Here is a 112,036-nt window from a genome sequence, read left to right on the forward strand (position 1 = left end):
ATGCTGCTGATGCAGTATTTCTCGGTCAAGCTCGGTTGGCTGCCCACCGTGGGTGCGGACAGCTGGAAGCACTATGTGCTGCCGTCGCTGACCCTGGGCGCAGCCGTGGCGGCCGTGATGGCGCGCTTTACCCGCAGCTCCTTCATCGACATCCTCAAAGAGGACTATGTGCGCACCGCACGTGCCAAGGGCTTGAAGGAGACCGTGGTCGTCATCAAGCATGGCCTGCGCAATGCGATGATTCCGGTGGTGACCATGATGGGCCTGCAGTTCGGCTTTTTGCTGGGCGGCTCCATCGTTGTCGAGGTGGTGTTCAACTGGCCTGGCATGGGCCGCTTGCTGGTCGACGCCGTCGAGATGCGCGACTACCCCATCATCCAGGCCCTGGTGCTGCTGTTCTCGCTGGAATTCATCCTGATCAATCTGGTGGTCGACCTGCTTTATGCCTGGATCAACCCCACCATCCGTTACCGCTAAGCAGGTGCTTTGGCCATGACTACTCCGAACGCTCCTGAATCTGCCGACCGCGCTGTGGCGGCGGCCCACACGGTCTCTACCGCCGGCGCTGCTGCGCCGTCCCTGCCTGCCAACCTGGCCGCATCGACGCGCATGCGCACGCCGATGGCCGAGTTCTGGCGCAAGTTCAAACGCCAGAAGCTGGCCTTGTTTGCTGGCGTCTTCATCATCGCACTGGTGCTGGTAGCCATCCTGGCGCCCTGGATCGTGCCCTACGATGCCGAGAACTTCTTCGACTACGACGCGCTGAATTCGCCCCCCACGGCCAAGCATTGGTTTGGTGTCGATTCGCTGGGCCGCGACATCTTCAGCCGCATCCTGGTGGGCGCGCGCATCTCACTGGCGGCGGGCTTTGTGTCGGTCGCCATCGGCGCGGTGATCGGCGCCATCCTGGGGTTGCTGGCCGGCTACTACGAAGGCTGGTGGGACCGCTGCGTGATGCGCATGTCCGACGTGCTGTTCGCCTTCCCCGGCATCTTGCTGGCCATCGGTATCGTTGCCATCCTGGGCAACGGCATGATCAATGTGATCATGGCCGTCGCCGTGTTCAGCGTGCCCGCTTTTGCCCGCCTGGTGCGCGGCAATGTGCTGGCGCTCAAACAGCAGACCTATATCGAGGCGGTGCGCTCCATCGGCGCGCCCGACCGGGTCATCATGCTGCGCCATCTGCTGCCGGGCACCGTCTCGTCGGTGGTCGTCTACCTGACGATGCGTATCGGCACCTCGATCATCACGGCCGCCAGCCTGTCCTTTCTGGGCATGGGCGCGCAGCCGCCGACGCCGGAGTGGGGCGCGATGCTGAACGAGGCGCGCAGCGACATGCTCAATGCCCCGCATGTGGCGCTGTTCCCGAGCCTGGCGATCTTTGTGACCGTGCTGGCCTTCAACCTGCTGGGCGATGGCCTGCGCGATGCGCTGGACCCCAAGCTGGACAACTGACCTTCGGCACCTGGCAGGGTGCAAGCAAGGTGAAACAAAGAAACGGCAAGCGCCTTGGCGGCCTTGCCGTTTTTTTATCGGTGATCGCCACCGCTAAGGCTGCTTATTCAGCGGCTTTTTGCAGGCGTTTCAAGAACACCGTGAGCTCCTTGACGGTCTGCGTGTCACCCTGCTGCCCCGCCACCTGCAGGCCTTGCTGCCAGCTCGCCTGCGCTTGCATGCGGGCATCGGGCACGCCCGATTCCAGCTGGGCCTTGCCCAGCAGCTTCCAGGCGGCCGAGTACTGCGGATTCTGGGCGACGGCCTGCGCCAGGTGCAGCGCGGCGGCCGCATAGTCCTCTTCCTTCAAGCAGGCCTGGCCCAGGCCAAAGCGCAGCACCGCGCTGTCTTGCCCCTTGGTCAGCAGTTTTTCCAATCCTTCGCGCATGCCATCTCCTCTGTGTTGCGCCCAGCATAGTGCGAGGCCTTTGTCCGCAAAGTCTGTGCGCATAAAAAAAGACGCTCCGGGGAGCGTCTTTTGCTGGCGTGGCGCGGGCTGCCTCAGCGCTTTTTCTTCGTGGTGCTGGTGCTGCGCTTGGACGGGGCCTTCTTGGTGGCCGTCTGGCGCACGGCGGGCTTTTTGGCGTTGCTGCTGCGGCTGCCACGGGCTGCATGGCCGCCGCTGGGGGCGGGTGCTGCGCCTACGCGCACAGGCATGTACAGAACGACCTGGTGGCCCACCTTGAAGGCGCTCTTGACGCCGATATCGTTCCAGTCGGCCACCTGTGCGGCGGTGACGCGGTAGCGCTGGGCCACGCGCGCGACGGTGTCGCCCTTGCGGGCTTTGACGGTGGTGCGGCGGGTGACCACTTCCGGGGTCAGCGCGATGTGGGCGTTGTCGGCCAGGTGGCTGGAGACATCCTGCTTGACAGCGGCCGAGCGCGGCACCATCAGCGACGAGCCGCCCTTGACCATCATGCGCGGCGGAATATTGTTGACCGCGCGCAGGTCGTTCTCGCTCATGCCGACCATGCCAGCGGCCGTGGCCACGGTCATGGTGCTGGGCACGGTCCAGACCGTCCAGCTCGCGTACTGGCCTTTTTCATGGGCCTGCAGGTTGCGGCGGAACACATTGGCGTTGTCCCAGGGCAGCAGCACCTGGGGCGTGCCGGCCTTGAAGATCACCGGGCGGTTGAACGAGGGGTTGAGCGACTTCAACTCATCCATCGTGACGCCGGCCATCTCGGCTACCTGGGCGGTGTCGATGTCACGGTCCAGGGTCACGGCCTGGAAGTAGGGGTGGTTCTCGATGAGCGGCAGCTCGGCCTGGAAGCGCTCGGGGTGGGCAATGATGTTCTTGACCGCCTGCAGCTTGGGCACGTAGTTGCGCGTCTCATCGGGCATGCTCAGGTCGGTGTAGGCGCCGCCCAGGCCCTGCTTTTGGTTGCGTGCAATGGCGCGGCCCACGCTGCCTTCGCCCCAGTTGTAGGCGGCCAGTGCCAGGTGCCAGTCGCCAAACATGTTGTAGAGCTTTTGCAGGTAGTCCAGCGCCGCGCGGGTCGAGGCCAGCACGTCGCGCCGGTCGTCGCGGAACATGTTCTGCTTGAGGTCGAAATAGGTGCCGGTGGCGGGCATGAACTGCCACATACCGGCCGCCTTGGCGCTGGAGACCGCCTGCGGGTTGTAGGCGCTCTCGATGTAGGGCAGCAGGGCCAGCTCGGTGGGCATGCCCCGGCGCTCGAGCTCCTCGACGATGTGGAACATGTACTTGGAGGAGCGCTGGGTCATGCGCTGTATGTAATCGGGGCGGCTGGAATACCACTGCTCCTGGTTGCCCACCAGGTCGTTTTCCAGATCGGGCATCGCAAAGCCCCGGCGGATGCGGTCCCAGAGATCATCGGGCACGGCCAGGCTGGTGACGGCGCCATTGCCCTGCAGGCTGGCCGCATTGATGGGGCTCAAGGGGCCGCTGGGGTAGTTGGGGGTGTGCGGTACCGAGCTGATCTTCGGTGCATCGCCTGCTGCGGTGGGCGGGCCGCCGGTCTCGGTCGTGGCGCAGCCAGTCAGGGCGAGCAGGGCGCTGAGGCTCCACAGGTACAGATACTTCATCAGAATTGGTTCTTCCAGCGACGCAGCGCGGCAAAAACGGCGACAGGGTCGCTGCCAGGGGTGGAGGGATCAAACTGCTGCGCAGCGCGGGCCACGGTGGCCAGGCTGCAGCGCAGGAAAGGGTTGATGCGCAGCTCGTTGCCAAGTTGCGCGGGCAAGGTGGGCGCGCCGCGCTCACGCAGCTGCTCGCAGTGCGCCAGGTAGCGGGCGATGTCCGGGTTGTCGGGCTCCACCGCCTGCGCAAAGCGCAGGTTGGACAGCGTGTACTCATGGGCGGCGCAGACCCGCGTTTGGGCGGGCAGCGCAGCGAGCGCCGACAGCGATGCATGCATCTGCGCGGGTGTGCCTTCAAAAAGGCGGCCGCAGCCGCCTGAGAACAAGGTATCGCCACAGAACAGCACCGGCTGCCCGGCCACATCGGCGCAGTAATAAGCGATATGCCCGGCGGTATGGCCGGGCACATCGATCACCTGCCACTGCAGGCCCAGCAGCTCCAGCGTGTTGCCGCCCTGCATGGGCTGGCAAGGCTGGGGAATGTCCTCGGTGGCCGGGCCGTACACACGAGCGCCAGTGGCCTCGCGCAGCTCGGCCACGCCGCCGGTATGGTCGCCATGGTGGTGGGTCACTACAATGGCTTGCAGCTGCAGACCCAGGCGGCGCAGCGCGTCCAGCGCGGGCGCAGCCTGGCCTGGGTCGACGACCAGCGCGCGCTGTCCGTCGTGCAGCAGCCAGATGTAGTTGTCGTTGAAAGCGGGCAGAGGTAACAGATGCATGAATGACCAAATTATAGGCACGCAAAATTGGTGGCAGACGCCGCTGGGCAGCTACATGCTGTCTTGGGAGCAAACATGTTACGACGATGCCGTGGCCGATATTTTTGGCTTCCATAGCCTGCAGATCGGGCTTTTCCCGCTGCAGGGGCTGCGCAACAATCGCACGCCCCATCGTTGGCTCGCGCTCGACTCGACCGAGCAGACCGCGCAGTGGCAACAAAGCCGCCTGGCAGATGTACAGAGCTTTGCACTGCCTTTACAAAGCGAGCCGGGTCTGCCCGCAACGCGGACAGAGCCTGTCACCGCCAGCTTGCTGTGTGATGCCCATGCACTGCCCTTTGGCCCCGATACCCTGGACCTGGTGCTGCTGCCCCATACCTTGGAGCTGAGCGCCGACCCCCATGCGGTGCTGCGCGAGGTGGCCCGTGTGCTGGTGCCCGAAGGCCGGGTGCTGATCAGCGGCATCAACCCTGCCAGCCTCTGGGGCATGCACACCTGGAGCCGCCGCATTCCGGGACTGCAAAAGCTCCCGCCGATGCCCAATGACCACAACCTGATCGGCTACGGGCGTTTGCGCGACTGGCTCAAGCTACTGGGGCTGGAGCTGCAAAGCGCCAGCTTTGGCTGCTTTCGCCCTGCGATGCGCAGCGATGCCTGGCTGCGCCGCTGGGAATGGATGGACAGGGTCGGGCCTACGGCTTGGCCGGTACTGGGCGGCGTGTATTTTGCCGAGGCGGTGAAAAAAGTGCCCAGCGTGCACAAATTGGCCGCGCCGTGGAAGGCAGCGGCGCCCAGTGGCGTGGCGCGCCCTGCGGTGGCCGCCCGTGAGCGGCTGAGCGAAACGCAGCGCCGTGTGGAATGACACGGCCGTAAGCGGCTGCAGTCCGCCGCGCACAGGGGCCCAAAAATAGCCAGCAAATGCGCTTATAGTGGCCCTCTGTAATCGCGGCAAGTGCCAAGGAGTGGGTGTGAACCAAGTGGTGATTTATACGGACGGTGCCTGCAAGGGCAACCCTGGCCCTGGCGGCTGGGGCGCTTTGCTCAGCGCTGGCACTGCGCAAAAGGAGCTGTTTGGTGGCGAGCTGGGCACGACCAACAACCGCATGGAGCTGATGGCGGTGATCCAGGCGCTCGAAGCCTTGAAGCGCCCCTGTGATGTGCAGCTGTATCTGGACAGCCAGTACGTTCGCAAAGGCATCACTGAATGGATCTCTGGCTGGAAGGCCAAGGGTTGGCGCACGGCCAGCAAGGAGCCAGTCAAGAATGTCGATCTGTGGCAACGCCTCGATGCACTGGTGCATGGCGGCGAGCACCGTATCACCTGGCACTGGGTCAAGGGCCATGCCGGCGACCCAGGCAATGAGCGCGCAGACGCACTGGCCAACCGGGGTGTGGCGATGGCGCTGGGCCGAGGCTGAGGCAATTTAGCAATACAACCAGGGAGCGCGAGCTATGGGACGCATCATGGGGATTTTGGCAGTGGTCGGTGTGCTGGCCGCTTTGTATGTGGCCTACCGCTACGGGGTGTTTTAAGCCGGACGTTGCGCCCGTGCTGTACAAGGCCCACCAGCCAGTGCGGGTGGTGGGCGAATGCGCATCTTTTTACTCGGAAGCGGCGATGCGGCGCAGCGCATTGCTGTCACGCACCGTCAGGCCCGAGGGCTCGATGCGGATGGAGGACTCGCGCTCCATCGATTTGAGCTCCTGGTTCACCCGCTGTCGCGAGGCGCCCAGCAACTGGGCCAGCTCTTCTTGGGCCAGTTGCAGGCCGATGCGGGTTTCGCTGCTTTCCTTGCCGGGCACGCCGTAGCTGCGCGAGAGGTGCAGCAGCTGCTTGGCCAGGCGCGCGCGCAGCGGCAAGGTGTTGAGGTCTTCCACCATGCCGTAGAGGCTGCGGATGCGGCGCGCATGCATGCGTGCCAGCGCCTGGTAGAACTCCACATGCGTCTGCAAGATGCGCTGGAAGTCGGCCTTGCTGACGCAGACCAGCGTGGTCTCGCCATGGGCATAGACATCATGGGTGCGGCTGTCGTCATCGAACAGGCCCACATCGCCAAACCAGGTGCCTGGCTCGACATAGGTCAAGGTGATCTGCTTGCCCGTGAGCGACGCCGAACTCACGCGGGCCGAGCCCCGGGCCACGGACACCCACTCTTCGGGCTCATCGCCACGGGAGAAGATCAACCCGCCATCCTTGAAACGCTTGACATAGGCACAGCGCAGAATGTCATGGCGCAAAGTCGGCGAGAGGGTGCTGAACCAGCGCCCTGTGTTGATGGCTTCGCGCTCTTCGGGGGTCAGGATTGGATCGTCCATGGCATGTCGTCTCGGTGACTGGAATTATGAATTTTGTCGCTTGTGCGACGGTCATCACCGAATGTATAGCATTGCCGCCAAATTGTTAATTGTCACCCGAGCCCCTCAGGCGTGCGGCAATCCAAGTTGTCCGTTTTTGCAACCTGAGCAGCAGCAAGGAATAGGCGCTATATGCTCATTGGGTTTGCATATATCGCTATCAATTTGATATTTGGGTTTCCCCGGTGTGCGCGAATGACGAAGGGGTACTTCTTCAATGGTGAAGCTGGTCTTAAATGCTGGGGTATTGGGCAGAGGCTCTGCGCGCTTTCCCTCTTGTTTCCGCTGGCTTTTTAGGCTGACAGGCGCTGGCGCAGGCGCTGTTGCCACACTTCCACCAGCACCACACCCAGGCCCGCGCAGCAGATCAAGGCCATGCCGGCAGCCGTCGCCGCATCGGGCAACTGGCCAAAAATCAACCAGCCCAAGGTGGTGGCCGAGACGATTTGCAGGTAGTTGAACGGCGCCAGCAAGGTCGCACTGGTCTTGCTGTAGGCAGTGATCTGCAGCCAGTGACCGACAAAGCCGGACAGGCCGGTGGAGGCCAGCAGCAGCCATTGCCACACCGTCAGATCGAGCTGCTTCCAGAAAAAGGGCAGCAAGGCGCTCAGTACCAGTGCACCAAACAGGCCCCCGTAGAGGTTGCTGGTGAGCGGGTCGTCTGCCGCCACGCGGCGCGTGCTGATCTGGAACAGCGCAAAGGTGCTGGCCGTCACCACGCCCCAGATGGCCCCTTCGGTGGACAGCTGCCCGCCCGGGCGGATGACCACCAGCATGCCGACAAAGCCCAGCAGCACGCCCGCCCAGCGGTGCCAACCCGGGCGCTCGCCCAGCAGCCAGGGCGCCAGCCCCATCACCAACAGCGGCGCCATGAAGTTCATCGCCGTGCCCTCGGCCAGTGGCACCATGCTCAGCACATGGAAGAACAGCAAGGTGGTGGCAATCATCAGCACCGAGCGCTGGACCTGGCGCGACAGCGACTGCGTGCGAAACAGCCCCAGCCCCCGCTTGGGCAGCACAAACACCCCCATCAGCACCACATGGCCGACATAACGGAACCAGGCCACCATCAGCACCGGCACCCCCGCCAGGACCAGCAGCTTGCCGCTGGCGTCCAGGCTAGAGAGAATCCACAGCCCGCAGACATGCAAGGCGATACCGAGTTGGCTCATGGGAGGCAGTTTTAGCGCAGCAGAGGCGGCCGATTGTAACCACGGGTTGAGCACTTTTCAGTCGCCGCATCAATAGGCTGATTCAGTGGCTTGCCTTGTCATGCAGACGCAAAAAAGCCGATCGGAAGGCTCTTCTTCAGATCGGCGATAAAGCTCGGCACTGGGTGGTGGGTGCCAGGCCGCAGTCGGAGGGGGCGTTGGGCTCCCGGCCTCCTGCTGTTCAGGTGCGCGGCAATCAGGCCGCGACGGCCTGCTGCATCGGCGTGGCCACGGCCTGGGCGATCTCGGCTTGGGCCTTGCTGATGGCAGCGGCGCGGGCTTCAGGGCCCATGGCCAGGCCTTCGGCGCGGGCAAAGTGCACATCGGTGATGCCGATAAAGCCGAAGATGGTTTGCAGGTAGGTTTCCTGGTGCTCCATCGCACGGCCGCCTTCACTGGTCGAGTAGATGCCGCCGCGCGATTCGACCACGATCACCTTCTTGCCACCGGCCAGGCCTTCTGGGCCGTTGGCGGTGTAGCGGAAGGTGCGGCCGCTTTGCAGCACACGGTCAATCCAGCTGCGCAGCTGGGTGGGGATGCTGAAGTTGTACAAAGGCGCGCCGATGACCAGCACATCGGCTTCGAGCAGCTGGCTCACGAGGGCCTCGGAGATCGCATTTTGCTCGCGCTCGGCTTCGGTCTTGGCTTCCTGGCCGGTGCGAAAGCCCAGTGCGTCAGCGCCCAGGTGGGGTGGGGTGTTGACGGCCAGGTCCAGGTACTCGACCTGGGTGTTGGGATGCACCGCAACCCAGGCCTTGACGGCTTCGGCGCTGAGTTGGCGGGAGACGGAGTTGGCGCCCAGGATGGACGAATCGATATGCAGCAGTTTCATGGTCAGTCCTTCAATCAGGTGACGGCTTTTGCTGCAGTCGCAGCATTTTTGCCAATGGCTGAATTCTGTCACTGCTGGCGGGCCCGATTGAGCGCTGGAATTGGGTTGGATTGTTCTATTTTTAGAACTATGATGGGCAGACTTTTTTGCCGCCTGTGCCCGCGCAGACCGCGCTAACGCTGCCTCTCACGATGAAATACGACCTCAACGACATGTACTACTTTGCCGAAGTGGTCGAGCGCGGCGGCTTTGCTGCGGCGGGCCGCGCGCTGGGGGTGCCCAAGTCGCGCCTGTCGCGCCGCATTGCCGATCTGGAGGCGCAGCTGGGCGTGCGGCTGCTGCAGCGCACGACGCGAAGGCTGTCGTTGACCGATGCCGGTGAGACCTTTTTGCGCCATGCGCAAACAGCGCGCGAGGCGGCGCAGAATGCACAGGCCGAGATGGAGCAGACCCAGCGCGAGCCCTCGGGCACGGTGCGCGTGTCCTGCCCTGTCACCCTGGCCCAGGGCGCGGTGGGCAAGCTGCTGCCGGCCTTTTTGCGTACCTATGCCAAGGTGCGCATCGAGATGCTGGTGACCAACCGCACCATCAACCTGATCGAAGAGGGCATTGATGTGGCGCTGCGGGTGCGTGCCAACCTCAATGACAGCGGCAGCCTGGTCGTCAAACGCCTGGGCATGACGCGCCAGCGCCTGGTGGCCAGCCCCGAGCTGCTGGCCGTGCATGGCGTGCCGCAGACCCCGCAGGACCTGGGCAGCAAGATCCCGACGATGTCGCTGACCAGTGCCGATGGCAACAGCACCTTGCAGCTGGTGGGCCCCGAAGGCGAGCATGTGACCATCCACCACCAGGCTCGCTATGTGGCCGATGACCTGGTGACGCTGAAATATGCCGTGCTCGACGGCATTGGCGCCTGCTGGATGCCCGCGGCCATGGTGCGCGATGAGGTCGCCAATGGCGACCTGGTCGAGCTGCTGGCCGGCTGGAGCATCCCCGAAGGCATCTTGCATGCGGCCTTTGTCTCGCGCCGCAATATGGCGCCAGCGCAGCGCGCGTTTCTGGACTTCATGGGCGAGAACCTGCCGTTGCAGCGCATTGGCCAAACCGATGGGACCTGAATGCCTGGCGCTGCTTCATATTAGTTTTAGAAATAACAATACTAAAAAATAGTCGTTGTTGATCTAAAGGCCTGCTTTGACAATGCATGCATGTCCGGTGCCTGTCTTGTCACGATCAATCCCTCCCCCCCGCCACGCCCTGCGGCCATTGCGGTCGCACAGCGTAATGGCCAGCGGCCTGTGCAGCCGGGGTGGCGTGGAGAAGCCGAGACGGGTGCGCCGGTCTCGGTGGTGATCGTGCCGGGCTGGCGCAACTCCGGCCCCGGCCATTGGCAAAGCCTGTGGGCTGAACGGATTGCCGGCGCCTTGCGCGTGGAGCAGGAGGACTGGTTGCAACCGCACCGCAGCCCCTGGGTAGCCAGTGTGCAGGAGGCCATTGAGGCCGCGCCGCACCCGGTCATCCTGGTGGCCCATTCGCTGGGCTGCATCACCAGCGTGCATGCGGTCGAGCAACTAGGCAACCAGCAACGCGGCAGCATTGCCGGGGCCTTGCTGGTGGCGCCGGCCGATCCGGAGCGCCGCGCGCTGTTTGAAGACTTCACACCCGTGCCCGCGAACCCGCTGCCCTTTGCCAGCATTGTGGCTGCCAGCAGCAACGACCCCTATTGTCCGATCCGCATGGCCAGCGCCTATGCCAAAAGCTGGGGCAGCACCTTTGTGCGCGTGCCTTCGGCCGGCCATATCAATGTGGAATCGGGCCATGGCGAATGGCCGCTGGGCTGGGCCTTGCTGGGTGCCTTGGCATCGTTGGCGCCGGTGCAAGCGCAAGCGGCCTGATTCGCTCCTGCCTGATCTCTTTTTCCGCGTCCATATCTGGCATCTCTGCACGGTTCGTGCAGGCGGTCTTCGCGCTGCCTGCACTTTTGCTGCGGGCAAAAAAATGCCAGCAACGAATGCTGGCCAAGGAGGGGTTCGGTTGAATCAATAGGCTTATATTGCCTTAAATTGAGTGCCTCAATGTCGGTAATTTGTATGTGTTAGTGACGTTCATCAAGGCCGCTGTTACACCCCGGAGGTCGATCAGGCTCAGAGGCGCTTCTTGGCCGCATCAGCGGCGTCCTTCAAGCTCTCTTTCACATCACCGGCCTTTTTCTGGATTTCGCCTTCGGCCTCCAGTGCCTTGCCCTTGGCGATCTGGCTGGGGCTGTTGATGGCCTTGCCGACACCGGCCTGTGCTTCGCCTGCGAGGTCCTTGATCTTGCCTACGACTTGGTCCTTGTTCATGGTGCCACTCCTTGCTTGGTTGAGGTGTAGCCATTGTGCGCAGCGGCCATGCCAGAGCCTGTCAGTGCGCAGTCGTGCTTGTTGTGCGGTATCGCCGACAGCGGTCACAGCGCCGCAACCACCGACAAGATTAATTACAACTTGGGCAGGGGATCAACCAGCCGGGGCCGGGCTTATGGCCGGTGTTTGAGCGGGCTGTGGTCCTGCAGCGAACGCTGGTACTCGGCCATGCCCTGGGACTCGCGCGCCAGGTAGCGCTCTACCGCCTGGGCAAAGCCGGCATGGGCCAGCCAGTGGGCGCTGGGGGTGCGCACCGGCATGAGGGCGCGTGCCATCTTGTGCTCGCCCTGCGCGCCGCCTTCAAAGCACTGCAGGCCATGGCGTATGCACCATGCAATGGGCTGGTAGTAGCAGGCCTCAAAGTGCAGGCAGTCCACCCGCTCCATCGCACCCCAGTAGCGGCCATAGGCGTGGCGCGGCCCCGTGCCCGGCGCATCGATCGCGATCAGGCTGGCGGCGATGGGGCGGCCCTCGCGCTCGGCGATAAAGAGCAGCCAGTGCTCGGCCATCTGCGTGCGCATCGCGGCAAAGAACGCCGGGGTCAGGTAGGGCGCGTTGCCATGCTCCAGATAGGTGCGCTCATAGCACTGGTAGAAGAAGTCCCAATCGGCTGCGCTGATCTGCGCTCCACTGGCATGGCGGAACGTGACGCCAGCGGCCTGCACCTTGCGCCGCTCCTGGCGAATCTTCTTGCGCTTGTCCTGCTGCAGCTCAGCCAGAAAATCATCGAAGTCTGCGTAGGGCCTGGCGTCGCCGGTCTCGGCCGCATCGCGGTTGCGCCAGTGGAACTGCACGTTCTCGCGCTGCATCAGCGCAATGTTATCCGCCGCCTGAAGATCGGGCGCAGCGCCAAACAGTAGGTGCAGCGACGAGACCTGCTGCTGGTCGCAAAACTGGGTGGCGGCATGCAGCAACGGCGCGCGAAAGCTGTCATCGGCCACCAGCAGGCGGCTGCCGGGCACCGGGGTAAAGGGCACGGCAATGACCGCCTTGGGGAAGTAGTCCAGGCCATGCTCGGCATAGGCCCGCGCCCAGGCAAAGTCAAACACGTACTCGCCATAGGAATGGCTTTTGAGGTACATAGGGCAAGCGCCCACCAGCACGTCGCCCTGCCACAGGCTCAGGTGGCAAGGCTGCCAGCCGCTCTCCACGGTGGCGCTGCCGCTGTCCTCCAGCGCCTGCAGATAGGCGTGGCGCATGAAGGGGGTGGGGCGCTCTTGCAAGGCCAGCAGTCCATCCCAGGCGAGGGCATCGAACTCGGCGATGCTGGGCAGGATGCGCAGCTCCAGGCTGGGGCCAGGGTGGGGTGCGGGCGTGGGGTCAGCGGGCAGCGAGGTCATGGCCCGATTGTGGTCTGCCTGCTGCGCCGCTGCACGGGGCAGGTTATGCGGCTTGGCGCTGGTGGCTGTGCACCAGGTCCATCAGCGCGGCGATTTCTTCGTCGCTGCTGGACCAGGACGCGACAAAGCGCACCACCACCTCGCCCGCCTGCAGCTGGGTACCTGCCGGCAGGCTGCTGGCGTACCAGTCAGAGCAGCGCACGCCCTGGGCGCGCAGATGTTCATAGAGCGCAATGGGCATCCGCACAAACACTTCATTGGCCTGGGTGGGCCAGCTCAGGCGTACACCAGGCGTGGCGGCGAGTGCGGCCGACAGCTTGGCTGCCATCGCATTGGCATGGCGGGCCAGCTCCATCCAGTGGCCGCCCTCCAGCCAGGCGCAGAACTGGGCGCCGATGGTGCGGCTTTTGGAGACCAGCTGCCCGCTGCGCTTGATGCGCAGCGAGAAGTTCTGGGCCAGCGCCTGGTCGAAGAACACCACCGCCTCAGCCATCAGCGCGCCGTTCTTGGAGGCGCCCAGGCTCAGCACATCGACACCCGCGCGCCAGGTGATGTCGCCCGGGTGGCACTGCAGCGCGGCGATGGCATTGGCCAGGCGCGCACCATCCATGTGCAGACGCAGGCCCAGTGCATGGGCCTGGGCGGCCAGTGCGGCAATCTCTTGGGGCTGGTAGACCAGGCCGTTCTCGGTCACCTGGGAGATGCTCAGGCCGCTGATCACCATGTTGTGGGGTGCGTCGTGGGGGGTGCGCTCCACAAACGCGGCCAGGTCCTCGGCGCTGATCTTGCCGTTGTCCGTGGCCATCGGCAGCAGGCTGGCGCCGCCGGTGAAGAGCGCCGGGGCGCTGTTCTCATCGACCGCGATATGGGCCATGTGGTGGCAGACCACGGCGTTCCAGGGCTGGGCGATGGTGGACAGCGCCAGGCAATTGGCCGCTGTGCCGGTGGTGACGAAGAACACTTTGACGGGCGCGCCAAAGGCCTCGCCCAGCATCTGCTCGGCGCGCTGGCTCCATTCGTCGTTGCCGTAGGCGGACTGGATGCCGCTGGCGGCCTCTACCAGGGTTTGCAGGATGCGGGGGGAGACGCCGGCTTGGTTGTCGCTGCCAAAGTTCATGGGACGCTGCAGGTGGTGGTGCAAAAGCCCGATTTTGCCCGCAAACCGCGCGCCAGCGGACCCGGACTGGCGGGATTTGCGTGCCGCTGCGCAGGCCTTGGGGTTTGTAGGCTAGACTCTTTGGCTGCGCCAGGCACGGGCCCTGCCCACTCTCCTTGTGGCCCTGGTGCACTGCTCACTGCCATCGAACCATCCATGTCCCATTTTTCCATTGCAAGCGCCCAGCTGAACTTTGTTGTGGGCGATATGCCGGGCAATGCCCGCAAGATCATTGATGCGGCGGCGCAGGCCGCGGCCCAGGGCACCCAGCTGCTGCTGACCCCCGAGCTGGGCATTTGCGGCTATGCCGCCGAGGACCTGTTCCAGCGCCCCTCGTTCCTGGCGGCCTGCGATGCCGCCGTGGCGCAGGTGCTGGAGGCCAGCCGGCAGTGGCCCGATCTGACGGTGGTGCTGGGCCACCCGCAGGCGGCGCAGCATGCGGCCCATGGCCGCTGCTACAACGCCGCCAGCGTGCTGCGCGCCGGCCAGGTGCTGGCCAGCTACCGCAAGCAGCTGCTGCCCAACTACCGTGAATTTGACGAGACCCGCTACTTTGTCGAAGGCACGCAGACCTGTGTGTTCGAGGTGGCGGGCAGCCGCATTGGCCTGCTGATCTGCGAAGACGCCTGGGCCAGCCAGCCCGCGCGGGCGGCCAAGGCGGCCGGTGCGCAGCTGCTGGCCGTCATCAATGCCTCGCCATTCCAGATGGACAAGCCCGGCCACCGCGAGGCCCTGCTGGCCGAGCGCACACGCGAGACCGGTCTGCCGCTGGTCTATGCCCACCTGGTGGGCGGGCAGGATGAGCTGGTGTTTGACGGCCACTCGTTTGCGCTCAATGCCGATGGCCAGGTGGCCGCCCGCGCCCCAGGTTTTGACGCGCATCTGCTGACCGTGCAGGTCGAGGCCACGGCCACGGGCCTGCAGCTGTCCGGCCCCATCGCCCAGCCTGGCGACACCAACCAGCAGCTGTGGCAGGCCTTGGTGGTGGCGGTGCGCGACTACCTGGGCAAGACCGGTTTCCCCGGTGCGGTGCTGGGTTTGTCCGGCGGTATCGATTCGGCCCTGGTGCTGGCGATTGCGGTCGATGCGCTGGGGGCCGACAAAGTGCGCACGGTGATGATGCCTTCGCCCTACACGGCCGATATCAGCTGGATCGATGCGCGCGAGATGGCCGAGCGCCTGTCCGTGGCCTATGAGGAGATCTCGATTGCGCCGCAGTTCGAAGCCTTCAAGGCCGCGCTGGCGCATGATTTTGCCGGCCGCGCCGAAGACACGACCGAGGAAAACCTGCAGGCCCGCATTCGGGGCACCTTGCTGATGGCGCTGTCCAACAAGTTTGGCTCCATCGTGCTGACCACCGGCAACAAGAGCGAGATGGCCACCGGCTACTGCACCTTGTACGGCGACATGGCGGGCGGCTTTGCGGTGCTGCGCGATGTGCCCAAGACCCGTGTGTTCGAGCTGGCGCGCTGGCGCAATGCCCATGACCCCTACGGAACCGGCCGCAACCCGATTCCGGAGCGCATCATTACCCGCCCGCCCAGTGCCGAGCTGCGGCCGGACCAGAAGGACCAGGACAGCCTGCCGCCCTATGAAGTGCTCGATGCGATCATCGCGCGCTATATGGAGCAGGACGCCGACATCGACAGCATTGTGGCTGCCGGCTACCCCCGCGCCGATGTGGAGCGGGTGGTGCGCCTGATCCGCATCAACGAATACAAGCGCCGCCAGGCCGCCGTGGGCCCGCGCCTGTCGGCCCGGGGTTTTGGCCGCGACTGGCGCTACCCCATCACCAACGGTTTTCGCGGCTGAGCGGCGGCGGCCACTGCCCGTGCCTGTGACCCACGCCTGCGGCCCATGCCCTTGATGCCCTTGATGCGCTGTGCCTGCCCGCCGTTTGCACCCAATGCGGGGCGGCTGGGGGCTGCGCGCTTTCAGAGCTTTGTGCGCGCACGCATTGCGCGCCAGGTCGCCACGCGCCAGTCGGGCTTCTCGCGGCTCAATCCGCCATAGCGCGGCGCGCCTTCCCTCGCTTTCGTTGATCGCGGCATCGCGCGGCCCGCCTGCGCCGCCGCATTACTTCCGTCTTTTTTGGAGCTGCACTCGGTGATACCGGGTGCGCGCTTTGCCATGTCCCCTTTTCTTCATTATTTCCGCGCCCAGTGGGCGCCGAGCGTGCCGCGCGAGCTGATGGCCGGCGCGGTCGCCACGTTTGCGCTGATCCCCGAGGTCATCGCCTTTTCCTTTGTCGCCGGAGTGGATCCATCGGTGGGCCTGTTTGCCTCCTTTGTCATCAGCATCGTCATTGCCTTTGCGGGCGGGCGGCCGGCCATGGTGTCGGCCGCTGCGGGCTCAGTGGCCCTGGTCGCAGCGCCCTTGGTGCAGGCCCATGGCCTGCAGTACCTGTTGGCGGCGGGCCTGCTGGCCGGCGCCATGCAGGTGCTGTTTGGCTGGCTGCGCCTGGGCGTGCTGCTGCGCTTTGTCTCGGGCTCGGTGCGCACCGGTTTTGTCAATGCGCTGGCCATTCTTATTTTTGCGGCCCAGCTGCCACACCTGGTGGGCGCCAATGGCGCGACCTGGGCCATGCTGTCGCTGGGCCTGGTGGTCATCTATGGCCTGCCGCACATCAGTACGGCCATCCCGTCGCCTTTGATCTGCATCCTGGTGTTGACGGGCGCAGCCCATGCGCTGGATCTGCCGCTCAAGACTGTGGCTGACCTGGGCCACCTGCCCGATAGCTTGCCCAGCTGGGCGCTGCCCGATGTGCCGCTGTCCTGGCGGACCCTGCAGCTGATCGCGCTGCCGGCGCTGGCCATTGCGATGGTGGGCCTGCTCGAATCCTTGATGACCGCCAGCGTGGTCGATGAGCAGACCGATACCCCCAGCGCCAAAAACCGCGAATGCAGCGGGCTGGGCCTGGCCAATATCGCAGCCAGCTGCTTTGGTGGCATAGCGGGCTGCGGCATGATCGGCCAGAGCGTGAGCAATGTGCGCTATGGCGGGCGCGGCCGGCTGTCCACCTTGTTTGCCGGTGCCTTTTTGCTGGGCTTGATGGTGCTGCTCAAGCCCTGGGTGGCCCAGGTGCCGGTGGTGGCGCTGGTCGCGATCATGGTCATGGTGTCGGCTTCGACCCTGGACTGGGGATCGGCCCGCGCGCTGCTCAAACATCCCAAGCTGTCGAGCCTGGTGATGCTCGCCACGGTGGTGGTCACCATCGCCACCCACAACCTGGCCGCTGGCGTGGCGGTGGGCGTGCTGCTGAGCGGCGTGTTCTTCATGTTCAAGATGTCCAGGCTGCTGCAGGTGCAGCGCAGCGGCGATGCCGAGTTGGTCTACGCCGTGCGTGGCCAGCTGTTCTTTGCCTCGGCCGATCTGCTGGTTGATGCCTTTGATGTGCGCGAGATCGAGGGCCGGCCGGTGCGCATCGACATGGCGCAGGCGCATCTGTGGGACATCACGGCCGTGCAGGCGCTCGCCAAGGTCTGCGCACGGTTGCGCAAGCATGGCAGCGCCGTGCAGGTGACAGGGCTCAACGCCCAGAGCCAGGCGCTGGCTGCCCGTCTGGACCTGCGGCTGGACGGCGTTTAGCGGGCGGATGGGCCATGGCTTGGGCTGCCATTGCCTGGAGATTTGGCCCCGGAGGTGCCGAAGCCGGAATCTTGACGCACAATAGCCCCAGTTGCTGCGCGCATCGCCTGCGCAGCGTGTATATGCCCATCCCAGGAGAGCTTTATGAAAATGATTACCGCCGTTATCAAACCTTTCAAGATGGACGAGGTGCGTGAAGCTCTGGCGGATGTGGGTGTGACCGGTCTGACGGTCAGTGAGGTCAAGGGCTTTGGCCGCCAAAAGGGCCATACCGAGCTCTATCGCGGAGCGGAATATGTCGTGGACTTTCTGCCCAAGGTGAAGATCGAAGTCGCCGTGAAAGACGAGGATGTGGACCGCTGTGTGGACGCGATCGTCAACGCGGCCCGCACCGGCAAGATCGGAGACGGCAAGATTTTCGTCACCGAGATCGAGCGCGTGATCCGTATCCGTACCGGCGATCTGGACGAAGCGGCGGTCTGATCCAGACAGTCCCCGCATCCGCAAAAGCGCCTTGGCCACCAAGGCGCTTTTTTCATGTCTGCCACCGATTGCTGGGCAGCGGGTTCAGGGCTTGATCGTGGTGTGCGAGCAGATCCACAGCACCTGCGCATCTTCATCGCCGCCCGAGATGCAGGCATGGCCCATGGCGCTGTCGAAATAGCAGGAGTCGCCGGCGGCCAGCTCCAGCGGCGCGTAGCTGTCGGTATGGATGACCACGCTGCCGCGCATCACATACAGCATCTCTTCGCCATCGTGGCTGAGCAACTGCGGAAAGGCGCTGCGCTCATGGGCCTTGATGGTGGTGAGCAGCGGAATAAAGCGCTTGTCTGCCAGGTCGGCATGCAGCAGCTCATAGACATATTGCGGCGTGCGGTGCACCAGGCCATCGCCCTGGCGGGTGATGCTGCGCCGCGCGCGCAGGCCCGTTTGCTGCAGCGGGCTGAAGAGCTCGCCCACGTCCACCTCCAGCCCGCGCGCGAGCGCCGCGATTTTTTCATAGGTGGGCGAGAGCTGGCCGTGTTCGATCTTGGACAGTGCAGACGCTGAGATGCCGCAGCGCTGGCTCAGCTGCTGCAAGGTCAGATCGGCATCGCGCCGCAGCAGGCGCAGCTTGGTGGCCAGCACATCGGTGGTGGCATCGGCGCCGGCGTTGTGGTGGGGCGGTGGGGCGTGGGGCATGGCAGGCTCTTGTGGTGCTCGCCAGTGTAGGGGGCGCTGCGCTGGCCCGTGGCACAGCGAAGCCGTGGCGGCCGCGTTTTAGGCCTAATTCTCGGGTAAACCCTAGACAGAAAGAACGGATTTAAGAAATTTATTGTCTCAAACTGCATTAAATTTCGTATACGAAAATTAATTCTCTTTAGTAGATTTATTGCGCCACATGCAGATCCTGGACTCCACCCACACCACGCAACACCTGCCCATGGCGGCCTTGATCGACTGTCTGGAACAGATGTTCATCGCCGGCTGCGAAGTGCCACTGCGCCACAACCACCAGATCGCCGGCCAGACGAGCGCTGAAGACGGCATCCTGCTGCTGATGCCCGCCTGGCAAACCGGCAAGCGCATGGGGGTCAAGACGGTCTCCATCTTCCCAGGCAACCAGGCGCGCGGCCTGCCGGGTCTGCATTCGGTCTTTATCCTGTACGACGCGACCACCGGCGCCCCGCTGGCGGTGCTCGATGGTGATGCCATCACCTCGCGCCGCACCGCTGCGGCATCGGCCTTGGCCGCGCGCTGGCTCAGCCGCCCCGATGCCCGCCGTCTGCTGGTGCTGGGCGCCGGCCGCGTGGCCAGCCTGCTGCCCGATGCCTACCGCTGCGTGCGGGATATCCAGGAGGTGCAGGTCTGGGACATCCGCCCCGAGGCCGCGCAAGCGATGGTGGCGCGCCTGCAGGCGCAAGGCCTGCAAGCCGCAGTCGCCACCGACCTGGAGCAGGCGGCGCGCCAGGCCGACATCATCAGCTGCGCCACCTTGTCCAACGCGCCCTTGGTGCGTGGCGAATGGCTGCAGCCAGGTGTGCACCTGGACCTGATCGGCAGCTTTACCCCGGCGATGCGCGAGAGCGATGACGCCTGCTTTGCCCGCGCCACCGTTTTTGTCGATACGCCCGAAGCGCTGATGAAGGCGGGCGATATTCTGGCGCCCATCGCCAGCGGCGCCTGGGAGGCCAGCGGCCTGGCTGCCACCTTGGAGCAGCTGTGCCGCAGCCAGCATGCGGGCCGCAGCAGCGCCGATGAGATCACGCTGTTCAAGGCCGTGGGCACGGCGCTGGAGGACCTGGCCGCCGCATCGCTGGCCTTTGACGCCTTTAGCGCTGCGGGCACCTCGGGCGCCTCGGCCACCTGATCTGCTGCGCCTGGCCCTGTGCGGGCCGGGCCAGTGTTCTCCCTTTCTTTTGCTATCTGTTCACATCCCTTCCATGCGCACCTCTTCGACCGAGCCAGCAGCGTCTGCGGCCACCAACAAGCGAGTACTGATTGCCAGTCTGATGGGCAGCTCCATCGAGTGGTTTGACTATTTCCTCTATGCGACCACGGCGGCGCTGGTGTTCGGGAAGGTGTTCTTCCCAACCACCGATCCGGTCGTGGGGCTGATGCTGTCCTACCTGACCTTCTCGCTGACCTTCTTCATCCGGCCGCTGGGCGGCTTTATCTTCTCGCACATCGGTGACCGCATCGGGCGCAAGAAGACCTTGGTGATCACCTTGTCGCTGATGGGCGGCGCCACGGTGCTGATCGGCCTGCTGCCGGGCTATGAGCAAATTGGCATATGGGCGCCGATCCTGCTGATCGTGCTGCGCCTGGTGCAAGGCCTGGGCATTGGTGGCGAGTGGGGCGGCGCGCTGCTGTTGGCCTACGAATACGCGCCCAAGAACCGCAAGGGTCTGTTTGGCAGCGTGCCGCAGATGGGCGTGACCATCGGCATGGTGCTGGCCACCTTGGCCATCACCGTGATGAGCACCTTGCCCGATGACCAGTTTCTGGCCTGGGGCTGGCGCGTGCCGTTCCTGCTGAGCGCCATCCTGGTGTTCCTGGGCCTGTGGATCCGCAAGGGCATTGATGAGACCCCTGCGTTCAAGCAGGCCAAGGCCAGCGGCAATGTCGCCAAGATCCCGCTGGTCGAAACCCTGCGCTACCACTGGCGCGCGGTGCTGGTGGCCGTCGCCATCAAGTTTGTCGAAACGGCGCCGTTCTATATCTTCTCGACCTTTATCGTCAGCTACGCCACGGCCACCTTGGGCTTTGAGCGCATCTCCGTGCTCAATGCGGTCACCATTGCCACCTTGCTGACGACCGTGATGATTCCCATCATGGGGCGCCTGTCCGACAGCATTGGCCGCAAGCGCATGTTTATCGCTGGCACCTTGGTGATGGCCGCCTTCACCTTCCCGTACTTCATGCTGCTCGAGCAGCGCACTATGACCAGCCTGGTCATGGCCACCGTCGTCGGTCTGGGTCTCGTCTGGGCGCCCATCACCGCCGTGCTGGGCACCTTGTTCTCGGAGATTTTCTCGACCCGCGTGCGCTACACCGGCATCACGCTGGGCTACCAGATTGGCGCGGCGCTGGCAGGCGGCACTGCCCCCTTGCTCGCCACCTGGCTGCTCAACAAATACAACGGCTCCTGGGTGCCGGTGGCCTGGTACATCGTGGGCACGGCGGTCATCTCGCTCATTGGCATTGCGTTTGCCAAGACGGTGGCCGATAACGACTAAGGGCTCTGCCCCAGACACTGCTGCCGCCTCATCCACCGCGGCGGTGGTGGCCCACCAAAAGCCATCGGCCCGCTTATGAGCGGGCCGATGTTCTTGTGTCTGCGGGGCGCGGCTTAGATCACGGCACGCATCGCATCGCTTTGCTGCGACAGGCCGGCTTCTTCGACCAGTTGTGCGAGCAGCGCGGTATGGTCATCGCCACTCTTGATCAGGCCCATCTGCCAGTCGTCCATAAAGCCCTGGCCCACGCACTGCTGCAGGAACTGCAGCATGCCGTCGTAGTAGCCATGGGCGTTGAGAATGCCGATGGGCTTGTCGTGGTAGCCCAACTGGCGCCAGGTCCAGATTTCATACAGCTCTTCAAAGGTGCCGATGCCGCCAGGGATGGCGATGAAGGCATTGCTGCGCTCGGCCATCATGGCCTTGCGCTCGTGCATCGTGGTGACCACGTGCAGCTCGTCGCAGAGCTCATTGGCCAGCTCGCGGTCCACCAGGGCCTTGGGGATCACGCCGACCACGCGGCCGCCGGCCTCGCGCGTGGCGCGGGCCACCGTGCCCATCAGGCCGGATTTGCCGCCGCCATAGACCAGCTGGCCGCCGTGGCTGCCAATCCAGTGGCCCACGGCCTGGGCGGCCTGGCCAAAGGCGTCGGTCTTGCCGGGGCGCGAGCCGCAGTAAACGCACATCGAAAAGCTTGGGGAGTTGGTCATTTCAGCAATCTTTCATACAAGGCAGGCAGCCACACCGCCGCGCACAGCACCAGCGCCAGGAACACGGCGGCACTGCCCATGTCCTTGGCCTTCTTGGCCAGTGCATGCCACTGGGGGCCAAAGCGGTCCATCGCCATCTCGATGCCAGTATTGAGCAGCTCGGCGATCAGCACCAGAAAAACCGGGGTGATCAGCAAGGCCCAATCGCGCCAATCGCGCGCCAGCCAGATGGAGGCGGGCAGCATCAGCAGCGCGAGCATGGCCTCCAGGCGGAAGGCCTTTTCGCCCCAGCCGGCCCGCAGGCCTTGCAGCGAGTAGCCTGCGGCATGCCAGACGCGGGCCAGGCCCGTGCGGCTTTTTTGCGGGTTGGCGGCGTGGATGTCGGCCAGGCTGTGCGCTGGCGCGGCGGGCTCGGTGGGGGGGCGGGGATCGGGCTGGTTCATAGGGAGCGTGGTTGTCGCCCATCATGGCACAGCGCGGGCGACACAAAGCATATTATTGCACTGCAGCATTTGATCGGCGCGCTGCGTGGCGCTTGCGCCCAGCAGCGCTGGCGCAACAAGGGTCCATCTAGCCCGACCGATCAGGCGCCGTGTTTTTGGGCGCAGGGCGCTCGGCGCTGACCAGGCGGGTACCCGCGATCGCATCGTGCCAGAACTGCTGCAGCGGGTGCAGCCGGCTGGCCAGCGCCCAGAGCACGATCCAGCCGCTCAGCAGCACGACGATTTCGCCCACCGGCAGGCTAAAGGGCATGCTGACAACCAGCGGCGGCAGAAACCACAGCCAGCTGCAGACATAGCGCAGCAACGCGCGGCCCTGGGTCAGCGGCTGGCCATGGCGGTCAACGATGCGGATCTGCCAGGTCTTCATCGCCAGGGTCTGGCCCTTGTGCCAGAACCAGGTGAAGTAGATGCCAAAGATGATGAACAGGAACAGCTGCAGGCCATGGCGGTTGTCCATCGCATTGCGGGTCTGGCTCAGCGAGCTGTAGAGGTAGCCCGACATAAAGACCACGCCAAACATCAGCATGCCCTCGTACAACCAGCAGGCCATGCGCCGCGCCAGGCGCGGTGCGCGCAACAGGGCGCTGGTGGCGAGAGGGCCGGAAGGGAGCGCTGTTGTGCTGGAAGTGGTCTGCATGCGGACAGTATCAGGTCGGCGGGTGCACCGGGCTGTCGCTGTTGCGCGACTGCGATTCGCCCGCCGGTGGCCGGCTGGGGGCATCGAGCGGGGGCAGCGGCGAGGAGGTAACAGGCGCGGGCATTTGCACCGGGGCGGTCTCCACCACCGGGGCAGGCGGCAAGGCGGGGGACGGCGCCGGGGGTAGCGCGGGGGCTGGGGCGTGCGCTGCGCCGTTGGCGGCCGGGGCTGGCCCGCTGAGGGGGCCTACTTCGACTGGCGTCACCATGCCGCGCGACTGCACACGGATCTCGGGCGGCGGCAGGATTTTGGGCGGGTTGGCGCGGTTGGGGTTGATAGCGGCAGCGGGCACCTTGACCAGGCGCCCGGTGCTGCGGGCGGTGGGGCGGGGCGCCAGCGCCACGCCACCGTGGTAGAGCACGCCGCCCTGGGCCAGGCGCTTGCGCTCACGGGCGCTGAGTGCCTGGTAGTCTTCCCAGAGCTTGCGTTTTTCCTCGGCCGACAGGCTGCTGATGTTCGAGTAGTTGAGCCGGGCCTGGCTTTGGTCGGAGAGGCTGAACTTGGCCCATTCCTTCATGTGCTCGGCAATGCGCAGCTGCTCTTCGGGGGAGAAATCGTCAAAGCTGTCGGCGATCATCGTCCAGCGGCTTTTTTGCTGGGTGGTCAGCCAGTTCCACTGCTCTTCCAGGGGGGCGAGCACGGTGCGCTGGTCGTCATCGAGCGCTTCCCAGCTCGGGCCTTCATTGCGCGGGCTGCTCGAGCGCGTGACGCTGTTGGCGCTCACCAGATCGCTGGCGGCGCTGCCGTAGATATTGGCGGCCTTGTTGCCGGCGTAGATGCCCACAACAGCAAAAGCAGCCAGCAAAATACTGGCTGCCAGGGCGGGGATGCTCGAAGGGGCGGGCGTGCTGCCGGCTACCTCGTCGTTATCGTAATCGTGTCTCAACGCTTGTCAGTGGGCTGCTTTTGGGCAGCAATCTTCAGAAACTGGGTAAAACCAGGATCAGTATAGGCGCTTGGCGGCAGCTCGTCAGCCAGCAAGGTGGCATCGTACTCTGCCATTTCGCTGGCGCCTTCGTCCGCCTGAACACCATTGAAGAAAGCCAGGCCGGCCACCATCGCGCTCAGCGGCACGGCCGACACCACGGCGCGCCACCAGTTGCGTTTGCCAGAAGGTGCAGCTTCCTGCTGGGGCTGGCGTGCAATAGCGGGCACAGCCACCACCTTGCGGCGGGACAGCGCGCGCTCGCGGGCCGCTCGCAAACGTTCGCTGATGTCGTAGTCGAGATCAGCCTCGGCTTCGCTCAGCCGAGCGGTGACGCGGCGGGCAAAAATTTCAGCATTGACAACGGTTTGGGCGGTGTTTGAGCGGTTCATAGCACGATTCCTTTGGCCTTAAGCACTTTACTCAAGGTTTGGATGGCGCGAAAGCAGTGGGTTTTTACACTTCCCTCTGAGCAACCCATGGCTGCTGCAGTCTCCGCGATGTCCATCTCCTCCCAATAACGCATCAGAAACGCTTCGCGTTGACGCGCTGGCAACTGTTGTATCTCTTTTTCTATTAATGCAAGGGTTTGTTTGCGGTTGGTGTGGTCCTCGGCACTCTGCTCGGCCTCCCCATTGTCGGCGTTGTAGATATCGAGGAGGTTGAATTCCCCCTCGTCATCCGGGCCTTCGAAGTCGGTCATCGTCGTAAAGAGCGCGTTGCGCGTCTTTTGCCGGCGAAACCAGTCGAGCGTGCTGTTGGACAGGATGCGCTGGAACAGCATCGGCAGCTCGTTGGGCGGCTTGTCCCCATAGTGCTCGGCCAGCTTCATCATGCTGTCCTGCACGATGTCGAGCGCTGCTTCCTGGTCGCGCACATGAAAAAGCGAGCGCTTGAAAGCTCGCTTTTCAACGCTTTTCAGAAAGTCGGACAGTTCTCGTTCTGTGGCCAAATCGTACCCAACACCGTGGTTATTCAGAGATTTCTCGCTTTTTACCCGGGTAAATAAACCAAGTGTGGCAAAAAACACCGCATCAAGCCTTAGATTATCGCATCCTATCGAAAAAAAATCCGTAGCTTGTCGCAAAGCAATGCTGCAGTGCGATAATGTACAAGCATCAAAAAGCAAAAGGGTCACGGTCCGGCGTCGCAAGCATCTCGCCCATGTCCGTTGGCCTCAAGTTCCAAGCAGGCTCCACAAGAGCTGGGTGAGGAGCACCAGAGGTTTTTCGTTAGAGAAATTCACAAAGGTTGATCATGGAAATGTCCAAGGCCGAGCAGAACTCGGCGCAAGCGGCGCATCAGTCCGCGCAGAAATCCCAAGAACTCATGGGTGCTGAAGTGCTGGTCAAGGCACTGCAGGCCGAAGGCGTCAAGCAGCTGTGGGGCTACCCCGGCGGTGCAGTTCTCTACATCTACGACGCGCTCTACAAGCAAGACACCATCAACCATGTGCTGGTTCGCCATGAACAGGCAGCAGTGCATGCGGCAGACGGTTTTGCCCGCGCCACCGGTGAAGTGGGCGTGGCCCTGGTCACCTCCGGCCCCGGCCTGACGAATGCCGTCACCGGTATTGCCACTGCTTACACAGACAGCATCCCCATCGTCGTGATCTCCGGTCAGACATCCACGACCGCCATTGGCTCGGATGCGTTCCAGGAATGCGATACCGTCGGTATCACGCGCCCCATCGTCAAGCACAACTTCCTGGTCAAGGACGTGCGCGACCTGGCGCTGACGATGAAAAAAGCGTTTCATATCGCACGCACGGGCCGCCCCGGCCCCGTGGTGATCGATATTCCCAAGGACGTGTCCTTCAAGAAGGTGGCCTACAGCGGCTATCCCTCGACGGTCGAGATGCGCTCCTACAACCCGGTCAAGAAGGGTCACAGCGGCCAGATCCGCAAGGCCTTGCAGCTGCTGCTGTCGGCCAAGCGCCCCTATATCTATACCGGTGGCGGTGTGCTGCTGAGCGGCGCCGAGCAAGAGCTGCGCACCCTGGTGGACCTGCTGGGCTACCCGGTGACCCACACCTTGCTGGGCCTGGGCGCCTACCCGGCCAGCGACAAGAAATTCCTGGGCATGCTGGGCATGCACGGCACGATCGAAGCCAACAACGCGATGCAGAACTGCGATGTGCTGCTGGCCGTCGGTGCGCGCTTTGATGACCGGGTGATCGGCAACCCCAAGCACTTCATGTCGGTGGAGCGCAAGATCATCCATGTCGACATTGACCCCTCGTCGATCTCCAAGCGCGTCAAGGTGGATGTGCCCATCGTGGGCGACTGCAAGGAAGTGCTGACCGAGCTGATCGCGATGGTGCGCGAGAGCGTGGCCAGCCCCGATGCCGAGGCGCTGCAAAACTGGTGGAAGACCATCGAAGACTGGCGCAGCCGCGATTGCCTGCGCTATGACCGTGGCAACAAGGAGGTGATCAAGCCCCAGTTCGTGGTCGAGACGCTGTGGCAGATGACCCGCGATGCGGACTGCTATGTGACCTCGGACGTGGGCCAGCACCAGATGTGGGCTGCGCAGTACTACCGTTTTGAGGAGTCGCGCCGCTGGATCAACTCGGGCGGTCTGGGCACCATGGGTGTGGGCATTCCCTATGCGATGGGCATCAAGCTGGCCAAGCCCGATGCCGAGGTGTTCTGCATCACCGGCGAAGGCTCGGTGCAGATGAACATCCAGGAGCTGGCCACCTGCCGCCAGTACGAGACGCCGATCATCATCTGCGCGCTCAACAACCGCTTCTTGGGCATGGTGCGCCAGTGGCAAGAGATCGAATACTCGGGCCGCTACAGCCACAGCTACATGGATTCGCTGCCTGACTTCGTCAAGCTGGCCGAAGCCTATGGCCATGCGGGCATTCTGATCGAGAAGCCCGAGGATGTGGAGCCCGCGCTGCGTGAGGCGCGGCGCATTGCCCGCGAAGAGCGCAAGAGCGTGTTCCTCGATTTCCGCACCGATCCGACCGAGAACGTCTTCCCGATGGTCCAGGCCGGCAAGGGCATCACCGAGATGCTGCTGGGCGCGGACGATCTGTAAACGCCTTTCTGGGTTGGCGCGCCTTGCGGCAAGCGCGCGTCCAGCCTGTCCTTGGGTTTTCCCTTTCTGACGAATCTATTGTCTACCGAGCCCAGCGCTTACCGGCGTTGGGGGAGGGTAGCGAAAAGAGGAATCTGTTCTTATGAAACACATCATTGCGGTTCTCCTGGAGAACGAACCAGGCGCCCTGTCGCGCGTGGTGGGCCTGTTTTCGGCCCGTGGCTACAACATCGAGTCGCTCACCGTGGCACCCACCGAGGATGCCTCGCTGTCGCGCATGACCATCACCACCACCGGCTCGGACGACGTCATCGAGCAGATCACCAAGCACCTCAACCGTCTCATTGAGGTGGTCAAGGTGGTTGATCTGACCGAAGGCGCCTACACCGAGCGCGAGCTGATGATGATCAAGGTGCGGGCCGTCGGCAAGGAGCGCGAGGAGATGAAGCGCATGGCCGACATCTTCCGTGGTCGCATCATCGATGTGACCGAGAAGAGCTACACCATCGAGGTGACCGGCGACCAGGCCAAGAACGATGCCTTCCTGAGCGCGATCGACCGGTCGGCCATCCTCGAGACCGTGCGTACCGGTGCCAGCGGCATCGGTCGCGGTGAACGCATCTTGCGCGTGTAATGCGCTGGTGTCACCGGCTGCGACGCCATGCCCGCCAGGCGGTGGGGGTGGTGCTGCTGCTGGTGGGGCTTGTGCTGGTGGTGGCCTGGGTGCAGACGGACGACCCTGATTGCAGTCTGTCCCAGGACCTTTTCACACAGCAGCGCTTGTGTGATGGCATCTTTGGCGAGCCCGACGAAAACGCTTCGAGGCGCACCAACCCCTGGCTAGTACTCATAGTAGGATTGGGCGCTTTTGTAGCGGGAGCTTATTTGCTGGCTTCAGGACCTGCGGCAAGGCCCCCTGACGATGCAGATTCTTGAGAATGTTTGTTTGAATTTCTGAATTTTTGACTGATACCAACGGAGCGAAGCATGAAAGTTTTTTACGACAAGGACTGTGACCTGTCCCTCATCAAAGGCAAGACCGTCGCCATCATCGGCTACGGCTCGCAAGGCCATGCGCACGCGCAGAACCTCAACGACAGTGGCGTGAAGGTCATCGTCGGTCTGCGCAAGTCTGGCGCTTCCTGGCCCAAGGCCGAGAAGGCCGGCCTGACCGTGATGGAAGTCAACGATGCCGTCAAGGCCGCTGACGTGGTCATGATCTTGCTGCCTGATGAAGACATCGCCAAGGTCTACAGCGACAACGTCAAGGACAACATCAAGCAAGGCGCTTCGCTGGTGTTTGCGCACGGCTTCAACGTGCACTACAACCAGGTCGTGCCCCGCGCCGATCTGGACGTGTGGATGGTGGCGCCCAAGGCCCCAGGCCACACCGTGCGCAACACCTACAGCCAAGGCGGCGGCGTGCCCCACCTGATCGCTGTGCACCAGGACAAGTCTGGCAAGGCCCGTGACCTGGCCCTGTCCTACGCGATGGCCAATGGTGGCGGCAAGGCCGGCATCATCGAGACCAACTTCAAGGAAGAAACCGAAACCGACCTGTTCGGCGAGCAAGCCGTTCTGTGCGGCGGCGCGGTCGAGCTGATCAAGATGGGCTTCGAGACCTTGGTGGAAGCCGGCTACGCGCCTGAAATGGCCTACTTCGAGTGCCTGCACGAGCTCAAGCTGATCGTGGACCTGATCTACGAAGGCGGCATCGCCAACATGAACTACTCGATCTCGAACAACGCCGAATACGGCGAGTACGTGACCGGCCCTGAGGTGATCAATGAAGAGTCGCGCAAGGCCATGCGCAACGCTCTGAAGCGCATCCAGAACGGCGACTACGCCAAGATGTTCATCCAGGAAGGCCGTCTGAGCTACCCATCGATGACCGCCCGCCGCCGCAACACCGCCGATCACCAGATCGAGCAAGTCGGTGGTCAGCTGCGCGCCATGATGCCTTGGATCGCCAAGAACAAGCTGGTCGACCAGACCCGCAACTAAATCCCGGCGGCTGCCGCAGCCCTGTTGCGGCGCCGAGGTGATGTGCAAAGGACTGCTTTGGCAGTCCTTTTTTCATGGGCATGGCCGGCGGGGCCGCGCTGGCGAAAAGCTACACTGTAGCCCAAGCCCGGCGGGGCCAGAACCCGCTGGAAACTATAAAATAAGTAGCTGATTGCGCAGATATAGCTGGCGCTGGAGTGGATTGAATGCTGGACGAAAACGAAACCAAGCCCAAGGCCGCAGCGCATGCACTGCCGCCTGCGCAGCGCAAGTGGCGCAAGGGCATCTATGTGCTGCCCAACTCGTTCACCTTGGCCGCCTTGTTTGGCGGTTTTTACTCGATCGTGATGGCCATGAATGGCCGTTTCGAGGCGGCCGCTGTCGGCGTGTTCTGCGCGATGGTGCTCGATAGCCTCGACGGCCGCGTGGCGCGCATGACGCACACGCAAAGCGCCTTTGGCGAGCAGATGGATTCGCTCTCGGACATGGTGTCCTTTGGCGCCGCTCCCGCACTGATTGCCTATGAATGGGCGCTGCGCCCGCTGGGCCGCTGGGGCTGGATCGCAGCCTTTGTCTATTGCTCCTGCGCAGCGCTGCGCCTGGCGCGTTTCAATGTGAACACAGGCGTGGTGGACAAGCGCTATTTCCAGGGCATGCCGTCGCCCGCTGCTGCGGCCTTGGTGGCAGGCTTTATCTGGCTGACCAGCGCGCTTTTGGTATCGCACCGCGATGTGCCGATTTTTGGCCAGGTGATTGCGCTGTTTGGCGGCTACCCGGCCAGCCGCGATGACCTGTCCTGGATCATGTTTGCCATCACCTTGCTGGCGGGTCTGACCATGGTCACCAATATCCCGTACTACAGCTTCAAGGATGCAGGCGCTGCCAAGAGCGTGCCCTTCATCTCCCTGGTGGTGGTGGTGCTGCTGCTGGCGGTGGTCAGCATCGAGCCGGCCACGATGCTGTTCCTGATCTTTGTAGTCTATTCGCTCTCGGGCTATGTGATCTATGCCTGGCGCCGCTTCAAGGGCCAGCATGTCTCGATCGTGGCGACCTCGACCGACGAGCCCGAAGAGCGCGGCTTGCACCACGATTGAGTTTTTTGCAGACACCAGCCCAAACCTGTGTTAGAGTGATTGCCATGCAAAACCTGTCCCTAGCTCTACTACTAGCATGTCCAACGGGCAGGTAGAGTAGCGCGCAGTTTTTCACCCCTACACCTCGGCCCGTTTGCACCAGCAACGGGCCGATTCTGTTTTTAGCAGGTTGCTGGTTTCCAACCCCGAACTTTTTGTTCCGATGAGAAAGACCAGACAACCATGTTGACCCAACCTTCCAGCAAGTACCGCGCTTTTCCAGCCATTGCGTTGCGTGACCGCACCTGGCCTGATGCCCAGATCACCCAGGCACCCATCTGGCTGTCCACCGATCTGCGCGATGGCAACCAGGCGCTGATCGAGCCCATGGACCTGGCGCGCAAGCTGCGCATGTTCGACATGCTGGTCAAGATTGGTTTCAAGGAAATCGAAGTCGGCTTTCCCGCGTCCTCGCAGATCGAGTTCGACTTTGTGCGCCAGTTGATCGAGGAAAAGCGCATTCCCGCCGACGTCACCATCCAGGTGATGACCCCCGCCCGGCCTGAGCTGATCACGCGCACGGTCGAGGCCTTGCAAGGCGCGCCGCGCGCCATCGTCCACATCTACAACGCGGTGGCCCCGGTCTGGCGCAAGGTGGTATTCGGCATGAGCGTGCCCGAGGTGATGGCCCTGGTCAAAGACCAGGTCACCCACCTCAAGACCTTGACCGATGCGCAGCCCGGCACCGAATGGGTCTTGCAGTACTCGCCCGAGACCTTCTCGCTCGCTGAGCTTGAGGTGTCCCAGCAGGCCTGCGAGACGGCGATTGCCGCCTGGGGCCCAGGCCGCGACATCATCCTGAACCTGCCCACGACGGTGGAGAACGCCACCCCCAACGTGTTTGCCGACCAGATCGAGTGGATGGTGCGCCAGTTTGCCAACCGCCCTGAGGTGGTGGTGTCTGTGCACCCACACAACGACCGCGGCACCGGCACGGCCAGCGCCGAGTTGGCGTTGATGGCCGGCGCCCACCGCGTCGAAGGCTGCCTGTTTGGCAATGGCGAGCGCACCGGCAACCTCGACATCGTCAATGTGGCCTTGAACATGTATGTGCAGGGTGTATCGCCCCAGCTCGATTTCTCGGACATCGACGCCATCCGCGCTGAAGTCGAGTACTGCAACCAGCTGCCCGTGCCGGCGCGCCACCCCTATGCCGGCGACCTGGTCTACACCTCGTTCTCGGGCTCGCACCAGGATGCGATCAAGAAAGCCTTTGCGGCCCGCCAGGATGCCGATATCTGGGAAATTCCTTACCTGCCGATCGACCCCAAGGACCTGGGCCGCAGCTATGAAGCGGTGATCCGCGTCAACAGCCAGTCGGGCAAGGGCGGCATCTCCTACCTGCTCGAAGAAGCCTATGGCCTGGCGATGCCACGCCGCTTGCAGATCGAGTTCAGCCAGGTGGTGCAGCGCGCGATGGACACGGCGGGCACCGAGTTCACCGCCAAGGACCTGTGGCAGATCTTCGAGCGCGAGTACCAGCTGGGCGCCAACCATGCGCTGGCCCAGTACCGCGTGGAATCGAACGACAGCGATGACGTGCGCATCAGCGGCAAGGTGCAGTGGGCCGGCCAGGCCGTCAGCATCGCCGGCCACGGCAATGGCCCGATCGATGCCTTTGTGCAAGCGGTCAGCAGCGCCATCGGTATCCCCGTTCGTTTGCTGGACTACAGCGAGCATGCAGTGGCTGCCAGCGATGCCCGCGGCGACAAGGGCGCCAATGCCACGGCCGCTGCCTATATCGAGCTGCGGGTGGGCGACAGCCAGAGCCTGTACGGCGTGGGCATGGACAGCAACAGCACCCAGGCGGCTTTCCGCGCGGTGATGAGTGCGGTAGCACGTAGCGGTGCTGTCGCCAGCGTGCAAACGGCAGCGCCACAAGCGGCTGCACAAGTGGCTACCGCCTAACCACAGGCGGAGCAAAGCACGTAAACTGTAGCGCGGTTGAAGCAGGCTGCAGCAGAGTGAAGTGATCGCTCTCCTGCAGCCTGTTTTAGACAATCCACTCACCCACGGTGGCAGCGCAGGACCAATGCCATGGAGAACACACGATGAGCGACCAACTGATTATTTTTGATACCACCTTGCGCGATGGCGAGCAGTCGCCCGGCGCCTCGATGACCAAGGACGAAAAGCTGCGCATTGCGCGCCAACTCGAACGCCTCAAGGTGGACGTCATCGAGGCCGGTTTTGCCGCCAGCTCCAACGGTGACTTCGATTGTGTCCAGAGCATCGCCTCCATCATCAAGGACTCGACCATCTGCTCGCTGGCCCGCGCCAACGACCGCGACATCGCCCGCGCCGCCGAGGCCTTGAAGCCCGCCAACCGCGCGCGTATCCACACCTTCATTGCGACCAGCCCGCTGCACATGGAGAAAAAGCTGCGCATGTCGCCCGATGAGGTGTTCGAGCAGGCCAAGATGTCGGTGCGCTTTGCCCGTAACCTGGTGGGCGATATTGAGTTCAGCCCGGAAGACGGCTACCGCAGCGACCCTGATTTTCTCTGCCGCGTGATCGAGGCCGTGATTGCCGAAGGCGCCACGACCATCAACGTGCCCGACACCGTCGGCTACGCGATCCCTGAGCTCTATGGCCAGTTCATTCTGAACCTGCGCGAGCGCATTCCCAACAGCGACAAGGCCATCTGGTCGGTGCACTGCCACAACGACCTGGGCATGGCTGTCGCCAACTCGCTGGCCGGCGTCAAGATCGGTGGTGCACGCCAGGTGGAGTGCACGATCAACGGCCTGGGCGAGCGCGCGGGTAACTGCTCACTCGAAGAGGTGGTCATGGCCGTCAAGACGCGGCGCGACTACTTTGGCCTCGATGTCAACATCGACGCGCAGCACATCGTGGCCGCCAGCCGCCTGGTGAGCCAGACCACCGGCTTTGTGGTGCAGCCCAACAAGGCCGTGGTGGGCGCCAATGCCTTTGCGCATGCCTCCGGCATCCACCAGGATGGCGTGCTCAAGGCGCGCGACACCTACGAAATCATGCGTGCCGAAGATGTGGGCTGGAGCGCCAACAAGATCGTGCTGGGCAAGCTCTCGGGCCGCAACGCCTTCAAGCAGCGCCTGCAGGAGCTGGGTGTGGTGATGGACAGCGAAAGCGAGATCAATGCCGCCTTTGCCCGTTTCAAGGACCTGGCCGACCGCAAGAGCGAAATTTTTGACGAAGACATCCTCGCACTGGTGCACATGGAAGGCGCCGAGGCGCAGGCCGAAACCTACCGCTTTGTCTCGTTGTCGCAATCGAGCGAAACGGGCGAGCAGCCCAAGGCCAGCGTGGTGTTGATTGCCCATGGCCAGGAGGTGCGCGGCGAGTCTACCGGCAACGGCCCGGTCGATGCCTCGATGAAGGCAATTGAGTCGCAGGCGCGCAGCGGCGCCGAGATGGTGCTGTATGCGGTCAATGCGATCAGCGGCTCGACCGAGAGCCAGGGCGAGGTGACCGTGCGCTTGCAGATGGGTGGGCGCGTGGTCAACGGTGTAGGCGCAGACCCTGATATTGTGGTGGCGTCAGCGAAGGCTTACATCGCTGCGCTAAACAAGTTACAAAATCCTACGGAGCGAGTAGCTGCACAAGGTTGAGACTTCGGAATATAATTTCACTTAAATAATTGAAGAATCGCGTAAGTTAATGAATTTGCGCGATTTTTTAAATTCAAGTTTCCGCTGTCAGCTATCGTATTTGTAGGGAGCAGAATAATGGCGCTACGTCATCGCAGTGTTTTGCGTCGTTTTTCACATTTGTTTGCAATTTGTACCCTGGCCTTTGGTTTGTCCGCTCCCAGCGTGCAGGCCAGCGCCAAAAACAAGTCCGCTCCCAAGGCCCATGTGCAGGCCAAGGCTAGCAAAAAGCCTGCCGCCGTGGCCTCCAAGGGCGAGCGCAATGGCCGCCAAAAGCAAGCGGCTGCGCCATCGTCCAAAAAGGTCGCCGGCAAAGCCCCCAAGGGCAAGACCACGCTGGCCAAGGCAGGGCGCCACGCAGGGCGCGCTGCCGTTGCCGCTGCCGTCATCATTCCCGAGCGCCAGTCCTTCGGCCAGATGGCCGGCCTGCATGATGTGACCGATCCGCTGGCACTCAAATCCAGCGTCGCTCTGGTGCTGGACCAGGACACCCATGAAGTGCTGCTGTCCAAGAACGACCATGCCGTGCTGCCGATCGCCTCGCTCACCAAGCTGATGACCGGCCTGATCATCTCCCAGGCCCAGCTGCCGATGGACGAGATGATCACCATCACCCAGGACGATGTGGACACCGAAAAGCACAGCAGCTCGCGTCTGCGTGTGGGCACCACCTTGATGCGCGGCGAATTGCTGCACCTGGCGCTGATGTCCAGCGAAAACCGTGCCGCCCATGCGCTGGGCCGCACCTACCCTGGTGGCCTGCAGACCTTTGTCGGCATGATGAACATGAAGGCCAAGATGCTGGGCATGGCCGATACCCGCTATGTCGAGCCCACCGGCTTGTCGAGCTCCAACCAGTCCAGCGCCTTTGACTTGGCCACCTTGGTCAATGTGGCGCACTCCGATCCGCTGCTGCGCGATCTGACCACTTCGCCGTCCTACCAGGTCGAAGTGGGTGAGCGCATGCTGCAGTTCAACAATACCAACCGCCTGGTGCACAGTCCCGAGTGGAATATCGGCCTGCAAAAGACCGGCTATATCTCCGAGGCAGGCCGCTGCCTGGTGATGCAGGCCCAGGTGGCCGGCCGCAAGCTCATCATGGTGTTCCTGGATTCGGCGGGCAAGTTCGGTCGCCTGGCCGATGCCGAGCGCGTGCGCCACTGGGTGGAAGGCTCGGGCACGCAGCTGCTGGCCAAGCACTGAGCGCGCTGCGCCCACAAAAAAACCTGCCTCGGCAGGTTTTTTTGCGTGCGGTTGATGGCCTGCCCGGGCTCAGCGTGCGTTGGGCTGGCGGTGCTCGTCAAAGCCCAGCGCGGACGAGATCTCGCTAGCCGTGGCCTGCAGGCGCGTGGTCCAGGCGTCTTCGAGCCGGTCGGCAGGGGCGGACACCGACAGGCCAGCGACCAGGCGCCCCTGGTCGTCATAGATGCCCGCTGCCATGCAGCGCACGCCCAGCTCCAGCTCCTCGTTGTCGCGCGCCACGCCGTACTGGCGGGTCTTGGACAGCTCGCGCTCGAGTACCGCCAAATTGGTGATGCTGTTCTTGGTGTTGCCCGCCAGGCCCGTGCGCATCGCGTAGGCGCGTACGCGCTCGGGCTCGTCGTTGGCCAAAAAGAGCTTGCCGGTCGAGGTCAGGTGCAGCGGCGCATGGCCGCCGATGGCGCGCACCACCTGCATGCCCGAGCGCTCGCTGAAGCTGCGCTCCACATAGACGATCTCATCGCCCTGGCGCATGCTCAGATTGATGGCCTGCTGCGTGGCCAGGTGCAGCCGCCGCATCGGCAGCAGGGCCACTTCGCGCACATTGATGCGCGCCTTGACCAGGTTGCCCAGCTCCAGAAGGCGCATGCCCAGGCGGTAGCTGCCCGACTCGGGGCGGTCCACAAAGCGGCCAATGGTCAGATCGTTCAAGATGCGGTGCGTCGTCGACGGGTGCAGGCCTGTGATCTCGCTCAGCTCCTTGAGTGACACCGCTTCCTCGCGCGTGGCCAGGACGTCCAGCAGCGTGAACATGCGCTCTAGCACTTGCACGCTGGGCTTGGTGACGGTGTCATGTATTGGTTTGGTCATGCGTAGACTGGCGCTCAAATAACAAAAAGAGGGGTGACCGCTTGATCGGAGCGATCAAGGGGCGCAATGGTTGGCGAGCTGGCCCGGTTGCCAGCGCTGGTCGATATAGACCTCATAGGGCTGGTAATCGGCCTTGTATTGCATCTTGGGGCTGGCGGCAATCCAGTAGCCCAGGTACAGGTAGGGCAGGCCCATGGCCCGGCACTGATCAATCTGCCAGAGCACGTTGTAGGTGCCGTAGCTGGTGTGGGCCTCGGGCTCGTAAAAGGTGTAGACGGCCGACAGGCCGTCGTTGAGGATGTCGATGATCGAGACCATCTTCAAGGCGCCGGGCTGCTGGCCCTGCGCGGGCTCGCGAAACTCCACCAGGCGGCTGTTGACCCGGCTTTGCAGCATGAACTGCGAATACTGCTCGACGCTGTCCTCATCCATGCCGCCACCGGTATGGCGCGCCGACTGGTAGCGCAGGTAGAGCGCGTAGTGCTCACGCAAAAAGCCCAGCGGCAGCACGCGCACGTCCAGCGCCTGGTGCTGCTTGCGCGCGCGGCGCTGGTGGCGCTTGGGTTTGAAGTCCTGCACCTGCACGCGCAAGGGCACGCATGCCTGGCAGCCATCGCAATAGGGGCGGTAGGTGAACAGGCCGCTGCGGCGAAAGCCCTGCTGGATCAACTCGGAGTAGACATCGTTCTGGATGGCGTGGCTGGGCGTGGCTACCTGAGAGCGCGCCATGCGCGCTTCGAGATAGCTGCATGGGTAGGGCGCTGTCGCATAAAACTGCAAGCTGTGCAGCGGTAGTTCGTTCAGCCTACTCATCCGGATGCGGAGATGTCATTTCAGATAGTGGGATTATGTCAGTCCCATCGCCAGATGCAAACTCCCAGCGCATAGGGGGCAGCGCTATTTGCGTGCGCACATTCTCTAAAAACCGGCTGCGCGGCACTTCGGCAGCGCCCATGAAGGCCAGATGCCCGGTGTTTTGCTGGCAGTCGATCATCGGCACCTGCTCGCGCCGGCAGATCTGCACCAGCGCGGCCAGTGCGATCTTGGAGCCGTTGGGCACGGTGGTGAACATCGATTCGCCAAACACCGCGCGCCCAATGGCCACGCAGTACAGGCCGGCTACCAGCTGGCCGCCTTGCCACAGCTCCACGCTGTGGGCAAAGCCATCCCGGTGCAGCTGGGTGTAGGCGGCCTGGATGTCGTCGACGATCCAGGTGCCATCCTGGCCCGGGCGGTCCTGCTGGCTGCAGGCGGCGATCACGGCGGCAAAGTCGCTGTCGATGCGCAGTTCGCTGCTGGGATCCTGCGCAAACTTGCGGATGGCCTGCTTGAGCGAGCGGTGCAGGCGGAAGTGGGCCGGTTGCAGCACCATGCGCGGATCGGTGGACCACCACAGAATGGGTGAGCCCTCGCTGAACCAGGGGAAGATGCCCTGGCGGTAGGCCTGCTGCAGATGGGCGCTGTCGAGCACGCCGCCAGCGGCCAGCAGGCCCGGGTGCGGGGTGTGGGGCCCCCAGGCCATGTCCACGGGTGGAAAGTCGTCATCGGCTTGCAGCCAGGCTAGCGGGGGCGTGTGGTGGTTGGCGCTCATGGTGTTGCCTGCCATGGTAGCGGCCAAATGGGGCGCTGCTGGCCGCCCGTGGTACGCAGGGTGACAAATACGGCAGTTCGCTCCCGGCTGCTGGGCTGCGGCCGCAAAAAACAAAAAAGCCTGCACGGTGGTGCAGGCTTTTTGAATGGCTCCTCAACCTGGGCTCGAACCAGGGACCTACGGATTAACAGTCCGGCGCTCTACCAACTGAGCTATTGAGGAATAAACAGTGAACAGGCTTTGTGCGATTGCAAAGCCAAAAAAAATTCTTTGGCTCCTCAACCTGGGCTCGAACCAGGGACCTACGGATTAACAGTCCGGCGCTCTACCAACTGAGCTATTGAGGAACAAATTTTTGGTCAATGCCCTGAACGATTGCAGGGCAGATAAGTGATGGCTCCTCAACCTGGGCTCGAACCAGGGACCTACGGATTAACAGTCCGGCGCTCTACCAACTGAGCTATTGAGGAATATCGGTCAACAGGCTTTGTTCGATTGCAAAGCCGAAAAATTCTTTGGCTCCTCAACCTGGGCTCGAACCAGGGACCTACGGATTAACAGTCCGGCGCTCTACCAACTGAGCTATTGAGGAACAAGACTGCGATTATAGAACGAATTTTTGACCTGAAAAACGGACGAGGTCATTTTTTGCCGCGCAGGGCTGGGCTCATTGCGGTGCCGGGGGCTCGGGCCGGCACCACAGCCAGGCCAGCACGCAGGCCATGCAGCCAATCGACAACAGCTTGGCCCAGCCAGGCGCTGGCACCAGCAGCATGATGACTGCGCACAGCGCCATCGTGATGCTGGCGCTCCACTTGGCCTTGCGGCTGACAAAACCGCCCGCCGCCCAGTTGCGCAGCATGCCGCCAAACAGCCGGTGGCGCCACAGCCAGGCATGCAGGCGCGGCGAGCTGCGCGCCGCGCAAGCCCCGGCCATCAGCACAAAGACCGTGGTCGGCAGCCCCGGCACAAAAATGCCGATGATGCCCATCGCCAGGCAGGCCACAGCCGCCAACAGCAGCAGCCAGCGCAAGACCGGACTGCGGATGGGGCAGTAAGCCGGTGTCTGCACGTCTTGCAGCGCGGTGGAAGAGGCTCCGGGCTCGTTCATGGTCCAGCATTGTGCATCGCGCCGCATAACAGTGTCTTGATGCTGGGCAAGGGTGGTGGGCATCTTGCTGCGCTGCTGCGCCGGTGCTTTGGGTGGCAAAAGGCGCCAGACGGGCTTGCGCGCTGCGCTACCATGCCGGCATGGCGATCTATCCAATCTTGAAAATGGGCGATGCCCGTTTGCTGCGCACCGCGCAGCCCGTGACCGAATTTGACACCGATGCGCTGCACCAGCTCGTGCAGGACCTGCTTGACACCATGCGCGACGCCAACGGCGCGGGCCTGGCGGCGCCGCAGATCGGGGTGGATCTGCAGGTGGTGTTCTTTGGCTCGCCCGAGCGCAACCCGCGCTACCCGGACCGCCCGCTGGTGCCGCCCACGGTGCTGATCAACCCGGTGATCACGCCCTTGTCGGACGAGGAAGAAGACGACTGGGAGGGGTGCCTGTCGGTGCCGGGGCTGCGCGGCATGGTGCCGCGCTGGCGCAAGATCCGCTACACCGGCTTTGACCAGTATGGCGACCCGATTGACCGCGAGGCCGAGGGCTTCCATGCCCGGGTGGTGCAGCATGAATGCGACCACCTCTGGGGCAAGCTCTACCCGATGCGGGTGCGCGATTTCAGCCAGTTCGGTTTTACCGAGATTTTGTTTCCCGGCATCAGCGCGGCCGAGGACGACTGAGCCGGGTTCGCCTTAACGGTCAACCGGCCGCGCCGCTGCCCGTCGCGGCCAGTGCCCAGAGCAGCTCGGTCTCGATCGCGATCTGGCTCACATTGTTTTGCAGCTCCGGGCCCTGCAGCAAAAAGCTGTCTTCCACGCGCTCGCCCAAGGTGCTGATCTTGGCCAGCTCGACACTCAGCTGGTGGCGGGCCAGGATGCGTGCCACGGTGTAGAGCAGGCCTGCGCGGTCTGCCGCCGAGATGGACAGCAGCCAGCGCTGGCCTTTGTCATCGGGGCGCAGCAGCACGCGCGGCGCCACCGGAAAGCTCTTGACCCGGCGCGAGACGCGGCGCTGCGCGGGCTCGGGCAGCGGCTGGGCGGCCACCAGCACGCGCGTGAGCTCGCTCTCGACCAGGTTGATCAGCTCGCGGTAGCTTTGCGGTGCATCGGTCGCCACCACCTGGAAGGTATCGAGCGCATAGCGGTTAAGGGCGGTGTGCACGCGCGCGTCCAGAATCGAAAAGCCCGCCTGGTCAAAATAGCTGCAGATGCGGGCAAACAGATCGGGCTGGTCGGGCGCATACACCATCACCTGCAGGCCTTCGCCGGCCAGCGACTGGCGCGCGCGCACCAAGGTGGCCTTGCTGCCCACGGCGCGTGACAGGTGGCGCGTGTGCCAGGCGATATCGGCGGCCTCGTGGCGCAGAAAATAATCGAGGCCCAGCGTATCCCACAGCGCTTTTTGTGATTCATGGGGCTGTGCCGACAGCGCCAGCAGCACCAGCGCTTCGCGCTTGCGGATTTCCACCTGCGCGGCCACATCGGGCGCCCGCCCACCCAGCACGCGCAGCGTCGAGCGGTACAGGTCTTCGAGCAGCTTGCCTTTCCAGGCATTCCAGACCTTGGGGCTGGTGCCACGGATATCGGCGACGGTGAGCAGGTAGAGGGCGGTGAGCCGGCGCTCATTGCCCATGCGCTGGGCAAAGGCGGTGATCACCTCGGGGTCGGACGTATCCTGCTTTTGCGCGACCTGGCTCATCGTCAGGTGCTCGCGCACCAGAAACTCGACCAGCTGCCGGTCTTCCTTGGCAATCTGGTGGTCGCGGCAAAAACGCTTGACTTCCAGCGCGCCGATCTCCGAATGGTCGCCACCCCGGCCCTTGCCGATGTCGTGGAAGAGGGCGGCCAGGTACAGAATCCAGGGCTTGTCCCAGCCAGCGGCCAGCTGGGAGCAGAACGGGTACTCATGCGCATGCTCGGCCATGAAAAAGCGCCGCACATTGCGCAGCACCATCAGGATGTGCTGGTCCACCGTGTAGACATGGAACAGGTCGTGCTGCATCTGGCCCACGATGCGGCGGAACGGCCAGAGATAGCGGCCCAGTACCGAGGTCTGGTTGAGCAGCCGCATCGCATGGGTGATGCCATGGGGCTGCTGCAGGATCTGCATGAAGGTGGCGCGGTTGACCGGGTCACGCCGGAACTGCGCATCCATCAGCTGGCGCGCATGGTAGAGCGCGCGGAAGGTGCGGGCCGACAGGTCCTTCAAGCCCGGCTCGGTCTCGTAGAGCAAGAAGGTGCGCAAGATCGCATGCGGGTTGCGCTGGTAGACCTCGTCGTCGGCCACCTCAATGAGGCCGGCCTTGTCGTAGAACTCGTCATCGATGCGGCGCAAGGTGTGGTTGCCCGGGTGCAGGCGCTCGTCCATGTTCAGCATCAGGATCTGCGTGAGCTGGGCCACCGCCTTGGCAGCCCAGTAGTAGCGCTTCATCAGCTCCTCGCTGGCGCGCTTGGGAAAGCGCTGGCCAGCTGGCGTGATGGTCTTGAAGCCAAAGGACTCGGCCACCGGCGTTTGCAGGTCGAACACCAGCCGGTCCTCACGGCGCCGCGCCACAATGTGCAGCCGCGCGCGGATGAGGCAGATCAGGTCCTCGTTGCGCTGCAGGTTGCGCACCTCGTAGACGGTCGCCAGCCCCTTGTCGGCCAGCTCCTTCCAGCGGCTGCCCAGACCGGTAGCACGGCCCAGCCACAGGATCAGTTGCAGATCGCGCAGGCCGCCAGGCGACTCCTTGCAATTGGGCTCGAGCGCATAGACGGTGTTTTCGTACTTGTTGTGGCGCTGCTGCATCTCCAGCACCTTGGCCACGACAAAGGCATCGGGCTTGATGGACTGGGCCAGCGCCGCCTGGAACAGGTGGTAGAGGCGGGGCGAGCCAATGATGCGGCGCGACTCCAGCAGCGCCGTCTGCACCGTCACATCGGCCTGGGCTTCGCTGATGCACTGGCTGATGGTGCGCACGCTCGACCCTATCTCCAGCCCGGCATCCCAGCACGAGCCGATGAACTGCTCGATCGCGGTGCGCAATTCAATGTCCTGCTCCGGATCGGTGCCTTCGGGCAGCAGCAGCAGCACATCGATATCGGAATAGGGAAACAGCTTGCCCCGGCCAAAGCCGCCCACCCCCACCAGGTTCAGGCGCCCGGGTAGGCCAGCCAGGTGCCAGAGATCGCGCAGCAGCCCATCGGCCAGCTGCGAGAGCTTGCGCAGCTGGGTCTGTATGCCCCGGGTGCTGCTGCCCCCGGCCATGATGTCATCAAACAGGGCGCTGCGTTGCGCCTGGTACTGCTCGCGCAGCTGCGGAATGCGAGGATCGTTCATGGTGCCTAACTATGCTGTCGTTGGCAGTGTGCCATAGCAATCAACAGCAGCTGCGAGTAAGCACATTCCATGCCATTACGCACCAAATGGGGGCATGGCGGAGGCGGGACTGCCAGAAACGACCAAGGCGGCATGCTGGTTGCAATGCCGCCTTGGTGTGGGCAGGTGCCGGGCAGGCCCGGCACGCGCGCAGCGATTTATTCGTGCCGGATCAGCACCCGATCAGCACTTGGTGCTGGTCACAAAGCTGGGCGGCGTGGGCGAGCCCTCCGACCAGGTCAGCACTTCATAGCCGGTGTCGGTCACCAGCACTTCGACTTCCCACTGGGCCGAGAGGCTGTGGTCCTTGGTGATGACGGTCCAGCCGTCATTGCCCAGGTCCTTGATGTCCTTCTTGCCCAGGTTGAGCATGGGCTCGATCGTGAAGATCATGCCGGTCTTGAGCTCGACGCCGGCGCCCGGGCGGCCGTAATGCAGCACCTGGGGCTCGTCGTGGAACACCTTGCCGATGCCGTGGCCGCAATACTCGCGCACGACCGACAGGCCCTGGCCTTCGGCAAACTTCTGGATCGCATGGCCGATATCGCCCAGGTGGGCGCCATTCTTGACCTGCACGATGCCATGCCACATGGCTTCAAAGGTCAGCTGGCACAGGCGCTTGCCGGCAATCGTGCCTTCGCCGATCACGAACATGCGGCTGTTGTCACCAAAATAGCCTTCGGGCGTGATGATGGTCACGTCCACATTGACGATGTCGCCCTTCTTGAGCGGTTTGTCATTGGGGATGCCGTGGCAGACCACATGGTTGACCGACGTGCAGACATAGGCCGGGTAGGGCGTCATGCCTGGCGGCTGGTAGCCCAGGCAGGCCGATTTGGTGCCTTGCTTTTCCATCGCCTCGGCGCACAGCAGATCGATTTGCTTGGTGGTGATACCCGGTTGGATGTGGGGGGTGATGTAGTCCAAGACCTCCGAGGCCAGGCGGCCTGCGATGCGCATCTGCGCAATATCGTCTTCGGTATTGATTTTGATCGTCATAGCCCACAATTATCCCACTGCTGCCATTGGCCTGTTTTCCATGCGGCTACGTGTCCTGGCGCGGCACAGTAGAATCCCGGGTTATCCCGCCCTTGTCATGGTGCTGCCACGGTCCGCCCGTAGCAGTGGGCAAGGCGCATGCGTGCTTTCTTCCCATCCTCCTAGTCCACATAGGCTGCCACGTGACACTGCACCTGACTCAGCTACCAGGCGGTAACGCCCTCAGCTCCTTCCGCGCCCAACAACTGCAGACCGCATTGACGGCGATCCATCCAAAGATAACGGGCATTGCTGCCCGTTTTGTGCATCTGGTGGCCACCGAGCAGCCCCTGGCGGGTGCCCAGGCCGAGCGCGTAGCGGCCCTGCTGACCTATGGCGACCCCTATGAAGGCGGCAGCGATGGCCTGGCCTTCATCGTCACCCCGCGCATGGGCACCATTTCGCCCTGGGCTTCCAAGGCCACTGACATTGCCCGCAACTGCGGCCTGGCACTGTTCCGCATCGAGCGCCTGACCGAGTACCGGATCGAGCTCAAGGCCGGCCTGCTGGGCGGCAAGCCCGAGCTGAGCGCCGAGCAGACCGCACAGATCGCCGCGCTGCTGCACGACCGCATGACCGAGTCGGTCTTCGCCACCCGCGCCGAAGCCGAGCAGCTGTTCTCCGCACTGCAAGCCCAGCCGATGGAATTTGTCGATGTGCTGGGCGGCGGCCGCAGCGCGCTGGAAAAAGCCAACAAGCAATGGGGCCTGGCGCTGGCCGACGACGAGATCGAGTACCTGGAAAACGCCTTCAAGGGCCTGGCGCGCAACCCCAGCGATGTCGAGCTGATGATGTTTGCCCAGGCGAACTCCGAGCACTGCCGCCACAAGATCTTCAACGCCAAGTTCACCATCGATGGCGTGGCGCAGGACAAGAGCCTGTTTGGCATGATCCGCCACACCGAGGCGGTATCGCCCCAGCACACCGTCGTTGCCTATTCGGACAATGCCTCCATCATGGAAGGCCACCAAGTCGAGCGCTTTGTCGCGCAGTTCAACGCCCAGGCCGATGCCGTGACGGCGCCCAGCTACCAAAAGCAAGCGGCCACCAGCCATGTGCTGATGAAGGTCGAGACCCACAACCACCCCACAGCCATCTCGCCTTTCCCCGGTGCCTCCACCGGCGCGGGCGGTGAGATCCGTGACGAAGGCGCGACCGGACGGGGCTCCAAGCCCAAGGCGGGCCTCACCGGTTTCACCGTCTCCAAGCTTTGGGGCAGCGAGGTCGGCAAGCCCGAGCACATCGCCAGCCCGCTGCAGATCATGATCGAAGGCCCGCTGGGCGGCGCCGCGTTCAACAACGAATTCGGTCGCCCCAACCTGACTGGCTACTTCCGCGAGTACGAGCAGCAAGTCGGTGACATCACCCGTGGCTACCACAAGCCCATCATGATTGCTGGTGGCCTGGGCGTGATCGATGCCGAGCAGACCCAGAAGATCCTCTTCCCCGCTGGCACCTTGCTGATCCAGCTGGGCGGCCCGGGCATGCGCATCGGCATGGGCGGGGGTGCTGCCAGCTCCATGGCCAGCGGCACCAACGCGGCCGAGCTGGACTTTGACTCGGTGCAGCGCGGCAACCCCGAGATCGAGCGCCGTGCGCAAGAGGTCATCAACCACTGCTGGCAGCAGGGCGCGGCCAACCCCATCCTGGCGATCCACGACGTGGGCGCCGGTGGCCTGTCCAACGCTTTTCCCGAGCTGACCAATGACGCCGGCCGTGGCGCCCGCTTTGACCTGCGCAAGGTCAACCTCGAAGAATCGGGCCTGGCTCCGAAGGAAATCTGGTCCAACGAAAGCCAGGAGCGCTATGTGATGGCGATTGCGCCCGAATCGCTGGCGCAGTTCACGGCGTTTTGCGAGCGCGAGCGCTGCCCGTTTGCCGTCATCGGCACGGCCACCGAAGAGCGCCAGCTGGTGCTCGAAGACCCGGCCGCCACTGCGGACGACCAGAAATTCCCGGTCGATATGCCGATGGACGTGTTGCTGGGCAAGCCGCCCAAGATGCACAAGGATGTGCAGACTGTGGCGCGCAGCCTGCCGGCCATCGACCTGACCGGCGTGCCGCTGGAAAAGGCCGTGATCGACGTGTTGGCCCACCCCACGGTGGCCTCCAAGCGCTTCCTGGTCACCATTGGTGACCGCGCCGTCGGCGGCCTGACCCACCGCGACCAGATGGTCGGCCCCTGGCAGGTGCCGGTGGCCGACGTCGCCGTGACCCTGGCCGATTTCCAGGGCTTCAAGGGCGAAGCGATGGCGATGGGCGAACGCACGCCACTGGCAGCGATCAATGCTCCCGCCTCGGGCCGCATGGCGGTGGCCGAGGCCATCACCAATATGCTGGCAGCGCCCATTGCGCTGTCCAAGGTCAAGATGTCGGCCAACTGGATGGCCGCCTGCGGCGAGCCCGGGGAAGACGCCGACCTGTACGCCACCGTCAAGGCCGTGGGTATGGAGCTGTGCCCGCAGCTGAACATCTCCATCCCCGTGGGCAAGGACAGCCTGTCGATGCGCACGCAGTGGAGCGAGGGCGGCCAGACCAAGAAGGTCACCTCGCCCGTCAGCCTGATCATCACCGGCTTTGCCTCCATCGATGATGTGCGCAGCACCTTGACGCCCCAGCTGGACGCCAACGAGCCCGACACCACCTTGGTGCTGGTTGATCTGTCGCGCGGCAAGATGCGCATGGGTGGCTCGATCCTGGGCCAGGTGCTGGGCCAAAGCGGCAATGAAACGCCGGACCTGGACGAGGCCAAGGACCTGATTGCACTCGTTGACGCCGTCAACGCGCTGCGCGCCCAGGGCAAGATCCTGGCCTACCACGACAAGGGCGACGGCGGCCTGCTGGCCACCGTGGCCGAAATGGCCTTTGCCGGCCATGTCGGCGTGGCACTGAATGTGGACATGCTGATCACCGAAGGCGATGGCATCTCCGACAGCCGCATGGACAGCGGCGAAGGCAAGAACTGGGGCGCCCAGGTATCGGGCCGCCGCGAAGACCTGACTTTGCGCGCGCTGTTCAACGAAGAGCTGGGCGTGGTGCTGCAGGTCAAGACCAGCGACAGCGCCGAGGTGCTGAAGACGCTGCGCGAGCACGGCCTGTCCACCTGCAGCCACATCGTGGGCAAGACGCGTCCGGCCTCGTCCAGCATGGACATGGGCAAGGGCGAGCTGCAGGTCTGGCGCGATGCCAAGAAGGTGTTTGGCGCCAGCCTGAGCGATCTCCACCAGGTCTGGGATGCCGTGAGCTGGAAGATTGCCCAGCAGCGCGACAACCCCGCTTGTGCCGACAGCGAGCACGCCTCGGTAGGTGTGCCGTCTGACCCGGGCATGCATGTGCACCTGACCTTCGACCCGCAAGAGGTGGTGGCAGCCCCCTATGTGAACGTGGCAGCCAAGCCCCGCGTGGCGGTGCTGCGCGAGCAGGGCGTCAACTCCCACGTGGAGATGGCCTACGCCTTTGGCGAAGCCGGCTTTGAAGCGGTGGACGTGCACATGACCGACCTGCAGACGGGCCGTGCCCAGCTGCGTGACTTTGCCGGTATCGTCGCCTGCGGCGGCTTCAGCTATGGTGACACCCTGGGCGCTGGCATTGGCTGGGCCCGCTCCATCACCTTCAACGAGCCGCTGTCCGAGCAGTTCCAGGCCTTTTTCAGCCGCAAGGACACGTTCGGCCTGGGCGTCTGCAATGGCTGCCAGATGTTTGCCGAACTGGCCGACATCATCCCCGGTGCGCAAGACTGGCCACGCTTTACGCAAAACCAGAGCAACCGCTTCGAGGCGCGCCTGTCGATGGTCGAAGTGCTGGACTCGCCCAGCCTGTTCCTGCAAGGCATGGCTGGCTCGCGCCTGCCGATCGCCGTGGCCCATGGCGAAGGCTATGCCAACTTCCGCTTCCGTGGCAACGCCGATGCGGTGATCGCCGCGATGCGCTATGTGGACAACCACGGCCAGGCGACCGAGCAGTACCCGTTCAACCCGAACGGCTCGGCCGGCGGCCTGACCGCTGTGACCACCGCCGATGGCCGCTTTACCGCGATGATGCCGCACCCCGAGCGCGTGTTCCGCAACGTGCAGATGAGCTGGACCGACGGCGACCGTTCGGCCCACAGCCCCTGGATGCGCGTCTGGCGCAATGCCCGCCACTGGCTGGGCTGATCTGCGCAACGCCCATGACGAAGGCCCTGCACTGCAGGGCCTTTTTTCATGCGCCGCGGTTCAGTGGCTCAGAGCTTCATCACCACCGGGCCGCCCTTGGCAATGGCGCGCTGGTAGGCTTCGCGGGCCTGCATGCGCTGGCGGTAGGCATGCAGATGCGGCCAGTCGGCGGCATTGGCGCAGCGCGCCAGCGCGGCCTCGACGGCAAAGCCCATCTGAAAATCGGCCATCGTCAGGTGATCGCCGGCAAACCAGGGCTGGTGAGCCAAGTGGTGGTTCATATAGGCCATCGCCGCCTCCATGTGCGGCGCGATCAGCTGCTTGTGCACCTGCTGGCGCAGGCCGCGCAGCACCGGGCGCACGACGGGGCGCAGCAGCAGCGGCAAGCGCTTGGCCGCGATGCTGTCAAACACCAGCTGCAGCAGCAGCCAGTTCATCAGCGAGCCCTCGGCAAAATGCATCCAGTAGCGGCACTGCAGGTGCTCGGGGCTGCTGCGCGGCGGATCGAGGTGGGCCATGTCGGGCGGCGCCCAGGCGCCATAGCGCTCGGCCAGGTACTCGATGATGGCGCCGGATTCTGCAATCACCAGGCCCCGGTCGCAGAGGATGGGTGAGAGGCCCAGCGGGTGGATGCGCTTGAGCGCCGGCGGCGCTAGGCGCGTCTTGGCATCGCGCGGGTAGGTCTCCAGCGCATAGGGCAGGTTCAGCTCTTCGAGCAGCCACAGCACGCGCTGCGAGCGTGAGGTTTCCAGGTGGTGAAGGGTCAGCATGCTTCAGTTTCCTTGCAAGCGGCGCACCCAGGCCACCAGACCGGATGCCGTCGATTTGTAGCCGGGGCGCCAGCTCAGCCGGGAGCGCCAGGGCACGCCCAGCAGAAAGTGGCCCCGGGCCCAGCCCTTAAGCATCGCGCTGGCCGCCTGCTCTGGCTGCGGCCAGACTGGCAGGCTGGCGGGGTGAGGCTCGGTGAAGAAGGCATCGCTCAGGCCGGGCTTGAGCACGGCCAGGCTGACGCCTACGCCCTGAGGCACCAGCTCGAGTTGCAAGGTCTCGGCCAGGTTGATGAGTGCCGCCTGGCTGGGCCCATAGGCCAGGTTGCCCGGCAGACCCCGCAGGCCGGCCACACTGGCCACCAGGCTCAGATGCGGTTGGCGCCCGGCGCGCGCCGCTGCCAGCAGGTGGGGCGTGACGGCCGCGATCAAATGCAAGGCCCCGGTCAGATTGACCTCGCGGTGCTGCAGCAAGCTGTTGAGGTCCAGGTCATCGGCCCGCATGGTCTGCCGCTCGCCTGCGCAGTAGCAGACCAGGTCCAGCGGCCCGTCCTCCAGCAGCTGCTGCACGGCGCTGACGACCGCGTCGCGGTCCGTGACATCCAGCGGCAGCGGCAGACAGCCCGGGTGCTGCTCGGCGAAGCTGTCCAACACCTCCTGCCGGCGCGCGGACACGATCACGCGCGCGCCTGCGGCATGCAGCTGCTCGGCCAGCGCCAGACCGATGCCCGAGCTGGCGCCCACCAGCCAGACACGCAAGCCGTACCAGCGCGCAATGGGGGTGTTCAGTGGCATGGCTGCCTCCTGGCGCTGGCGCATGGGCACGATGGCTGGTAGGCGATGGTGGTGGTGGCGGTTGTCATAGGGTGTTCCGGTTGTCCGACCCTGTCTGGGCAAGGGCTACGCTTAGCACTACGCACCAGCAGGAGATTTGGATTCAATGCGCCGATTATTTTTTTGCATCGTTTTTTGCATCCAATGGAGGGCTTGCTGCGTATAGCGGCCAGATGCATGAAAGTTTTGGACGTGAGCGACCGCTGACCGCTAAGAGATTGGAGGGTTTGCCCGAGGCGCTTGCTGCTTGGCAGTAATACAACGGATACACCGGCTGCGCAGGCTTGGCTCCACAATGCTGGCATGCGCACACCTACCACTGACACTGAACTGATGCTTTTGTTAGACCGCATAGCCGCCCGCGAGGACAATGCGCTCCGGCTTTTGTACGACGAGACGGCGTCCCGGCTGTATGGCCTGGCGCTGCGCATTCTGGGCAACCAAGCCTGGGCCGAGGATGTGCTGCAGGACAGTTTTGTCGCCATCTGGCGTAACGCGGGCAGTTACCGCGATTCGCTCAGCCCGCCGCTGGCCTGGATGGGGATGCTGGTGCGCAGCAGGGCACTGGATTTTCTGCGCCGGCGCAAGGCCGAGCGGCTGGACCAGCATGCGCTGGTCGATGACATGGATGACTTGCCGCAGGGCGACGATGCACAAGGCCCCATGCAATCGGTGGAAGCCAGCGAGCAGGCGACGGTGTTGCACCAATGCATGGAGCGGCTGCAGCAGGCCCAGCGCCAGGTGGTGAGCCTGGCCTATTTGCGAGATTTGAGCCACAGCGAGCTGGCCAGCCACTTCCAGCTGCCGCTGGGCACCGTTAAAACCTGGATGCGCCGCAGTCTGGAGCAGCTGCGCAAGTGCATGGCCCGCCACGTGTAGGCGCAAAGGAGTGCTCTGATGAATCTGGTACAACACCCTGAACTGCTCGACCGGCTCGCTGCGGCCTATGCGCTGGGCACCTTGCGCGCCGGCGCCCGCCGCCGCTTTGAGCAGATGGCCCGCGCCCACCCGCAGGTGCGCTCGGCCGCCATGCTGTGGCAGGGCCGCTGGTCGGCGCTGTCCGAGCTGCAGTCGCCCGTGCAACCCGATGCCGCCGTCTGGACCCGCATCCAGAACCTGGTCGATGCCGACCAGGCTGGAATAGCGCTGGAGCGGCAGCGCGCTGCTGCCAACGCCCGCAGCCCCAAGGCGCTGGCCTGGTGGCGCTCGCTGGCGCTGACTGGCGCCGTGGCCACCGTCGCTGCCGTCGCCGTTGGCCTGTATGCGCAGCAAAGCCTGCAACGCAACACCGGCCAGCAGCTGGCCGCCTTGCAGACGGAGCTGCAAAAGACCCAGACCGCCTTGCAGGCCGCCCCGCAGCTGCAGTACGTGGCCGTGCTGGCCGATGGCAAGGCGCAGGCCTCCATGCTGGTGACCTTTGATGCCCGCCATGGCCGCCTGGAGCTGCAGCGGGTCGGTGGTTACCAGGAGGCGGCCGACCGGTCACTGCAGCTCTGGGCCTTGCCCACCCAGGGCGCGCCGCAGTCCCTGGGCGTCATGGGCGAGGGGCGGCTGGAGCAACTGCAGGCCCAGCTGGCCCAAGTGCAAGCCGTCCCTGCGTTGGCGGTCAGCCTCGAGCCCAAGGGCGGCGTGCCCAGCGAGACGGGTCCGACCGGGCCGGTGCTGTTCAGCGGGGCTTTGATCAAGCGCGATTTGTAAGCTGATTTTCCCGCTCCCACGCCCTGAACCTGGCGGTACAGGGCGTTTTTATGGCGTGTTCCATCGCGGGAAATGCTTGCGCTGGCAGCAGTAACCGCCTCCACGGGCGGGCGATTTAACACCCTGTTTTCAAAGAGAATTTATATAACAAATGAGATCTATTCTCATTCGTAATATACTAGCGCGCCTTGTCCTCTTTACTGCTCGCCCGTCCCCGCCATGTCCGCCCTCCCGTTGGAAGCCTTTCGCGATAGCTATCGCGAGCTGATCGCCTTTGTGGCACGCCGTACCGGCAGCCGCCAATCGGCGCAGGACATCGTGCATGACGCCTGGCTGCGCGTAGTGGAAGCGGGGCCCATGGCGCAAAGCCAGCACCCGGCGCCACGCGCCTATCTGTACACGGTGGCCGAGCATCTGGTGATCGACCACCTGCGCCGGGCCGCGCGCAGCTCCGAGCGCTTTGACAGCAGCTTCCATGACAGCAGCGCCGGTGTGCAGGCGCTGGGCCAGGATGTGGCCGAGGCCAGCCTGCAGCGCGAGGCGCTGGTGGCGGTCGATGCCGCCATTGCCGCCTTGCCAGAGCGCTGCCGCCGCATGTTCCTGGCCGACCGGCTCGATGGCGAATCGCAGGCGGCGATTGCCGCTGCGCATGGCGTCTCGGTCAAGACAGTGGAGCGAGAGATCATGCGCGCCATGGATGCGATTGAAGCGGCCCTGCACGAATGGCGCGGCGATGGCGTCGTGCAGGCGCTGCCACGCAAGGGCCGGCGCCGCGCGCTGTCTGCCTTGCTCGGTGTGGCAGGCCTGGGCGCCAGCGGCAGCCTGGCCTGGCGCTTGTACCAAAGCCAGGTGGTGACCTGGCAGATCCAGCTGGGCACCGCTACCGGCCGCCAGCTGAACCAGGCCCTGCCCGATGGCAGCAGCATTGCGCTGGATGCGCAGACCCGCCTGGATGTGCGTTACTACGGCAGCCGCCGCTATGTGCAAATGCACCATGGCGCGGCCTTCTTCAGCGTGGCGCGCAATGCCGATGCGCCTTTTATCGTCGATGCCGGCCCGGCCCGCATCACCGTGCTGGGCACCCGGTTTGAAGTGGCCCTCGATAACCAGGGTGGGCTGCGTGTAGCCGTGGAAGAGGGCCGGGTGCGCGTGCAAGAGCGCGGCAGCGATGGCGATCTGGCCGATGCCGGCGATGGCTGGGAGCTGACGGGCAGCCAGAGCCTGGACTGGCAGCCAGGCCAGTCGCCCCGGCGCGACAGCAGCGCGGAAGAGGTGGCGGCCTGGCGCAATGGCTGGCTGGATTTCCGCCACGAGCCGCTGGGCCTGGCGGTGCAGCGCCTGGCCCGTTACTGCCCCGTGCCTCTGCAGGTGGCGCCGGATGCAGAACACCTGACGATTTTTGGCCGGGTGCGCATTGCCGATGCCCGCGCCTGGCTGCAGCTGCTGCCGCGCAGTGTGCCGGTGGTAGTGCGCGAAGAAGGCCAGGGCGCTGCGCGCCGCATCACGATTGCACGGCGCAAGGCGCAGAGTTGAGCGATGGCGTGCATGCACTATGGGCCGCTGACCGGCCATTTAAAAATACTTGCGCTGGCGTTGAGGGAAAACTGCGTCTCGTTCGTATTACCTCTTGTGAACCACATGAGGAAAGTACCCAACGCTATGTCGCACCCCTGCAAACGCCACCTGATCGCCCTGGCCATTGCCGCCTTGGCCGGCGCGGCCTCGGCCGCTGATTTTGATATTTCTGCCCAGCCGCTCGACAGCGCGCTGGCCCAACTGGCCCGCCAGGCCGGCCTGCAATTGATGGCGCCACCGGCGCTGGTGCAAGGGCGCCCCGGCGCCGCCGTCAAGGGCAGCATGAGCGCCCAGGATGCCGTGCGCCAGCTGCTGCGCAACACCAGCCTGGTGGCCCGCATCGAAGGCACGACCCTGGTCATCGACAACGGCCAGACCGCGGGTGAAGTGGCCTTGAACCCGGTGGTGGTGACGGCACCCGCCACGCGCGCCGGTGACCGCCCCGAGGCCTATGCCGGTGGCAAGCAGGCGCGCGGCAGCCGCATTGGCATGCTTGGCGACCAGGATGTGATGGATACGCCTTTCTCCACCGTGGCCTACACCGCAGAAGCGGTGGCCGACCAGCAGGCACGCACCTTGGGTGAGGTGCTGGCCAACGACGCCTCGGTGCGCCTGACCACCGCCTCGCAGGGCTTTAGCGAAGACATCCAGGTGCGCGGCTTTGGCATCAGCGGTGGCGATGTGGGCCTCAACGGCCTCTATGGCCTGACTTCGGCCAGCCGCGTGCCGGCCGAGATTCTGGAGCGTGCCGAGCTGCTCAAGGGCCCGGGCGCGATGGTGGGCGGCATGCCTCCGGGCGGCAGCATTGGCGGCGCCATCAATGTGCAGACCAAGCGCGCGGGCGATGATCCGCTCAACCGCGTGGGCCTGCAGTACCTGGGCCGCGCGCAGTTTGGCAGCAGCGTCGATATCTCGCGCCGCTTTGGCGAGAACAAGGAGTGGGGCGTGCGCGTCAATGGCGCAGCGCGCGGTGGCGAGGCCAGCATCCGTGGTGGCGACCAGAAGCTGGGCGTCGGCGCGATCGCGGTGGACTACCGGGGCAGCAACCTGCGCTGGTCGCTCGACGCCTATGCGCAGCGCGAAGAGATGGAAGATTTCCGCCCGCAGATCGGCTTCAACCCGGCGCTCACGTCCTTGCCCAAGCCACCTAATTCGCGCAGCAACTGGTTCCCCGATACCGATCTGTCGCTGGACGACAAGGTCATCGCCTCGCGCCTGGAGGTCGATCTGAACGACCAGGTCACGGCGTTTGCCGGCATCGGCTACCGCAAGGGAAAGGCCCAGCAGATCTTCCCGACCACGACCACATCGATGAATGCGGCCGGCGACTTCACGGTGCGCAGCAGCTTCTATGACTCCTATAGCGAGACCAGCAGCGCCGATGTCGGGCTGCGTGCCAAGTTCGCGACCGCGGGCATCAAGCACTCGCTGGTGGTCAGCGCCTCCGACCTGCGCCAGGAATCCGGCAACGCCTATGTGGCCGGCCTGACCACATCGCCCTCGAACATCTACAATCCCTCGCCCTTGCCACCGGTCGAAGGCGCGCGCACCGAGCCCAACAAGGCCTCCAAGGCGCACAACTACGGCATTGCGGTGACGGACACCTTGGCGTTGGCCGATGACCGCCTGCTGCTGACGCTGGGCCTGCGCCGCCAGACGGTGGACCTGCGCAACTTCAGCACCGCCACCGGCGCGCAGACCAGCAGCTACGCCAAGAGCGCAACCACGCCGCTGGTCGGCCTGGTGGTCAAGGCCAATGACCAGGTCTCCGTCTACGGCAACTACACGGCTGGCCTCTCGCGCGGTGCCACGGCGCCCAACACGGCCGTCAATGCCGGCGAGGTGTTTCCTCCGTTCAAGTCCAAGCAGTACGAAGCGGGCGTGAAGGTGGACTGGGGCCGCTTCATGACGACGGCCAGCCTGTTCCAGATCAGCCGCCCCAACAGCATGACCGACCCGAGCACCAACATCTACAGCTTTGATGGTGAGCAGCGCAACCGGGGCCTGGAGCTGGCCGCCTATGGCGAGCTGCAGCGCGGTCTGCGCTTGATGGGGGGCCTCACCTTCAACCGCGCCAAGGTCACCAAGGCGGCGCAGTACCAGGGCAACGATGCCTACGGCGTGCCCAAGCTCAATGCCAACCTGGGTGCCGACTGGGATGTGCCCGGCGCGCAGGGCCTGTCGGTCAACGGCCGTGTGATCCGTACCGGCTCGGCCTGGGCCAGCAATGCCAACACCCTCAAGCTCTCGGGCTGGACCCGCTTTGACGTGGGCGCGCGCTACCGCACCCAGGTCAGCGGCAAGGCGGTGGTGCTGCGTGCCAATGTCGAGAACCTGACGGGCAAAAACGTCTGGTTGATCAGCGGCAACAACTACCTGACCTTGAGCGCGCCGCGTACCGTGGTGCTGTCGGCAACGGTTGATTTTTGAGAACCTGCGGGTGGTCTCCGCGCAGTGGCGTAGAGACCGTCCACCGGTTCTGGGGAGTGGGCTGCGGGAGCGCACAAGGCGCCTGCAGCATGTTTATCAAAATAGGAGAGAGAGCATATGTTGAAGAAATCCCTGTCTGCCCTGAGCCTGACCGTGCTGGCCATGTCCGCCCAAGCCCACCAGGTCTGGCTCGAGCCCGCCGGTGCAGACAACGCCGTGGTGCTGCGCTTTGGCGAGTTTGGCGACAACCTGCGCGAAGCGTCCCCCGGTCTGCTGGACCATTTTGGCAAGCCCCAGGGCGTGCTGATCAACGCCAAGGGCGAAGAGAAGGCCGCTGCCGGCAACAAGACCGCCAATGGCTTTGCGCTGCCTTTCAGCGTTCAGGCGGGCGAATCCATCGTGGCGGAGGACGCGAACTACCCGCTGTCCAAGTTCAAGCGCGATGGCAAGGATGTCACCAACTGGTACCACCCCGCTGCACGCCTGGTCACCGGCTTTGCCGCGCAAAAGCCCAAGCTGGCGCTGGACCTGACCCCGACCGGCAAGGACGGTGAGTTCAAGGCCACGTTCAAGGGCCAGCCGCTGGCCAAGACCCAGGTCGCGCTGGTCACCCAATCGGGCTGGATGAAAGAGGGCCACACCGATGCCCAAGGCCTGGTGCATTTCGACCTGCCATGGCAAGGCCAGTATGTGGCCGAGATCAAGCACAACGACCGCACGCCCGGCGAGCGCGCTGGCGAGAAGTACGACGGCGTGAGCTATGTGACCTCGGTCACCTATGTGAAGCCGGACGGCGTGGCCCCTGTGGCGGCTGGCCCCGTGGCAACGCCTAACCCGGCCAAATGACCAGCCAGGCGCTGAGCGGCGCCTTGCGCGCCGCGCTGGCCAAGGCCTGCCGGGTTGGCCCGCTGCTCTCGCGCATCGTTGCCGCCATTGGCGGCGGCTATGCGCTGGCGGCGGTGGCCAGCGTGGCGGTGCTGGCCTTGCCCATGGCCAAACCCCAGGCGGTGCTCGCCGGCACAATGGCCAGCTTTCTGGTCTACACCGGCGCGGTGATCTGGGTGTTTGCCGTGCGTTCGGCCACCCGTGCCTGGGTGGGGCTGCTGCTGGCCGCAATACCGCTGCTGCTGGCCGCCTGGCCGGTATGGAATGGAGTGACTCCGGCATGACTGCCATTGATAAAAAAGATAGCAAACCGAGCAAGCCAGCCGTGCGCGGCATCCGCCAGACCATGTCCGACCTGCATATCTGGGCCGGGCTGCTGGTGGGCTGGATTCTGTATGCGATGTTTCTCACCGGCACGGTGAGCTACTTCAAGGAAGAGATTTCGCAGTGGATGCGGCCCGAGCTGGCCCACCAGGCCGTGGTGCCCGATGCCGCCGAGGTGGCCCCGCGTGTGGCGCAGGTGCTGGAGCAAGTGGCCCCTGGCAGCAACCAGTGGAGCCTGGCCATGCCCGATGCGCGCAACAACGTCGTGAGCGCGTTCTGGCGTATTGCCAAGCCCGAAAAGGGCGAGCGCGGCTTTGGCAGCGCGGTGTTCGATCCGCAGACCGGCCAGAAGGTGGCCGGCCGCGAGACCGTGGGCGGTGAGTTCTTCTACCGTTTCCATTTTCAGTTCCACTACATGCCCGTGCTCTGGGCGCGCTGGCTGGCGAGTTTTTGCGCCATGTTCATGCTGGTGGCCATTGTCAGCGGCGTGATCACGCACAAGAAGATCTTTGTCGACTTCTTCACCTTCCGCTGGGGCAAGGGCCAGCGCTCCTGGCTCGATGCGCACAATGCGCTGTCGGTCTTTGGGCTGCCTTTCCACGCGATGATCACCTATACCGGCCTGGTCACGCTGATGGCGATGACCATGCCCTGGGCCAGCAGCGCTGCCTTCAAGACCCAGGCCGAGCGCCAGGCCATGCAAAGTGAGTTGAGCACCTTTATCCCCGCCGGCAAACCCAGTGGCGAGGCCGCGCCGCTGGCCCCCTTGGGCGATATGGTGCGCCAGGCCCAGCAGCGCTGGGGCGAAGACCGCATTGGCCGCGTCACCGTCAACAACGCAGGCGATGCATCGGCGCGCGTGATCGTCACCTATGGCGATTTCGAGCGCGTGTCGATCAGCCCCAAATACATGCTGTTCGAGGGCAGCACGGGCAAGCTGCTCGAGGTCAAGGACCAGGTCGGCGCGGCGGCCGAGACGCGTGGCGTGCTCTATGCCTTGCACCTGGGCCGCTTTGGCGATACCACCGTGCGCTGGCTCTACTTTCTCACCAGCTTGGCAGGCACGGCCATGGTCGGCACCGGCCTGGTGATGTGGACCGTCAAGCGCCGCACCAAGCTGCCCCATCCGGACAAGCCTTACTTTGGCTTCTGGCTGGTGGAGCGCCTGAACATTGCTGCGATTGCGGGCCTGAGCATCGGCATGGCCGCCATGCTCTGGGCCAACCGCCTGCTGCCGCTGGGCATGGAAAAACGCAGTGACTGGGAGATCCACTGGTTCTTCATCCTCTGGGGTGCCAGCCTGGTCTGGGCCATGCTGCGGCCTGCCAAGCGCGCCTGGGTGGAGCTGCTCTGGGCCGGTTGCGCGGCGCTGGCCTTGCTGCCGGTCCTCAATGTGCTGACCACCGACCGCCCGCTGTGGCGCAGCCTGATCGAGGGTGACTGGGTGTTCAGCGGGCTGGAGCTGACCTTGCTGGCGCTCGCTGCGCTGCATGCCTGGCTGGCGGTGCGCACCTGGCGCCACCAACCCAAGCGCAAGCCGCAGCGCCAGGCAGCGCCACGGCAAGCGCCTGCCGCCCGAGATGCTGACACGGGCGCGGTGGCCGCCAATGCGGTGGCCGTCAATACGGTGGCCGCCAACGCTGCCATTGCCACCGATCTGCAGGAGGCCCGGCCATGAATCACCTTGCCATTCAGCTGGTGTCGCTGCCAGCGTTTGCACTGCTGGCGCTGGCCATGGACCGCCACCAGCTCGACCTGTTGGGCCGTGAACTACCAGCTGGCCAAACCCGGGGCCTGCGCCTGGCCGGCTGGCTGGCGCTGCTGGCCTCGCTGGCGATAGCCGTGGGGCTCAAGGGTTGGTCGCTGGGCCTGGTGACCTGGTGCGGCCATATCTCGCTCAGCGCCGCCATCGTCATCCTCACGATGGTGGCCTGGGAACGCCGCAAATCTGTAAAAAAGTGAGACGCCAGGCGGGTCGCAGGCCTGTCTTGCATCATTTCGTCTTGCGCCCTGCCTACAATCGTGCGATGCCGCTAGAAATAAATCTATAAAGCGGTTTACTAACAGATTGAATGGACGGGGAGGCGGTTTGTCACGTGTCTTAGCAACCGAAGCCGAGGTGGTGGCGCTGTCACCGGATGCCTCTTCCACCAAGGCGGCACAAGGGTTGAAGAACCCCAGCAAATGGCCCAGCCTGGGCTGCAATGAAACGGCAGCCTGGGGCGAATGCCAGGGCAGCGGCTCCAAGCCCTACCAGACCCAGGTCGATCTGAGTGGGCCATCCTTCAAGTGCTCTTGCCCGAGCCGCAAATTCCCCTGCAAACATGGCCTGGCGCTGATGCTGCTGCGCGCTGCCGGCCAGGTGGCCGACAATGCCGAGCCGCCTGCCTGGGTCAGCGCCTGGCTGGACAGCCGCGCTGAAAAAGCCGAGAAAAAAGAAGCCAAGGCTGCTGCCATTGCCGCAGCTCCGCCGCCCGATCCCGAGGCGCTGGCCAAGCAGCAGGCCAAGCGCGACGACAAGCGCTGGGACAAGGTGGCCGCTGGCATGCAGGAGCTGCAACTGTGGATGCAGGACATGCTGCGCAACGGCCTGGCCAACCTCTCGGGCGACCAGCAGGCGCGCCAGCACTGGAACACGATGGCCGCGCGCATGGTCGATGCGCAGGCCAGCGGCATGGCCGCCCGTATCAAGGAGGCCTGGGAGCTGGTGGACAGCCATCCGCAATGGTCGCGTGACCTGCTGGTGCAGCTGGGCCACTGGCAATTGCTGGCCGATGCGGTGGCACGGCGCGATACCCTCGGCGCCGAGACCCGCGCCGATGTGATGGCCGCGCTGGGCTGGCCCATGGACAAGGCCGAGGTGCAGGCGCGCGGCCAGGCGCTGGCCGATGACTGGCGGGTCGTAGGCCTGCGCCAGATCGAGCGCGAAGGCCGTCTGCAGGAGCGCCGCGTATGGCTGCAAGGTCTGCACAGCGGGCGCATCGCCTGGCTGCTCGATTATGCGCAAGGCGGCCGTGGTTTTGAGACCGCCTGGGTGCCGGCGCAAAGCTACCGGGGCAGTCTGCATTTCTACCCCGGCCAGGCGCCTCTGCGCGCGATTGCGGGTGCTGATATCGAGTTGCTGGCGCCTGGCGCCGGCGCGCCTTTGGGCGAGGCGGCATGGCGCGATGCCTTGGCGCAGCTGAGCCAGCGCATGGCCGCCAACCCCTTGCAGCCGGTGCAGCCGCTGTGGTGCGGCCAGGGGCGCTTGCAGATCAGCGCTGGCCAGTGGTATGCGGTCTGGCCGCAACAGGGCGAGGCCCCGGCGCTGGTGCCGCTGGCCTTAGCCGATGACCAGGCCTGGCAATTGCAGGCGCTCGGTGGCGGCGCGCCGATGGCGCTGTTTGGCGAATGGGAGGGCGGCCAGCAGCAAGGGCGTTGGCGCCTGCTCAGTGCCTGGCAGGCTAGCGATGGCCAGGCGCCATGGACCAACATCTGGCAGAACCGGGGTGACGTGCTGTGAGCCATGCAAATCTTTGGGCTGCCTTGCAGCAATCGGCGCTGGTGGGCGCCGAGCGGCTGGCGCTGCCAGCCATCTTTACCCAGGGCATCGACCGCAGCGCGCCCGCCAGCCAGCAGGCCCTGCAAGCGGCCTTGATGCAGCCGGCGGGCAGCCAGGCCGAGCAAGTGCTGCGCGCCACGGCCGTTGCTGCGGTGCTGGAGCGCGTGGGCTGGCAGCCCGGTGCATCGCAGCCGCAACTGCCAGCGGCGGCCGGCCCCGCTGCGGTGCCGCCACCGGCCCAAGAATCGCGCCCGGCACCGCAGGGCGAGCCACTGTTGCGGCTGCTGGGCGAGGTGCTGCAGGGCAATGCGCCCGAGCTGCTGGCGCTGGCCTTGGCCAGCCTTGATGAAGCCGGCCAGCGTCTGCCTTATGCGCTGCTGGTCGATGCCTTGCACCAGGGCCGCCAATCGGTGGAGCTGCGCCAATGGCTCACGCCGGTGCTGGGCGAGCGCGGCCGCTGGCTGGCCGCCCAGAACCCGCAGTGGGCCTATGCGCATGGCGTGCAAGAGACGGCCGATGCCGAGCAGATCTGGCAGGAAGGCTCGCTCGAGCAGCGTGTGGCCTTGCTGCAGCAGCAGCGCGCCACCGACCCGGCAGGCGCACGCGCGCGGCTGGAGGCCAGCCTCAAGGAGCTGAGCGCCCGCGAGCGCGCACCCATGGTGCAGAGCCTGGCGCGCGGCCTGTCGGCCGATGACGAGGCCTTGCTGGAAAAGCTGCTGGGTGACCGCAGCAAGGACGTGCGTGAATCGGCCGCCAGCCTGCTGGCACGCCTGCCCAACAGCCCGCACAGCCAGCGCATGGGCGCGGCGCTCCAGGCCATGCTGAGCCAGGATGCCAATGGCGAGTGGCAGATCGAGCCACCCCAGGAGGGCCACAAGGACTGGGAGCGCGACGGCATCACCCTGCAGCCGCCCGCCTATATCAAAGGCCATCGCGCCTGGTGGCTGCAGCAGCTGGTGGAGCTCACGCCCCTCGATTTCTGGCAGCAGCATCTGGGCAAGACGCCCGAGCAGCTCTGGGAATGGAGCCGGCGCAGCGACTGGAAGGGCGCACTGCGCCAGGGCTGGATCGCGGCGCTGCGTGCCCAGCGCGATGTGCGCTGGCTGCCGCTGATCCAGAGCATGGAGAGCGACTCGCGCAGCAGCGATGTGCTGCCGCTGCTGATGGCCGAGCTGAGCGCCGCAGAGCGCGAAACCCAGTGGCTGGCACAGCTGCAGGCCAAGCTGGGCAAGAGCGCCTTTATCGAGGCCATCCACCGCATCGACGAAGGCATGGGGCGCGCAGAGTTGCTCTCGCCTGCGATGTCAAGCTGGTTGCTGGAGGCCTTGCTCAGCACCTTGCAGGCGCGCCAGCCTGCGGGCAACTGGCACAGCTGGCAGGCCGACCATGCCATTCTGGCCTGCGCACGCCGCCTGCAGGTGGGCGATCTGGAGCGCTTTGCGCAGCTGTGGCGCGCGCCACGCGCGGCAGTGCCCGCCGAGCCTGTGCCTGCCGAAGACGACACCGCGTTGGTGGTGCCCGAAGGTGCTACCGAGGCCGAAGTTGCCAAGCTCAAGGAGCAGCAGCAAGCGCGCCTGGAGCGCTCGCGTCTGCGCCCCTGGGACGACGAGCAGGTGCTCGCCCAACTCAACCGCATTGTCGATCTGCGCCTGGCGCTGCAAGCGGCCCAGCCCGCCTGATGGCGCCCACCCCGAACCTATTGATCTCTACCGGAAGCACACCATGAGCCAAGTACTACGCCAGCATGCCGAGCAGCAATTTGCCGAAGAACTAGATGCCCTGCAAAAGGCCGATGACCGCCCGCGTCCGCCCAACTGGAAGCTCTCGCCCTGGGCCGTGCTGCAGTACCTGATGGGCGGCACGCTGAGCAATGGTTTTGAAGTGAGCGCCAAGTACATCGGCAGCCCACGCCTGATGGAGATCGCGGTATCGACGCTCGCCACCGACCGCGCACTGCTGCTGTACGGCGTGCCCGGCACGGCCAAGTCCTGGGTGTCCGAGCACCTGGCTGCGGCCGTGAGTGGCGACTCGACCATGCTGATCCAGGGCACGGCCGGCACCAGCGAAGAGCAACTGCGCTACGGCTGGAACTATGCGCAGCTGCTGGCCCATGGCCCCTCGGAAAAGGCGCTGGTCCCCAGCCCGCTGGTGCATGCGATGAAGCTGGGCAAGATCGCCCGCATCGAAGAGCTGACCCGCATCCCCGCCGATGTGCAGGACACCTTGATCACCGTGCTGTCCGAAAAGACCTTGCCGGTGCCCGAGCTCTCGACCGAGTTCCAGGCCGTCACCGGCTTCTCGGTGATCGCTACGGCCAACAACCGCGACAAGGGCGTCAACGAGCTCTCCAGCGCCTTGAAGCGCCGCTTCAACACGGTCGTGCTGCCCGTGCCTGCCTCGCAGGATGAGGAAGTGAAGATCGTCACCAAGCGCGTGGGCGAGCAAAGCCGCGCGCTGCAGCTGCCCGCTGAAGCCCCCGCGCTCGAAGAGGTGCGCCGCGTGGTGCAGATCTTCCGCGAGCTGCGCAATGGCCAGACCGAAGACGGCAAGACCGTGCGCATCAAGTCGCCCAGTTCCACCTTGTCGACCGCCGAAGCGATCTCGGTGATCAACAGCGGCATGGCGCTGGCCGGCCATTTCGGCGATGGCGTGCTGCGTGCGCACGATGTCGCCTCGGGCCTCTTGGGCGCCGTCATCAAGGACCCGGTGCAGGACAGCGTGGTCTGGAAGGAATACCTGGAGACCGTCGTCAAAGAACGTTCCGAGTGGAAAGACCTGTACCGCGCCTGCCGCGAGCAAATCTAAGCCGCTGGCGCCGTTTTTCTTCTGCCCCGACAACGCTGACCGAGCCCATGGCCACTTCTGCTGACAACGTCCATTTCTTTGGCATTCGCCACCACGGCCCAGGCTGTGCGCGCAGCCTGGTGCATGCGCTGGCGCAACTGCAGCCCGACTGCCTGCTGGTGGAAGGCCCGCCCGAGGGCGAGGCGCTGCTGCCGATGCTGCGCAGTGCCGAGCTGCGCCCGCCTGTCGCCATGCTGGTGTACATGCGAGACGAGCCCAGCCAGGCCGCGTTTTACCCCTTTGCCGAGTTCTCGCCCGAGTGGCAGGCGCTGCAATGGGCGAGCGAGCAAGGGGTGACCACGCGCTTTATTGACCTGCCCCAAACCCATGCGATGGCCCAGGACTGGGCGCGGCGCCAGGCGTTGAAAAAGCCGGAGCCCGCGCAGGATGTGGATGGGGAAGAGGGCGAGGACGATCCGGTGCAAGCAGTGGACGAGGCGCCAGGCGATGCCGCTGAGGCCAGTGCCGACACAGCCCCGGTGGTGGATATGGACAGCGACGTCGGCGAACCGATTGAGAGCAAGCAGCCACCGATGCGCGACCCGCTCGACTGGCTCGCCCATGCGGCCGGCTTTGAGGATGGCGAGAGCTGGTGGAACCGCTTGGTGGAAGAGCGGGGTGACAGCGAAGCGCTGTTCAGCAGCATCAACGAGGCCATGACGGCAGTGCGCAGCGAACTGGGCGACGACGGCGAGGCCTGGCGCGGCCCCCACTATGTGCTGCGCGAGGCCCAGCGGGAGGCGCATATGCGCCAGTGCATCCGTGAGGCAGTCAAGGCCGGCTACCAGCGCATTGCGGTGGTCTGCGGCGCCTGGCATGTGCCGGCGCTGCAGCAAAGCACCACCGCCAAGGCCGACAGCGCCGTGCTCAAGGGCTTGCCCAAGGCCAAGGTGCTGGCGACCTGGGCGCCCTGGACCTACCGCAACCTGGCCAGCCGCAGCGGCTATGGCGCAGGCGTCACCTCGCCGGGCTGGTACGCGCATCTCTGGCAGTGCTACCGGGCCGATGCGGCCTTGTCACAGCATGCAGCAGAAGGCCTGGCCGTACCTGCACGCAGCGCCCGCGATGCCGCCACCTTGCGCACCGCAGGCTGGCTGACCCGCGTGGCGCGGCTGCTGCGCGACAAGGACCTGGACTGCTCCAGCGCCCACATCATCGAGGCCACCCGTTTGGCCGAAGGGCTGGCTGCCATGCGCGGCCAGCCGATACCGGGGCTGCAGGAGATCAACGAGGCCATCGTCACGGTGGTCTGCATGGGCGAGACCGCACCGCTGAACCTGATCGACGACGAGCTCACCGTCGGCCATGTGCTGGGCACGGTGCCCGCCGATGTGCCGCAGGTGCCGCTGCAGCGCGATATTGAGCAGCAGCAGAAATCGCTGCGCATGAAGCCCGAGGCGGCGAGCAAACTGCTGGCGCTGGACCTGCGCAAGGAGACCGACCTGGCGCGCAGCCATTTTCTGCACCGCCTGCGCTTGTTGGGCATTGGCTGGGGCACGCGCGCGGCCGATGCGCAGCGCAACCGTGGCACCTTCCGCGAGAGCTGGCAGATGCAGTGGGAGCCGGAGCTGGCCGTGCGCATCATCGAGGCCAGCGTGCATGGCGCCACCGTGGCGCAGGCCGCCACCGCGCGCCTGCGCGCCAGCCTCCCGCCCGATACGCCCTTGCCCGAGATTGCGCAGGCGATTGACGACGCGCTGCTGGCCAATCTGCCGCAACTGGTCGAATCGCTGATCGCCACCCTGGCCGAGCGCGCGGCCACCACCGGCGATGTAGCCCAGCTGCTGCAGGCGCTGCCGCCGCTGGCCAATGTGTACCGCTACGGCAGCGTGCGCCAAACCGATACCGCCTTGCTGGCCACGGTCATCGATTCGCTGGTGCTGCGCGCCGCCATTGGCTTGCCGGTGGCCTGCATGGCGATGGACGAAGACGCGGCCGCTGCGATGAAGGGCAAGGTGCTGGCCGCGCACGAGGCGCTGCGCCTGCGTGGCAATGATGCGCAAGCCCAGGCCGCAGTCGACGCCTGGCGCGCTGCGCTGCGCAGCCTGGCGATGGGCGACGCCGCTGCGGCCTTGCTGCGCGGCATGGCCTGCCGGCTGCTGCTCGATGAGCATCTGCTGGACAGCGCCGAGGTGGTGCTGCAGTTCAACCGCAACCTGTCCTTGGGCGCGGCGCCGCTGGATGTCGCCGCCTGGCTGGATGGCTTTTTGAACCAGCAGGCGCTGGTGCTGCTGCACGACGAGGCCATCTGGGGTGCCGTCGATGCCTGGCTGGCCGGGTTGGGTGAAGTGCAGTTTGCGCAGATTTTGCCGCTGGTGCGGCGCAGCTTTGCCAACTTCAGCAAGCATGAGCGCCAGAGCCTGGGCGACAAGGCCCGGCGCGCGCCTGTGGGCGGTGCGGCTGTGCCTGCTGCCGCCTTGGCGCTGGGCGATGAGGATGCCCCCTGGGACGAGGCGCGCGCCGTGCTGGCGCTGCCGCTGCTCAACACCCTGCTGGGGCTGGAGCTGCCGCCCGAGTTGCTGGCGCAGATTCCGCCTGCCGCCACGCCTGCCAAACAAGCCCTGGAGTGATGACGATGACTAATGCCACCCATCCCGCGCCAGGCTCGGCGCAAGACGATAGCCAAACCCTGGCAGCCGACGCGGCGGAGGCGCTGCAGCCGACCACCCGCTTGCAGCGCTGGCGCATGGTGCTGGGCAGCCCGGCCGATGCCAGCTGCGGAACCGTGGGCGGACGCCTGCAGGAGATGGACCAGGCGCTGGCCGCGCTCTACGAAGGCGACAGCCAGCTCGGTTCACGCAGGGGCGGCCGGGGCAATTCTTCGCCCTCGGTGTCGCGCTGGCTCGGCGATATCCGCAAGTACTTTCCGAGCCAGGTGGTGCAGGTGATGCAGCGCGATGCGATGGAGCGCCTGCAGCTGCGCGAGTTGCTGCTGCAGCCCGAGATGCTGGAGAACGTGCAGCCCGATGTGCACCTGGTGGCCAACCTGATTTCGCTGGGCTCGGTCATCCCGCAAAACACCAAGGCCACCGCGCGCCTGGTGGTGCGCAAGGTGGTGGACGAGCTGATGAAAAAGCTCGAAGAGCCGATGCGCAGCGCCGTGGCCGGCGCGCTGGACCGCAGCCAGCGCAACCGCCGCCCGCGCCATGCCGAGATCGACTGGAACCGCACGATACGCGCCAACCTGCGCCACTGGCAGCCCGAGTACCAAACCATCGTTCCCGAGACCTTGATTGGCTACGGCCGCAAGGCGCGCCGCCCGCAGCGCGAGGTGATTCTGTGCATCGACCAAAGCGGCTCCATGGCCAACTCGGTGGTCTACTCCAGCATCTTTGGTGCGGTGATGGCCAGCCTGCCTGCGGTAGCGACCAAGCTGGTGGTGTTTGACACGGCGGTGGTGGACCTGACCGACAAGCTCGACGACCCGGTCGATGTGCTGTTTGGCGTGCAGCTGGGCGGCGGCACCGACATCAATGGCGCTGTGGGTTACTGTCAGAGCCTGATCAGCGAGCCGCGCAACACCATCCTGGTGCTGATCTCGGACCTGTACGAGGGGGGCGTGGAATCCGGCCTGCTGCGCCGCGCCAACGAGCTGGTGGAATCGGGCGTGCAGTTCATCACCTTGCTGGCGCTGAGCGACGAAGGCGCGCCCGCCTACGATGCCGCACTTGCCGCCAAGCTGGCGGCCTTGGGCGTGCCATCCTTTGCCTGCACGCCGGATGCCTTCCCGCAGCTGATGGCAGCCGCCATTCGCCGCGATGATGTGGCGGCCTGGGCGGCAACCCAGGGGTTCAAGACCAGTCAATGACGCTGCCTGGCACTCACCCAGCCAGAAAAAAGCCCTGCGGTGCAGGGCGGTTGGAGTAAACAGAGGCTGGGAGATGGAGCCGTTTAGCGGCCCAGCGAATCGGGCAGCGGAAAGCCGGTGATGCGCTTGGCACGCGGCGGCGCATAGGTGCGCACCTTGGAGGTCTTGAGGCCCAGGCGCACCAGCGATTCGGCAATGGTCACCGCAGCGGCCACGCCATCGACCACGGGCACGCCGGTGCGGCTACGCACCTTGTCTTCAAGCTCGGCCATGCCGCCGCAGCCTAGGCAGATGACCTCGGCATGGTCTTCTTCCACCGCCTTGGCCGCCTGCTGCACGATGGCATCGACGGCGCGCTCGGGCTGGCTCTCCAGTTCCAGCACGGCCATGCCGCTGGCGCGTACCGAGGCGCAGCGCGCATCCAACCCGGCCAGCTTGAGCCGGTCTTCGATCAAGGGCACGGCGCGGTCCAAGGTGGTGACCACGGCGTATTTGTGGCCCAGGAACATGGCCGTCGATGCCGCAGCCTCGGTGATGTCGACCACCGGCACTTCCAGCAGCTCTTGCAGGCCTTCGCGGCCATGCTCGCCGTAGCCGGCCTGGATGACGGCATCAAAGGGCTGGTCATAGCGCATGACGGCATCCATCACGCCGACGGCGCAGAGGTAGCTCTCAAAATTGCCCTCCACCGATTCAGCGCCAAAGCGCGGGGTGAGGGCGACGATCTCGGTGCCCGGTGCGGCCGCCCGGCGCGCCTGGGCGCCGATGGCCTCGGTCATGCTCTCGGTGGTGTTGACGTTCACGATCAGAATGCGCATGCAAAAAACTCCGTCTCAATGTTGGGCATGGTTCACGGCAATGGCCTCGCCGTCCTGGTCTTCATAGTGCTGGCCCTTGGGCGTCAGCAGCCAGTAGAACAGGCCGCCAAGCCCGGCCGCTATGAACCAGGAGAAATGCGACACCGACTCGAGTGCCGGCAAAAAGGCGAACAGCAGCGCAATCAGGGCCGAGGGCACCAGGGCCTGGATGGCGCGGCGGTTGACGCCGTTTTCGTAATGGTAAGGGCCGTTGCGGTCATCGCTGTAGAGCGCTGGCACATGCACGCGCTGCTTGCGGATCAGCCAGTAATCAGCCATCACGATGCCAAACAGTGGGCCCAGGAACGAGCCCAGACCGCCCAGGAAATACAGGATCACCAGCGGTGAGTCATAGAGGTTCCAGGGCAGGATCACAAAGCCGAGGACGGCGCTGACGAGGGCCGCGCGGCGGAAGTTGAGCTGGCGCGGCAGCAGGTTGGCCAGGGCCAGAGCGGGTGCGACAAAGTTGGCCATCAGGTTGACGGCGATGGTCAGGATCAGCAGCGACAGGCTGGCGAGCACCAGCAAGGGCTTGTTGGGGATCTTCTCGACGATGTCGGTCGGGCTCAGGATCAGCGTGCCATCAATCGCCAGCTGGCCGCCGGTCAGCACGACGACGATCAGGCCGAAGATCAGCATGTTGATGGGGATGCCCCAGAAGTTGCCCTTGACCACGGCGCTGCGCGAGGTGGCACCCCGGGTGAAGTCACAGAAATTGAGCACAAAGGTGCCATAGATGGCGACCCACAGCGAGGCTGCACCCATGATCTGCACCCACATCGCCGCACCTGTGCTGGGCTTGGGCGCCGTCCACTGGATCTTGCCGCCCGAGCTGTACAGCACCCAGCCGGCCAGCGCGATAAAGGTCACCAGAATCACCGGGCCAGCAAAGGCCTCGTACTTGCGGATGCTCTCCATGCCCCAGCAGGCAATCATCGTCTGCACCACCCACAGCAGGCTGAAGCTGATCCAGCCGAGCACCGGCAGGCCCAGCACCTGGTGCGCCAGCAGCGACTGCAGGCTGGGGAAGAGGGTGATCAACAGCACATCGAGCACCTTGGAGGCCAGGTAGGTCTGGATGCCGAACCAGGCAATCGCGACACCGCCCCGGATCAAGGCCGGGATCTGCGCACCCCGGGTGCCAAAGCTGATGCGGCTCATCACCGGAAAAGGCACACCCGTCTTGGGGCCCATGAAGCCCGACAAGGTCAGCAGCACAAACAGCAAGGCAGCGCCCATCATCAGCGCCGTCAGAATCTGCCAGCCACCCAGGCCCAGCGCAAACAGGCCGATGGCAAAGGCGTAGTTGCCCAGGCTGTGCACATCATTGGCCCAGAGCGTGAACAGGCTGTAGGCACCCCAGGAGCGGCTGTCTTTCTTGGTGGGCGCGAGGTCTTTGTTGTAGAGCGAGGGGCATACGCCGGCGGGCAATGCACCGGCCGCTGCGGGGCGCTGCTGTGCGGGGTTGAAGGCAAAGCCTGCGTTCTGGTCTGCTGCAAGATCGGTCATTGACATCCTTGGATCGGGCGCATCCAGCTGCGCCTTATTTGCGGCCTGGCGGCCGGGTTTGTCTCGTCATGTGCGCGGGTCCATGCATGGCATGTGCAGCACAAGACAGGCCTCAATGGCTATGCGTTGTGTGCACATATGCATACATTAAGTGTATACAAAACACCTGAAAATGAACTAGGGGCAACCCTCGGTGAAGTGCCACGCTGTTACTTGGGAGACGCCTTGGCTGCCTCTGTCAGAGGGTGCCAAGGGAGAGCTGCAATACATGAGCTTGCTCATGTTTCGGCTTGTAGCGGTTGGCGTTTTGCTGGGTCCAGGCCGCAACAGCAAGACGGAAATACGATCCATTCCTAAAGAACTTGGCGCGGTTGGGGCCATGTGCTCCTAAGCGCTGCGCAGCGTTTAGACTGCGGCTTCCCTTGGGGAGTAGCCTGCTTCCGCGCTGGAAGCGTCTGCGTCAACATACTCGGCATTTCGCATGCTGTGGCGCAGACATCCGTTCTTCGGTTGGCGAGACCATCGGCATGCCAGCACGACCTCGGTCGGGCAGTGGTGGCGTGCCGTTGTGCTCATGCCCGACTGTCCTAGAAGAACCTCCGATGAACGCTGCTTCCATTTCCCTGTTGGCGCTTGCCATGTCCACCGATGCCTTTGCTGCCGCGATTGGCAAAGGCTCTGCCCTTGTCAAACCCCGTTGGTCCGAGGCGCTGCGCACCGGCCTGATCTTTGGTGTCATCGAAGCCATCACGCCGCTGGTGGGCTGGGCGCTGGGCTATGCCGCGGCCGATTATGTGAAGGCCTGGGACCACTGGATTGCCTTTGTGCTGCTCTTGGTGCTGGGCGGCCGCATGGTGCTGGGTGCCTTCCAAAGTGCCGATGAGCCCGAGATGAGCCGGCCCGCGCGCCATGGCTTCTGGCTGCTGGTCGCCACGGGCTTTGCCACCAGTATTGACGCGATGGCGGTAGGCGTGGGCCTGGCCTTTCTGGATGTGAACATCACCGTCGTTGCGCTCAGCATTGGTTTTGCCACCTTTGCGATGGTGACCCTGGGCGTGATGGTCGGCCGCATTCTGGGCAATATCACGGGCCGCTGGGCAGAAGCGGTGGGTGGTGTCGTGCTGATTGCCATTGGCTCGCTGATTCTGTACGAGCACATGGTGGCCGTATAAAATCAAAGCCCTCCGCTGGCGTGGCAGAGGGCTTGGCTGCGTTTTGCGCTGTAGGAGCGTTGCTACAGGCAAAACAAAGCCCCGCAGAGCAGGGCTTAAGTGAGAGAGATCAGTGGGCTTGCAATTGCTGCGGGTGCCGGGTTTTTAGTTCTGGCTCAACCGCTTGCAGGCTGCGCTGGTATCAGAAGCGGGCAGGAGCACGCTTACGGTCACGTTCGTCTTCAGGCCAAATAGCAAACACTTCAGTCATTTCAGTCCTTTCACCTTTCTGGTGTAGATGGGTGTACAACGGGCCGCGCGCTGAAGTTGTTGACAAGGCCTGCATAAAGTTTTGTGAACAAGCTCCAACAAAACGTAGAAATCACCGTTTTATAGGGTCTGACACAGCATTGCACCGCGAAATCGCTATGATTTGCCACCGAATTTGGATTGGGAGTGCGTAATGGCTGGTGCTGGTTTGTTGATGTTGCTCGATGATATTGCGACCTTGCTTGACGATGTGGCGCTGATGACCAAGACGGCTGCGGGCAAGAGCACGGCCATCCTGGACGATGTGGCCACGCAGACCAAGGTGGCGGTGCAGAAGACCGCGGGGGTGCTGGGCGACGACCTGGCGCTGAACGCCGAGCAGGTGACTGGGGTCAAGGCCAACCGGGAGTTGCCGGTGGTCTGGGCGGTGGCCAAGGGGTCGCTCAAAAACAAAGTCATCTTGGTGCCGGCAGCGCTTTTGATCAGTGCTTTTGCGCCTTGGTTGATCACGCCGCTGTTGATGCTTGGCGGCGCTTTTCTGTGTTTTGAAGGGGTGGAGAAGGTGCTGAGCCTGTTTCACAAGCCCGGCAAACAGGCGCCCCATGATGCCGTCAAGGAGTCCGAGCAGGCGGCGCAGATGGGCGTGGCGCCATCATCCGTGAAGGCTGCCAGCGAGAAAAACATGGACCCGGTGGCCTATGAAAGAGCCAAGGTGGCGGGTGCGGTGCGTACCGATTTCATTCTGTCTGCAGAAATCATCGCCATCGCGCTGGGCACCGTGGCCAGCAAGCCGCTGTGGGAGCAGTTTGCGGTGCTGGTGGCCGTGGCACTGGCGATCACCGTGTTTGTCTATGGCCTGGTGGCCGGTATTGTGCGCATGGACGATGTGGGCATGTGGCTGATGCGCAAGACCAGTGCCGCAGCCCAGGCCCTGGGCCGGGGCCTGATTGCGTTTACGCCCTGGCTGATGCGTGGCCTGTCGATTGTGGGAACGGCTGCGATGTTCATGGTGGGCGGCAGCTTGCTGGTGCATGGCATGGGCCCGATCGAGCATTGGTTGGAGAGCACCGTAGCCCCGATGGGCGGTGTGGTGGCCATGCTGGCCCCAACGCTGGTGCACGTGGCCGTCGGTGCGGTCATTGGTGGCCTGGTGGTGCTGGCGGTAGAGGCCTGGCACAAGATGCGCGGCCACTGATCGACAGCAACCACGGATGGCTGCTGGCCGCGTCCCTCGGGCGCGGCGCTGCAAGAAGCAGAAGGCGGCATCGCAACAGCGGGCCGCCTTTTTTCATCGCTTGTTTTGTCGGGTTGATCTGGGTCAGGGCAGCCTGGCCCGCATGAGCAGAAGATGCTGAACATGGACGGCAGACAAGGGCCGGTTCCGCAACTTTTCAATCCATGCGAGCAAGATCGCAGCGAGGGCAATGACGATGAAAAAAATGATGTTGGCAGCGGCAGCTGTATGTGCAATGGCGTCGGGCGCGGCGATGGCGCAAGAGGCGCAAAGCCCCTGGCAAGTGCGTGTGCGCGCCGTGCATCTGGACAGCGCCAACAAGGACTCCACCGGCCTGGGCCTGTCGATCAATGACAAGACGATTCCCGAAGTGGATGTGAGCTACTTCTTCACGCCCAATATCGCGGCAGAGCTGGTGCTGACCTACCCGCAAAAGCATGACCTGCGCTCGGACGGCGCCAAGATCGGCACGCTCAAGCACCTGCCGCCCAGCCTGCTCGCGCAGTACCACTTCACCAATATGGGCGCCTTCAAGCCCTACCTGGGCGCTGGTGTGAACTACACGCGCTTCTCGAACGTGAACTTTGCACCGGCTGTTGAGGCCGCGCTCGATCCATCGATCAAGAAGAACAGCTTTGGCCCGGCGCTGCAGATCGGCTTTGACTACATGCTGGACAAGCACTGGTCGATCAACGTCGACGTGAAGAAGGTCTACATCAAGACCGATGTGCGCTCGGCCGGCACCAAGGTGGGCACTTTTAAGGTGGATCCTTGGTTGCTGGGTGTGGGTGTGGGCTACCGCTTCTAAACAGGTCCTCATGCCCGCTCCTGGTGATCCAGGAGCCACAGAGCACTGTGTTTGAGCCGCTTGTTGAAAGCGGCTCTTTTTTTGCGTGCGACGGCCCCTCAGACCTTGGCCAGCGCCTGCTCCAGATCGGCCAGCAGGTCATCGACATGCTCGATGCCGACCGACAGGCGCACCATGCCTTCGCTCACGCCGGCTTTCTCCAGCTCTGCGCTGTCCAACTGGCGGTGCGTGGTCGAAGCCGGGTGCGTCGCCAGCGATTTGGCATCGCCAATATTGACCAGGCGGGTGAACAGCTGCAGCGCATCCAGAAAGCGGGCACCGGCGGCGCGCCCTTCGCCGTCTGCGGCGTTGAGGCTGAAGGACAGAATGCCCGAGGCGCGGCCGCCCGACTGCTTTTGCAAGGTGGCATGGTCCGGGTGGTCCGGCAGGCCCGCATAGCGCACCCAGGCCACCTTGGGGTGCTTTTGCAGCGTCTCGGCAATCTTTTGCGTGTTCTCGCAGATGCGGTCCATGCGCAGCGCCAGGGTCTCGATGCCTTGCAGGATCTGGAAGGCGTTCTGCGGCGAAATGGCTGCGCCCATATTGCGCAGCGGCACGACGCGCGCGCGGCCGATGTAGGCCGCAGGGCCCAGCGCTTCGGTGTAGACCACGCCGTGGTAGCTCACATCGGGTTCATTGAGGCGCTTGAAGCGCGCCTTGTGCTCGGCCCAGGGGAACTTGCCACTATCGACGATGGCGCCGCCCACGCTGGTGCCATGGCCGCCCAGGTACTTGGTGAGCGAATGGACGACGATGTCGGCGCCATGCTCGATGGGGCGCAGCAGATAGGGCGAGGGCACGGTGTTGTCCACGATCAGCGGCACACCATGGCGGTGGGCCACATCGGCGAGCGCGCGGATATCGGTCACATTGCCCAAGGGGTTGCCGATGGACTCGATGAACACGGCCTTGGTCTTGTCGTCGATCAAGGCGCCAAAGCTGGCCGGGTCGCGTGGATCGGCAAAGCGCACCTCAATGCCCTGCTGCGGAAAGGTATGGGCAAACAGGTTGTAGGTGCCGCCATACAAGGTGCTGGCCGAGACGATGTTGTCGCCCGCTTCGGCCAGCGTTTGGATAGCTGCGGTGATCGCTGCCATGCCCGAGGCCAGCGCCAGCGCGGCAATGCCGCCTTCGAGCGCGGTCACGCGCTTTTCCAGCACATCGGTGGTCGGGTTCATGATGCGGGTGTAGATATTGCCCGGCACCTTCAGGTCAAACAGGTCGGCGCCGTGCTGCGCGCTGTCAAAGGCGTAGGCCACCGTTTGGTAGATGGGCACGGCAGCAGCCTTGGTAGTGGGGTCGGGCGAATAGCCTGCGTGAACGGCCAATGTCTCGATGCGCATGGTGTTGGAATCCTTGTGTGCTTGGCGGAATGAATCGTTGGTTGTTGTAGCAGTTTTGCGCGCCGGGCCAACGATTTTTTGGGTATGAGCTTATGAGGCCGCAGAGCCCCGAGCCCCCTCAGAGCCAGGTATTGACCGCCAGCCCGCCCAGCACCAGCCAGACAAACAGCACCAGGGCCAGCAGCAAGGGCTTGATGCCCGCAGCCCGCACGGCGCGCACATGGGTGGTGAGCCCCAGGCCGGCCATCGCCATCGTCAGCAAGGCGTTGTCCCACTGCACACCGATGGCGAGCGCCTGCGCCGGGATGACGCCCAGCGAATGGATGCCCGCGACTGCGACAAAGCCCAACGCAAACCAGGGAATGGTGATCTGGCGGGCCTGCACGGCGCCACCGGCTGCCGGCTGCCGGACCGCTGCAGCGCTGCCAGGGCGCCTGGCCAGCCACAGCGACAGCGCGATCAGAAACGGGGCCAGCATCATCACCCGCACCATCTTGGCGACCACGGCGGTGTCGGCCGCGCTGCTGCTGATGGCGCCGCCAGCAGCGACCACCTGCGCCACCTCATGCACGGTCGAGCCCACCCAGAGGCCATAGCCGGACTCGCTCATCTGCAGGCTGGGCGCGAGCCACTGGTAGAGCACCGGGTACAAAAAGGTGCCCACGGTGCCAAAGACCACCACGGTGGCGATGGCGACCGCCACATCATCGGCGCGCGCCTTGGCCACCGGGGCGGTGGCCAGCACGGCCGCTGCGCCGCAGATGGCGCTGCCCGCGCCCACCAGCATGCTGGTGCGGGCATCCAGCCCCAGCCAGCGCTGGCCCAGCCACTGCGCCAGCACAAAGGTGCTGCCGAGCATCAGCGCATCGATCAGCACGCCGCTGGCGCCGACGGCGGCGATGTCCTGGAAGGTCAGGCGCAGGCCATAGAGGATGATGCCCAGGCGCAGCAGCTGCTGCTTGGACAGGCCCACCCCCGCAGCCGCCGGCGCCTGCACCCAGCCGTAGACAGTATTTCCCACCAGCATGCCGATGACGATGGCCAGCGTGAGCGCGCTCAGCCCATGGCTGCCAAACCAGGGCAGGGCCGCGAGCGTGCTGGCCAGCCAGGCAATGGCCGCACACAGCAGCAGGCCCGGTGCCAGGCGTTTGGCGCCATCGAGCCAGTGGCCGTTGCGCAGTTGGGGGAGGGAGAGGGGGGCGAGTGACATGGGCGGTTCCAGAGGCCCTGGCAGGGCCAAAAGCGGTGGCCTGCCGGGCGATATGGAATCACTATAGAAATTATTCTTATATCTGTATAACTAATTGTTTGGTTAATATCTACCGATAAAATAGGTAGATATTTTTTATCAACCCAAGCGCCTTGTGCGCCATCAATATGCTCCATCTCAGCCTGCGCCAGTGGGAGGTCTTCTGCGCCATCGCCCACAGCGGCAGCACCGTCGCTGCGGCCCAGGCCATCGGCCTGTCGCAATCAGCGGTCAGCGCCGCTTTGCAGCAGCTGGAGGCGGGCCTGGGCGCGCAGCTGTTTGCGCGCAGCGGCAAGCGCCTGGTGCTCAATGATCTGGGGCGCAGCCTGTGGCCGCAAGCGCAAGGCTTGCTGGAGCTGGCCTTGCAGCTGGAGCAGGCCACGCAGCAGACCGAGCCGATGGCGCCCGTGGTGCTGCGGCTGGCGGCCAGCACCACGATTGCCAACCATGTGCTGCCGGCCATCCTGACGGACTTCATGCAGCGCTATGCGCTGGTGCGGTTTGAGGTGGTGATCGGCAATACGCGCGAGGTGGCCGAGGCGGTGGGCGAGGCCAGTGTGGACCTGGGCTTTATCGAAGGGGTGAGCCACTGGCCGGCGCTGGAGGTGCAGCCCTGGCGCGAGGATGAGCTGGTGCTGATTGCCGCGCCGGGCCATGCGCTGGTGGCCGCTGCCGGCCACAGCCCTGTCAGCGCCCAGCAGCTGGGCGCTTGCCGTTGGCTACTGCGTGAAGAGGGCTCGGGTACGCGCGAGGCAGTGGAGTTTACCGTGCTGTCCCAGCTGCGGGAATGGCCGATTGCGGCGGTGCTGGGCAGCTCCGAAGCCATTTGCACGGCGGTGGCGCGCGGGGCGGGCATCAGCTGCCTGTCACGCGTCATTGCCCAGCCCTGGATCGAGCGCGGCGAGCTGGCCGTGCTGCACAGCCTGTTGCCGCCGATGCGGCGCCAGTTTTCGCTGCTGCAGCGCCAGGGCAAGCAGCGATCGCCGGTGCTGCAGGCCTTGGTGCAGGCCTGTATGGACGCTGTCTGAGCCCAGTTGAGCAGGTTCTTAACGAACGTGCTGCTTGTCGAGCTTGCGCGCCAGGGTGCGCCGGTGCATGCCCAGGCGGCGCGCGGTCTCGGAGATGTTGAAGCCGGTCTCGGCGAGGGTCTCGTGGATCTTCTCCCACTCCAGCGTCTTGATGGAGGTGGTGGCGGCGGTCAGATCGACTTCGGTGCTGCCTTCGACCCGGCTGAAGGCCGCCTCGATGTCGTCGGTGTTGGAAGGCTTGGCCAGGTAGTGGCAGGCGCCCAGCTTGATGGCCTCCACCGCCGTGGCAATGCTGGCGTAGCCGGTCAGCACCACAATCAGTGCCTCGGGGTTTTGCGCATGCAGCAACTGCACGCAGGACAGGCCCGAGGCGTGGCCGGCCAGCTTCAAGTCCATCACCGCGTACTGAGGGCGCTCGGTCTGCAAGAGTTGCGCCACTTCGTCGGCGCTGCTGGCATGGAGCACGCGGTAGCCACGTCGCTCAAAGGAGCGGCGCAGCGTGCGGGCAAAGGCGGCATCGTCTTCAACCAGGAGTAAGAGGCGTTCTTGGGTTGGCGTCATAGTGTGGTTCGTCATCCAGGGCAATGGAGGCCAGCGGCAGGCTGATGCGCACGGCCGCGCCGCCGCCCAGGTGCTGTTCGCGGTTGCGGGCCTCGACATGGCCGCCCAGCGAGCGGGCCACATTCATCACCAGGAACAGGCCCAGGCCACCGCCAGGGCGCTGTTTGGTGGACTGGTAGGGCTTGCCCAGGTGGGCCAGGATCTCGCTCTTGAAACCCGGGCCGCTGTCGGTCACCTGCAGCACCAGCTGGGCATCGTCCTGCGCGGGGCATTCCACCACAAGCTGGACAAAGCCGGGTGAGGCCTCTAGTGCATTGTCCAGCACATTGAAAATCATCTGTTGCAACGAGGTATCCGAGATGATCGGAATATCGCGCGCGACCTGCTTGCGGTAGACGAAGTTGCCGGGCTGGCGGTGGCTTTGCCACTGCGCGGCGACCCGGTCCATGAAGGTGACCAAGGTGGTGCTCTGCGGCGCGTCGCCGCGCGTCTCACCGGCCGACAGCAGCACGCCGGTGACGATGGATTTGCAGCGCTGCACCTGGTGCTCCATCTCGTGCAGGTCCTCCATCAGTTCGCTGTCTTGCGCGATCGAGGGCATGCGCTGCCAGTCGCCCAGAATCACCGCCAGCGTCGACAGCGGCGTGCCCAGCTCATGGGCGGCGCCGCTGGCCAGCAGGCCCATGCGCACGATGTGCTCCTCTTCGGCCGCGCGCTGGCGCAGGTCGGCCAGGCGCGCATCGCGCAGCTGCAGGTTGGACATGATGCGGTTGATGAAGGAGACCAGCAAGATCGCATTGAGCCCAAAGCTGATCAGCAGCCCCAGCAGGTACAGCGCATGCATGGCGCCACTGCGGTGGCTCATGATCTGCAGCGGCTGGTAGAAAAAGGCCAGCGCCACCGCGCAGCTGCCGGTGACCACCACAATGCCCCAGGCATAGAACGGCTTGAGCAGCACCGCCCCCAAGGTGACCTGGAGCAGGAACAAGGTAATGAAGGGGTTGTTGGCGCCGCCGCTCAGGTAGAGCTGCAGGCTGAGCGCCCCCACATCGGCCAGCAGCGCCACAAACAGATCGCTGGAGGAGATGTCGTGCTGGCGCCAGCGCAGCCACCAGACGCAGATCAGGTTGGTGATGACCAGGCCGGCCAGCACGGCAAACATCTCGTACAGCGGCAGGTAGATGTCAAAGCCCCAGCGGACCAGCGAAATGGTGACCACCTGGCCCACCACCGCCAGCCAGCGCAGCTGGATGAGCAGCTGCATGTTCTGGCGGTCAGTGGTGTGGGTGACCTGAAACGGGGAGGGGATGGACAGTGGCACCGTGCAATTGTGCCGCAGGACTGTGCGGCAGGAATGTGCGGCAGTCGGCAGGCCTTGCGCCTGCCAGTGTTACCGGCGCCGACGGGCGCCGGTAACTGCACCGTGGCTAACGCGCGCCCTTGCGTTTGCGCAGAACCAGCCAGGTGGCGCCCACCACCATCAGGGCCAGGCCATACCAGGTCAGCGCATAGACCAGGTGGTTGTTGACAAAGCGAACCTGCGTGAGCCCTGCGCGTGGCCACTGCTGGCCTTGCAGGTCGCTGGCGCTGCTGCGCTTTTGCTCGCCCACCAGCTCGGCGCTGCCATCGGGCAGGCCTTCGTCGATGAAGAACGGTGCCACCTGCGCCAGGCCCTGCGCCTGTGCAATGGCCTGCACATCGCGCGAGAACCAGCGCTGGGCTTGCGGGTCGTTGTCGCGCAGAAAGCCGCCCTTGGGCTCGGTAGCGCGCAGCAAGCCGGTCACGCTGACCTCGCTCGTGGGCGTCGCTGCTGTGAGCTGCGGGCCGCCTGCCCAGTCACGGCGCAAGGCGTCGGGCACAAAGCCGCGGTTGACCAGCACCTGGCTGCCATCGGCACGCTGCAGCGGCGTGAGCACCCAAAAGCCCGAACCCAGCGCCGTGGTGGCCTGGGTCAGCACGGTCTTGTCCGTCAGCCACTGGCCTTGCAGCTGGCTGGGCTGGTATTCCAGCGCCTTGGCGTCGAGCTGGGGCCAGCTGGCTACTGCGGGGACGGGTTGGGGCGCGCTGTGCACCCGGCGCTCGACCCGCTCGATGAGGTCGAGCTTCCACTGCAGGCGGTAGACCTGCCAGGTGCCCAAGGCGCAAAAGCCCAAGAACAAGGCGATGCCCACGGTTGCGAGCATCGCCTGAAAAAGTGCGGAATGCCGGGGCTGGCCCTGTGCATTCCGTTGCGTTTCGTTGGTCAAAACAGCTTAGTGGTTGGTGTGGCCTTCGCTGGCAGCAGGTTGCTGCTGGGTCACGGCGGCCGGGTTGTGGTTGTGGCCAGGCATCATGTTGGTGTTCATGTGGTACATGACCCACAAGGTACCGGCCAGGGTCACGGCCACGAACACGATGGTGAAGATGGTGGACATCAGGGTCCAGCCGCCTTCGATCTTGCCGTTCATGTGCAGGAAGTAGACCATGTGCACGATGATCTGCACGACCGCGAAGAAGGCGATCACGACCACGGTGGTGGTGCGGTTCTCAAACACATCGCCCATCACCACAGCGAAGGGGATGGCCGTCAGGATGATCGACAGGAAAAAGCCGATCATGTAGCCCGAGAAGGTGCTGTGTGGGCCGTCGTCATGACCGTGGTCATCGTGGCCGTGTGCTGCGTGGTTATGTTGTGCGCTCATTTACAGCACTCCCATCAAATATACGAAGGAGAAGACGCCGATCCAGACCACGTCCAAGAAGTGCCAGAACATCGACAGGCACATCAGGCGGCGGTTGTTCTCGCGGGTCAGGCCGTGCTTGCCGATTTGCAGCAGCAGCACCACCAGCCACACCAGACCAAAGGTCACGTGCAGACCGTGGGTGCCCACCAGTGCAAAGAAGGCCGACATCGCAGCGCTGCTCTGCGGGCCAGCGCCCACATGGATCAGGTGGTGGAACTCATACAGTTCCACGCCCAGGAAACCGGCGCCGAACAGCATGGTGATGATCAGCCAGACGACGGTGCCCTTGACCGAGCCCTTTTGCTTGGCCAGCATGGCAAAGCCGAAGGTGATGGACGACAGCAGCAGCAAGGCGGTGTTGATGGCCACCAGGCTCAGGTCGAACAGCTCGGCGCCACCTGCACCGCCTGCATAGTTGCGGCCCAGCGCGCCATAGGTGGCGAAGAGGGCAGCAAAGATCAGGCAGTCGCTCATCAGGTAGAGCCAGAAGCCCAGAGCGGTGCCATTTTCAACGTGCGGTTCTTCCTTGAGGAAGTAGTCACGGGTACCGGTCGCGCCGGCGAGGGTGTTGTGATTAGACATGGCGGGCCAACAGTTGGGTACGTTCTTCTTCGGTGGCTGCTACTTCGCTTGCAGGGATGTAGTAGTCACGCTTGTAGTTGAAGGTGTGGATGATCGAAGCCAACACGATGCCGGCAAAGCTGATGCCTGCGATCCACCACATGTGCCAGATCATCGCGAAGCCGAAGACCAGGGCGATCATCGAGATCACGAAGCCGGCGCCGGTGTTCTTGGGCATGTGGATTTCCACGAAACCGTCGAGTTTGCGCTTGTAGCTGTGCTTCTTCATGTCCCACCAGGCGTCGCTGTCATGCACGGCTGGCGTGAAGGCGAAGTTGTACTGGGGAGGAGGCGACGAGGTGGCCCATTCCAGGGTACGGCCGTTCCAGCAGTCACCGGTCACATCACGCAGCTGGTCGCGCTTGAGGTAGCTGACGAACAGTTGGATGAAGAAGCAGGCGATACCCAGCGCGATCAGCACGGCACCGAAGGCAGCGATGATGAAATAGATCTGCAGCGAGGTGTCTTCGTAGTGGTTGACGCGGCGGGTCACACCCATCAGACCCAGCACGTACAGCGGGGTGAACGCAACCCAGAAGCCGAAGAACCAGAACCAGAACGATGCCTTGCCCCAGAACTCGTCGAGGCGGTAGCCGAAGGCCTTGGGGTACCAGTAGTTGATACCGGCGAACACGGCAAACACGACGCCACCAATGATCACGTTGTGGAAGTGGGCGATCAGGAACAGCGAGTTGTGCAGCACGAAGTCAGCAGGCGGCACGGCCAGCAGCACACCGGTCATACCACCGATGGTGAAGGTCAGCATGAAGCCCACGGTCCACAGCATGGGCACGGTGAACTTGATGCGGCCACGGTACATCGTGAACAGCCAGTTGAAGATCTTGGCGCCGGTCGGGATCGAGATGATCATCGTCGTGATGCCGAAGAACGAGTTCACGCTGGCACCGGACCCCATGGTGAAGAAGTGGTGCAGCCACACCAGCCAGGACAGGATGGTGATACACACGGTCGCATACACCATCGAGGTGTAGCCGAACAGGCGCTTGCGCGAGAAGGTCGCAACGATTTCAGAGAACACACCGAACGCAGGCAGGATCAGGATGTAGACCTCTGGGTGGCCCCAGATCCAGATCAGGTTCACATACAGCATGGGGTTGCCGCCCAGCTCGTTGGTGAAGAAGTTGGTGCCGACGTAGCGGTCCAAGGTCATCAGCACCAGCACAGCGGTCAGGATCGGGAACGAAGCCACGATCAGCGCGTTGGTGCACAGCGAGGTCCAGGTGAAGATAGGCATCTTCATCAGGTTCATGCCAGGCGCGCGCATCTTGATGATGGTCACAATCAGGTTGATACCGGACAAGGTCGTCCCGACCCCGGCAATCTGCAGTGCCCAGATGTAGTAATCCAGACCCACGCCCGGGTGGTATTCGCCCAGACCCGACAGGGCCAGCCAGCCCAGCGTGGAGAACTCACCGACGAACAGCGAGGCCATCACCAGCACGGCGCCGGAGGTGGTCATCCAGAAGCTGAAGTTGTTCAGGAACGGGAAGGCCACGTCACGCGCACCGATTTGCAGCGGCACCAGATAGTTCATCAGGCCGGTCACAAAAGGCATGGCCACGAAGAAGATCATGATCACGCCGTGGGCGGTGAAGATCTGGTCATAGTGGTGCGGGGGCAGGTAGCCCATCGATTCACCGGCGGCCAGCGCCTGCTGGCCACGCATCATGATCGCGTCGGCAAAGCCGCGCAGGAACATGACCAGGCCCAGGATCATGTACATGATCCCGATGTTCTTGTGGTCGATTGAGCAGATCCAGTTCTTCCACAGCGGACCCCAAAGCTTGAACTTGGTGATACCGGCGACGACCACGAGGCCGCCCAGGACCACGGCGATGAAGGTCCACAACACGATGGGCTCATGCACCATCGGTATGTCATTCCATGTCAGCCGCCCGAGGAGCGGGTCATGGCTTACGTTTGTAGCTACGGACATATTGAGTCTCTTTGAAAATTCTCGATGGGGTTACTGCGCCACGGGGGTGCCAGGCGCTGGCTCGCCCAGGGAGGCGACCACGGCAGGGGCGTTGGCCACCGTGCACACGTCGTCCTCAGGGATCAGCGAAACACTCTTGCCTGCAGCTGCACGGGCCTTCATGTTGGCCATCGCATCCTTGGCCATGATCTCGTCCATGCACATCTTGCCCGCTTCAACGCAGCGGTTGAGCACGGCGTGGTACAGGGTGCTGTCGACGGTGCTGAACAGGCGCACAGGATCGCGCTCGCTGGGCTTTTCCAGCTTCACGTATTCAGCACGGTCCAAGGTAGCGCCTTCGGTCTTGGCCTTTTGCACCCAGGCGTCGAAGTCACCATTGCTCAGGCCGTGGAACTTGAAGGTCATGCCGGCAAAGCCCGAGCCGCTGTAGTGCGAGCTCATGCCCTTGTACACGCCAGGCTTGTTGATCACGGCGTTCAACTGCGTCTGCATCGATGGCATGGCATAGATCATGCCGGCCAGGTCAGGCACGTAGAACGCGTTCATCGTGGTGGTGGCGGTCAGCTTGAAGCGGATCGGACGGTCCACGGGCGCAGCCAGCTCGTTGATGGTGGCAATGCCTTGCTCGGGGTAGATGAACAGCCACTTCCAGTCCATGGCCACGACTTCGACCTCCAGCGGCTTGACGTCTGCAGCCAGTGGGCGGTTGGCGTCAATGCGGTCCAGAGGACGGTAGGGGTCGAGCTTGTGGGTGTAGATCCAGGTCAGGGCGCCCAGCGCGATGATGATCAGCAGAGGAACGGACCAGATCACCAACTCCAGCACCGTCGAGTGGTGCCACTCGGGATCGTAGTCGGCGGGCTCATTGCTTTCGCGGTACTTGAACGCGAACAAGAGGATCAGCACGATCACCGGAACGATGATGATCAGCATCAGCAACGTGGCGATGATCACCAGATTGCCGGACTGCGCCGCCACGTCACCCGCAGGGTTGAGAACGACGGTATTACAGCCTGCAAGGCTGGCGGCAACCAGTAACGCCGCAACGAGCCGTGAGGGCCCGCGAAGTTTGTTGAGATCAGGCATGCGAAAGGGCACGGCTAGCGCGCTTAGGTATAAACATGGATTGCAAAATCCCCCCAAATGTAAATGCTAGAGGCAGGCCTGTCGATTGGACATTTTGTCCTACGCCCTCTCAGAAAGTACCCAGCTAGGCTCCTGGTAAAGGTACGGTCTCAGCAGGCCGGTAACAGCTTGAGGAAGGAGCTTTTGTATGAGTAGTCTCGGTTACACAGCATCTCCTGTCGGCGGCACCCCCGGTGCTGATCCCCGTCCCCGTGCCCATTCTGAAGAAGATGTAACACCTGGCGAGATCGCGGTCGGGGTGATTATCGGCCGTTCGTCAGAGTATTTTGATTTTTTCGTATTTGGCATAGCGGCGGTCTTGGTCTTTCCAAGCGTCTTTTTTCCCAACTTTTCTCAGCTCAATGGCACGTTGCTGTCATTTGCGGTGTTTTCCATCGCTTTTGTCGCCAGACCGGTCGGCACCGCCATCTCGATGGCCATTCAGCGCCGCTGGGGACGTGCCGCCAAAATGACAGTGGCCCTGTTTTTACTGGGCGTTTCCACGGTTGGTATCGCTTTTTTACCCGGGTATGACGTACTGGGCCGCACCGCCATCTGGCTGCTGGCGCTGTTCCGCTTTGCCCAGGGTCTGGCGCTGGGCGGCTCCTGGGATGGGCTGCCGTCGCTGCTGGCGATGAACGCGCCGAGCAACCGCCGAGGCTGGTACGCGATGATCGGCCAGCTGGGCGCGCCACTGGGCTTTGTGCTGGCTGCCGGCCTGTTCGCCTACTTGTACAGCGCGCTGTCGAAGGCCGAGTTCCTCAGCTTTGGCTGGCGCTATCCGTTCTATGTCGCTTTTGCGGTGAACGTGGTGGCCCTGTTTGCCCGGCTGCAACTGGTGCTGGGCCAGAGCTACACCCAGGCGATGCAGGAGCGCGAGCTGGAACCCGTCAGCGTCACCCGCCTGATCGACGAGGAGGGCAGCCATGTGGCGATCGGCGCTTTTGCCGCGCTGGCCAGCTTTGCGCTGTTCCACCTGGTCACCGTGTTTCCGCTGTCCTGGATTTCGCTCTATTCGGACCAGCCCATCGCCCATGTGCTGGGGGTGCAGATTCTGGGGGCCTTCTGCGCGGCGCTGGCCATTGTGGCCTCGGGCAAGCTGGCAGACAGTTTTGGCCGGCGCAATACCCTGGGCGCGATGGCGGTGCTGATTGCGCTGTTCAGCCTGGCTACGCCCAAGCTGCTGTCCAGTGGCGTGACCGGTAACAATATCTTCATCATCGTCGGCTTTGTGCTGCTGGGCCTGTCCTACGGCCAGTCGTCCGGCACGGTCACCGCCAACTTCTCGGCGCGCTATCGTTACACCGGCGCGGCACTGTCTACCGACATGGCCTGGCTGGTGGGCGCGGCCTTTGCACCGCTGGTGGCGCTGGGCTTGTCAGCCAAGTTCGGCCTGATCGCTGTGTGCCTTTATCTGCTGTCGGGTGCCGTCTGTACCTTGGCGGCCCTGGGCATCAACCGTGCACTGGAGTCGCGCGAAAGCGCCGAGGCCAGCACCTGACCGGTTTTATCAAGGGACTGCCCATTGCGGACAGCCGGGACGAAGGATTGACCTGAGCTCCTGGGCCTTGGTGAAAAAAAAGCTGCAAAGCTTGGCTTCTGCAGCTTTTTTCTTGATGCGGGCGGCTGGCCTGCTCAAGTACGCACCACCGCAGGCCTGGTGCGGTAGAACTGCATTGGGAACTCCTGCATCTCCTTGGCATGCTGGTTGATGACCGAGCGCTTCATCTTGCCGACCACATGCATCTCGCAGGGCTTGCAGTCAAAGCGCAGGGTCAGCTTTTCCTTGCCATTGATCAGCTGCAGGGGCTCGGCCTTGATGGTGCCCTTGACGCCGATGACGCCCTTGGCCTGCTTGGGGCACAGGCTCATCGAGAAGCGCACGCAGTGCTTGGTGATCATCAGCGAGACTTCGCCTTCCTCTTCCTTGCTCTCGTAGGCCGCGTCGATCACCTTGACGCCATGCTTCACATAGAAGTCATGCGCCTTCTGGTTGAACACATTGGACAGATAGGTCAGCGTGTCCTCCGGGAAGGGCGCGGGTGGCTCCACCGGTAGCGCGCGCGGCAGGCGCACAAAGCCGGCCTCGCGGGCGGCTTCGAGCGCAGCCACGGCATCGCGGCGCAGCTGGTTCAGTGCGGATGCCGGGATGAACCAGGGCTGGTCCAGCTGCAGGCTGATGTCGTGCACCGAGAAAATGGTGGCGCCAAAGCGGCCCAGCTGGTCGCGCAGGGTGGCCTCGGCCCGCTCGCTGTCGGTGGCGGCTTGGTGCGGCTGCACCAGGCTCGCGCTGCCGACAAAGCCGTCGTCATCGGTCAAGGTCAATGCAAAGCCGTCCGGGGTTTGGCTCAGCTGGGCCCAGAGGCCAATGCGGCGCTCGCTGGATTTCTTGTCCAGGGTGCGCACCCAGGCCATGTCGCGGTTGCGGTTCACTTCCAGGCCCTTGCGCAGGTCCTTGAAGCCGGCGATCGGGTCCTTGGGGAACACACGCCACAGCGATTTCTTTGCATCTACGGACTCGGCGCGGTTGATCTGCATGCCAACCAGTTCTTTTTGCAGGTCGTAGTAGCACAGGCCGTCGCCGTTGTGCAGCACGGTGTCGCCGCTGGAGGCTTCGAGCTCGACAAAGTTCTCCCCCACCTTCGTGACCCAGCCGATCGCGCGGCCCGGGGTCTTGGGGGTGTCAAAGGCGCCAATATCGTCCTTGCGGCCGTTGACAAAGTAATCGGTGAACTCGCGGTTGAAGTTCTGGTCCGGATCGGGCGTGAAGCTGAAGTTGGTCCGGCCCGAGGACGAGCGCGCCAGTGGCGCCTCGGAAAACTCGCGCTCTTCGATGATCTCGTCGAGCAGCTTGCGGTAGTGGGCGGTAATGTTCTTCACATAGCCCATGTCCTTGTAGCGCCCCTCGATCTTGAAGCTGCGCACCCCTGCATCGATCAGTGCGCGCAGGTTGTCGCTCTGGTTGTTGTCCTTCATCGACAGCACATGCTTTTCATGCGCAATGATGCGGCCCTGGGCGTCCAGCACCTCATAGGGCAGGCGGCAGGCCTGGTTGCAATCGCCCCGGTTGGCGCTGCGGCCGGTGTGGGCGTGGGTGATGTAGCACTGGCCCGAGTAGGCCACGCACAAGGCGCCATGCACAAAGAACTCAATCGTCGTGCGGGCCGGGTCGGTGGCGGCGCGCACGGCGGCGATCTGTTGCAGATCCAGCTCACGCGCCACCACGATCTGCGACAGGCCGGCATCCTGCAGAAAGCGGGCTTTCTCGGGTGTGCGGATATCGCTTTGGGTCGAGGCATGCAACTGGATCGGGGGCAGGTCCAGCTCCAGCAGGCCCATGTCCTGGATGATCAGCGCGTCCGCCCCGGCCTCGTAGACCTGCCAGGCCATCTGGCGCGCGCCTTCCAACTCATCGTCGCGCAAGATGGTGTTGAGCGTGATGAAGATGCGGCTGCCAAAGCGGTGCGCATGTTTGATCAGGCGCTCCAGGTCGCGGATGTCATTGCCCGCCGTGGCGCGCGCGCCAAAGGCCGGCCCTCCGATATAGACGGCATCGGCGCCATGGTTGATCGCTTCAATCCCGATATCGGCATCGCGGGCCGGGGAGAGCAGTTCGAGCTGGTGGGGCAGGAGGGACATAGGGGCAGGATTATCTCAGGTCGCTGCAGGAGGGCCGCTGCGCTCGGAGATAAGCTGACTGCAGTGCCAGCCCAAGCACCATGCAGACCCGGTTTAGTCCTTGGGTCAGCCCGGTTCAGCCGCGCGGGCTGAAGGTGCGCGGAAACACCACCGGCGCGCTGCGGTCGGCCAGGCGGTAGCCCATGGCCGGGCGGTTGGAGGGCCCCTCGACATGCCCAGCCTCCTGCAAAAATTGCGCTGCCAGCATGCGGGTGCGAAAGCCGCTCTTGTCTACCGGCCGTCCCAGCACTGTCTCGTACACCTGTTGGAGCTGGGGCAGGGTAAAGGGCTCGGGCAGCAAAAAGGCGGGCAGAGAGGTGTACTCGACCTTGCCGCGCAGTCGCTCGGCGGCAGCGCGCAGGATCTCGCTGTGGTCAAAGGCGAGAGGGGGGCCATCGCAGATGGCATCGACCTCGAACCAGGCCACATCGGCCGCATTAGCGCCCTTGGCCAAGGTCAAGGGCTGCGCAGCTATCAACGCAAAGTAGACATGGGTGGCCGACCAGCCACGCGGGTCCCGGCTGCGCCCGCCCCAGCTGCCCAGCTGCTCCAGGTAGGGGCTGGCGACATTGGTCTTCTCGCGCAGCTTGCGGTTGGCGCAGGCCTGCAGATCGCTGTCCTGCGCCACGTCGACAAAGCCCCCAGGCAGCGCCCACCGCCCGGGGAAGGGCTCGGAGCTTGAGACCGGCCGCTGCACCAGCAAGACCTTCAAGGCCCCGTCCACCACGCTGAAAATCACCACATCCACGGTGGTATAGGGCCGTACAAAATCAACGGGTTGGTGGCTGGCAGCGGTGGAGGCCATAGAAAAACCTTGACGGATAGGAAAGCGAGTTGTATTGTACAACTCATTTAAGTTGCTCAATACAACTTACAGTCTGAAGGTGTGGTGCAGGCTGGACGACTGCACTCTAATAGATGCATAACTACAAAAAGGATAGATGATGACTTTTGAACAACCAACCAAAGACACCCCGGTCGGCGAGCAGTCCACCACCATGACCCGCCGCAGCAAGCTGCTCAGCCTGGTGCTGCGCCACAGCCCGCAGACCATTGGCCTTGAGCTTGACGAGGCCGGCTGGGCGCATACGGACGAACTGCTCGCCTGCCTGGCCCGCAGTGGCAAAGCCATGAGCCCGGTGCAATTGCAGGCAGTGGTGGCAAGCTGCGCCAAGCAGCGCTTTGCCTTCAGCGAGGACGGCAAGCGCATCCGTGCCAACCAGGGGCATTCGGTAACCATCGAGCTGCAATTGGTCCCCAGCACCCCACCGGATGCGCTCTACCACGGCACGGCAACCCGTTTTCTTGACGCGATCCTGGCGCAAGGCTTGCAACGCCAAAAGCGCCACCATGTTCACCTGTCCGCCAGCATCGAGACGGCTGGCGCAGTTGGGCGGCGCCACGGCAAGCTGGCCTTGCTGCGGGTGGATGCGGCGGGCATGGTCGCCAATGGCCATGTGTTCTATTGCTCGGACAATGGTGTCTGGTTGACCGACGCCGTGCCCGTGACCTACCTGCAGAGGCTGGACGAATGAGCGGCCATCGCGTATTGGCGCTGGATGCCGATGGCGTGCTGCTCGACTACAACCTGGCCTATGCCACTGCCTGGCGGCGTGCTTTTGGCCGCTACCCTGACTTGCGCAACCCCCATGCCTACTGGGCGGCAGACCGCTGGGATGTGGAGCGGTTGAGCGGCGAGGCGCTGCACCGGTTTCGCGCAGGCTTTGATGCGCAGTTCTGGTCCGCCCTGCCTGCCGTACCCGGTGCGCTCGCGGCATGCCAGCAACTGGAGGCCGCCGGCTTTGAGCTGGTGTGCCTGACTGCTCTGCAGCCCCATTTTGCCCAGGCACGGCTTGGCAACCTGCAGGCCCTCGGCTTTCCGATTGGGCGGGTGATTGCGACTGGTAGCGATGCCAGTGGCGGCAGCCCCAAAGCCGCAGCGCTGGCCCAGCTTAAGCCGCTGGCCTTGGTGGATGACTATCTACCGAACTTTGCAGGGTTGCCCGAAGGCATCCATGGCGCACTGGTACTGCGCGAACCCGATGGCAGCCCCAACTGCGGACCGGCACTGCAACAACTGCATTCCACCCATGCCAGCCTGGCCGCGTTTGCGCACTCGTGGCTGGCTCAGAGACAAGAGAACTGATATGAAACACACCAACCACGTCCAACTGCCTGCGTTGGCGCGGCGCGCAGATAGCGTAGATGCGTTCGTCATGTTGGCGCGCGCGCAGCTGCCCACCGGAGGCCAGTGATGACGCCAACTCAGGACCGTTTTCAAGGCGCACTGCTGGGGCTGGCCTGCGGTGACGCGGTGGGCACCACGGTCGAGTTTCAGCCGCGCGGTAGCTTTGTGCCGCTGACGGACATGCTGGGCGGGGGCCCGTTCTCGCTGCGCGCGGGCCAGTGGACCGATGACACCTCGATGGCGCTGTGCCTGGCCGAGAGCCTGGTCACCAAAGGTGATTGCGACCCGGCCGACCAGATGGCGCGCTATGCCAACTGGTACCAGTGGGGCTACTGGAGTTCCACCGGCCATTGCTTTGACATTGGCATGACCACGCGAGAAGCGGTGCAGCGGTTTTTGTTGACTGGCGAGCCCCTGGCTGGCAGCACCGACCCGCACAGCGCTGGCAATGGCTCGATCATGCGGCTAGCACCTGTGGCGCTGCGCTTTAGCGGTGATGCGCAGCATCTGCAAGACAAGGCAGCGCTCAGCTCGCAAACCACGCATGGCGCGGCCGAGTGCCTGGATGCCTGCAGCCTGCTGGCGGTCGCCATCGCCCGCGCGTTGCAGGGGCGGCCCAAACACGATGTGCTGGCATTGTCGGATCTGCCGCTGGCCAGCCCCCAGCTGCAGCAGATTGCACAGGGCCATTACCTGGCCAAAAGCCGGGACGACATCCACGGTTCGGGCTATGTGGTGCGTAGCCTCGAAGCGGCGCTGTGGTGCTTTGCCAGGCATGACTGCTTGGAGGACGCGGTGCTGGAGGCCGCGAATCTGGGCGACGATGCCGATACCACGGCAGCCATCACCGGGCAGCTGGCCGGCGCCTTCTGGGGCGAGCAGGGCATACCGCGCCACTGGCTGCAGCGCCTGCACCTGGCCGATGAGATCCGGGCGCTGGCTGTGCAGCTGTGGCAGGCCAACCAGGGCTTGCCTGCCACTGGCTGCGATGCCGCGCGATAATCAGACCGCATACGGTATGGAGGGAGGATGCTATGCGTGCGGTATTGGGTTTGGCAGGCTTACTGATGGTGATGGCAATTGTGGCGCTGCTGATGAAGCAGAACATGGGCGTGACGAAGGCGCCCGCGCCCGCCGCCGTCGAAGGCGTGCGCGTGCCGCAGATTGACACCAGCAAAGATGTGAATGCACAAAGCCGGCAGATCCAGCAGCAGGTGCAGGACCAGCTGAACCAGGCGGTGCAGCAGGATGCGCAGCGCCTGAAACAAGCCGAAGAGTGACGGCGATGGCCGACAGCCTCGTCCCCGCCAGCACCGGCGGCCAGCTGCCCCCCCAGCCTGTTGACGCGCACTGGATGCGCGCTGCGCTGGAGCAGGCACGTGCCGCCGCCGAGGCAGGCGAAGTGCCCGTGGGTGCCGTGGTGGTGCGTGACGGCCAGATCGTCGGCCGGGGTTTTAACCACCCGATTGGCGTGCATGACCCCAGCGCCCATGCCGAGATCGAGGCCCTGCGCGATGCGGCCAAGCGCCTGGGCAATTACCGGCTCGATGGCTGTGCCTTGTATGTCACTTTGGAGCCTTGCGCGATGTGCGCCGGTGCCATCTTGCATGCGCGCCTGGACCGCGTGGTCTGGGGCGCTGCCGAGCCGCGTACCGGTGCCGGGGGATCGGTGCTGGACCTGTTTGCGCAGGCTGCACTGAACCACCACACGGCGGTGACCGCGGGTGTGCTGGCGCACGAGGCTGCAGCCCTGCTCACCGAATTTTTTGGCAAGCGCCGCGTGCAGCAAAAGCAGCAGGCGCTGGCCAGCCACCCGCTGCGTGACGACGCACTGCGCACGCCCGATGCGCTGTTTGCGCCCGCATTGGACTGCGCCTGCCCCAGCTGCTTTTACAGCGAGTGGCCGGCTTTGGGCGGCCTGCGCCTGCATACCAAAGACAGCGCGGGCCAAAACCCACCGCCAGCCGCCGCTGCCCGGCAATGGCTGCTGCTGCCCGGCCTGCCGGCGCAGCAAGGGCTGTTTCGCGAACTGGCCGCTGGCCTGGCCGCGCGCGGTGACCGCGTGGTGGCACCCGATTGGCTGGGCCTGGGGCGCAGCGACAAGCCCAAAAAGGACAATCGCCTGGGCGATGCCCAGCAACTGGCGATGCTGCAAGACCTTGTCTACCAGTTGCATCTGGAGGGCGAACAGGGCCTGGTCGTCGTTGCCCATGGCGATGCCGCGCGCCTGGCCCAGGCGTTGGTGGCACAGCAGGCTGCGCTGGGCAAGCCGGTGCAGGGGCTATGGCTGATCAACCCGCCGAATCCCGCAGCGCCGAGCGCCGACTACCGCCTCTGGCTGGAGCAATTGGCGCGCAAACCGGCGCTGGGCATTGCCGCTGCGCTGGGCACCAGCGCGGTCGATGCTGCGATGGATGCGGACCGCCAGCAATGGGCGGCGCAGTTCCCCGACAAGGGCTACCGCGCAGGGCTGCGCGCCTGGGCACGCGATGCCTTGGCGGCGCTGGATGCGCCCGTTGTGATGCCAAGCGCATCAGCGCCAGCGCTTCCTGTGCTGGTCAGCCTGGGCGAGCAAGCCCGCTGGTGGCCGGCACCTGCGCAGGGACTGGAGGCCTGGCTGGCAGCAGTCGCTACAGCGGCAGGCGGCGCCGGGCCGCTGGCTTGGCAGCGCTGCGCAGGCGGTGACTGGCTGCCGCTGCAAAACAGCGCGGCACTGCTGCAGGCCAGCCGCTTCTTTGATGCGGGTGCCGAGGCCGCAGCGCTGGGCTTGGTGGCGGCGGCTTGGCGCTGAGCCTATCTGCTGCACAATAGCCCGCAGCTGTTCCGTTTTCTGACCGACTTTTTTTGCTATGAGCTCCACCCCCAAACACCAGGCACCGATCACCGGCATCATCCACCACCCCTACACCGCCGATGCGCCCTTTGCAGCGCCGCAGCCCGGCGTGTTCAAGGCATCGAGCGTGTTCTTTCCCAACGTGGCGGCAATGCGCAGCTGGGACTGGAAGGACAAGAGCGCCTTCACCTACGGCCTGCACGGCACGCCCACCACCTACATTCTGGAAGAGCGCATTGCCACCTTGGAAGGCGGCAGCCACTGCGTGCTGGTGCCCAGCGGCCTGGCATCGATCTCGGTGATTGGCCTGGCGTTGCTCAAGAGCGGCGACCATGTGCTGCTGCCCGACAACGTCTATGGCCCGAGCAAGGGCTTTGCCGAGAGCGAGCTGCAGCGCTTTGGCGTCAGCATCGGCTACTACGACCCGATGCGGGTGGACCATTGCGCCAGCCTGATCCAGGACAACACCCGCCTGGTGTGGCTGGAGGCGGCCGGCTCGGTCAGCATGGAATTCCCCGATTTGCTGGGTCTTGTGCGCCTGTGCAAGGAAAAAGGCATTGCCACGGCGCTGGACAACACCTGGGGCGCGGGCCTGGCCTTCAACTGCTTTGACCTGGATGGCGACGGCAGCTACCGCCTGGGCGTGGATGTGTCGGCGCATTCGCTCACCAAGTACCCCAGCGGCGGCGGCGATGTGCTGATGGGCTCCATCGTGTCGCGGGATGCAGCCGTGCACCGCAAGGTGCAGGCCACGCATATGCACCTGGGCCTGGGCGTGGGAGTGAACGATATCGAAACCGTGCTGCGCAGCCTGCCCAGCCTGGCGCTGCGCTACCACGCGCAAGATGCGGCAGCCCGGCAGTTGGCCGCCTTCATGGCCGAGCAGCCCGCCGTGGTGCAGCTGCTGCACCCAGCCTTTGCCGGCTCGCCCGGCCATGCGCATTGGCAGCAGCTCTGTGGCGCGGGCAGCGTGGCGGGCAAGCAGGGCGCAGCCGCAGGACTCTTTAGCGTGGTGATCGATCCGCGCTACAGCCAGCAGCAGATCGACCTGTTCTGCGAGAGCCTGCGCCTGTTCAAGTTGGCCTACAGCTGGGGCGGCCCGATCAGTCTGGTGGTGCCCTACAAGATCAGCAGCATGCGCGCGCTGGGCGAGTCCCAGCTGCAGCCGGGTACGGTAGTGCGCTTTTCGATCGGGCTCGAAGATGCCAACGACCTGCAGCAGGATCTGGCGCAAGCGCTGCAAAAAGCCTTTGGCTAAGAACCTGTTCTAAGGGGTAGGGCTAGCCGCATAAATGCCGCCAGCACCGCGCTGGCGGCATTTTTATTTCATCAGCTTTTGCAGCTCGGGCCAGACATTGGCCAGCAGCTGCGGGTGGGCGCTGGCCAATGGGTGGATGCGGTCGGCCTGGAAGTTCTTTTCCGCGTTGGGCACATCGGCCACGCCGTGCAGCAAGAAGGGCACGACAGCGGTTTTCTTCTCGCGCGCCAGGCTGGTGAAGACCTGGGCAAAGTCCGTGGTGTACTTGCTGCCGTAGTTGGGCGGCACCTGCATGCCCAGCAGCAGCACCTGGGCGCCAGCCTTTTGGGCGCTTTCCACCATCGCTGCCAGGTTGGCCCGGGTGCTGGCCAGCGGCAGGCCGCGCAGCGCATCGTTGGCCCCCAGCTCCAGCACGACGATGCCGGGCTTGTGCTGCGTCAGCAGCTGGCCAAAGCGGGCCCGGCCGCCGGCGGTGGTGTCGCCGCTTATGCTGGCGTTGTGCACCTGGTAGGCGCCTGCGTTTTTGCTTTGTTCGAGCTTGTCCTGCAGCAGCGCCACCCAGCCGGTGCCGCGGGCAATGCCGTATTCGGCGCTGATCGAGTCGCCCACCACCAAAATCGTGGCAGGCGCCTGTGGTGCAGCAGCCTGTGCTGTAAAACCTATAGCGATGGAGGTCATCATTGACAACGCTACGATGCTGCGCAGACACCGGCGTCGCGTGACGGGTGTTCGATCATTGGAGGAAAGATTGGTTGTCATGACAGATGCAGTGCTTTCTCAATCGCAGGCGCCTGAGGCGGTGTTGGTGGCCCAGGGCCTGGGTAAATCGGTCTCGGATTCGACTGGCAGTTTGACCATTCTGCGTGATGTGGACTTTAGCATCGCGCAGGGGGAAACCGTGGCGATTGTCGGTGCATCGGGCTCGGGCAAAAGCACCTTGCTGTCGATCCTGGCGGGCCTCGATACCCCCAGCGTGGGCACGGTGCGGATTGCTGGCCAGGACCTGTTTGCGCTGAGCGAAGACGACCGGGCAGCGCTGCGTGCGCGCACGATGGGATTTGTGTTTCAGAACTTTCAATTGATGGGCAATTTGACGGCGCTGGAAAACGTGATGCTGCCCCTCGAGTTGGCAGGCCAGCGCGATGCCCGCAAGCAGGCGACTGCCATGCTCGAGCGCGTGGGCCTGGGCCAGCGCCTCGCCCACTACCCCAAGCTGCTGTCGGGTGGCGAGCAGCAGCGCGTGGCACTGGCCCGCGCCTTTGTCGTGCAGCCCGCCGTGCTGCTGGCCGACGAGCCCACCGGCAGCCTGGACTTTGCCACCGGCGAAGCGGTTATGCAGCTGGTGATGGACCTGAACCGCGAGGCGGGTACGACCCTGATCATGGTCACGCACGACCGGGCCATTGCCGCCCAGTGCCAGCGCGTGATCACTATCGCCGCCGGCGCCGTCGTGCAAGACAGCCGCATTTAAATTCTTTATCGTCTTTTTTTATGCATTAAGACATCGGTAAGCTCCGCCCGCCACAGTGCCCACCTACAGATTGCGCTGTTGCCGGGTGAACTCCCATCCAGAGCGGCCTTCTGCGCGAGGGGCTTGCGATGGATGCATTGAATCTGCAATGGTTTGCATGGATGGCTGGGGGCTTTGGGCCCACCGCCTGGGTGTTGGCGCTGGCCCGCTGGCTGGGCATGGACGGCGTTGCGCTGGCCGGGGCGGCGCTGCTGTGGCTGTGGTGGAAGCGGCCGGCGGACCGCCTGTACCTGCTGGGCAGCCTGCTGTGCTGCGCCGCTGCCGTGCTGCTGGCGCACCGGCTCGCCGTCTGGCTGGGGCATCCTCGCCCCTTTGTAATGGGGCTGAGCCCCGCCTATATTGACCATGCCGCCCGGGGCTCACTGCCCAGCGCGCATGCCAGCGCACTCTTTACCCTGGGATTTTGCCTGCTGTGGTTGCGGCAGTTGCGCCTGGGCGGCGCGGCCATCGTGGCCGTGGCGCTGGCGGTGAGCTGGGGCCGGGTGTACTGCGGCGTGCATTTTCCACTCGATATTGCAGCCGGCGCTGCGCTGGGCGGGGTGATCGCGCTGTTGTTCGGCTGGCTGTGGCGGCATGCCGGGCCGGTGGTGCAAGATCCTGCTGACCTGGCTCTGCAGGGCGCTGCAGCGCCACGCCCATCGCCGCTACCCGCATCGGTGGAATAAGGCATGAACAGTCTCGCTTCTGCGCGGGCCGTGCCTGCCCGCGTTGCTTGGTCGATCCAGGTCCGCATGGCACTCTTGCTAGCGCTGTGGCTGCTGGCGCTGGCCTGGCTGCGGCCGCTCAGCGATCCGGATGAGGGCAGGTACGCTGTGGCTGCCTTGCAGATGCTGCGCAGCGGCGACTGGGTGACGCCTGCGCTCAACGGCCTGCCGTTTTTCCACAAGCCGCCGCTGTACTACTGGCTCGCTGCTACGGGCTTGCAGGTCGCGGGCGTCCATGAATGGGTGGCGCGCCTGCCGTCGCTGCTGGGCGCATGGCTGGCGGCAATGTCCTTGTTCGCCCTGCTCAAACGCTATGCCAGCCAGTCGGTAGCCGTGGCTGCTGCCGTGGTGCTGGTGACCATGCCCTACACCTACCTGGCCGCGCAGTACGCCAATATGGACATGCTGCTGGCCGGCTGCCTGACGGCCTGCATCTGCAGCGCTGCGATGGCGACCCTGGAGGCGCGCCAGGCGTCGGGCCGCATCCGGGGCATGGCGTGGATGGGCTGGCTGGCTGCGGCCGGTGCCTGGGCCGGGCTGGGCTTTTTGGCCAAGGGCCTGATTGCGCTGGTGCTGCCCGGCATGGTCTGGGCCCTCTGGCTGGTCTGGGACCGGCGCTGGCGCCAATGGTGGCTGCCTTTGCATGCCGCGGCATGGCTGCCGGTGCTGCTGATTGCCGGCCCCTGGGTGTTCATGGCGCAAGAGCGCCACAGCGGCTTTTTCCACTACTTTTTTGTCACCCAGCACTTTCAGCGCTACACCGGCAGCAGCTTCAACAACCCCCAGCCCTGGTGGTTCTATGGTGCGGTGATCGCACTGGCCGCCTTGCCTTGGACGGGCTGGGCGCTGGCTGCTGGCTGGCGCAGCTGGAGGCGCAGGCGTCTGGACGGATCGGCTGCGAAGCCAGCAGCACGGCCGGCCGAGCAGACCTTGGTGCAAAGCCTGGACCGGCTGATGCTGGTCTGGTTTGCCGTCATCGTGCTGTTCTTCTCGGTGCCGCACAGCAAGATCGTGGGCTATGTGCTGCCTGCGCTGCCACCGCTGGCCTATGCGGTGGTGCGGCTGGTGCAAGCCGCTGGCTGGCAGCGCTGGGGCCGGCATACGGCGGCGTTGGCCGCGCTGTTGTGTGTGGCGCTGGCCGTGGCGCTGGGCACGGTGGCTGTGCCTGCCAAGGCCCAATGGCGCGCACTGCGCAGCCTGCCGGTGCAGTCGGCGGACCGCGTGGTGATGCTTGAGCACCTGTACTACGAAGTGCCTTTTTACCTGCCCGCCATGGCCGATCCGCTGGTGGTGGACGACTGGAGCACCGAGGACCAGCAGGCCGACAACTGGAAGAAGGAGCTGAGCGATGCTGCGCAGTTTGCGCCGCAGCTGGGCAGCCGTGTCTTGCTGGATGCGCAGAGCTTGCAAGCCTATGCCTGCGCGCATCCGCAGCAGCGCCTGTGGGTCGTTGGCAGCGCCGAGGCGGCCCAGCGCCAGATGCCGGCGCTGGCCACTGCCGCAGCGGCCCTGCATTTGGGCAGCACCCAGGTCTGGCAATTGCAGGCGGGCCAGGCCTGCGACCGAGGCACGGGCCGTTGAGTCACAGCGCGGCCATGGCCGCGCTGTTCGCGTTGGACTACATCGGTTGTCGCCAAGCAGGGGTATAACCAGAGGCTTTCCTATCCTCTGCATGTCCTGAAAGTGAGAATGACTGTGGCAAAACCCCAAATCGGCGTGATCGTTGGCAGCAACAGCAAGACCTCGATCAACAAGCAACTGGCGCATGGCCTGGTCAACCTGGTGCAGAACCAGGCGGACTTCGAGTTCCTGGACCTGAGCGCGCTGCCGTTCTACAACCGCGACGACGATGCCGACGCCTATCCGGCGGCATTTACCGCTTTCAAAGACAAGGTGCGCAGCAAGAACGGCATCCTGTTTGTGACGCCCGAGCACAACCGCTCGGTGCCGGCCTACCTGAAAAACGCGTTGGACGGCGCCAGCCGCCCCTATGGCAGTGGCGCATGGAACGGCATCCCCGCCGGCATCATAGGCACCTCGACCGGTGGTCCGGCCACCTCGATGGCCCAGCAGCATTTGCGCAATATTCTGGTGTTTCTGGACATGCCGGCGATGGCGCAGCCCGAGGGCTTTATCCGCTGGACCGATGGCCTGATCAGTGCCGATGGCAAGGTGGCCGAGGCCAGCGAAAAGTTTTTGCGCAGCTACATGGAGCGCTTTCTGGCCTGGGTGGCTCTGCACCCGAAGAAATAAGCCATCAGCGCTGGGTAGGGGGCTGCCGTCGCTGGCAATGGCGCCCACCGCAACGCGTTTTGCTGTGGTTGCCACCATGGTTGCCAGGGCTGCGGTACGATGCAGCCAATTTTTTTGACCAGGGCTGCCATGTTGAACCTTCCCCTTCACCACCTGTACCGCGCCGCTGCGGTGGATACCCCAGCACCTTGGCTGCTGGTGCTGATGCATGGCGTGGGCAGCAATGAGCAGGATCTATTTGGCCTGGCGGGCATGGTGCCGCCGGCTTTCCATGTGCTGAGCCTGCGCGCGCCCTACACCTTGGGGCCCAGCAGCTATGCCTGGTTCCAGTTTGGCGTGAACCCCGACGGCAGCCGCACCATCGATACCGCGCAGGAGAAAGCCAGCCGCGCGCTCGTCGCCCAGACCTGCGCCGAGGCGGCACAGGCCTTGCAGATACCGGCCCAGCGGCTGGTGGTGGGTGGTTTCAGCCAGGGCGGCATCATGTCGCTCTCGGCGCTATTGACCCAGCCGCAGCTGCTGCAGGCCATCATGGTGTGGCACAGCCGCCTGTTGCCCGAGATTGCGGCCGAGCAGGTCGCGCCCGCGCAACTGGCTGGCCATCAAGCCTGGATCAGCCATGGCACCGCCGACAATGTGATTCCACTGGCGCAGGCCCATGCGATTCGCGCGGCGCTGCAAGCTACGCCTGTTGACTTGGCGTACCACGAGTACCCCTGCCGCCATGAGCTGCACCCGCAAGAGCTGCAGGACAGCATGGCCTGGCTGCAGGCTCTGACGCAGGCGCAGCGCGGCTAAGGTCAGTATTTAGCCTGCGTCCGGCCGGAACAGCCCGGCCAGCATGCGGTCGAGCTGCGGCCATTCCTGTGCGAACTGGCTGCGGTTGACAAAGAAGGCCTCGCACGCCACCGCAAAGAACTCGGCCGGGGCGGTGGCGCCATAGCTGTCCAGCCAGGGCGCGGGCTCGCCAAAGCGCTGGGATTTGGCAATCGCATGGCCAAAGGCCGCAAAGGCCGATGCCCAGGTGCGCTCCCAGGTCTGGCGTGCTTCGGCGGCGCTCGCCAGGCCCAGAAAATGGCCGGGCAGCGAGGGGTAGCCATCGGCACCGCCATTGCGCATATCGATCTTGTGGCAGAACTCGTGGATGACGACGCTGGTGCCGCGCGCGTTTTGCTGCAGCGGATCTTGCGCAATGGCTGCCCAGCTGAGCGTGACGGGGCCATGCTGCATCGCTTCGCCTTCGAGCATCATGCGCCGGTGCGATACCAGGCCCGCCTCGTCATGCATGTCGCGCGCAGCCACCATCGTGCCCGGGTGCACGACAATGCCGACAAAATCATCGTAGAGCGCGATGGCCTGCTGCGCCTCACCCCGGTGGAGCAGCGGCACGCAGGCCTGCGCGGCTATAGTCAGCGCCATCGCATCGCTCACCACCAGGCCATGGGCACCCGAGAATTGTTTTTGGCGCAGAAACAGTGCGCTCAAGGCGCGCAGCTTGGCTTTTTCTTCCAGCGACAGCGCCTCGAGGAACGGGTATTTTTGCAGCACCTGCAACCACAGGGCGGCGGGGATTTCGGGCACGGGGCGCGCCAGCGCGCGCAGGCGTGACCAGGTGCGGTGCAGCCAGGCCATGGGATCAGTGCGCGCCGGGCTGTGGAGGCCGGGCCAGGTAATCGGCCAGCGCGATGCGCTGCTGGCCGGCGGCGTCGATGCGCAGCACTTCGGCGCGGGCGGGTTCCAGGTCGGTGTCCCAGTCGCTCAGCACCAGGCGCTCGTGGCCCGCATCCAGCGCGTGGCGGGCAGGGCGGTGGGTGTGGCCGTGGATCAGTGTGGGCGCCTGGGCCTGTTGCAACCAGGCGAGGGCGGCCTGGGTATCCACATCGGCGGTGATCACTTCGCGCATGCGGCGCGCCTCGCTCTGGCTGCGCATGGCGCCAGCGAGCTGGCGGCGCTGGGCCAGCGGCTGGGCCAGAATCTGCTGCTGCCAGGCGGGGCTGCGTGCCACCGCACGAAAACGCTGGTATTCGGTATCTTCCACGCACAGCGCATCGCCATGGCTGAGCAGCCAGCGCTGGCCGAGAAAAGTGAGGCAGCTGGGATCGGGCAGCAATTGCATGCCGCTGCGCTCGGCAAACTGCGCGCCGATGAGAAAGTCGCGGTTGCCATGCATGAAGAAGACGGCGCGCTGGCCACTGGCCTCGCGCAGGCTCTGGGCGCAGGCCGCTTCAAAGCTGCCGGCCTCGTCAAGCGCATCGTCGCCGACCCAGGCTTCAAACAAATCGCCCAGCATGAAGATCGCATCTGCCGTACTGGCTTGCAGGTACTGCTGCCAGCTGTGCCAGGTCTGTGGCAGCTGGGGTTGCAGATGCAGATCGGAGATGAATTCGATGCTGCGCCAGGCGGGGGGCGCAGCGAAGGCATGGACTGCCGTGGTGGCCAACTGGGCGCGCAGCGCCTCATGGGGGTCTGCGGCGCGGGTGTCGGTCGGGCTGTCCATGCAAATGGAGGCGCCTATTACAGGGCCACAGCCTTTTCGATCAGCACTTCTTCCTTGGGCACGTCTTGGTGCATGCCCTTGGAGCCGGTCTTGACGGCCTTGATCTTGTCGATCACGTCGTTGCCCTTGACCACCTTGCCGAACACGGCATAGCCCCAGCCGCTAGGGGTGGGCGAGGTGTGGTTGAGGAAGTCGTTCTTGGCGACGTTGATGAAGAACTGGGCCGTTGCCGAATGGGGATCGCTGGTGCGGGCCATGGCTACGGTGTACTGGTCGTTCTTCAGGCCGTTTTGCGCTTCGTTCTGAATCGGAGCCTGGGTGGACTTCTGGTCCATGCCCGATGCAAAGCCGCCGCCCTGGATCATGAAGCTGTTGATCACGCGGTGGAAGATCGTGCCGTCATAGTGGCCGCTCTTGACGTAGCTCAGAAAGTTCTCGGTGGACTTGGGCGCTTTGTCTGCGTCGAGTTCCAGCGTGATGACGCCGTGGTCTTTGATATGCAGTTCAACTTGTGGATTGGTCATGGTGTGTTTCCTGTTGAGAAAGGTGGGAAGGGCACCGCTGGCCGGGTTGGGGCCAACGGCAGGGCCATTTACTTGACGACGGTGGCCGACTTGATGATGACCGGGGTCTTGGGCACGTTCTGGTGCGGGCCGGCATTGCCGGTTTGCACGGCCTTGATCTTGTCGACCACATCATTGCCGCTGACGACCTTGCCAAACACCGCATAGCCGTGGCCATCGGGGTTGGGGGCATTCAGCGAATCGTTGTTCTGCACATTGATGAAGAACTGCGCGGTGGCCGAGTCGGGAACCGCCGTGCGGGCCATCGCGATGGTATAGGTGTTGTTCTTGAGGCCGTTGTTGGCCTCCAGCGGGATCGGCGAGCGCGCAGGCTTTTGCTGCATATCGGGGGTGAAGCCGCCGCCCTGGATCATGAAGTTGCCGATCACGCGGTGGAAGATCGTGCCGTCGTAGAACTTGTCGTTCACGTACTGCAGGAAGTTGGCCACCGTCTTGGGCGCTTTTTCTGGATTGAGCTCGACCACGATGTCGCCCATCGAGGTCGCCAGCTTCACGCGGGGCTGGTCCGCTGCTTGTGCGGCGCTGGTCAGCAACATGCCGCCGGCCAGTGCCAGGCCGCCCAGAATGGAAAGAGTGTGTCGTTTGGAAGGCATCGGTTTCCTCTGTCGTTGTATACGGTAGATGTCCAGTGCAGGGCGCTGCGGGGTCCGCAAGACATCCTGCGCTGCGCGCAAATCTTGGGCGGTGCACGGTGTGCGTTGCATCGTGTGCGTTGCACGGTGTGCGTTTGCACCGAGTTGAGGGCCAACGGTGCAAGATTCAAGGCAAGGCCCTTACTATTTTGCGTCGGGCGCCGCTGCTGGGGCAGCCGGCGCGGCGGCAGCGGGTGCTGCAGCAGCGGCAGGTTGGGCCCTGGTTACCAAGAGGCGCAGGCTGCTGATCTTGGGCTGCAGCCTGGCTTGCTGGGCCGGCGCCAGCGTGCTGGCCTTGCTCAGCGACTGCTCGGCCAGGCGAATATAGATATCGCCCAGGTTTTCATAGGCGGTGGCATAGCCGGGGTTGGCCCGCACCGCATCTTGCAGCGCGCGGCTGGCTTTTTCCAGCTGGTTGTTCTGGGCGTAGAGCACGGCCAGGTTGTTGTAGGGCTCGGGCAGTTCGGGGTATTCCTGCACCAGCTTCTCGAACGTTGCCGTGGCCTCGTCACGCTGGCCTGCATTCATCTGGGCCACACCCTGCAAAAAGCGCCATTGCGGGTCACGCGGGGCTTGCTGGATCTTGGGCTCCAACTGCTCCAGTGCCAGGGCATTTTGGCCCGACTGGATCAGCTTTTCCACGGCCGAGTAATCGTCCGCATAGGCGGCGCCGCAGCTCAGCGCAAGTGCCAGCAAGGCGGCACGGGGCATCAGGGGGGAGAAAAGGCAACTGACTAACTTCATAGGGTTCGGGCGCGCTGGGCGCGTGCAAGTGGCCTGCAGGCTTATACTGCAGCGCATTGTAGCTGAGGGGGCTGGCGCCCCGGAACGACGGGCGGCCATGGTTTGCAGGGCATGGTCTCGGGCATCAGCTACCATACACGGTTCGGCGGTTCCTGCCGGGCGGCGGTGCCCAGGCAGGCGCTGCCAAACCCGTGCCCCAGCCTCTGTCAAGAGGATGGACGCGGAACGGGGTAGGGCGCCAGGCGTCTTTCCCTCTCTCAACCACAACCACGCTAATTTTTCATGAGTTTGCGCATCTACAACACGCTTTCGCGTGCGCTGGAGTCATTTGTTCCGATTGAGCAGGGCCATGTCCGCATGTATGTATGCGGCATGACGGTCTATGACCTCTGTCACCTGGGACATGCGCGCTCGATGCTGGCGTTTGATGTGGTGCAGCGCTGGTTGCGCGTCAGCGGCCTGAAGGTGACCTATGTGCGCAATGTCACCGACATTGAGGACAAGATCATCCGCCGCGCCGTGGAAAACGGCGAGACCATCCGCAGCCTGACCGACCGCATGATCGAGGCCCTGCACCAGGATGCCGATGCGCTGGGCATCGAGCGGCCCACGCATGAGCCCCGTGCCACCGAATACGTGCCGCAGATGCTGTCCATCATCTCGCAGCTGGAAGAAAAAGGCCTGGCCTACCGCACAGAAGGCGGCGATGTGAACTATGCCGTGCGCAAGTTCGCCGGTTACGGCAAGCTGTCGGGCAAGTCGCTCGACGAGCTCAATGCCGGTGAGCGCGTGGCCGTGCAGGACGGCAAGGACGACCCGCTGGATTTTGTGCTGTGGAAGAGCGCCAAGCCGACCGAGCCCGACGAGGCCAAGTGGCAAAGCAGCTATGGCACGGGCCGGCCGGGATGGCACATCGAGTGCTCGGCGATGAGCTGCGCGCTGCTGGGCGAGACCTTCGACATCCATGGCGGCGGCGCTGACCTGCAGTTCCCCCACCACGAAAACGAGATTGCCCAGAGTGAGGGCGCGCACGGCCAGCCGCTGGCCAAGATGTGGATGCACAACGGCTTCATCAATGTAGACAACGAGAAGATGTCCAAGTCGCTGGGTAATTTCTTCACGATCCGCGATGTGCTCAAGCGCTACGACGCCGAGACCATCCGCTTCTTTGTCGTGCGCACCCACTACCGCAGCCCGCTCAACTACAGCGATGTGCACCTGGACGACGCCCGCAATGCGTTGAAGCGCCTCTATACCGCGCTGAGCTTGGTCGCCGCCGAGCCGGTGGCCATCGACTGGAGCCACCCGAGTGCGGCGCGCTTCAAGGCGGCGATGGACGAGGACTTTGGCACGCCCGAAGCGGTGGCGGTCCTGTTTGAGCTGGCTGCCGAGGTCAACCGCAGCAAGTCGCCTGCGGTGGCTGGCCTGCTCAAGGCGCTGGCGGCCACGCTGGGCCTGCTGCAGGCCGACCCTGCCGCCTACCTGCAAGCGGGCGCTAGCGTGGATGCGGCCTATGTGGAGGCACAGATTGCGCTGCGCGCCGCTGCCAAGGCGGCCAAGAACTATGCGGAATCGGACCGCATCCGCGCCGAGCTGCTGGCCCAGGGGGTGGAGCTCAAGGACTCTGCGCAAGGCACGACCTGGACGGTAGTCCAGGCGGGCGCCTGATGCGCGCTCTGGGTGGTGTGAACCCGGCATTGGCATTGAAGCCGAGCGTCTAGCCGTATGCCTGGTATCAGCAACAAGCCGCTGTCAGCGGAGGATTGGGCCGTGGCCTGCAAGCACCTGGCCCGCAAGGACCGGGTGATGCGCCGGCTCGCCCCGCTGTATGCCGGCGAGATGCTGCGCCGCGAAGCAGACGGCTTTGCGCTGCTGGTGCGCTCGGTGGTCTGGCAGCAGCTGTCGGACCACTCGGCGCGCCAGCTGTGGAAGCGGCTGGTGGCGGCGCTTGGGTCGGCTAGCCCCAAGGCCATGCTGGCCTTGACGGATGAGGCCGCCAAGGCCATCCGCCTGCCCCAGCGCAAGCTGGGCTATCTGCGTGATCTGGCCGCGTGGTTTGTGCAAGAGCCCAAGGACGCGCTGTCCTGGGTGCATGTCGATGACGACGCGGTCATCGAGCAGCTGATGGCGCAGCGCGGGCTGGCGCGCTGGGGTGCGGAGATGTTTTTGCTGTTCCATCTGGGGCGGCCCAATGTGCTGGCCATTGATGATGCGGCGCTCCTGCAGGGCATCAGCGACCATTATTTTTCGGGCGAGGCCGTCAGCCGCAGCGATGCGCGCGAGGTGGCGCAGGCCTGGCAACCCTGGGCGAGTGTCGCGGCCTGGCTGATCTGGCGCTCCCAGAATGCCATGCCACTGGGGCAGGATGCAGATTGATCTGGTTTGGCCGCATGCGGTTACACTGTCGGTCGTTATGAGAAGGCTGCCTGCGGCTTTTCTCGAGGAGAATCATTTTGGCGAAAAGAACATTCCTGGATTTCGAGCAACCGATTGCGGAGCTGGAAACCAAAATTGATGAACTGCGCTATGTGCAAAGCGAAAGCGCAGTAGATATCTCTGAAGAGATTGATCAGCTCAGCAAGAAAAGCCAGCAGCTGACCAAGGACATCTACAGCGAGCTTTCCCCCTGGCAGATCACCAAGATCGCACGCCACCCCGAGCGTCCCTACACCCTGGACTATGTGAACGAGATCTTCACCGATTTCGTCGAAATGCATGGCGACCGCCACTTTGCCGACGACCTGTCCATTGTGGGCGGCTTGGCACGTTTCAATGGCAACCCCTGCATGGTAGTGGGTCACCAAAAGGGCCGTGACACCAAGGAGCGCACCTTGCGCAACTTTGGCATGAGCAAGCCCGAGGGCTACCGCAAGGCGCTGCGCCTGATGAAGACCGCCGAGAAGTTCAAGCTGCCGGTGTTCACCTTTGTCGACACACCCGGTGCCTACCCCGGCATCGATGCCGAAGAGCGCGGCCAGTCCGAAGCCATTGGCCGCAACATCTATGAAATGGCGCAGCTGGAAGTGCCGATCATCTCCACCATCATCGGTGAAGGTGGCTCGGGCGGCGCGCTGGGTATCTCGGTGGCCGACCAGGTGCTGATGCTGCAGTACTCGGTGTACTCGACCATCAGCCCCGAAGGCTGCGCCTCCATCCTGTGGAAGACCAGCGACAAGGCCCAGGAAGCGGCGGACGCCATGGGTATCACCGCCCACCGCCTCAAGGCCCTGGGCCTGATCGACAAGATCATCCACGAGCCCGTCGGTGGCGCCCACCGTGACCACAAGCAAATGGCGGCGCTGCTCAAGCGCGGCCTGAGCGATGCCTTCCGCCAGCTGGCTGACCTCAAGCCCGCCGAGCTGCTGGACCGCCGCTACGAGCGCCTGCAAAGCTATGGCCGTTTCTCGGACACCAAGGCTGAGCACTGATACGCGCTGCCGGCCGCCGCTGATGCTGCGCCGTTGCTGCCAAGCCTCCCTTCGCGGAGGCTTTTTGCTGTGGGGCGCGGGCCATGGCTGAGCCCGCTATTGTTGCCGCGCTGAACGGCTGGCAGCCCGCACTGCCGCTGGCTGTGGCCTACAGCGGCGGAGCCGATTCCACCGCCTTGCTCTGGGCCTGCCTGCAGCGCTTTCCCGGCCAGGTGCATGCCTTCCACATCAACCATGGGCTGCAGGCCGCAGCCGCGGTGTTTGAATCGCATTGCCGCGCCCAGTGCGCGGCCTGGGGGGTGCCGCTGCAGGTGGTGGCAGTGAATGCCCATGCGCAGCCCGGCCAAAGCCCGGAGGATGCGGCCCGCATTGCGCGCTACCAGGCGCTGACCCAGGCCGTGCTGGCTTGCGCCAATGCAGGGCAGGGCCGTATCCAGACCATCGCACTGGCCCAGCATGCCGATGACCAGGTCGAAACCGTGGTGCTGGCGCTGTCGCGCGGCGCTGGGGTGGCCGGCCTGGCGGGCATGCGCCCGCAGTGGCAGCGCGCCGGTCTTCAGTGGGCGCGGCCTTATCTGGGCCTGGGCAGTGCGCAGATCCGCGCTGACCTGGCTGCGCTGGGCATCGCCTGGGTGGAAGACCCGAGCAATACCGACACCCGCTACACACGCAACCGCATCCGCCAGCAGGTGATGCCCGGCCTGGCGCAGGCCTTTCCGCAGATCGCGCAGACGGTGGCGCGCAGCAGCGCAAACGCGGCGCAGGCGGCCGAGCTGCTCGATGACCTGGCGCAGATCGACCTGCAGGCCACCGGCGCGCCGCCGCGCATCGGCGCGCTGCAGGCGCTGAGCGAGGCGCGCATGGCCAATGTGCTGCGCTACTGGCTGCGCACGGCCCATGACCAAACGCCGAGCGCTGCACAGCTGGCGCAACTGCAGCAGCAGCTGCAGCGCTGCACCACGCGGGGCCACCAAATCCATATAAAAGTGGGCCGTGGGTATATACAGCGCCACAGAGATGTCATCGATTGGTACAATCCGCCAGTTTTGGTCTGACTAATGTACGATTCCGACGGCGTGCCAAAACACTTTGCATCAACGCCGAGCTTCGTGTTTCGTCATCGTGATATTCAATGGCACTGATCGTTCATAAGTACGGCGGCACGTCGATGGGCTCTTCCGAGCGCATCCGCAATGTCGCCAAACGCGTCGCCAAGTGGGCAAGGGCTGGCCACCAGATGGTGGTGGTGCCCAGCGCCATGAGTGGCGAAACCAACCGTCTGTTGGGCCTGGCCAGCGAGCTGGCACCCAGCCGCGCAGACAAGTCCTATTACCGTGAGCTGGACATGCTGGCCGCCACCGGCGAGCAGGCCTCGTCGGCCTTGCTGGCCATTGCGCTGCAGGCCGAAGGCGTGCCCTCGGTGAGCTACACCGGCTGGCAGGTGCCGGTGCGCACCGACGACAGCTACACCAAGGCGCGCATTGAATCGATCGACGACCAGCGCGTGCGGGCCGATCTGGACGCGGGCCGCGTGGTGATCGTGACCGGTTTCCAGGGCATTGACCCGAACGGCAACATCACCACCTTGGGCCGTGGCGGCTCGGACACCTCGGCCGTGGCCGTGGCAGCCGCCATGAAGGCCGCCGAGTGCCTGATCTATACCGACGTCGACGGTGTCTACACCACGGACCCGCGCGTGGTCTCGGCCGCACAGCGCCTCAAGACCGTGAGCTTTGAGGAAATGCTGGAGATGGCGAGCCTGGGCTCCAAGGTGCTGCAGATCCGCTCGGTGGAATTTGCCGGCAAGTACAAAGTGCCAATGCGTGTGCTGTCGAGCTTCACGCCCTGGGATATTGCATTGGATGAAGAGGCCAAATCGGGCACTCTGATCACATTTGAGGAAGACGAAAAGATGGAAAAGGCCCTCGTATCGGGCATCGCTTTCAACCGCAGCGAAGCCAAAATCTCTGTCCGTGGCGTGCCTGACACCCCCGGCATTGCCTACCAGATCCTGGGCCCGGTGGCCGACGCCAACATCGATGTGGACGTGATCCTGCAAAACATCGGCAAGGACGGCAAGACCGACTTCAGCTTCACCGTCAACCAAGGCGACTTCAACCGCACGGTCGAGTTGTTGCGCGAAGAAGTGGTGCCCAAGCTCGGCGCTGACGAAGTCATCGGCAACCCCAACATCTGCAAGGTGAGCATCGTCGGTATCGGCATGCGCAGCCACGTGGGCGTGGCATCGACCATGTTCCGCGCGCTGGCTGAAGAGGGCATCAACATCCAGATGATCTCCACCTCCGAAATCAAGACCTCGGTCGTGATCGATGAGAAGTACCTGGAACTGGCCGTTCGCGCCCTGCACACTGCTTTTGGTTTAGATTCTGAAGAAGTTTCCAAATCGGCCTAAATTTTCAGGTTAGAATAGCTGTATTGGAAACGTGACCGAGTGGCCGAAGGTGCTCCCCTGCTAAGGGAGTATGGGGTGTAGAGCCTCATCGAGGGTTCGAATCCCTCCGTTTCCGCCAAGAAGCAAACCCCTGAGTGTTCGCATTCAGGGGTTTTTTCTATGGTTCGAGCCTGAACCCTCCAGCCCTCCCGATCCTGTCCCTGCAGCGCGTCTTGTCGGTTTGCCCCGTTTGTTGTTAGTCCGATCACGCATGACTCGCTTGAACAGCGCATACGGATAGCGGCATGGCCGCAGCTGCTACTGCCTTCCGCTTCGTCTTGGGCGCTTGATGGCCGCTGTCTAGCAGCCAGCCGCGCATCCTACCTCCTTACACCGCTCCCGTGGTGCCCTTGAGACCCGGTGACGATCGTGCGAGGCCGGAGCGTACGACATTACACCTGCCCCGGTTTTTTATTCGTTGCCCCGGCGGCTCCAAGTTGGCAAAGCCTGAGCACCCACACTTTGCAGCGGGCATTTGGGTGTCTTCTGATGGTGCTGGTTGCCTGGCCGAGTGGCAATGGGTGTGTCGCAGCCAGTGCGACCTCCCGGGCTGTGGATGTTACAGCGGTTGCTGCAGTACCGGATGGCTGGGTGCTGCCTCGCACGAAAATCCACATAAAAATTTGGCAATACTCTCAAATACTGAGAATAAGTGCATAGGGAATTAATAGTTGGTGAGATTCTCTACACTATTCCTGTCAATTTTAATATTTTAAGAAAAATATTATTCTTATCGTGCTTCAGGTGAACCCCAATCGTGAGGACTCTTGGATTGAGAGAGGTGCGTAATTTCTTGATCTACTATCAATCTGTAATATTATGTATTGTGTGTTTGCAATGTTTTGATATGCATTTAATGTGGGTGCCTGCTGGTGTAACAGCTGTTGTCGATAGCGTTCATGGCCACCAACGCTCTGGGGTGGCATGAGGCTGCTAGGCGTAGTTTGTGTGGTTGCCATGCCATTTAAGCTTGCGCATGGGCAATTTGCCTGGGAGCAGTGGTTGTAGCTCAACGCTATCGCATATCCAAATGGGGGAGACGATGCAGCGCCAATATTTCGGTACGGACGGTATTCGTGGTCGGGTGGGGATCTTTCCCATTACACCGGACTTTATGCTGCGCCTGGCCCATGCCGTCGGCCGTGTATTGCGCCGCACGGAGGACCACCCCACCGTGCTGATCGGCAAGGACACGCGCATTTCCGGCTACATGCTGGAGAGCGCTTTGGAGTCGGGCTTCAACTCGGCCGGCGTGGATGTGGTGCTGCTCGGCCCATTGCCCACGCCGGGTGTGGCCTACCTGACGCGGGCTCAGCGCGCCAGCTTGGGAGTGGTCATCAGTGCCAGCCACAACCCCTTTGAGGACAACGGTATCAAGTTTTTCAGCGGTCTGGGCATGAAGCTGCCCGACGCGTGGGAATGGGAAGTGGAGAGGGCGCTTGCCGAGGAGCCGCTATGGGCGGAGCCGGCGGCTCTGGGCAAGACACGCCGCTTGCATGATGCCGCTGGCCGTTACATCGAGTTTTGCAAGAGCACCTTCGATCATGCGCTCACGCTCAAAGGGCTCAAGATTGTTGTTGATGCGGCCCATGGCGCTGCCTACGAGATCGCTCCCAAGGTCTTCCATGAACTGGGGGCCGAGGTCGTCGAGATCGGCTGTGCACCTGACGGGCTCAATATCAACGAAGGCGTGGGTGCCACCCACCCTGAGGCGTTGGTGAAAGCGGTGTCTGCATGCCATGCCGACTTTGGCGTGGCACTGGACGGCGATGCTGATCGTCTGCTGCTGGTCGATGCCGCAGGCAGGCTGTACAACGGCGATGAGCTGCTGTATTTGATTGTGGCCGATCGCATGGCGCGTGGGGAAAAGGTGCTGGGGGCCGTGGGCACGCTGATGACCAACCTGGCTGTGGAGCAGGCGCTTGCCGCGCAAGGCGTGGGTTTTGTGCGTGCCAGCGTGGGTGACCGCTATGTGCTGGAGGAGTTGGGCCGCCATGGCTGGAGTTTTGGCGGCGAAGGCTCGGGACACCTGTTGGTGCTGGATAGACAGACGACGGGCGATGGTCTGGTCAGTGCACTGCAGGTGCTGCAAGCCTGTGTGCGGTCTGGCCTTTCGCTGTCGCAATGGCTGTTACCGGTGCAGCTCTTTCCGCAGGCGCTATGCAATGTGCGGCTGCGGCCAGGCCAGGATTGGCGAGGCAATGCACTGCTCGTCCGGGCGACTCAAGAGGTGCAGGCGGAGCTGGGCGCAGCGGGCCGGGTGCTGGTGCGGGCAAGCGGCACGGAGTCGGTGCTGCGCGTCATGGTGGAGGCCCGTGACGGCGAGCAGGCGGGCCGCTGCGCCGAACGGCTGGCCGTCGCCGTCAGAGAGGGGTGATGGCCGGCAGTGCCGCATTCCTGCCTTGCGTTGGGAGCTGTTGGGGCAGGACAAGCCTGGCGGCGACGCAGGCCGGCTCGGCGGCATTTTTCTGTGCACAGGGTACATCCCGTACTCCCGTATCGGTGCCATCTTCAGCAAGAGCCATGGCGCTGCTGGCGCACCGGACTGTTAGCAAATCTCGGAGCAACGATGAATACCAAGTCTATGCCTATGGCCAGCTGTTCAGGTGTCGCTCAGCTGTTGATGGTCTCGGGCACGCGTCCGGAGATCATCAAACTGGCGCCGGTCTACCATGCGTTGCGGCGCTCCAGCTGGGCTCGGCCTATCTGGTTGCATACCGGGCAGCACGGTGACATGGCCGCACAGATGCTGGAGTGCTTCCAGATTCGCCCCGATCATGTGTTGCGCAGGGTCGGCAGCTCACTGCTGGACTTCGCCATCGGCTGCCGCTCGCAGCTGGAGTCCGTGCTGGCGCAGACGCAATGCGATGCCGTGATCGTGCAAGGTGATACCGAAAGTGCGTTTCAGGGGGCCCTGGGCGGCTTCTACCACCGGGTACCGGTCGCGCATGTCGAGGCTGGTCTGCGCACCTACAACTTGCATCGCCCCTTCCCGGAGGAGGCACTGCGCCAGATGATCGGGCGCATTGCCAGTTTGCACTTGGCCCCGACTGCTGCTGCGGCACGGGCATTGATACGCGAAGGCGTAGCCGCAAAGGACATCGCGGTGACCGGCAATACGGTGGTGGATGCCCAGCTGTGGGCGTGCGAGCACCATGGCATCCAGCGCCAGGTGCAGGAGCCCGGTCACCTCCTGGTGACCATGTACAGGCGGGAGAACTGGGGCAGCGACGTGGAGAACATCTGCGCGGCCATTGCCGACATTGCCCGCGAATTCCCGGCTCTGACGGTGGTGTTCCCGGTCCATCTGAACCCCCTCATCCAAGAGCCCGTGCATCGTTTGTTGGGCGGTCTTGCCAATGTGAGGCTGAGCCTGCCGCTGGACTACCTGGCCATGCAGCAGGCGTTGGCCGATGCCTGTCTGGTGGTCACCGATTCCGGTGGCCTGCAGGAGGAGGCGCCTACGTTCAAAGTGCCGCTGCTGGTGCTGCGCGATGAGACGGAACGCCCGGAAGTCCTGGAGGCCGGTTGTGCCAGGTTGGTTGGTGCCGATCGCAGGTCCATCGTGCAATGGGTGCGCCATTTGCTCACTGACGACGCCGCCTTTCGGGACATGCAGGCTGCTGCGAACTCATTTGGCGACGGGACCGCAGCCTACCGTATAGAGCGAAGGTTGTACCAAATGCTCAGGCCCGAAGGCTTGCCTGACTAAGCACGCTGCGCGCAACGCTCGGCCCATGGCCAGGACGCGGATCACCCGAGACCGCGCTCGGACCACGGCAGACATTTTTCATAAAGTCCGAAAAGCTTGAAGGCCGCCCATGGGGTTGCCCATGGGGCCGCCTGAATGGCCGCCTCTGCTGCATTCCGCCGCCTTAAAGCGCATGACCATGCGGTACCTGAAACCGAGCTTGCCTCTGAATAAATCAAAAATCCTCATATTGAGGGATGCCGCAAATAGGTGGCGCCATACATTTTTGAGTGTGCGGCAATTGGCGGTTTGGTATTTCGGATTAAATACTCTCATTTTGAGAGTTATTTTTTTATGCTCTTCTCAAAATTCACTATTTGTAAAAAAATAATTAATGTGTTTGATATCGTCTGATATAGCCGTATCGTTGCACTAACCGCTTGGTCAGAGATTTTTGCCGATGACAGAGCGTCCAGGCAATAACCATTGAGGTAGACGAGAGGCGGGCGGCAATTGATGCCGTTGTAATGAAATCTCGTCGCTCTGATTAATCGGTCATACGGTGAGAGCCGTTCTTTTTTCGCGCTATGGCATATACAGGTGGTGACGATAATGAAATATCAATTTTTCGATATCGACGGTATTCCCGGCTATATAGGGCGATTTCCCATGCGGCTCTATGCAGCGCAGGGCATCGTCCATGCCCTAGGACTGCTGCCCAGATGCTGCCGCATCGACACCACCAGGCTGACGGCGCCGGGGAGCCTGGAGCGACGAGGATGCCAGCCCGCCGCAGTGGGAGGGCGCCATGTCTACGTCGAATCCTGAGATGCCCACATCTGGGCCCGACCTCCTTGCGGAGCAGGCCCCTCAGGCCGTCACCGTACAGACCGAAGGGGTTGCCCTGACACCCACGCAGCAGCTGGTGTTGAACGGTGCCTACAGCGTACTGGCCATCGTCGCCTGCTTGCTGGCCATCTATGCCGCGCGCCACTACCTATTTACCTTGCACCGCATGTTCGCACGCCAGCGCTCTTTGTACGCAGGCATCGTGTCAGCGCCCTGGCCCAGGTTGGCGGTGCTGGTGGCCGCGCACAACGAGGAAGCCGTGATTGCGGACTGTATTTCGCGTCTGCTGACCGCAGACTACCCCTCCGATCGTTTGCTCATTATCCCGATGAACGACCGCTCGACAGATGGCACGCGCGCCATCATCGACCGCTATGCGGACAGCCATCCGGCGCTCCTGCGTCCCTTTCACCGCGTGGGGGGCACGCCTGGCAAGGCCGCCGCGCTCAAAGAAGCCACTGCCATCGTGGTGCGCGAGAAACTGGCCGATGTGATCGTCGTGTTCGACGCAGACTATTTGCCGGGCCCGCAACTCTTGAAACAACTTGCCGTGCCTTTTCTGGACCCCGAGGTGGGGGCGGTGATGGGCCGGGTCGTGCCGCAGAACACGGGCGTGAATCTGCTCACTCGGCTGCTGGATCTGG

At 64.1% G+C, this 112,036-nt stretch carries 101 protein-coding genes, 5 tRNA genes and 1 riboswitch (2 of these 107 running past the window's edge); of the genes, 59 read left to right on the forward strand and 47 right to left on the reverse strand.

Translation table 11 applies throughout. The features are described 5' to 3' along the window. Nucleotides 1-477 carry the 3' portion of a glutathione ABC transporter permease GsiC gene (gsiC, locus tag DCO45_RS06170; RefSeq protein WP_116925015.1) on the forward strand. 444 nt of this gene lie to the left of the window's left edge, so only the last 477 of its 921 coding nucleotides appear in the window; its start codon lies beyond the left edge, outside the window; its stop codon occupies nucleotides 475-477. Nucleotides 478-492: 15 nt separating this feature from the next. Continuing rightward, complete coding sequence (gsiD, locus tag DCO45_RS06175; RefSeq protein WP_116925016.1) at nucleotides 493-1,455, forward strand: glutathione ABC transporter permease GsiD; 963 nt, start codon at nucleotides 493-495, stop codon at nucleotides 1,453-1,455. Between the two features lie 103 nt (nucleotides 1,456-1,558). Here gsiD and DCO45_RS06180 read toward each other — a convergent pair whose 3' ends face one another. The 3 genes from DCO45_RS06180 to gloB all read right to left on the reverse strand — a co-directional run bounded on the left by DCO45_RS06180 (nucleotide 1,559) and on the right by gloB (nucleotide 4,316). Continuing rightward, entirely contained in the window at nucleotides 1,559-1,882 is a 324-nt protein-coding gene (locus DCO45_RS06180; RefSeq protein ID WP_116925017.1) for a tetratricopeptide repeat protein, read from the reverse strand. Between the two features lie 113 nt (nucleotides 1,883-1,995). Continuing rightward, nucleotides 1,996-3,543 (reverse strand): transglycosylase SLT domain-containing protein, encoded by a 1,548-nt coding sequence (locus tag DCO45_RS06185; RefSeq protein ID WP_116925018.1) that lies wholly within the window; start codon nucleotides 3,541-3,543, stop codon nucleotides 1,996-1,998. Further along, nucleotides 3,543-4,316, reverse strand: a complete 774-nt coding sequence (gene gloB / locus DCO45_RS06190) for a hydroxyacylglutathione hydrolase (RefSeq protein WP_116925019.1) — start codon at nucleotides 4,314-4,316, stop codon at nucleotides 3,543-3,545. The genes DCO45_RS06185 and gloB overlap by 1 nt, the downstream gene beginning before the upstream one ends. Between gloB and DCO45_RS06195 the strand changes: the two genes are divergently transcribed. Then, nucleotides 4,315-5,178, forward strand: coding sequence for a class I SAM-dependent methyltransferase (locus DCO45_RS06195; protein WP_116925020.1), 864 nt, complete (start codon nucleotides 4,315-4,317; stop codon nucleotides 5,176-5,178). The genes gloB and DCO45_RS06195 overlap by 2 nt on opposite strands. A gap of 106 nt (nucleotides 5,179-5,284) precedes the next feature. Continuing rightward, nucleotides 5,285-5,734: a ribonuclease HI gene (gene rnhA / locus DCO45_RS06200; protein ID WP_116925247.1), complete on the forward strand. Its 450-nt coding sequence runs from the start codon at nucleotides 5,285-5,287 to the stop codon at nucleotides 5,732-5,734. Nucleotides 5,735-5,918: 184 nt separating this feature from the next. On the opposite strand, the gene DCO45_RS06205 is transcribed toward rnhA, so the two are convergent. The 3 genes from DCO45_RS06205 to DCO45_RS06215 form a co-directional block, all read right to left on the reverse strand. Beyond that, on the reverse strand, nucleotides 5,919-6,632 hold the full coding sequence (locus tag DCO45_RS06205; RefSeq protein ID WP_021025131.1) for a Crp/Fnr family transcriptional regulator: 714 nt from the start codon (nucleotides 6,630-6,632) through the stop codon (nucleotides 5,919-5,921). Nucleotides 6,633-6,964: 332 nt separating this feature from the next. Next, nucleotides 6,965-7,843: a DMT family transporter gene (locus DCO45_RS06210; RefSeq protein WP_116925021.1), complete on the reverse strand. Its 879-nt coding sequence runs from the start codon at nucleotides 7,841-7,843 to the stop codon at nucleotides 6,965-6,967. A 235-nt stretch (nucleotides 7,844-8,078) separates the two neighbouring features. Then, nucleotides 8,079-8,714, reverse strand: coding sequence for an NAD(P)H-dependent oxidoreductase (locus DCO45_RS06215; protein WP_116925022.1), 636 nt, complete (start codon nucleotides 8,712-8,714; stop codon nucleotides 8,079-8,081). 191 nt (nucleotides 8,715-8,905) lie between these two features. Here DCO45_RS06215 and DCO45_RS06220 point away from each other — a divergent pair, with 191 nt between their 5' ends. Beyond that, entirely contained in the window at nucleotides 8,906-9,832 is a 927-nt protein-coding gene (locus DCO45_RS06220) for a LysR family transcriptional regulator (RefSeq protein WP_021025134.1), read from the forward strand. Between the two features lie 180 nt (nucleotides 9,833-10,012). Further along, nucleotides 10,013-10,609 (forward strand): alpha/beta hydrolase, encoded by a 597-nt coding sequence (locus DCO45_RS06225; RefSeq protein ID WP_243419262.1) that lies wholly within the window; start codon nucleotides 10,013-10,015, stop codon nucleotides 10,607-10,609. A 249-nt stretch (nucleotides 10,610-10,858) separates the two neighbouring features. Here the strand turns inward: DCO45_RS06225 and DCO45_RS06230 are convergent, their stop codons facing one another. The 3 genes from DCO45_RS06230 to DCO45_RS06240 form a co-directional block, all read right to left on the reverse strand. After that, nucleotides 10,859-11,056, reverse strand: a complete 198-nt coding sequence (locus DCO45_RS06230; RefSeq protein ID WP_021025136.1) for a CsbD family protein — start codon at nucleotides 11,054-11,056, stop codon at nucleotides 10,859-10,861. A 173-nt stretch (nucleotides 11,057-11,229) separates the two neighbouring features. After that, the gene (locus DCO45_RS06235) at nucleotides 11,230-12,456 is read right to left on the reverse strand and encodes a GNAT family N-acetyltransferase (protein ID WP_116925024.1); all 1,227 of its coding nucleotides are present in this window, start codon (nucleotides 12,454-12,456) and stop codon (nucleotides 11,230-11,232) included. Between the two features lie 43 nt (nucleotides 12,457-12,499). Next, nucleotides 12,500-13,573 (reverse strand): beta-eliminating lyase-related protein, encoded by a 1,074-nt coding sequence (locus tag DCO45_RS06240; RefSeq protein WP_116925025.1) that lies wholly within the window; start codon nucleotides 13,571-13,573, stop codon nucleotides 12,500-12,502. 195 nt (nucleotides 13,574-13,768) lie between these two features. On the opposite strand from DCO45_RS06240, the gene DCO45_RS06245 reads away from it, so the two are divergent. The 4 genes from DCO45_RS06245 to glnK all read left to right on the forward strand — a co-directional run bounded on the left by DCO45_RS06245 (nucleotide 13,769) and on the right by glnK (nucleotide 17,683). After that, complete coding sequence (locus DCO45_RS06245) at nucleotides 13,769-15,424, forward strand: NAD+ synthase (protein ID WP_116925026.1); 1,656 nt, start codon at nucleotides 13,769-13,771, stop codon at nucleotides 15,422-15,424. Between the two features lie 45 nt (nucleotides 15,425-15,469). Beyond that, on the forward strand, nucleotides 15,470-15,625 hold the full coding sequence (locus DCO45_RS22900) for a hypothetical protein (RefSeq protein ID WP_165841130.1): 156 nt from the start codon (nucleotides 15,470-15,472) through the stop codon (nucleotides 15,623-15,625). 117 nt (nucleotides 15,626-15,742) lie between these two features. Beyond that, nucleotides 15,743-17,200: a SulP family inorganic anion transporter gene (locus tag DCO45_RS06250; RefSeq protein ID WP_116925248.1), complete on the forward strand. Its 1,458-nt coding sequence runs from the start codon at nucleotides 15,743-15,745 to the stop codon at nucleotides 17,198-17,200. A 144-nt stretch (nucleotides 17,201-17,344) separates the two neighbouring features. Further along, a complete protein-coding gene (gene glnK / locus DCO45_RS06255; protein WP_116925027.1) occupies nucleotides 17,345-17,683 on the forward strand; it encodes a P-II family nitrogen regulator in 339 nt (112 codons plus the stop codon). An 84-nt stretch (nucleotides 17,684-17,767) separates the two neighbouring features. Here the strand turns inward: glnK and DCO45_RS06260 are convergent, their stop codons facing one another. Further along, complete coding sequence (locus tag DCO45_RS06260; protein ID WP_116925028.1) at nucleotides 17,768-18,382, reverse strand: XRE family transcriptional regulator; 615 nt, start codon at nucleotides 18,380-18,382, stop codon at nucleotides 17,768-17,770. A gap of 199 nt (nucleotides 18,383-18,581) precedes the next feature. Here DCO45_RS06260 and DCO45_RS06265 point away from each other — a divergent pair, with 199 nt between their 5' ends. Together DCO45_RS06265 and DCO45_RS06270 are read left to right on the forward strand one after the other, a co-directional pair. Next, nucleotides 18,582-19,550 (forward strand): ornithine cyclodeaminase family protein, encoded by a 969-nt coding sequence (locus tag DCO45_RS06265; protein WP_116925029.1) that lies wholly within the window; start codon nucleotides 18,582-18,584, stop codon nucleotides 19,548-19,550. A gap of 73 nt (nucleotides 19,551-19,623) precedes the next feature. Continuing rightward, on the forward strand, nucleotides 19,624-20,919 hold the full coding sequence (locus DCO45_RS06270; protein ID WP_116925030.1) for an MFS transporter: 1,296 nt from the start codon (nucleotides 19,624-19,626) through the stop codon (nucleotides 20,917-20,919). Between the two features lie 113 nt (nucleotides 20,920-21,032). Here DCO45_RS06270 and DCO45_RS06275 read toward each other — a convergent pair whose 3' ends face one another. From DCO45_RS06275 to DCO45_RS06300, 6 genes are all read right to left on the reverse strand, one after another. After that, the gene (locus DCO45_RS06275; RefSeq protein WP_116925031.1) at nucleotides 21,033-21,629 is read right to left on the reverse strand and encodes a TIGR00730 family Rossman fold protein; all 597 of its coding nucleotides are present in this window, start codon (nucleotides 21,627-21,629) and stop codon (nucleotides 21,033-21,035) included. Next, nucleotides 21,626-22,072 (reverse strand): diacylglycerol kinase, encoded by a 447-nt coding sequence (locus DCO45_RS06280; protein ID WP_116925032.1) that lies wholly within the window; start codon nucleotides 22,070-22,072, stop codon nucleotides 21,626-21,628. The genes DCO45_RS06275 and DCO45_RS06280 overlap by 4 nt, the downstream gene beginning before the upstream one ends. Nucleotides 22,073-22,199: 127 nt before the next feature. Further along, nucleotides 22,200-22,769: an RDD family protein gene (locus DCO45_RS06285; RefSeq protein ID WP_260719193.1), complete on the reverse strand. Its 570-nt coding sequence runs from the start codon at nucleotides 22,767-22,769 to the stop codon at nucleotides 22,200-22,202. A 10-nt stretch (nucleotides 22,770-22,779) separates the two neighbouring features. Continuing rightward, nucleotides 22,780-23,715 carry a DUF3106 domain-containing protein gene (locus DCO45_RS23340; RefSeq protein ID WP_116925033.1) on the reverse strand — a complete coding sequence of 312 codons (936 nt, stop codon included), beginning with the start codon at nucleotides 23,713-23,715 and terminating at the stop codon, nucleotides 22,780-22,782. Then, entirely contained in the window at nucleotides 23,712-24,146 is a 435-nt protein-coding gene (locus DCO45_RS06295) for a DUF3619 family protein (RefSeq protein ID WP_021024894.1), read from the reverse strand. Before DCO45_RS06295 ends, DCO45_RS23340 begins: the two co-directional genes overlap by 4 nt. Beyond that, nucleotides 24,143-24,706: an RNA polymerase sigma factor gene (locus DCO45_RS06300; protein WP_116925250.1), complete on the reverse strand. Its 564-nt coding sequence runs from the start codon at nucleotides 24,704-24,706 to the stop codon at nucleotides 24,143-24,145. Before DCO45_RS06300 ends, DCO45_RS06295 begins: the two co-directional genes overlap by 4 nt. 305 nt (nucleotides 24,707-25,011) lie before the next feature. On the opposite strand from DCO45_RS06300, the gene DCO45_RS06305 reads away from it, so the two are divergent. The 7 genes from DCO45_RS06305 to DCO45_RS06340 all read left to right on the forward strand — a co-directional run bounded on the left by DCO45_RS06305 (nucleotide 25,012) and on the right by DCO45_RS06340 (nucleotide 34,771). Beyond that, a complete protein-coding gene (locus DCO45_RS06305) occupies nucleotides 25,012-26,802 on the forward strand; it encodes an acetolactate synthase 3 catalytic subunit (protein WP_116925251.1) in 1,791 nt (596 codons plus the stop codon). Nucleotides 26,803-26,944: 142 nt separating this feature from the next. Next, on the forward strand, nucleotides 26,945-27,436 hold the full coding sequence (ilvN, locus tag DCO45_RS06310; protein WP_021024891.1) for an acetolactate synthase small subunit: 492 nt from the start codon (nucleotides 26,945-26,947) through the stop codon (nucleotides 27,434-27,436). Between the two features lie 353 nt (nucleotides 27,437-27,789). Beyond that, on the forward strand, nucleotides 27,790-28,806 hold the full coding sequence (gene ilvC / locus DCO45_RS06320; RefSeq protein ID WP_116925035.1) for a ketol-acid reductoisomerase: 1,017 nt from the start codon (nucleotides 27,790-27,792) through the stop codon (nucleotides 28,804-28,806). Between the two features lie 206 nt (nucleotides 28,807-29,012). After that, nucleotides 29,013-29,900 carry a CDP-diacylglycerol--serine O-phosphatidyltransferase gene (pssA, locus tag DCO45_RS06325; RefSeq protein WP_116925036.1) on the forward strand — a complete coding sequence of 296 codons (888 nt, stop codon included), beginning with the start codon at nucleotides 29,013-29,015 and terminating at the stop codon, nucleotides 29,898-29,900. 222 nt (nucleotides 29,901-30,122) lie between these two features. After that, nucleotides 30,123-31,847, forward strand: coding sequence for a 2-isopropylmalate synthase (gene leuA / locus DCO45_RS06330; protein ID WP_116925037.1), 1,725 nt, complete (start codon nucleotides 30,123-30,125; stop codon nucleotides 31,845-31,847). A gap of 143 nt (nucleotides 31,848-31,990) precedes the next feature. Then, nucleotides 31,991-33,529 (forward strand): 2-isopropylmalate synthase, encoded by a 1,539-nt coding sequence (locus DCO45_RS06335; RefSeq protein WP_021024887.1) that lies wholly within the window; start codon nucleotides 31,991-31,993, stop codon nucleotides 33,527-33,529. Between the two features lie 117 nt (nucleotides 33,530-33,646). Then, the gene (locus tag DCO45_RS06340) at nucleotides 33,647-34,771 is read left to right on the forward strand and encodes a serine hydrolase (RefSeq protein WP_207788049.1); all 1,125 of its coding nucleotides are present in this window, start codon (nucleotides 33,647-33,649) and stop codon (nucleotides 34,769-34,771) included. Between the two features lie 69 nt (nucleotides 34,772-34,840). Here DCO45_RS06340 and DCO45_RS06345 read toward each other — a convergent pair whose 3' ends face one another. The 8 genes from DCO45_RS06345 to DCO45_RS06380 all read right to left on the reverse strand — a co-directional run bounded on the left by DCO45_RS06345 (nucleotide 34,841) and on the right by DCO45_RS06380 (nucleotide 38,340). After that, nucleotides 34,841-35,638 carry an IclR family transcriptional regulator gene (locus DCO45_RS06345; RefSeq protein ID WP_116925038.1) on the reverse strand — a complete coding sequence of 266 codons (798 nt, stop codon included), beginning with the start codon at nucleotides 35,636-35,638 and terminating at the stop codon, nucleotides 34,841-34,843. A gap of 54 nt (nucleotides 35,639-35,692) precedes the next feature. After that, a complete protein-coding gene (locus DCO45_RS06350) occupies nucleotides 35,693-36,451 on the reverse strand; it encodes an arginyltransferase (RefSeq protein WP_116925039.1) in 759 nt (252 codons plus the stop codon). Next, nucleotides 36,444-37,229: a leucyl/phenylalanyl-tRNA--protein transferase gene (aat, locus tag DCO45_RS06355; protein WP_116925253.1), complete on the reverse strand. Its 786-nt coding sequence runs from the start codon at nucleotides 37,227-37,229 to the stop codon at nucleotides 36,444-36,446. Before aat ends, DCO45_RS06350 begins: the two co-directional genes overlap by 8 nt. Nucleotides 37,230-37,375: 146 nt before the next feature. Beyond that, nucleotides 37,376-37,451: transfer RNA gene (locus DCO45_RS06360), tRNA-Asn, on the reverse strand. Nucleotides 37,452-37,500: 49 nt separating this feature from the next. Next, a tRNA-Asn gene (locus tag DCO45_RS06365) sits at nucleotides 37,501-37,576 on the reverse strand. Nucleotides 37,577-37,623: 47 nt separating this feature from the next. Beyond that, nucleotides 37,624-37,699, reverse strand: a tRNA-Asn gene (locus tag DCO45_RS06370). Between the two features lie 46 nt (nucleotides 37,700-37,745). Next, nucleotides 37,746-37,821: transfer RNA gene (locus DCO45_RS06375), tRNA-Asn, on the reverse strand. 75 nt (nucleotides 37,822-37,896) lie between these two features. After that, the gene (locus DCO45_RS06380; protein ID WP_116925254.1) at nucleotides 37,897-38,340 is read right to left on the reverse strand and encodes a YbaN family protein; all 444 of its coding nucleotides are present in this window, start codon (nucleotides 38,338-38,340) and stop codon (nucleotides 37,897-37,899) included. A 140-nt stretch (nucleotides 38,341-38,480) separates the two neighbouring features. Between DCO45_RS06380 and def the strand changes: the two genes are divergently transcribed. Then, entirely contained in the window at nucleotides 38,481-39,020 is a 540-nt protein-coding gene (gene def, locus DCO45_RS06385; protein WP_116925040.1) for a peptide deformylase, read from the forward strand. A 19-nt stretch (nucleotides 39,021-39,039) separates the two neighbouring features. Here def and DCO45_RS06390 read toward each other — a convergent pair whose 3' ends face one another. Further along, complete coding sequence (locus DCO45_RS06390; protein WP_116925041.1) at nucleotides 39,040-41,658, reverse strand: [protein-PII] uridylyltransferase; 2,619 nt, start codon at nucleotides 41,656-41,658, stop codon at nucleotides 39,040-39,042. A 222-nt stretch (nucleotides 41,659-41,880) separates the two neighbouring features. Next, nucleotides 41,881-42,696 (reverse strand): type I methionyl aminopeptidase, encoded by an 816-nt coding sequence (map, locus tag DCO45_RS06395; protein WP_116925042.1) that lies wholly within the window; start codon nucleotides 42,694-42,696, stop codon nucleotides 41,881-41,883. A gap of 182 nt (nucleotides 42,697-42,878) precedes the next feature. Here map and purL point away from each other — a divergent pair, with 182 nt between their 5' ends. Beyond that, nucleotides 42,879-46,889, forward strand: a complete 4,011-nt coding sequence (gene purL / locus DCO45_RS06400) for a phosphoribosylformylglycinamidine synthase (RefSeq protein WP_116925043.1) — start codon at nucleotides 42,879-42,881, stop codon at nucleotides 46,887-46,889. Between the two features lie 68 nt (nucleotides 46,890-46,957). On the opposite strand, the gene DCO45_RS06405 is transcribed toward purL, so the two are convergent. Both DCO45_RS06405 and DCO45_RS06410 read right to left on the reverse strand, forming a co-directional pair. After that, on the reverse strand, nucleotides 46,958-47,659 hold the full coding sequence (locus DCO45_RS06405; protein WP_116925044.1) for a glutathione S-transferase: 702 nt from the start codon (nucleotides 47,657-47,659) through the stop codon (nucleotides 46,958-46,960). 3 nt (nucleotides 47,660-47,662) lie between these two features. Beyond that, entirely contained in the window at nucleotides 47,663-48,451 is a 789-nt protein-coding gene (locus tag DCO45_RS06410; RefSeq protein WP_116925255.1) for an SDR family NAD(P)-dependent oxidoreductase, read from the reverse strand. A gap of 342 nt (nucleotides 48,452-48,793) precedes the next feature. Here DCO45_RS06410 and DCO45_RS06415 point away from each other — a divergent pair, with 342 nt between their 5' ends. The 13 genes from DCO45_RS06415 (at nucleotide 48,794) to DCO45_RS06475 (ending at nucleotide 65,595) form a co-directional block, all read left to right on the forward strand. Then, entirely contained in the window at nucleotides 48,794-49,369 is a 576-nt protein-coding gene (locus tag DCO45_RS06415; protein WP_116925045.1) for a sigma-70 family RNA polymerase sigma factor, read from the forward strand. Nucleotides 49,370-49,387: 18 nt separating this feature from the next. Then, nucleotides 49,388-50,188 carry an anti-sigma factor gene (locus tag DCO45_RS06420; protein WP_116925046.1) on the forward strand — a complete coding sequence of 267 codons (801 nt, stop codon included), beginning with the start codon at nucleotides 49,388-49,390 and terminating at the stop codon, nucleotides 50,186-50,188. A gap of 219 nt (nucleotides 50,189-50,407) precedes the next feature. Then, a complete protein-coding gene (locus tag DCO45_RS06425) occupies nucleotides 50,408-51,721 on the forward strand; it encodes a sigma-70 family RNA polymerase sigma factor (protein ID WP_116925047.1) in 1,314 nt (437 codons plus the stop codon). Nucleotides 51,722-51,826: 105 nt separating this feature from the next. Beyond that, nucleotides 51,827-54,193: a TonB-dependent receptor gene (locus tag DCO45_RS06430; protein WP_243419263.1), complete on the forward strand. Its 2,367-nt coding sequence runs from the start codon at nucleotides 51,827-51,829 to the stop codon at nucleotides 54,191-54,193. A 117-nt stretch (nucleotides 54,194-54,310) separates the two neighbouring features. Beyond that, nucleotides 54,311-55,039: a cobalt ABC transporter substrate-binding protein gene (locus DCO45_RS06435; protein ID WP_116925048.1), complete on the forward strand. Its 729-nt coding sequence runs from the start codon at nucleotides 54,311-54,313 to the stop codon at nucleotides 55,037-55,039. After that, nucleotides 55,036-55,362: a DUF3649 domain-containing protein gene (locus DCO45_RS06440; RefSeq protein ID WP_021027639.1), complete on the forward strand. Its 327-nt coding sequence runs from the start codon at nucleotides 55,036-55,038 to the stop codon at nucleotides 55,360-55,362. The genes DCO45_RS06435 and DCO45_RS06440 overlap by 4 nt, the downstream gene beginning before the upstream one ends. Continuing rightward, complete coding sequence (locus DCO45_RS06445) at nucleotides 55,359-57,080, forward strand: PepSY-associated TM helix domain-containing protein (RefSeq protein ID WP_116925049.1); 1,722 nt, start codon at nucleotides 55,359-55,361, stop codon at nucleotides 57,078-57,080. Before DCO45_RS06440 ends, DCO45_RS06445 begins: the two co-directional genes overlap by 4 nt. Beyond that, nucleotides 57,077-57,364, forward strand: a complete 288-nt coding sequence (locus DCO45_RS06450; RefSeq protein ID WP_116925050.1) for a DUF3325 domain-containing protein — start codon at nucleotides 57,077-57,079, stop codon at nucleotides 57,362-57,364. Before DCO45_RS06445 ends, DCO45_RS06450 begins: the two co-directional genes overlap by 4 nt. 127 nt (nucleotides 57,365-57,491) lie before the next feature. After that, nucleotides 57,492-58,904: an SWIM zinc finger family protein gene (locus DCO45_RS06455; RefSeq protein WP_116925051.1), complete on the forward strand. Its 1,413-nt coding sequence runs from the start codon at nucleotides 57,492-57,494 to the stop codon at nucleotides 58,902-58,904. Then, nucleotides 58,901-60,622 (forward strand): DUF5691 domain-containing protein, encoded by a 1,722-nt coding sequence (locus DCO45_RS06460; RefSeq protein WP_116925052.1) that lies wholly within the window; start codon nucleotides 58,901-58,903, stop codon nucleotides 60,620-60,622. Before DCO45_RS06455 ends, DCO45_RS06460 begins: the two co-directional genes overlap by 4 nt. A 43-nt stretch (nucleotides 60,623-60,665) precedes the next feature. Next, nucleotides 60,666-61,748, forward strand: a complete 1,083-nt coding sequence (locus tag DCO45_RS06465) for an AAA family ATPase (RefSeq protein ID WP_116925257.1) — start codon at nucleotides 60,666-60,668, stop codon at nucleotides 61,746-61,748. Between the two features lie 47 nt (nucleotides 61,749-61,795). Then, nucleotides 61,796-64,357 (forward strand): DUF5682 family protein, encoded by a 2,562-nt coding sequence (locus tag DCO45_RS06470; RefSeq protein WP_116925053.1) that lies wholly within the window; start codon nucleotides 61,796-61,798, stop codon nucleotides 64,355-64,357. 116 nt (nucleotides 64,358-64,473) lie between these two features. After that, complete coding sequence (locus DCO45_RS06475; RefSeq protein ID WP_243419282.1) at nucleotides 64,474-65,595, forward strand: VWA domain-containing protein; 1,122 nt, start codon at nucleotides 64,474-64,476, stop codon at nucleotides 65,593-65,595. Nucleotides 65,596-65,678: 83 nt separating this feature from the next. On the opposite strand, the gene DCO45_RS06480 is transcribed toward DCO45_RS06475, so the two are convergent. Further along, nucleotides 65,679-66,413 carry an aspartate/glutamate racemase family protein gene (locus tag DCO45_RS06480; RefSeq protein WP_021027627.1) on the reverse strand — a complete coding sequence of 245 codons (735 nt, stop codon included), beginning with the start codon at nucleotides 66,411-66,413 and terminating at the stop codon, nucleotides 65,679-65,681. A 15-nt stretch (nucleotides 66,414-66,428) separates the two neighbouring features. After that, the gene (locus tag DCO45_RS06485) at nucleotides 66,429-67,961 is read right to left on the reverse strand and encodes an NCS1 family nucleobase:cation symporter-1 (RefSeq protein ID WP_116925054.1); all 1,533 of its coding nucleotides are present in this window, start codon (nucleotides 67,959-67,961) and stop codon (nucleotides 66,429-66,431) included. A 419-nt stretch (nucleotides 67,962-68,380) separates the two neighbouring features. Then, nucleotides 68,381-68,543, forward strand: a riboswitch (yybP-ykoY riboswitch). 20 nt (nucleotides 68,544-68,563) lie between these two features. On the opposite strand from DCO45_RS06485, the gene mntP reads away from it, so the two are divergent. The 3 genes from mntP (at nucleotide 68,564) to DCO45_RS06500 (ending at nucleotide 71,424) form a co-directional block, all read left to right on the forward strand. After that, entirely contained in the window at nucleotides 68,564-69,133 is a 570-nt protein-coding gene (mntP, locus tag DCO45_RS06490) for a manganese efflux pump MntP (RefSeq protein WP_116925055.1), read from the forward strand. A 442-nt stretch (nucleotides 69,134-69,575) separates the two neighbouring features. After that, nucleotides 69,576-70,577 carry a DUF808 domain-containing protein gene (locus tag DCO45_RS06495; protein WP_116925056.1) on the forward strand — a complete coding sequence of 334 codons (1,002 nt, stop codon included), beginning with the start codon at nucleotides 69,576-69,578 and terminating at the stop codon, nucleotides 70,575-70,577. Between the two features lie 235 nt (nucleotides 70,578-70,812). Continuing rightward, nucleotides 70,813-71,424 (forward strand): OmpW family outer membrane protein, encoded by a 612-nt coding sequence (locus DCO45_RS06500; protein ID WP_116925259.1) that lies wholly within the window; start codon nucleotides 70,813-70,815, stop codon nucleotides 71,422-71,424. 98 nt (nucleotides 71,425-71,522) lie between these two features. Here the strand turns inward: DCO45_RS06500 and DCO45_RS06505 are convergent, their stop codons facing one another. Together DCO45_RS06505 and DCO45_RS06510 are read right to left on the reverse strand one after the other, a co-directional pair. Beyond that, nucleotides 71,523-72,806: an aminotransferase class I/II-fold pyridoxal phosphate-dependent enzyme gene (locus tag DCO45_RS06505; RefSeq protein WP_116925057.1), complete on the reverse strand. Its 1,284-nt coding sequence runs from the start codon at nucleotides 72,804-72,806 to the stop codon at nucleotides 71,523-71,525. A gap of 118 nt (nucleotides 72,807-72,924) precedes the next feature. After that, nucleotides 72,925-74,016 carry a YeiH family protein gene (locus tag DCO45_RS06510; RefSeq protein WP_116925058.1) on the reverse strand — a complete coding sequence of 364 codons (1,092 nt, stop codon included), beginning with the start codon at nucleotides 74,014-74,016 and terminating at the stop codon, nucleotides 72,925-72,927. Nucleotides 74,017-74,183: 167 nt separating this feature from the next. On the opposite strand from DCO45_RS06510, the gene DCO45_RS06515 reads away from it, so the two are divergent. Next, on the forward strand, nucleotides 74,184-75,083 hold the full coding sequence (locus DCO45_RS06515) for a LysR substrate-binding domain-containing protein (RefSeq protein WP_116925260.1): 900 nt from the start codon (nucleotides 74,184-74,186) through the stop codon (nucleotides 75,081-75,083). Between the two features lie 18 nt (nucleotides 75,084-75,101). Here DCO45_RS06515 and DCO45_RS06520 read toward each other — a convergent pair whose 3' ends face one another. From DCO45_RS06520 to cyoA, 7 genes are all read right to left on the reverse strand, one after another. Beyond that, complete coding sequence (locus DCO45_RS06520; RefSeq protein ID WP_021026719.1) at nucleotides 75,102-75,644, reverse strand: response regulator transcription factor; 543 nt, start codon at nucleotides 75,642-75,644, stop codon at nucleotides 75,102-75,104. Continuing rightward, on the reverse strand, nucleotides 75,607-76,965 hold the full coding sequence (locus DCO45_RS06525; RefSeq protein WP_243419264.1) for an ATP-binding protein: 1,359 nt from the start codon (nucleotides 76,963-76,965) through the stop codon (nucleotides 75,607-75,609). The genes DCO45_RS06520 and DCO45_RS06525 overlap by 38 nt, the downstream gene beginning before the upstream one ends. 106 nt (nucleotides 76,966-77,071) lie before the next feature. Beyond that, the gene (locus DCO45_RS06530; protein ID WP_116925059.1) at nucleotides 77,072-77,827 is read right to left on the reverse strand and encodes an SURF1 family protein; all 756 of its coding nucleotides are present in this window, start codon (nucleotides 77,825-77,827) and stop codon (nucleotides 77,072-77,074) included. 69 nt (nucleotides 77,828-77,896) lie between these two features. Beyond that, entirely contained in the window at nucleotides 77,897-78,325 is a 429-nt protein-coding gene (gene cyoD / locus DCO45_RS06535) for a cytochrome o ubiquinol oxidase subunit IV (RefSeq protein ID WP_116925060.1), read from the reverse strand. Next, the gene (cyoC, locus tag DCO45_RS06540) at nucleotides 78,326-78,949 is read right to left on the reverse strand and encodes a cytochrome o ubiquinol oxidase subunit III (protein ID WP_021026722.1); all 624 of its coding nucleotides are present in this window, start codon (nucleotides 78,947-78,949) and stop codon (nucleotides 78,326-78,328) included. It lies immediately after the preceding gene. Continuing rightward, entirely contained in the window at nucleotides 78,942-80,945 is a 2,004-nt protein-coding gene (gene cyoB / locus DCO45_RS06545) for a cytochrome o ubiquinol oxidase subunit I (protein WP_116925061.1), read from the reverse strand. Before cyoB ends, cyoC begins: the two co-directional genes overlap by 8 nt. Nucleotides 80,946-80,975: 30 nt before the next feature. Next, nucleotides 80,976-82,031, reverse strand: a complete 1,056-nt coding sequence (gene cyoA, locus DCO45_RS06550) for a ubiquinol oxidase subunit II (protein WP_116925062.1) — start codon at nucleotides 82,029-82,031, stop codon at nucleotides 80,976-80,978. A gap of 187 nt (nucleotides 82,032-82,218) precedes the next feature. Here cyoA and DCO45_RS06555 point away from each other — a divergent pair, with 187 nt between their 5' ends. Then, on the forward strand, nucleotides 82,219-83,571 hold the full coding sequence (locus tag DCO45_RS06555; protein ID WP_116925063.1) for an MFS transporter: 1,353 nt from the start codon (nucleotides 82,219-82,221) through the stop codon (nucleotides 83,569-83,571). A gap of 134 nt (nucleotides 83,572-83,705) precedes the next feature. Here DCO45_RS06555 and DCO45_RS06560 read toward each other — a convergent pair whose 3' ends face one another. Beyond that, nucleotides 83,706-85,709: a U32 family peptidase gene (locus DCO45_RS06560; RefSeq protein ID WP_116925064.1), complete on the reverse strand. Its 2,004-nt coding sequence runs from the start codon at nucleotides 85,707-85,709 to the stop codon at nucleotides 83,706-83,708. Nucleotides 85,710-85,824: 115 nt separating this feature from the next. Further along, the gene (locus tag DCO45_RS06565; protein ID WP_116925065.1) at nucleotides 85,825-86,553 is read right to left on the reverse strand and encodes an NUDIX domain-containing protein; all 729 of its coding nucleotides are present in this window, start codon (nucleotides 86,551-86,553) and stop codon (nucleotides 85,825-85,827) included. A gap of 139 nt (nucleotides 86,554-86,692) precedes the next feature. Here DCO45_RS06565 and DCO45_RS06570 point away from each other — a divergent pair, with 139 nt between their 5' ends. The 6 genes from DCO45_RS06570 (at nucleotide 86,693) to DCO45_RS06595 (ending at nucleotide 92,027) form a co-directional block, all read left to right on the forward strand. Next, nucleotides 86,693-87,283, forward strand: coding sequence for an RNA 2'-phosphotransferase (locus DCO45_RS06570; RefSeq protein ID WP_116925262.1), 591 nt, complete (start codon nucleotides 86,693-86,695; stop codon nucleotides 87,281-87,283). Then, nucleotides 87,280-87,894: an HAD family hydrolase gene (locus DCO45_RS06575; RefSeq protein WP_116925066.1), complete on the forward strand. Its 615-nt coding sequence runs from the start codon at nucleotides 87,280-87,282 to the stop codon at nucleotides 87,892-87,894. The genes DCO45_RS06570 and DCO45_RS06575 overlap by 4 nt, the downstream gene beginning before the upstream one ends. A gap of 108 nt (nucleotides 87,895-88,002) precedes the next feature. Further along, the gene (locus tag DCO45_RS06580) at nucleotides 88,003-88,938 is read left to right on the forward strand and encodes an ADP-ribosylglycohydrolase family protein (protein WP_116925067.1); all 936 of its coding nucleotides are present in this window, start codon (nucleotides 88,003-88,005) and stop codon (nucleotides 88,936-88,938) included. 65 nt (nucleotides 88,939-89,003) lie between these two features. Beyond that, nucleotides 89,004-89,216: a hypothetical protein gene (locus DCO45_RS06585; protein WP_116925068.1), complete on the forward strand. Its 213-nt coding sequence runs from the start codon at nucleotides 89,004-89,006 to the stop codon at nucleotides 89,214-89,216. A gap of 5 nt (nucleotides 89,217-89,221) precedes the next feature. After that, nucleotides 89,222-90,727: a tRNA adenosine(34) deaminase TadA gene (gene tadA, locus DCO45_RS22905; protein WP_165841131.1), complete on the forward strand. Its 1,506-nt coding sequence runs from the start codon at nucleotides 89,222-89,224 to the stop codon at nucleotides 90,725-90,727. 58 nt (nucleotides 90,728-90,785) lie between these two features. After that, on the forward strand, nucleotides 90,786-92,027 hold the full coding sequence (locus tag DCO45_RS06595; protein ID WP_116925069.1) for a PLP-dependent transferase: 1,242 nt from the start codon (nucleotides 90,786-90,788) through the stop codon (nucleotides 92,025-92,027). A 63-nt stretch (nucleotides 92,028-92,090) separates the two neighbouring features. On the opposite strand, the gene DCO45_RS06600 is transcribed toward DCO45_RS06595, so the two are convergent. Beyond that, nucleotides 92,091-92,705: an arylesterase gene (locus tag DCO45_RS06600; protein ID WP_232539665.1), complete on the reverse strand. Its 615-nt coding sequence runs from the start codon at nucleotides 92,703-92,705 to the stop codon at nucleotides 92,091-92,093. A 79-nt stretch (nucleotides 92,706-92,784) separates the two neighbouring features. On the opposite strand from DCO45_RS06600, the gene DCO45_RS06605 reads away from it, so the two are divergent. From DCO45_RS06605 to DCO45_RS06625, 5 genes are all read left to right on the forward strand, one after another. Beyond that, complete coding sequence (locus DCO45_RS06605; RefSeq protein ID WP_116925071.1) at nucleotides 92,785-93,498, forward strand: ABC transporter ATP-binding protein; 714 nt, start codon at nucleotides 92,785-92,787, stop codon at nucleotides 93,496-93,498. Between the two features lie 128 nt (nucleotides 93,499-93,626). Then, nucleotides 93,627-94,223, forward strand: coding sequence for a phosphatase PAP2 family protein (locus tag DCO45_RS06610; RefSeq protein ID WP_116925072.1), 597 nt, complete (start codon nucleotides 93,627-93,629; stop codon nucleotides 94,221-94,223). 3 nt (nucleotides 94,224-94,226) lie between these two features. Then, on the forward strand, nucleotides 94,227-95,843 hold the full coding sequence (locus DCO45_RS06615) for a glycosyltransferase family 39 protein (RefSeq protein ID WP_116925073.1): 1,617 nt from the start codon (nucleotides 94,227-94,229) through the stop codon (nucleotides 95,841-95,843). A 108-nt stretch (nucleotides 95,844-95,951) separates the two neighbouring features. Next, nucleotides 95,952-96,515 carry an NADPH-dependent FMN reductase gene (locus tag DCO45_RS06620; RefSeq protein ID WP_232539579.1) on the forward strand — a complete coding sequence of 188 codons (564 nt, stop codon included), beginning with the start codon at nucleotides 95,952-95,954 and terminating at the stop codon, nucleotides 96,513-96,515. Between the two features lie 129 nt (nucleotides 96,516-96,644). Further along, nucleotides 96,645-97,313, forward strand: coding sequence for a dienelactone hydrolase family protein (locus tag DCO45_RS06625; RefSeq protein ID WP_116925074.1), 669 nt, complete (start codon nucleotides 96,645-96,647; stop codon nucleotides 97,311-97,313). Between the two features lie 9 nt (nucleotides 97,314-97,322). On the opposite strand, the gene DCO45_RS06630 is transcribed toward DCO45_RS06625, so the two are convergent. The 5 genes from DCO45_RS06630 to DCO45_RS06650 all read right to left on the reverse strand — a co-directional run bounded on the left by DCO45_RS06630 (nucleotide 97,323) and on the right by DCO45_RS06650 (nucleotide 100,939). Continuing rightward, nucleotides 97,323-98,147, reverse strand: a complete 825-nt coding sequence (locus tag DCO45_RS06630) for a M90 family metallopeptidase (protein WP_116925075.1) — start codon at nucleotides 98,145-98,147, stop codon at nucleotides 97,323-97,325. Nucleotides 98,148-98,151: 4 nt separating this feature from the next. Further along, nucleotides 98,152-99,012: a UDP-2,3-diacylglucosamine diphosphatase gene (locus tag DCO45_RS06635; protein ID WP_116925076.1), complete on the reverse strand. Its 861-nt coding sequence runs from the start codon at nucleotides 99,010-99,012 to the stop codon at nucleotides 98,152-98,154. A 17-nt stretch (nucleotides 99,013-99,029) separates the two neighbouring features. After that, nucleotides 99,030-99,536 (reverse strand): peptidylprolyl isomerase, encoded by a 507-nt coding sequence (locus DCO45_RS06640; protein ID WP_116925077.1) that lies wholly within the window; start codon nucleotides 99,534-99,536, stop codon nucleotides 99,030-99,032. A gap of 68 nt (nucleotides 99,537-99,604) precedes the next feature. Continuing rightward, on the reverse strand, nucleotides 99,605-100,132 hold the full coding sequence (locus DCO45_RS06645; protein WP_021026743.1) for a peptidylprolyl isomerase: 528 nt from the start codon (nucleotides 100,130-100,132) through the stop codon (nucleotides 99,605-99,607). A gap of 240 nt (nucleotides 100,133-100,372) precedes the next feature. Continuing rightward, a complete protein-coding gene (locus tag DCO45_RS06650) occupies nucleotides 100,373-100,939 on the reverse strand; it encodes a tetratricopeptide repeat protein (RefSeq protein WP_243419265.1) in 567 nt (188 codons plus the stop codon). 315 nt (nucleotides 100,940-101,254) lie between these two features. On the opposite strand from DCO45_RS06650, the gene cysS reads away from it, so the two are divergent. The 9 genes from cysS to DCO45_RS06695 all read left to right on the forward strand — a co-directional run. Beyond that, entirely contained in the window at nucleotides 101,255-102,640 is a 1,386-nt protein-coding gene (cysS, locus tag DCO45_RS06655; RefSeq protein WP_116925080.1) for a cysteine--tRNA ligase, read from the forward strand. A 57-nt stretch (nucleotides 102,641-102,697) separates the two neighbouring features. After that, nucleotides 102,698-103,348: a DNA-3-methyladenine glycosylase gene (locus tag DCO45_RS06660; protein ID WP_116925081.1), complete on the forward strand. Its 651-nt coding sequence runs from the start codon at nucleotides 102,698-102,700 to the stop codon at nucleotides 103,346-103,348. 77 nt (nucleotides 103,349-103,425) lie between these two features. Beyond that, entirely contained in the window at nucleotides 103,426-104,400 is a 975-nt protein-coding gene (locus tag DCO45_RS06665; protein ID WP_116925082.1) for an acetyl-CoA carboxylase carboxyltransferase subunit alpha, read from the forward strand. 83 nt (nucleotides 104,401-104,483) lie between these two features. Then, a complete protein-coding gene (gene tilS / locus DCO45_RS06670; protein ID WP_116925083.1) occupies nucleotides 104,484-105,455 on the forward strand; it encodes a tRNA lysidine(34) synthetase TilS in 972 nt (323 codons plus the stop codon). A gap of 77 nt (nucleotides 105,456-105,532) precedes the next feature. After that, nucleotides 105,533-106,813, forward strand: a complete 1,281-nt coding sequence (locus tag DCO45_RS06675; protein WP_116925084.1) for an aspartate kinase — start codon at nucleotides 105,533-105,535, stop codon at nucleotides 106,811-106,813. A gap of 25 nt (nucleotides 106,814-106,838) precedes the next feature. Continuing rightward, nucleotides 106,839-106,931, forward strand: a tRNA-Ser gene (locus DCO45_RS06680). Between the two features lie 963 nt (nucleotides 106,932-107,894). Further along, the gene (gene glmM / locus DCO45_RS06685; protein ID WP_116925264.1) at nucleotides 107,895-109,229 is read left to right on the forward strand and encodes a phosphoglucosamine mutase; all 1,335 of its coding nucleotides are present in this window, start codon (nucleotides 107,895-107,897) and stop codon (nucleotides 109,227-109,229) included. Nucleotides 109,230-109,421: 192 nt separating this feature from the next. After that, entirely contained in the window at nucleotides 109,422-110,564 is a 1,143-nt protein-coding gene (gene wecB / locus DCO45_RS06690; RefSeq protein ID WP_116925085.1) for a UDP-N-acetylglucosamine 2-epimerase (non-hydrolyzing), read from the forward strand. Nucleotides 110,565-111,471: 907 nt separating this feature from the next. Further along, nucleotides 111,472-112,036 carry the start of a glycosyltransferase family 2 protein gene (locus DCO45_RS06695; RefSeq protein WP_243419266.1) on the forward strand. The gene runs 719 nt beyond the window's last position, so the window shows 565 of its 1,284 coding nt (coding positions 1-565); it begins with the start codon at nucleotides 111,472-111,474; its stop codon lies beyond the right edge, outside the window.

It is taken from the genome of Comamonas sp. JNW (assembly GCF_003105075.1).
GTDB classification, from domain to species: Bacteria; Pseudomonadota; Gammaproteobacteria; order Burkholderiales; family Burkholderiaceae_C; genus Comamonas; species Comamonas squillarum.

What these genes read in the sequence shown, in the direction of transcription:
- wecB (WP_116925085.1), top strand. Translation starts at nt 109,422, where the DNA reads ATGAATACCAAGTCTATGCCTATGGCCAGCTGTTCAGGTGTCGCTCAG.
- DCO45_RS06555 (WP_116925063.1), top strand. Translation starts at nt 82,219, where the DNA reads ATGAGTAGTCTCGGTTACACAGCATCTCCTGTCGGCGGCACCCCCGGT.
- DCO45_RS06420 (WP_116925046.1), top strand. Translation starts at nt 49,388, where the DNA reads ATGAATCTGGTACAACACCCTGAACTGCTCGACCGGCTCGCTGCGGCC.
- DCO45_RS06430 (WP_243419263.1), top strand. Translation starts at nt 51,827, where the DNA reads ATGAGGAAAGTACCCAACGCTATGTCGCACCCCTGCAAACGCCACCTG.
- DCO45_RS06390 (WP_116925041.1), bottom strand. Translation starts at nt 41,658, where the DNA reads ATGAACGATCCTCGCATTCCGCAGCTGCGCGAGCAGTACCAGGCGCAA.
- DCO45_RS06230 (WP_021025136.1), bottom strand. Translation starts at nt 11,056, where the DNA reads ATGAACAAGGACCAAGTCGTAGGCAAGATCAAGGACCTCGCAGGCGAA.
- DCO45_RS06495 (WP_116925056.1), top strand. Translation starts at nt 69,576, where the DNA reads ATGGCTGGTGCTGGTTTGTTGATGTTGCTCGATGATATTGCGACCTTG.
- DCO45_RS06440 (WP_021027639.1), top strand. Translation starts at nt 55,036, where the DNA reads ATGACCAGCCAGGCGCTGAGCGGCGCCTTGCGCGCCGCGCTGGCCAAG.
- DCO45_RS06210 (WP_116925021.1), bottom strand. Translation starts at nt 7,843, where the DNA reads ATGAGCCAACTCGGTATCGCCTTGCATGTCTGCGGGCTGTGGATTCTC.
- DCO45_RS06605 (WP_116925071.1), top strand. Translation starts at nt 92,785, where the DNA reads ATGACAGATGCAGTGCTTTCTCAATCGCAGGCGCCTGAGGCGGTGTTG.
- DCO45_RS06285 (WP_260719193.1), bottom strand. Translation starts at nt 22,769, where the DNA reads ATGCAGACCACTTCCAGCACAACAGCGCTCCCTTCCGGCCCTCTCGCC.
- DCO45_RS06475 (WP_243419282.1), top strand. Translation starts at nt 64,474, where the DNA reads ATGGTGCTGGGCAGCCCGGCCGATGCCAGCTGCGGAACCGTGGGCGGA.
- DCO45_RS06580 (WP_116925067.1), top strand. Translation starts at nt 88,003, where the DNA reads ATGACGCCAACTCAGGACCGTTTTCAAGGCGCACTGCTGGGGCTGGCC.
- DCO45_RS06640 (WP_116925077.1), bottom strand. Translation starts at nt 99,536, where the DNA reads ATGACCAATCCACAAGTTGAACTGCATATCAAAGACCACGGCGTCATC.
- DCO45_RS06380 (WP_116925254.1), bottom strand. Translation starts at nt 38,340, where the DNA reads ATGAACGAGCCCGGAGCCTCTTCCACCGCGCTGCAAGACGTGCAGACA.
- DCO45_RS06280 (WP_116925032.1), bottom strand. Translation starts at nt 22,072, where the DNA reads ATGAACCAGCCCGATCCCCGCCCCCCCACCGAGCCCGCCGCGCCAGCG.
- DCO45_RS06335 (WP_021024887.1), top strand. Translation starts at nt 31,991, where the DNA reads ATGAGCGACCAACTGATTATTTTTGATACCACCTTGCGCGATGGCGAG.
- DCO45_RS06240 (WP_116925025.1), bottom strand. Translation starts at nt 13,573, where the DNA reads ATGAACTTTGGCAGCGACAACCAAGCCGGCGTCTCCCCCCGCATCCTG.
- DCO45_RS06610 (WP_116925072.1), top strand. Translation starts at nt 93,627, where the DNA reads ATGGATGCATTGAATCTGCAATGGTTTGCATGGATGGCTGGGGGCTTT.
- DCO45_RS06220 (WP_021025134.1), top strand. Translation starts at nt 8,906, where the DNA reads ATGAAATACGACCTCAACGACATGTACTACTTTGCCGAAGTGGTCGAG.
- gloB (WP_116925019.1), bottom strand. Translation starts at nt 4,316, where the DNA reads ATGCATCTGTTACCTCTGCCCGCTTTCAACGACAACTACATCTGGCTG.
- DCO45_RS06510 (WP_116925058.1), bottom strand. Translation starts at nt 74,016, where the DNA reads ATGTCACTCGCCCCCCTCTCCCTCCCCCAACTGCGCAACGGCCACTGG.
- DCO45_RS06560 (WP_116925064.1), bottom strand. Translation starts at nt 85,709, where the DNA reads ATGTCCCTCCTGCCCCACCAGCTCGAACTGCTCTCCCCGGCCCGCGAT.
- DCO45_RS06410 (WP_116925255.1), bottom strand. Translation starts at nt 48,451, where the DNA reads ATGCCACTGAACACCCCCATTGCGCGCTGGTACGGCTTGCGTGTCTGG.
- mntP (WP_116925055.1), top strand. Translation starts at nt 68,564, where the DNA reads ATGAACGCTGCTTCCATTTCCCTGTTGGCGCTTGCCATGTCCACCGAT.
- DCO45_RS06265 (WP_116925029.1), top strand. Translation starts at nt 18,582, where the DNA reads ATGCAGATCCTGGACTCCACCCACACCACGCAACACCTGCCCATGGCG.
- glmM (WP_116925264.1), top strand. Translation starts at nt 107,895, where the DNA reads ATGCAGCGCCAATATTTCGGTACGGACGGTATTCGTGGTCGGGTGGGG.
- DCO45_RS06520 (WP_021026719.1), bottom strand. Translation starts at nt 75,644, where the DNA reads ATGACGCCAACCCAAGAACGCCTCTTACTCCTGGTTGAAGACGATGCC.
- DCO45_RS06625 (WP_116925074.1), top strand. Translation starts at nt 96,645, where the DNA reads ATGTTGAACCTTCCCCTTCACCACCTGTACCGCGCCGCTGCGGTGGAT.
- DCO45_RS06500 (WP_116925259.1), top strand. Translation starts at nt 70,813, where the DNA reads ATGAAAAAAATGATGTTGGCAGCGGCAGCTGTATGTGCAATGGCGTCG.
- DCO45_RS06345 (WP_116925038.1), bottom strand. Translation starts at nt 35,638, where the DNA reads ATGACCAAACCAATACATGACACCGTCACCAAGCCCAGCGTGCAAGTG.
- DCO45_RS06575 (WP_116925066.1), top strand. Translation starts at nt 87,280, where the DNA reads ATGAGCGGCCATCGCGTATTGGCGCTGGATGCCGATGGCGTGCTGCTC.
- cyoC (WP_021026722.1), bottom strand. Translation starts at nt 78,949, where the DNA reads ATGTCTAATCACAACACCCTCGCCGGCGCGACCGGTACCCGTGACTAC.
- DCO45_RS06635 (WP_116925076.1), bottom strand. Translation starts at nt 99,012, where the DNA reads ATGGACAGCCCGACCGACACCCGCGCCGCAGACCCCCATGAGGCGCTG.
- DCO45_RS06235 (WP_116925024.1), bottom strand. Translation starts at nt 12,456, where the DNA reads ATGACCTCGCTGCCCGCTGACCCCACGCCCGCACCCCACCCTGGCCCC.
- DCO45_RS06305 (WP_116925251.1), top strand. Translation starts at nt 25,012, where the DNA reads ATGGAAATGTCCAAGGCCGAGCAGAACTCGGCGCAAGCGGCGCATCAG.
- DCO45_RS06485 (WP_116925054.1), bottom strand. Translation starts at nt 67,961, where the DNA reads ATGACCGATCTTGCAGCAGACCAGAACGCAGGCTTTGCCTTCAACCCC.
- cyoD (WP_116925060.1), bottom strand. Translation starts at nt 78,325, where the DNA reads ATGAGCGCACAACATAACCACGCAGCACACGGCCACGATGACCACGGT.
- DCO45_RS06645 (WP_021026743.1), bottom strand. Translation starts at nt 100,132, where the DNA reads ATGTTGCTGACCAGCGCCGCACAAGCAGCGGACCAGCCCCGCGTGAAG.
- cyoB (WP_116925061.1), bottom strand. Translation starts at nt 80,945, where the DNA reads ATGTCCGTAGCTACAAACGTAAGCCATGACCCGCTCCTCGGGCGGCTG.
- DCO45_RS06630 (WP_116925075.1), bottom strand. Translation starts at nt 98,147, where the DNA reads ATGGCCTGGCTGCACCGCACCTGGTCACGCCTGCGCGCGCTGGCGCGC.
- DCO45_RS06445 (WP_116925049.1), top strand. Translation starts at nt 55,359, where the DNA reads ATGACTGCCATTGATAAAAAAGATAGCAAACCGAGCAAGCCAGCCGTG.
- DCO45_RS06660 (WP_116925081.1), top strand. Translation starts at nt 102,698, where the DNA reads ATGCCTGGTATCAGCAACAAGCCGCTGTCAGCGGAGGATTGGGCCGTG.
- DCO45_RS06195 (WP_116925020.1), top strand. Translation starts at nt 4,315, where the DNA reads ATGAATGACCAAATTATAGGCACGCAAAATTGGTGGCAGACGCCGCTG.
- DCO45_RS22900 (WP_165841130.1), top strand. Translation starts at nt 15,470, where the DNA reads ATGCCCTTGATGCCCTTGATGCGCTGTGCCTGCCCGCCGTTTGCACCC.
- DCO45_RS06250 (WP_116925248.1), top strand. Translation starts at nt 15,743, where the DNA reads ATGTCCCCTTTTCTTCATTATTTCCGCGCCCAGTGGGCGCCGAGCGTG.
- pssA (WP_116925036.1), top strand. Translation starts at nt 29,013, where the DNA reads ATGCTGGACGAAAACGAAACCAAGCCCAAGGCCGCAGCGCATGCACTG.
- DCO45_RS06185 (WP_116925018.1), bottom strand. Translation starts at nt 3,543, where the DNA reads ATGAAGTATCTGTACCTGTGGAGCCTCAGCGCCCTGCTCGCCCTGACT.
- glnK (WP_116925027.1), top strand. Translation starts at nt 17,345, where the DNA reads ATGAAAATGATTACCGCCGTTATCAAACCTTTCAAGATGGACGAGGTG.
- DCO45_RS06295 (WP_021024894.1), bottom strand. Translation starts at nt 24,146, where the DNA reads ATGAACCGCTCAAACACCGCCCAAACCGTTGTCAATGCTGAAATTTTT.
- cyoA (WP_116925062.1), bottom strand. Translation starts at nt 82,031, where the DNA reads ATGCCTGATCTCAACAAACTTCGCGGGCCCTCACGGCTCGTTGCGGCG.
- DCO45_RS06245 (WP_116925026.1), top strand. Translation starts at nt 13,769, where the DNA reads ATGTCCCATTTTTCCATTGCAAGCGCCCAGCTGAACTTTGTTGTGGGC.
- DCO45_RS06675 (WP_116925084.1), top strand. Translation starts at nt 105,533, where the DNA reads ATGGCACTGATCGTTCATAAGTACGGCGGCACGTCGATGGGCTCTTCC.
- cysS (WP_116925080.1), top strand. Translation starts at nt 101,255, where the DNA reads ATGAGTTTGCGCATCTACAACACGCTTTCGCGTGCGCTGGAGTCATTT.
- DCO45_RS06435 (WP_116925048.1), top strand. Translation starts at nt 54,311, where the DNA reads ATGTTGAAGAAATCCCTGTCTGCCCTGAGCCTGACCGTGCTGGCCATG.
- DCO45_RS06340 (WP_207788049.1), top strand. Translation starts at nt 33,647, where the DNA reads ATGGCGCTACGTCATCGCAGTGTTTTGCGTCGTTTTTCACATTTGTTT.
- DCO45_RS06595 (WP_116925069.1), top strand. Translation starts at nt 90,786, where the DNA reads ATGAGCTCCACCCCCAAACACCAGGCACCGATCACCGGCATCATCCAC.
- ilvN (WP_021024891.1), top strand. Translation starts at nt 26,945, where the DNA reads ATGAAACACATCATTGCGGTTCTCCTGGAGAACGAACCAGGCGCCCTG.
- DCO45_RS06270 (WP_116925030.1), top strand. Translation starts at nt 19,624, where the DNA reads ATGCGCACCTCTTCGACCGAGCCAGCAGCGTCTGCGGCCACCAACAAG.
- DCO45_RS06570 (WP_116925262.1), top strand. Translation starts at nt 86,693, where the DNA reads ATGACTTTTGAACAACCAACCAAAGACACCCCGGTCGGCGAGCAGTCC.
- DCO45_RS06415 (WP_116925045.1), top strand. Translation starts at nt 48,794, where the DNA reads ATGCGCACACCTACCACTGACACTGAACTGATGCTTTTGTTAGACCGC.
- DCO45_RS06275 (WP_116925031.1), bottom strand. Translation starts at nt 21,629, where the DNA reads ATGACCAACTCCCCAAGCTTTTCGATGTGCGTTTACTGCGGCTCGCGC.
- DCO45_RS06465 (WP_116925257.1), top strand. Translation starts at nt 60,666, where the DNA reads ATGAGCCAAGTACTACGCCAGCATGCCGAGCAGCAATTTGCCGAAGAA.
- ilvC (WP_116925035.1), top strand. Translation starts at nt 27,790, where the DNA reads ATGAAAGTTTTTTACGACAAGGACTGTGACCTGTCCCTCATCAAAGGC.
- gsiD (WP_116925016.1), top strand. Translation starts at nt 493, where the DNA reads ATGACTACTCCGAACGCTCCTGAATCTGCCGACCGCGCTGTGGCGGCG.
- DCO45_RS06565 (WP_116925065.1), bottom strand. Translation starts at nt 86,553, where the DNA reads ATGGCCTCCACCGCTGCCAGCCACCAACCCGTTGATTTTGTACGGCCC.
- DCO45_RS06205 (WP_021025131.1), bottom strand. Translation starts at nt 6,632, where the DNA reads ATGGACGATCCAATCCTGACCCCCGAAGAGCGCGAAGCCATCAACACA.
- DCO45_RS06650 (WP_243419265.1), bottom strand. Translation starts at nt 100,939, where the DNA reads ATGCCCCGTGCCGCCTTGCTGGCACTTGCGCTGAGCTGCGGCGCCGCC.
- def (WP_116925040.1), top strand. Translation starts at nt 38,481, where the DNA reads ATGGCGATCTATCCAATCTTGAAAATGGGCGATGCCCGTTTGCTGCGC.
- DCO45_RS06530 (WP_116925059.1), bottom strand. Translation starts at nt 77,827, where the DNA reads ATGCTCGCAACCGTGGGCATCGCCTTGTTCTTGGGCTTTTGCGCCTTG.
- DCO45_RS06505 (WP_116925057.1), bottom strand. Translation starts at nt 72,806, where the DNA reads ATGCGCATCGAGACATTGGCCGTTCACGCAGGCTATTCGCCCGACCCC.
- tadA (WP_165841131.1), top strand. Translation starts at nt 89,222, where the DNA reads ATGGCCGACAGCCTCGTCCCCGCCAGCACCGGCGGCCAGCTGCCCCCC.
- DCO45_RS06350 (WP_116925039.1), bottom strand. Translation starts at nt 36,451, where the DNA reads ATGAGTAGGCTGAACGAACTACCGCTGCACAGCTTGCAGTTTTATGCG.
- DCO45_RS06470 (WP_116925053.1), top strand. Translation starts at nt 61,796, where the DNA reads ATGGCCACTTCTGCTGACAACGTCCATTTCTTTGGCATTCGCCACCAC.
- DCO45_RS06600 (WP_232539665.1), bottom strand. Translation starts at nt 92,705, where the DNA reads ATGACCTCCATCGCTATAGGTTTTACAGCACAGGCTGCTGCACCACAG.
- DCO45_RS06615 (WP_116925073.1), top strand. Translation starts at nt 94,227, where the DNA reads ATGAACAGTCTCGCTTCTGCGCGGGCCGTGCCTGCCCGCGTTGCTTGG.
- DCO45_RS06515 (WP_116925260.1), top strand. Translation starts at nt 74,184, where the DNA reads ATGCTCCATCTCAGCCTGCGCCAGTGGGAGGTCTTCTGCGCCATCGCC.
- DCO45_RS06405 (WP_116925044.1), bottom strand. Translation starts at nt 47,659, where the DNA reads ATGCTGACCCTTCACCACCTGGAAACCTCACGCTCGCAGCGCGTGCTG.
- map (WP_116925042.1), bottom strand. Translation starts at nt 42,696, where the DNA reads ATGACGATCAAAATCAATACCGAAGACGATATTGCGCAGATGCGCATC.
- DCO45_RS06450 (WP_116925050.1), top strand. Translation starts at nt 57,077, where the DNA reads ATGAATCACCTTGCCATTCAGCTGGTGTCGCTGCCAGCGTTTGCACTG.
- leuA (WP_116925037.1), top strand. Translation starts at nt 30,123, where the DNA reads ATGTTGACCCAACCTTCCAGCAAGTACCGCGCTTTTCCAGCCATTGCG.
- DCO45_RS06425 (WP_116925047.1), top strand. Translation starts at nt 50,408, where the DNA reads ATGTCCGCCCTCCCGTTGGAAGCCTTTCGCGATAGCTATCGCGAGCTG.
- aat (WP_116925253.1), bottom strand. Translation starts at nt 37,229, where the DNA reads ATGAGCGCCAACCACCACACGCCCCCGCTAGCCTGGCTGCAAGCCGAT.
- DCO45_RS06620 (WP_232539579.1), top strand. Translation starts at nt 95,952, where the DNA reads ATGACTGTGGCAAAACCCCAAATCGGCGTGATCGTTGGCAGCAACAGC.
- DCO45_RS06585 (WP_116925068.1), top strand. Translation starts at nt 89,004, where the DNA reads ATGGTGATGGCAATTGTGGCGCTGCTGATGAAGCAGAACATGGGCGTG.
- DCO45_RS06215 (WP_116925022.1), bottom strand. Translation starts at nt 8,714, where the DNA reads ATGAAACTGCTGCATATCGATTCGTCCATCCTGGGCGCCAACTCCGTC.
- DCO45_RS06260 (WP_116925028.1), bottom strand. Translation starts at nt 18,382, where the DNA reads ATGCCCCACGCCCCACCGCCCCACCACAACGCCGGCGCCGATGCCACC.
- DCO45_RS06180 (WP_116925017.1), bottom strand. Translation starts at nt 1,882, where the DNA reads ATGCGCGAAGGATTGGAAAAACTGCTGACCAAGGGGCAAGACAGCGCG.
- DCO45_RS06480 (WP_021027627.1), bottom strand. Translation starts at nt 66,413, where the DNA reads ATGCGCATTCTGATCGTGAACGTCAACACCACCGAGAGCATGACCGAG.
- tilS (WP_116925083.1), top strand. Translation starts at nt 104,484, where the DNA reads ATGGCTGAGCCCGCTATTGTTGCCGCGCTGAACGGCTGGCAGCCCGCA.